The organism is Corynebacterium mucifaciens, assembly GCF_012396315.1.
GTDB classification, from domain to species: Bacteria; Actinomycetota; Actinomycetes; order Mycobacteriales; family Mycobacteriaceae; genus Corynebacterium; species Corynebacterium mucifaciens.
The window spans coordinates 1-115343 of record NZ_JAAXPF010000002.1 but is presented as its reverse complement, the minus strand read 5'-3'; the positions used below and the strand labels follow the sequence as shown (position 1 = coordinate 115343).

Here is a 115343-nt window from a genome sequence, read left to right as displayed (position 1 = left end):
ATAGAGGGTGGCGTACTCGCGGTGCGACGGGAAAAACCCGCCCTGCATCCGCTCGGCTTGCACGCGCAGCATCATGACCACATCCGCGTTCTCGATTTCCGCGTCGAAGTCGTACGCCACGCGCGCCGGCCAAAACTCCACGCCGGTTGGCAGCAGTGTCGGCGGTGCGACGAGCACGACGTTCGCGCCCAGGGTGTGCAGAAGGTCCACGTTGGAGCGGGCCACGCGGGAATGCAGGATGTCGCCAACGATGAGGACGGTCTTGCCGGCAACGTCGCCGATGTGCTGGCGCATGGTGACAGCGTCCAGCAGCGCCTGGGTGGGGTGCTGGTGCTGGCCGTCACCGGCGTTGATGATGCTGGTCTCCGGCTGCCATCTCCGCAGCAGCTGCGCGGCGCCGGATGCAGGGTGACGCATGATGATCGCGTCAGCGCCGACGGATGCCAACGTCGCCGCCGTGTCCTTCAAGGACTCGCCTTTCTTCACCGACGAGCTCGACGCCGAGATGTTGATTACGTCCGCGCTCATCCACTTGCCCGCGGTCTCGAACGACGAGCGGGTGCGGGTGGAATTTTCGTAGAACAGCGTCATCACCGTGCGCCCGCGCAGCGTGGGCAGCTTCTTGATCTCGCGGCCGTCCAGCGCCTCGCGGAACCTGTCCGCCTCGTCCATGAGCCCCACAATCTCGTCGCGGCTCAAGTCTGCGATGTCAATGAGGTGTTTCATCTATCCCTCCCTTTCCAGGGCCACCCGGTCCACGGCGTCCAGCGGCGTCAGCGCAACGGTGACGTCCTCGTCCTTGGAGGTCGGGATGTTTTTGCCCACGTAATCTGCGCGGATCGGCAACTCGCGGTGGCCGCGGTCCACCAACACCGCCAGCTGGATTGCGCTGGGGCGGCCGATATCGCGCAGCGAATCAAGGGCCGCCCGGATAGTGCGCCCGGAATAGAGCACGTCGTCGACGAGGATGACTACAGCGCCATCAATATCGACTGGGATGTGCGTCGGCCGCAGCGCGCGGTGCGGCCGGTTGCGCAGGTCGTCGCGGTACAGGGTCACGTCGAGGCTGCCAACAGGGATAGCAACCCCAGAAAACTCCTCCACCGCTGCCGCAATCCGCTGCGCTAGCGGCACTCCCCCCGACGGAATGCCCAGCAGCACTACCTGCGGGCTCGCAGCGTCGTCCAACGCCGTCTTCTCAATAATCTGGTGCGCGATGCGTGCAACAGTGCGGCCAACCTCTTGCGCGTTCAGCAACTCGACGGTCGACCGTTCATTCCCACTCATCGAACCTCCTTCCCCGCCTCGCTGTGCGGAATTTAAAGGATGTTGACAACGGCTCCGGTAACCGAATCCGTATGTAGTCTTGGGACCGGCACTTACAGTAGCACCCTCCCCTATTGACCGCGAAGGATGAACCCATGGGCATTCACGCCGAGTACACCCTCCCCTTCCCCCGCGAGGACGTCTGGCGCTGGCACACCCGGCCAGGTGCTGTCACGCGGCTGACTCCCGGTTTCCTGCCCATGCGGGTGCAAAGCGAAGCGGCGTCGATACGCAACGGCACAACCGTATTCAGCCTCCCCGCCGGCATGCAGTGGAAAGCCCACCACCTCTCTGACGGCTACACCGCTGGCCACAAATTCACCGACATCGCCGCCAACCAGCCACTACGAGCGGCGACGCAGTGGCGCCACGAACACCGCTTCGAGGACGCTGACAAGGGCACATTGCTTATCGACGACGTGTCCGCAACCATCCCAGAAACGGTGCTCCGACCCGCATGGGCGTACCGCCAGCGCCAACTCGTGGAGGATCTGAAGTTCATCGCGTCGCTGCCCGACGCAGAGCCGAAGACGGTAGCCATGACCGGCTCGAGTGGACTGGTGGGCACCCACCTGCGCGCGCAGTTGACAACGGCCGGCCACTCCGTGATTCCGCTGGTTCGCGGCGAGGCGGGCCCCGGCGAGCGCCACTGGGACATGGACAACCCCGCTCCTGATCTGCTCGCTGGCGTGGACGGGGTGATCCACCTCGCGGGCGAGAGCATTATGGGGCGGTTCACCGACGACAAGAAGCGCAGGATCCGTGAGTCGCGCGTTGAGCCGACGAGGAAGCTTGCCCAGCTTGCTGCGGATTCCGGTGTGGGCGTCTTTGTCGGTGCGTCTGCCGTCGGCTACTACGGCACTGACGCGGGTGGCTTCCCGCACACCGAAACAGACGGTCCCGGCGCAGGGTTCCTGGCCGACGTCTGCGCGGCGTGGGAAGACGCGGCGCAGGCGGAAGGCATCAGGACCGTCAATATCCGCACCGGCCTCGCCCTGTCCGGCGCGGGTGGGCTGTTGCCCGTGCTCAAAGCGAGCGTCAACGCCGGGCTGACCGCACAGTTCGGAGCCGGCGACTTCTGGATGAGTTGGGTCGCACTCGACGACCTGACCGACCTCTACACCCGGGCGCTGCTGGACGAGACGGTCTCCGGCCCCGTGAACGCGACCGCGCCGGAGCCGGTGACAAACGCGCAGATGTCCGCGCAGCTCGCTGAGCTGCTGCACCGGCCTGACGTGCTGGCCATCCCGACGTTCGGCCCGAAGCTTCTCCTCGGCGATGAGGGCGCCCGCGAATTGGCGCTGGCTGACCAACGGGTTGTGCCCGCCGCCGCGACGGAGCGCGGCTGGCAGTTCCGCTACCCCACTTTGGAGGCGGCGCTGCGCCACGAGCTCGGGAAAGAGCAACTGCTAGTCTCGCAGGCGTGAGTACAGACCAGACCGAAGCCTCCGCCCCGCGGGGAGAGCACCCGGAACGCAACGCCACCGAGCCAGTCACCCCGCAGGCCGTTGCCGCAATCTTTGAAGAGGAAAACCTTGAGTACCGCATCGAGGACAGCGCGGTGCGGTCGGGGTTTGTTAACGCGGCAATCGTCGTAGCCGTCGACGGCGACCACCTCGTCTTCGAGGCTTTGTGGCGGGGCGAGTTCCCCCGCGACCTCGCACCGAAGGTGCTCTACGCGTGCAACGAGCACAACCAGACGCACTTCGCCCCCACCCTGCGCTTCTTCGAGCGCGGCGAGGACCAGCTAGCGGTCAGCGCGATCCGCGCGATGCGTGTGGCGGAGGGCGCGTCCTTTAACCAGCTCGGTGCGTTTATCGTCAGCTCCATCGACGCAACCCTGCAAGCCTTCGACTTCCTGGCCGCCACATTCCCGTCCGTTGTCACCTGGGAGGAACCGCAGCAATGAGTAACGTCACGCTCGTAACCATCGGCCGCGTTATCGCCGCCATGGCCGGCCGCGGTGTGGAAGTCACCGACGATCCCTCGGGGCGCGCGGGCCACGCGAATGTCAACGGCCACAACCTGCTGTTCGTCCTGCTGGACTCTGTCCTCATCGTCCGTGCGGACTCGGTGACTGACACCCCGTCGGACACGGCGGATGCGACGCTGTACTTGGCCGCTAATCAGGTCAACAGCTCGTACCTGGACGCCCGTGCCCTAGTGGTCAATCGGGCTGAGAACCTCGTCGTACGCACCGAGGCGGAAATCCAAGTTGGAGCCGGCCTGTCTGAGGCCCAGCTCGAGCATGCCCTGCAGGCCGCGGTGGATGGTGTCTTAGAAACGCAAGACGCGATGCGCGCGCTCGTCAGCGAGATCCAGCAGCAGGCGGAATCCGCCGGCCTCACTCCCAACCCGGACACCGGCGCAGAAAACGGCGCGACGAACTAGGAGTTTGCGAGGCGCTCGAGTTCAACTTCCGGGTCGAAGTCGGCTTCCGGCCAGTCGAGGTCGAGCGACTGGAGCGCGTCGTACAGCAACGTTTTCACTACCGTGCGGCAGTACGTCTTGTTGTCGGACGGGATGCAGTACCACGGAGCGGCTTCCGTCGAGGTGCGTGTCAGGGCGATTTGGTAGGCGGCCATGAACTGGCTCCATAGCTTCCGGTCATCGATATCGGACGGGTTGTACTTCCAATGCTTGTCCGCGCGCTCGATACGTTCCTTCAGGTTTTCGGCTTGAAACTCGCGGGAGATGTGGGGCATGACCTTGATAATTTTTGTGCCCCGCGCTGCAAGCTGATTTTCAAAGTCGACGATCGCGCCGTAGCGGCGCTCAATCTCCTCCGGCGGAGCCATCTGTTTGACTCGCTGCACGAGCACGTCTTCGTAGTGGGAGCGGTCAAAGACAGCAATCTGCCCGGACTCGGGAAGATGAGGGGTGAGGCGCCAGAGGAAGTCGTGCGCCGCTTCCTCCTCCGTCGGGGGGCCGAATGCGTGCACATGCACGCCTTGAAGGTCCATGGTGGCGCCGACAACGTGGCGGACGATGCCGCCTTTGCCTGCGGTGTCCATACCCTGCAGTACGAGCAACACTGACCCTGCGTTGTCGTTGCCTGCTCGGCCGTTGGCGTAGAGCTTTTCCTGCAGCTGTGAAAGTTGCTCATCGTATTCATGGAACGCGTCATCGACGTCCGAGACGCCCGGTGTTGCCGCTGGATTGACATTCGCCAACTGGAAATTGGGGCCGACCTTGAACTGCTCCGCTTCCTCGACAGTCAGTTTGGACATGTCGGTTCCTTTCTCGCTTAGCCCCCGCCTTGGCGGCTACGAATTGGAAAAGAGGCTGAGCAACGCTCCCGTTCCGGAAGTCGCTCAACCTCTCTTGTGCATCACTAGATTGCGCTAGCTGCGGGTGTCGTCCGCACCCGGCTCCACGTCCTCCGTGGACGCTGCGATTTGTCGCGCCTCTTCAGCGCTTTCTGCTTCCGCGTTTCCGTTCTCAAGTTGCTCACCCAGCGTCTGTGCCACGTCCGGCTGTACCTCATCAGACCCGCACTCTGGCGCTTTGCTGGCCTTTAGTGTTTCGGCGTCAGAGTCCTCCTCCACGGGGTAGGCATCCTCCGCCTCTTCCCCCGCGAAAGGCGCGTTGGTGGCTGAGCGCTGGGCGATACCGTCCAACACAACGTTGATGTACGGGGCAGCATCTGCTCCGGAGTATTCCGCCGCCATCTCCACGCCTTCCTTGATGGAGACGGGCGCGTCGACCTCGTCGTTGAACAGAATCTCCCACGCCGCAACGCGGAGGATTTGGCGGTCTACCGCTGGCAGGCGGAACAACTCCCAGTCCGCAGAGAGGTGGTGTTCGATCGCGTCATCGAGATCGTCCAGCTTCTCCGCAGCGCCAGAGACGATTGTGCGGGTGTACTCCGCGACCGGTGCAACGGCATTCGCGGGGTTCTTCGCAAGCTGCACCCGGTCTTCTACCACCGCTACCGGGTCAAGGTCCCTGGTTTCTGCCTCGAAGAGGATGTCCACTGCCCGGCGACGCGCGCGGTACCGCGCGCCGTGACGTTTGTAATCGGGCATTAGTTGTTCACGCGGGACAGGTAGTCGCCGGTGCGGGTGTCCACCTTGACCACGTTGCCCGTCTCCAAGAACAGCGGAACCTGGATTTCGGCACCGGTTTCCAGCGTCGCCGGCTTGGTGCCGCCGGTGGAGCGATCGCCCTGGAGGCCCGGTTCGGTGTGCTCAATCTTCAGGTCGACGGAGATCGGCAGCTCTGCAAACAGCGCCTCGCCCTCGTGGAACGACACCTGCACGCGCATGTTCTCCAGCAGGAAGCGAGCGGACTCGCCGAACTTGTCGGCCGGAAGCTCGTACTGCTCGTACGTCTTGTCGTCCATGACAACGTAGTTGGTGCCGTCGTTGTAGAGGTACGTCATGTCGCGGCGATCAACCGTTGCGGTTTCCACCTTGACGCCGGCGTTGAAGGTTTTGTCCACAGTCTTGCCGGAGACGACGTCCTTCAGCTTGGTGCGCACGAACGCCGGGCCCTTTCCGGGCTTGACGTGCTGGAACTCAATGATCTGCTGCAGCTTGCCTTCGTTCTTCAGCACCAGGCCGTTCTTAAAATCGGCGGTAGTTGCCATATGGGTACCTTCCTCCTGGGAGTGTCGGGGCGTGTGCAAACACAGCAATGTTACAGCACGGTCAAATCCTTGGTGTAGTCCGTGATGACCTTCGGAGCAGCAGCGGTGATGATAAGCGTGTCTTCGATTCTCACGCCGGCCCTACCGGGAATGTAAATGCCCGGCTCGATGGTCAGGGTCATGCCCTCCGCCAGCGTGCCGTCGCCCGTCTTCGCGGCGCTGGGGGCCTCGTGGACGTCCAAGCCCACGCCGTGACCCGTAGAGTGCACGAAGTACTCCCTATACCCCGCGTCTTCGATCACGTCGCGGCAGGCTTTGTCCACGTCCGCCAGTTTCGCACCGGTCACTGCGGCTTTGACGCCGGCAAGCTGCGCGGTGAGGGTGACCTGGTAAATCTCGCGCTCGAGCGATCCGATCTCACCGATTGCAAACGTGCGCGTCATGTCCGAGTTGAACCCGAGGCGGTGCATGCCGAAATCGATGGTGACCAAGTCGCCCTCAGCGATGACGCGGTCGCCTGCGCCGTGGTGCGGCTTGGCGGAGTTCGGCCCCGACGCGACGATCGTGTCGAAGCTGACGCGCTCTGCGCCCAGCACCCGCATGCGGTACTCCAGGTCCGCGGCGACCTCGCGTTCGGTGCGACCCGCCCGCAGCTCCCCCGCGCTTAGAAGCTCGTCCAGCGCCCGGACAGAAAGCTCGGCGGCTTCCGTCAGTCGGGTGAGTTCTACGTTGTCCTTTGTCAGGCGGATATCTTCGATGACACCGCTAACCGGTACGAGGGTTACGCCGTCTGGGCACGCCTCACGCAACTTCTCCAGCAACGAAACAGAGACGTAATCGGCCTCGAAGCCAACGCGGTGGCCGTCCGCAGCCTTGGACAGCATGGCTACAGCGACGTTGCGCTCGATCGTTGCTTCGATGTCCGGCACTTCCTCAGCGATCTGCGTGGTGTACCGCCCGTCGGTGGCAATGGCGGCGGTGCGGTCCTTCGACACCAGCATCGCGCCGTTCGAGCCCGAAAAGCCGGAAAGATACCGCACGTGGGTCAGGTGCGTGACCAGCATGTCGTCGATACGGCGCTCCGCCAGCTTCGTGGACAGTTTGCGGCGGCGATCCTCAAATCGGGTGTCTGCCAGTGCCATCAGAGCCTCCTTGCGTAGTAGTCGAGCGCGAGCCGGTAGCCGTCCACCCCCAGCCCCGCGATCACGCCTTTGGCAATCGGCGACAGGTAGGAGTGCGCCCTAAACGGCTCGCGTGCATGCACGTTTGAAATGTGCACCTCGATAAAGCCGTGGTGATCTTCCAGTTCTACCAGCGCGTCGCGCAGCGCGACGGAGGTATGGGTAAATCCGCCGGGGTTGATGATCACGGCCCACCCGTTGTCCGCTGCCTCGTGGACCCAGCCGATCAGCTCGCCTTCGTGGTTGGACTGGCGGCATTCCACGTCCACGCCGAGCTCGGCGCCGCGCTCGAGCAACTGCTTCTCGACGTCAGCAAGCGTCACCGACCCATAGATCTCCGGCTGACGTTTTCCCAGCCTGTTCAAATTGGGACCATTAAGCACAAGGATGTTCATCGCTACTCCGAAATCGCCTCGTAGGCCTCGCGCATCTCTTCCACCGTCGCGTCTTCCAGCCGGGCGCAGGACCCGAGACCGTCAAGGACAACGAAACGGATGCGCCCGTCACGGTTCTTCTTATCCAGCAACATCGCGTCGTAGAGCTCATCAAACGCCCCCGCCTCGTAGCGGGTGGGCAGCCCGGCGCCCGTGAGGATCTGCTCATGGAGGGCAACCAACGCTTCGTCGATAAGTCCCCGGCGCTGCGCGAGGTGCGCGACAAACATCATGCCCACCGCGACCGCGTTGCCGTGACGCCAGGTGTAATTCTCCCGTCGCTCAATCGCGTGACCGAGTGTGTGGCCGTAGTTGAGAATTTCTCGCAGACCCGACTCCTTCAGGTCCTGGCCCACCACGTTCGCCTTGACTGCAACGGAGCGCTCCACCAGTTCAGGCCAGTGCTCTCGGGGTCCTTGCTGGTAAAGCTCGAGGATTCGCGGGTCAGCGATAAAACCGGTCTTGATCAGTTCCGCCGAGCCCGAAACCACCTCGGCGTGGGGCAGGGTATCAATGCGGCCCAAGTCGATGAACACGCTATCCGGCTCGTGGAACGCGCCGACGAGGTTCTTGCCGGAAGCGGTGTTGATGCCGGTTTTCCCACCGACCGCCGCATCCACCATGGCCAGCAGCGTGGTTGGCACCTGCACGACCTTGATGCCCCGCATCCACGTTGCGGCGGCGAATCCCGCGAGGTCCGTGACAGCTCCTCCACCCAGGCCCACGACGACATCCTGGCGCGAGAAGGCTTTCTCACCGAGCGTGTCCCACAGGCCCGCCAACACTTGCAGGTCTTTACCCGCCTCCGCGTCCGGAACGCAGACTGCGACAGGCTCGGCACCCTCCGCCTTGACGAGCGCCGACAGTTGCTGTGCAACAGGTTGCAACGGCGCCTGGTGCACGATCAACGCGCGTCGTGCTCCGACCTCGGCGACGCGCTGCGCGACATCAGCCAAGTTATCGCGCTCGATGTGGATCGAGTACGGGTTCGCACCCGTGACTTCTACGACAGCCATGTGGCACGCCCTTCTTCTTTAATCCGCCTCGATGAACCCGAGGATCTCCGCCACCACGCGTTGCGGCGGACGCTCGTCCGTACGCACGCGGAACGTTGCGACCTCGCGGTAGTACGGCTCCCGTTCGACCACGAGCTCCCGGTACCGCTGTTCCCGGTCCTCCCCATCGAGCACCGGGCGGGTGCTGTCGTCGGCGGTGCGCCGAATGCCCTCCTCCGCACTGACGTCAATCCACACCACGGTGTGGCGCTGCAACAGCGCGCGCACCTCCTCCGTGACAACGGAGCCGCCGCCGAGGCTGACTACTCCCCCGGTGGCCAACGCGCGGGCGACGTAGCCGATTTCCAGCTCGCGAAACGCCCCCTCGCCAAGCTCGGCGTACACCTCGCCGCACGCTTTGCCCTCCCCCTGCTCGATCAGCACATCGGAATCAACGATGGGGAGGTTGAGGGCGCTTGCGACTCTGCGCCCGATGGTGGATTTACCCGATCCGGGCAGGCCCACGAGCACCACACGGGGAGCCGAGTTCACCATTGCAGGCGCCGCTGCGACCAACTCCGTTGCACTGGGGGCGTCGTGCTCATTGAAGGGGGTTGCGTTGTCGAAAGTGCTGTCATCCACCACATCGTTCACGATGTCTGCGGGCGATCCCCCGGTCGGGGTGGTCATTCCTGCTCCTCCTCCTGTGCGAATGCGAGCCGGTCAGCGACGTACGCACGGTACGCCTCAACATTGCGGCGCACTTCCTCCACCGTGTCGCCGCCAAACTTTTCCGAAACTGCCTGCGCGAGTACGAGCGCGACCATCGCTTCGGCAACAACTCCGCCAGCTGGAACCGCGCACACATCCGAACGCTGGTGAATCCCCGTCGCAGGTTGGCCTGTAGCCATATCCACCGTTTTGAGCGCCCGGGGCACGGTGGAAATAGGCTTCATGGCGGCCCGGACACGCAGTTGCTCGCCGTTGGTCATGCCGCCCTCGAGGCCGCCAGCCCGGTTGGTGGACCGAGAGATGCCGCCCTCACCCCGTACCATCTCGTCGTGCGCCTGGGAACCACGGCGACGTGCCTCCGCAAATCCGTCACCAACCTCGACGCCCTTGACGGATTGAATGCCCATCAGCGCGCCCGCGAGACGCGCATCGAGACGACGCTCGCCCGAGACGTGCGAACCAAGGCCAATTGGCAGGCCGTCGACGATCACCTCCACGACGCCGCCCAGCGTGTCGCCGTCCTTCTTCGCCGCCTCGATGCAAGCGACCATGTCCGCTTCCGCCTCCTTGTCGTAGGCACGGACCGGCGATGCGTCGATGGCCTCAATGTCGGCGAAGCTCGGGAGCGGGCCCGAATACGGAGCCGACTCGCCGATGGAGACCACGTGGGAAAACACCTCCACCCCGAGGGTCTCCCGGAGGAAGCTGCGGGCCACAGTCGCGGCGGCCACCCGCGCTGCAGTCTCGCGTGCAGACGAGCGCTCGAGCACCGGGCGGGCGGAATCGAAGCCGTACTTGAGCATGCCAGCGAAATCGGCATGGCCCGGCCGCGGCCGCGTCAGGGTAGCTCCGCGCCCGGAGGACATGGCCTTCGCCACCTCTGGGTCATCCATGTCCACGGGCTCGGCGGACATAATCGTGGTCCATTTTGGCCATTCCGTGTTGCCGATTTGGATGGCAATAGGGCTGCCTATCGACGTGCCGTGCACGACACCGGTGAGCAGCGTCAGTTCGTCTGCTTCAAACTTCATGCGGGCGCCGCGGCCATAACCAAGGCGGCGGCGCGCTAGCTGGTGCGCAATCTCTTCCTTCCGCACCGGAAGACCTGCCGGGGCGTTTTCCACCATTGCGATGAGGGCTTGGCCGTGCGATTCACCGGCCGTTGTCCAACGAAGCATGGCGATATTCTTGCATAAGCCATCCCCGCCGGGTCCCTCAAACCCCCGAATACATGCCACAGCACACAACCACCATCCAGGCCGCGCACAGCATCGACGGCCCATGAGGGACCGACCGGCGGCCAGTGCACAAGGCGGCAACCGCTGTCATGGAGCCAGCTATGCCCATGGCGGCGACTGTGCTCACCAGCCCGCCGGCAGCTGCGCAGGCGACGCCGAGCGAGATTGCCAGCTTCACGTCTCCCCCGCCAATCCCGTCACCGGATACCAAGTACAGCACCGGCCAGATGAGACCCCAGCACCACGCCGGATGCCAGCCACACGCGACCACAGCAACCAGCGCGGGCGGCACTGTGAGGGGGTCAGGCAGACGCCGAACCCTCATATCCGTTGCGGCGAGCGCGACGGACCATGCCGCACACGCGGCTACGCCAACAGCAATGGGCAATCCCCCTGTCCCCATGGCGGAGACGCTAGTGGGTCTGCTCCCAGTGGCGCAAGAGCGCGTTCCGCATTGCGTCCCGGGGTGCCTCCAAGCCGGTGAACTGCTCGAATTGGGCGTAGGACTGTCCCGCGAGCATCGACAAGCCGCCCACCACCGGGTAGCCGTTCGATGCCGCTCGGGTGGCGAGCGGCGTCGGCCACGGGTTATAGATCACATCGAACACGGGCGCGTGCCCGAGCGTCGAGGCGTAGGAAGCCAGGGCGTCGGCGGGGACTGTGGAAACTAGAACATCCGCATCCATGCAAACTTCAGCAAGATCGGCCCCAAGGGCGCGGAACCGGACGTCCATGCCGTCCGAAAGCTCGGCGTACTCACCGGAGCGGTCCGAGCGGTTGACGATGGTCACCTGCTCACATCCGATTTCGCGAAGCGCCCACATCACCGCGCGTGCCGTGCCACCGGCTCCCACGAGCACCGCTCGTTGCGGGCTCCTTTCCCCGAGCAGTTCGCGCAGAGCGACTATGACGCCCTCGCAGTCGGTGTTGTCGGCGCGCCAGCCGCTGCCAACGCGCGTGAGCGTGTTGGCCGAGCCGATCTCTCGTGCGCGATCTGTCACTTCGTCGGCAACCTCGAGCGCGGCGAACTTACACGGCATGGTCACAGAGAAGCCCCGGAACGCGTCGTCTGCCTCCTCCACGACGCGCGGCAACTGATCCGCTTCGCACAACATGCGGGTGTACTCCCAGTCGCCAAGCCCTGCTGCGGCGTAGCCGGCATTATGCAGCACCGGAGACAACGAGTGCTCAATGGGCGCCCCAAGCACTGCGGCGCGATGAATCATCCCCATCGCTACCGCTGGGAATCCAGCACGCCCGAATCAACCGCACGCTGGGTGTCGTTGAGGTGCTGCTCGAAGGTGTCGTTGAAGATTGTCGTGCCGTCCTTGTCCACGGTGACGAAGAAGAGCCAGTTGCCCTCCGCAGGATTCTCCATCGCCTCAATGGCCTCGATCGACGGCGACGCAATCGGCGTCTGCGGCAACCCGTCCATGGCGTAGGTGTTCCACGGCGTCACGCGGGCGCGGTCCTCGTCTGTGGTCGCGACTTCCACCGACGGCAACCCGTAGTTGACCGTGGAGTCGAACTCCAAGCGCATGGGCTCGTCCAACCGGTTAAGAATCACGCGCGCAACCTTGTCGAATTCGCCGGCGGGGGCTTCGCGTTCAACCAGCGACGCCGCGGTGAGCAGCTCGTAGGGGGTCAGACCCACGTTCTTGGCGCGACCGACAATGTCGGTGGAGTCGTACTGCTTGGCAGACCGGGTAATCAGGTCGGTGAGAATCTCCTCGGCGCTTGCGTGCGGGTCGATGATGTACTCGCCAGGGGCGATGAGTCCCTCCAGACGCTTCGCGTCGCCCGCGCGCCCGCCTACAGCCTCGCGCGCCCATTCCGGCACACCGAGCGCAGCCGGGTCGGCGTCGGCGGCGGCCTTGTTAAGGTCTTCCAGGTTCACGCAATCCGCCGCCGGCTTCTCGCCGCACGCAGACTGCTGGATCATGGAGAGGATGCCCAGGCGTGTTTGACCACCGAGGATGTTGATGTCCATCAGCGTCGCGCCGCCGTAGACCTGAAGCGGCGTGACACGCTGCTGCGGATCCAACAGCGCGTTTACAGCGGACTCAGCGCTCATTTCCCCCTGGAGCCGGTAAAAGCCCGGCTGAATGTTGTCCGCGTTCGGGTTGTTTGCGGCAGCGGTCTGGAAGGCGTTGTCGGACGCGACGATGCCGCGGTCCACGAGTTCCGGGCCGAGCTCGGACAGGCTCGCGCCGTCCTGAATCTGCACAACCTGCTCCTCGCCGTTTCCGGCGCCTTCGAAATCGGACGCTGAACTCCCGCGGGTGATAGCGATCCACGCGACGAGCCCGATAATCAACAGGAGCGACGCGACCAACACCGCGGTGTTTCGAGTTCGCCGCATGGCGGCTTGGCGTGTGGACAAGATTAATTCTCCTTGAGGTAGTTCTTGCGGCCGTCAAGCCAGGATTGCAGAATCTCCACCGCCGCCGCTTGGTCGATGACGGAGCGCGCATCTTTCTCGCGGACGCCAGAGGCGCGTAAGGACTGGGTAGCAGCGACGGTGGTCAACCGTTCGTCGGCCATTTTCACCGGCACGTCACATCGACGCCGAATGCGGAAAGCAATTTCTTTGGCGTGCTTCACGCTGCGCGACCCATCGCCGTTGAGGTTCGCCGGCAACCCGACGACGACCTCGACCGCCTCGTACTCAGCGATGAGTTCGAGAATGCGCTCAATGTCCTCACCATCGCGGTCCTTGAACCCGGTGACACGGCGTACCGTCTCAACCGGCGTGGCCAGCGTCGCGTCCTTGTCGGACGACGCCACACCGATGCGGACGGTGCCCACGTCGATGCCAAGGCGGCGACCGGACCCCGGGTCATCGCGACCCGGGGTATCTGGCTGCACCTTCATCCGTGTTCCCTCTCCGCTTCAGACACGCGGCATCCCGCGACTTTCCTTGACTGACCTCGGTTAAACCTAACTGTTCCCTGTGGGTCCATCCGGTCGCAGCCTCGGCGTGTCACGCCATCCACGAAGGCTTACCCGGCCAGCGACTCCCGCACCGCGCGCAGGGCGTCGTCGATGCCGCCGGCGCGGGAGCCGGTGCCCTGGGCGAGGTCGGGCTTGCCGCCGCCCTTGCCGTCGATGTACTGGCCAACGAGTTGCACCAAGTCACCGGCCTTGACGCCTGACGCGACCGCCTGCTGCGTCGCCGCAGCGGCGAGAGAAACTTTGCCGTCGACTTCGGACATCAGCACGATCACCGCGTCCTCCGCCTGCAGCTTGCCCCGCAGGTCGTTCGCAATCGTGCGCAGGTCGCCGGTGGTGATGCCGTTTGGCAGCTGCTTTGCGACGACACGGTGCGCGCCGACCGTCTGAGCCTCGTTGGCCAGGGTTGCGGTGGACGCGAGGAGTTGCTGCCTGTGCAGATTCTCAATTTCCTTCTCTGCGGCCCGCAGACGCTCGGTGAGCTGCGCGATGCGGTCCGGGAGCTGGTCGGTCGGCGCCTTCAGCTCGGCAGCCAGGCCCGATGCGAGCGCGGCCTCCTTGGACAGGAACCTGAAGGAATCCATGCCGGAGTAGGCCTCAATGCGGCGGGCGCCGGATCCCACCGAGGACTCGCCCAGCACTGCGACCGGGCCGATCTGGGACGAGTGCGCGACGTGGGTACCGCCGCACAACTCGATCGAAAACGGCCCGCCGATCTCCACCACACGCACCTTGTCGCCGTAGCTTTCACCGAACAGTGCCATCGCTCCCATTTCTTTCGCGCGCTCGAGCGATGTCTCGATCGTGTTGACTTCAAGGTCGGCGTCCACGGCCTGGTTGGTGATGGTGGCGATCTCCTGCAGCTGCGCCTCAGTGAGCTGCTCGGTGTAGTTGAAGTCGAAACGCAAGTAGCCCGGCTTGTTCAACGAGCCAGCCTGGACCGCCGTCGGGCCCAGCACTTGCCGGATAGCGGCGTGAATCAGGTGGGTTGCGGAGTGCGCTTGGCGCGCACCGTGGCGCCAAGCGCCGTCCACCTCTGCGGTGACAGTGGAGCCCAGGTCCAGCCCACCGTTTTGCACCGTGGCCTTGTGCAGCCAGAGCTTCTTCCCCACGCGCTGGACGTCGTTGACGTTGAGGATGGTGTCGCCCATGACTAGGCGGCCACGGTCCGCCATCTGGCCGCCGGATTCGGCGTACATCGGGGTCACATCGAGGATCACCTCAACCTCGTCGCCCTGGGAGACCTCACCGACCTTCTCGCCGCCTCGCACCAGACCAATCACCGTGGCGTCGTGGACGAGCTGGTCGTACCCGACGAACTCGGTCGGGTTCGCATCCACCCATTCGCGGTAGAGCGACTCGTCTACGTTGCGGTGCTTTTTCGCCTTGTTGTCCGCCTTCGCCCGCTCACGCTGCTCCTGCATCGCGGCATCGAAAGCCGCCATATCCACATCCAGCCCGGCCTCGCGCGCCATTTCCACCGTCAGGTCAATCGGGAAACCGTAGGTGTCGTGCAGCTCGAATGCCTGGGCGCCCGGGAGAACTTTGGCGCCAGAGGCGGCGACGGCAGAGGCCGCCTCGTCGAAACGCGTCGTGCCCGCCTCAAGCGTCTTGGAGAACGCCTTTTCCTCTGCAACAGCCACGCGGAGGATGCGCTCGCGGTTGTCCGCGATCTCCGGGAACGACGGGGTCATGGTGTCCATGATGGTGTTCATGAAGGTCTCCATCACGGGGCCGGCCGCACCGAGCAAGCGTGCAGAGCGGATGATGCGGCGCAGCAGCCGACGGAGGATGTAGCCGCGCCCCTCGTTCGACGGGGTGACGCCGTCGAGAATGATCATCATTCCGGTACGGGCGTGGTCGGCGATGACGCGGAAGCGCACGTCGTCGTCCTTGTTTCCCGCGTCGTACTTGGAGCCGGTGAGGTCTACGGCCGCGTCAATGACCGGTCGCAGCAGGTCAGTTTCGTAGACATTGTCCACGCCCTGCAGCAGGCACGCCACGCGCTCAATGCCCATGCCGGTATCGATGTTCTTCTGCGGCAGTTCCCCGACGATCTCGAAGTTGCCCTTTTTATCGCCCTCGCCACGGATGGATTCCATGAACACGAGGTTCCAAATCTCCATGTAGCGGTTGTCGTCGGCGATCGGGCCGCCGTCTTTGCCGTATTCGGGACCGCGGTCGTAGTAGATCTCTGAGCACGGCCCGCACGGTCCCGGGATGCCCATGGACCAGAAGTTGTCCTCCATGCCCATGCGCTGAATGCGCTCTTCCGGCACGCCCACCTTGTCGCGCCAGATACCAGCGGCTTCGTCGTCATCCAGGTACACGGTGACCCAGAGACGCTCCGGGTCCAACCCAAGCCCGCCGTCGTCCACGGTGCCCGTGAGCAGGTTCCACGCGTGCGTGATCGCGCCCTCTTTGAAGTACTGGCCGAATGAAAAGTTGCCGGCCATTTGAAAGAAGGTGTTGTGGCGGGTGGTGATGCCCACTTCCTCAATATCAAGGGTGCGCACGCACTTTTGAATCGAAGTGGCGGTGCCGTTTGCAAAGTCCGGGGTCTGGTCGCCCAGGAAGTACGGCTTGAACGGCACCATGCCCGCGTTGACGAACAGCAGCGTCGGGTCGTCCAGAATCAGCGAGGCGCTCGGCACCGGGGTGTGTCCAGCCTCGACGAAGTGGTTGGTGAACCGCTCTCGGATCTCATGGGTCTGCACGCGTGGTCGTCCTTTCAGCAGCGCCGTTTTTTATCCGGGCTTACTCTACCCCGCGCCGCCGCGGCCGCCGGGTTCACCGTCCGCGGACGAGCGCGCGAAGTCTACCGATGAAGTCGTGGATCCGTCGCTCGGCGCCGTGCTCGGTGGGGCGGTAATACACCGCATCCTCCAAACCGTCAGGCATGTACTGCTGCTTGACGACGCCCTTCGGGTCATCATGCGGGTAGACGTACCCCACGGCGTTGCCCATCGCCTTCGCACCTTCGTAGTGGCCGTCGCGCAGGTGCGCCGGCACGGGCGGCGCGTTTCCGGCCCGCACGTCGGCGAGTGCCGCGTCGACAGCCTGGATGACCGACGGCGACTTCGGTGCCGTGGCCAAATGGATAGTTGCCTGTGCTAGCGCCAGCCTCCCCTCTGGCATGCCGATGAACTGCACGGCGTTCGCGGCCGCGTTCGCAGTCTGCAGCGCGGTCGGGTCAGCCATGCCAATGTCTTCGGAGGCGTGGATGACTAACCGACGCGCGATGAAGCGCGGGTCCTCCCCTGCCTCGATCATCCGCGCCAGGTAGTGCAACGCAGCGTCGACATCGGATCCGCGGATGGATTTGATAAAGGCGCTGACGACGTCGTAGTGCTGATCCCCGTCGCGGTCGTAGCGCACCACCGCCCGGTTGACGTTTTCCTTCACCGTGTCGATCGTGATCGTCTCGCCCGGCTGCACGGCCTCCGCGGCGGCTTCCAAGTAGGTCAGCGCCCGGCGGGCATCGCCGCCGGCGAGGAGGACGAGTTGTTCGCGTGCAGCGTCGTCAAGCACAAACGCCCCGTTGAAACCGCGCTCGTCCGCCAACGCCCGGTCAAGCACGGCACGCAAGTCATCTGCATCCAGCGACTCCAGCTTTAGCAGCAAGGAACGCGACAGCAGTGGCGCGACCACACTGAAACTCGGATTCTCTGTGGTCGCCGCTACCAGCAGGACAGTCCGGTTCTCCACTGCCGCGAGCAACGCGTCCTGCTGGGTCTTGGAAAACCGGTGCACCTCGTCGATGAACAGGACCGTTTTTTCACCACGGATAAGGTCGCGCCGCGCCTCGTCGATGACCGCCCTAACTTCTTTCACCCCGGACGAGAGCGCGGAGAGCGCAACGAAGTTTTGCCCCATCGCCGACGCGATGAGCGAGGCGATCGTGGTCTTGCCGGTGCCCGGCGGGCCGTACAGGATCACCGAGGCCGCACCCGAGCCGTCGATGAGCCTGCGAAGCGGCTTGCCTTCGCTGAGCAGTTGCCGCTGCCCCGCCACCTCGTCCAACGAGCGCGGGCGCATTCGAGCGGCAAGCGGCGCACTCGCTCCCGCCTCGAAAAAAGTTGTGCCGCGGTTGCCGGTTGCAGCTGGTTGATCCTGCCCGCTTGTCGCCGCGAAAAGCCCTTCTTGCTCCATCTGTGTCCTCTACCGCAGCCGCTCCGCCAACGACTGCGCGAACTCGTAGATTGTGCGGTACGCAGGGTCTGCGCCTGCGTCTGCAAACGCGGCGAGCGACTCAAACGTCTCGCGCAGATCGCGCCGCACCAACGCCTCATCTACGGTAAACGGGCCTTGCGAGGGCGGCCGCAGCACGTCGTGTGCACTGTCCGGCCCTGAAACGCCCGCCTCGAGCGCGCCGCCCAGGTCAGGCGAGGGCACGTCGACCCCGGCTGCTACAAAATCTGCCCGGAGTTGCTCGTCGTGCTCCGCCAGCTCCGACAAGCTCAACGGGTCCAGTAACGCGACACTGCTCATCGCCCATCCGATCAAGGCGGCCGTGATACGCGCCTGCAGCGTGTCTGGGTGCTGCACGCTCGGCCACACGTCGCGCACCTCGCGCACCCAGGCATCCACAAACGCCTCTGTGGCCTGGGCGCTAAACGGCTGCGCGGCGAGAAACGCCGGGAAGCGGGCCACAACGAAGGCCACGTCGAAGGTCACATCCCTGTACCCCGCCCATTCGTAGTCCAAGAAGTGGAAGGCACTGTCGGTCTCAACGATGTTGTCTGGGGTGAGATCGAACGGGGTGAATGCGCGCATCCCGCCGCGCAGCAAGCGGCTTTGCACGTTGGACGCCGCGATGCGCACCTCAGAGGGGATTGCCACGCCAGCACCCTCGAGCACGTTGACGCCGATGCGGATCCGGTGCGACAGCAGGCGGTCGCGGAGCTTTTGCAGGTTGGCGGAGTTCGGCCGTGAACGGGTCATGCGCTGCAACAAAACGTTGAAGGCATCTTCCTCGTCCGCTGTGCCGGCGTGCATCATGCCCAGCGCCCTGCCGAGTTTGCGCAGGATGTCGGTGTGCGTGGCTTCATCCGCGGCACGCAGGGCGTCCGCCAGCGTGCGGCCATCGCCCAAGTCGGAGATGATGAGCACGCGCTGGGCTGTGTCGTAGCCCAGAAGGACTGGTCCCGGCCGAGCGCTCGGGCTTAGCGACGTCGCAAACTGGTAGGCCACTGTCTCGCGCAAGAACGCAGCGTCCACCAATTCGTCACCCGACGCCGGCGAGCGCTTCACCACCACCGAGCGGTGCTGGAAGAACGGGTTATTCACCACCCTAGCGCGGTACACCTCGGCGACACCGGAGCCGTCAAGCCGCTCGACGTCGACAAGCTCCTGCTTCCCGCCATACCGCTTTGTCAAGATGTCGGCGGCGACGCGGATGATCTCCGGCGTATCTGCCATGGGTGGCCTACTTCTCGGCGCCGGCAGCCTCGACCTCGTCGCCGGCCGTCTCCGTGGCCTTCTTCGGTTTGAAGTCCACACCGGTCTCCTTGCGCTGCTCTGCCGGGATCGGGGCCGGCGCATCCGTCAGCGGGTCGACGCCTCCGCCCGACTTCGGGAATGCGATGACGTCGCGGATCGACTCGAAACCGCCCAGCAGCGAGACGATACGGTCCCAGCCGAACGCAATGCCGCCGTGCGGCGGCGCGCCGTACTGGAACGCGTCCAGCAGGAAGCCGAACTTCTCGTCCGCCTCCTCGTCGGTGATACCCATCACCTCAAAGACGCGCTTTTGTACGTCGTGCTGGTGGATACGGATGGAACCGCCACCGATCTCGTTGCCGTTGCACACGATGTCGTATGCGTACGCCAGCGCCTCGCCCGGGTTCTGCTCGAAGTTGTCCAGGAACTCCGGCTTCGGCGAGGTGAATGCGTGGTGCACTGCGGTCCACTTGGAGTGCCCAAGCGCGACATCGCCGGACGCCGTGGCGTCTGCTGCCGGTTCGAACAGCGGTGCGTCCACAACCCAGGTAAACGCCCAATCGCCTTCCCTGATCAGGTCGAGCTTGCGGGCGATTTCGCCTCGTGCGGCACCGAGCAGTGCGCGCGACGCCTTGGTCTCGCCTGCTGCGAAGAAGATGCAGTCGCCCGGCTTGGCACCAACGTGCTCGGCGATGCCAGCTTTCTCCTCGTCGGTGATGTTCTTAGCCACGGGGCCGGTCAGCTCGCCGTCCTCCTGCACAAGGATGTAGGCAAGGCCCTTTGCACCGCGCTGCTTCGCCCACTCTTGCCAGGCGTCGAGTTGGCGGCGTGGCTGCGACGCGCCACCGTCCATCACAACAGCGCCGACGTACTCGGCCTTAAACACACGGAACGTGGTGTCCTTGAAGAAGTCGGTGCACTCCACCAGCGGGATGTCAAAGCGCAAATCGGGCTTGTCCGAACCGTACTTCTCCATCGCTTCCTTGTAGGTCATGCGCGGGATCGGCGTCTGAATTTCGTAGCCGATAAGCTTCCACAGCTCAACCAGGATTTCCTCTGCCAGCGCGATGACGTCGTCCTGGTCCACAAAGCTGGCTTCCACGTCAAGCTGGGTGAACTCGGGCTGACGGTCCGCTCGGAAGTCCTCGTCGCGGTAGCAGCGGGCGAGCTGGTAGTAGCGCTCCATGCCCGCCACCATGAGCAGCTGCTTGAACAGCTGCGGAGACTGCGGTAGCGCGTACCACGAACCCGGCTTCAAGCGCGCCGGTACGAGGAAGTCGCGCGCGCCCTCGGGGGTGGAGCGCGTCAGCGTCGGGGTCTCAATTTCAGTGAAGTCGTGGTTGTCCAGCACGCGCCGCGCCGCCTGGTTCGCCTTCGCGCGCAAGCGCATCGCCTTCGCCTGCCGCTCCCGGCGCAGATCCAGGTAGCGGTAACGCAGTCGGGCTTCCTCGCCCACCTCGTTGGAGGACGCATCCTCAATCTGGAACGGCAGCGCGGCCGCCTTGTTCAACACGACCAGATCGGTCACATTGACCTCGATCTCACCGGATGCGAGGTTCGGGTTGGCGGAACCCTCCGGGCGCGGCTCCACAGTGCCGGTCACCTGAATGACGTACTCGCTGCGCAGGTCGTGCGCGGCCTCAGCCACCTCGGACTCGCGGAAGACCACCTGGGCAAGACCGGAGCGGTCACGCAGGTCGATAAAGATGACGCCGCCGTGGTCGCGCCGACGTGCGACCCAGCCGGTGAGAGTCACTGTCTGGCCGTCGAGTTCTTTATTCAGGTTCCCCGCAAGGTGAGTGCGCAGCACGGTTTCCACGTCCTTCCACGTGATGGCAAAACTAACCTGGCAAATCTTACCTGCCGTGCCGAAATAGCGCGCCCGCCCCCTCTCACGGCGGGAACCGCGCTGGGTCTACCCCGCGCGTGCACGCGTGATTTGGCACAATTCTGTGCATGACTTTCAGAGGCGATTACGCACAAGGCCAGGGTGGCAACGTCAGCACAAGCTCGGGCTCTGGCCAAGGCGGCGGTGGCGGCCTGCCATCGGGCGCCATGATGCTACTGCCGCTGCTACTTCGCGGTGGCGGTGGCGGTGCTGTGATTGTGGTGCTGCTGGCGTTGCTGTACTTCAGCGGCGCGTTCAACGGGATACTCGGTGGCGAAGACAGCTCCCAGACCCAGTCGCAGTCCCAGGGCAACTACACGTTGGAACACTGCCAAGAGCCGGGTTCTTCGAACAAGTATGACGACTGCCGCGCAGCAGCAACGTGGGGTTCCCTGAATACCATCTGGGAGCAGGTCTTGCCGGCGCAGTCCGACACCCAGTTCACCGAGCCGAACATGACCATTTTTAAGAACGACGTGAACACCGGCTGCGGCTTTGCAAGCGCCGACACCGGTCCGTTCTACTGCCCGCGCGACACCACCGCGTACCTCGACGTGAGCTTCTTCGACGACCTCGGCAGGCTCGGCGGCTCCAACGGCCCGCTGGCGCAGGAGTACGCCACCGCGCACGAGTACGGCCACCACATCCAGAACTTGGAGGGCACGCTCGGATTGAGCGACTACAAGAACCCGGGCCAGGATTCCGCTGCTGTCGCTCTGGAGCTGCAGGCGGACTGCTACGCGGGTATCTGGGCGCACCACGCCTCCCGGGGCGAGAACGCGTCGCTTGAGCCCATTTCTGACGAGCAGCTGCAGCAGGCACTGCAAACGGCACAGTCCATCGGCGACGACAACATTCAGCGCCGCTCCGGCGGCCAGGTTGACCCAGATGCGTGGACCCACGGCTCGTCCGAGCAGCGCATGGAGGCGTTTAAGTCCGGGTATGAATCCGGCGCAATGTCCGCGTGCGACACCCTCAACCGCGGCGTGTACAAGAGCTAGCCTTTAATTTTCGCCCTTTTGCTGCAACGGCACGGCGCTACAGTGGCCGGCATGAGCAATGCCGATACCAACCGCGCCGTGCCGTTTCTTGCTGCGTTTAACGCAATAGAACGGTTTCTCCGGGATGCGCTGGGGGCGAAAAAGTCGGACTCGTTTTCATGGCTGGCCCGGTTGGCGGCGAGGCAGGGAGTGCTGACGTTGCAGCAGTCCGAGACGCTGCAGGAGTTTGCGGAGCTCCGTAACGCGATTAGCCACGGCGAGTACGAGGACCTGCGGCCAATTGCGGAGCCCCTGCCGGAGACGGTTGCGCAGATTGAGCGGTTGCGCGACACGCTGCTGGCCCCCACGGCGGCGCTCGCGATCGTTGAGCACCAGCAGGTGGTCAGCTTCTCCCTCGACGACGACATACGAGAGCCCCTCGGCATCGTCGCCTCGAAGGGGCTCGCGCAATTTCCCATCTACGACGGTGGCGAGTGCGTCGGGCTTCTCACCACGAACGCCATCGCGCGCTGGGTCGCGGCCGAGCTACGCGACGACGGCACCATTTCAACCGGGACTGTCGCGGACGTGCTCGCCCACAGCGGCAAGCTGGATCAGCCGATTTTCCTCCGGCGCACCGTGACAGCCGCCGCTGCCGTCGAGGCGCTGAGCACCCCGCTACCGTCGGGCGCGGTACCCCGTCTCGCGATCATCACGGAGCACGGCAAATCCACGCAAAAGCCCATCTCGGTGCTCGGAGCCACCGACATCCCCGCTCTCGCGCAAGCGATATGAGCTTGCGCTTTGCGACGGGCTCTGCGGAGACCGCAGTCCGGTATCATCCACGGCATGTCAGCAAACTTCGTCAGCGTCGTCGACCTGTTCAGCATCGGCATCGGCCCCTCATCGTCCCACACGGTCGGGCCGATGCGCGCGTCTATCGCCCTCATCGACAAGCTTGATACCTACCCCGCGAAGGTGGCTGTCGAGCTGCGGGGTTCCCTGGCTGCTACCGGTGTCGGGCACGGCACCGACCGCGCCGCGCTGCTCGGCCTGGTCGGCTACACCCCCACCACCACGTCCGCGGACATTGCGCCAAAGCCTGGTGAGCCCATCCCGGCAACCGGCACGATCTCCGGCCCCGCTGGAACTGTGGAGTACGAGCTGAGGTTCGATCCGGCGCCGGTGGCGGCGCACCCCAATTGCATCATCTTCGATGCATGGGATGAAAACGGTGGCATTCTGGCCGAGCGGGAGGATTTCTACTCCGTCGGCGGCGGCTTCATCTTGGACCGCTGGGAGATGGAGGAACACCGAGACGAATCCGGCGTCGCCTCCGCCCGCGAGATCGCATCCGTGCCCTATCCCTTTGACACCGGGGCTGAGCTGATGCAACGTTGCGCGGAAACCGGCATGAGCATCGCGGAGATCATGCGGGAAAACGAAGAGTCGATCCACGGCCGCGACAAGCTCAACGCGCACCTCGACGCCGTGTGGGACGTGATGCAAGAGTGTGTCGCCCACGGCATGAAGACGGAGGGGGTGCTGCCCGGCGGCTTGAACGTCAGGCGCCGGGCAAACCGCCTGCACCGTCTCCTCACCGCCGAATACGAGGCCTCCACCGCCCGCGGCCTAGATGCGATGGAGTGGGTGAACCTGTACGCGCTCGCGGTCAACGAGGAAAACGCCGCTCACGGGCAAGTTGTCACCGCGCCGACCAACGGTGCCGCCGGCATCATCCCCTCGGTTATGCACTACTGCCGCGACTTCACCGATGACTTCACGGCAGAACGGGCCCGCGAGTTCCTCCTCACTGCCGGAGCCATCGGCTCGATCATCAAAACCAATGCGTCGATCTCCGGCGCCGAGGTGGGCTGCCAGGGCGAGGTCGGGTCCGCGTCATCCATGGCGGCTGCGGGCATGTGCGCCGTGCTCAACGGCACACCCCAGCAGGTGGAGAACGCCGCGGAGATCGCGCTCGAACACAATCTGGGCCTGACCTGCGACCCAGTCGGCGGCCTTGTCCAGGTGCCCTGCATCGAGCGCAATGCCATCGGCGGGGTTAAGGCGATTAACGCAGCCCGCCTGGCCAAGCTCGGCGACGGCACCAATATTGTCACTCTCGACGACGTTGTGGAGACAATGGCCGCAACCGGCCGCGACATGATGACGCAGTACAAGGAGACCTCCATGGGCGGTCTCGCCGTGCAGCTCGGTCTCCCGGTGAACATCACCGAGTGCTGAGTGCGCCTAGCGCACCGCCCGGATAACCGCCTCAGCGTCGAGTGCTACCGATTCCTGCGCGTGATCGGCGAGGTTCTTCACCGCAACCTCCCCGGCCTCCAGCTCCCGCTCCCCTAGCACCAGGGCGAATTTCGCCCCGGCGCGGTCGGCACCCTTCATCGAGCCCTTCAGGCCGCGCTGCCCGTAGGACATGTCGGCCGAGACGCCTGCGGCGCGGAGCTCGTCGATAAGCTTGCTCATTGTCGTCCTCGCGTCGTCGCCGATGGCGATGCCGAACACGTCGACGCGGCTGTCGGCGCCCTCCAGCTCAACGCCTTCGGCTTCGAGGGCGAGCACAGCGCGGTCCACGCCGAGACCGTAACCGATGCCGGACAGGTCGGGTCCGCCAATCTGAGCCATCAGACCGTCGTAGCGGCCGCCCCCGCCGATGCCGGATTGGGCGCCGAGGCCGTCGTGGACGAACTCGAAGGTGGTCTTGGTGTAGTAATCCAGCCCACGCACCATGCGCGGATTGATCTCATACGGTACGCCGAAGCTGTCGAGCGCTGAGGTCACGGCCTCGAAGTGCGCGCGGCACTCGTCGCAAAGGAAGTCCAGCATGAGCGGTGCATCGGCGGTCATCGCTTTGACCTCCTCGCGCTTGTCGTCCAGCACGCGCAGTGGGTTGATCTCCGCGCGTTGGCGGGTTTCCTCGTCGAGTGGCAGGTCGAACAGGAACTGCTGCAGCTTCTCGCGGTACGCCGGGCGGCATTGCTTGTCGCCCAAGCTAGTCAGCTCGAGGCGGAAACCGGTGAGCCCGATAGCGCGGTAACTACGGTCGGCCAACGCAATGACCTCCGCATCCAGCAACGGGTCATCCATGCCGATTGCCTCCACCCCCACCTGCTGGAGCTGGCGGTAGCGTCCGGCCTGCGGGCGCTCGTAGCGGAAGAACGGGCCGTAGTAGTTCAACTTCACCGGAAGATAGCCGCGGTCCATGTTGTGCTCGATAAACGCGCGCATCACGCCCGCGGTGCCCTCTGGGCGAAGGGTGACAGAACGACCGCCACGGTCCTCGAAGGTGTACATCTCTTTGCTCACCACGTCCGTGGACTCGCCGACGCCGCGGGCGAACAACGCAGTGTCCTCGAAGACGGGCAGCTCGATGTGCTGGTAACCGGCAACCCGGGCTTGGCGCGCGAACTCGTCGCGGACGCGGATAAACGCCGCGGATTCCGGCGGCACGTAGTCCGGCACACCCTTCGGGGCGGAAAGCTTCTGAAAGTGGTCCTTCTGGTTCTCGCTCACAGGGGGCAAGTCTAGTGCAGCGCTACCGCCTCCCGCGTTAGCGTCCTGCGTTGGCTTTGCGCAGGAAAGGGTTGGTGGCGCGCTCGTGCTCTACCGTCGTCGCCGCGCCGTGGCCGGGCAAAACCTGCAGCTCGGCAGCGAGCTCCCACACCGGCCCACGGAGGCTTTCGCGCATCTGCGCCGGATCCGAATCCGGCAGGTCCGTGCGTCCGATCGACCCGCGGAATAGCACGTCGCCAGAAAACACTACCCCGTCGCCGACCAGCATTACGCAGCCAGGCGAGTGCCCCGGCGCGTGCACCACCCGCAGCTGCAGACCCGCCACCGTCAGCACCTGCCCGTCCGCTAACGGTGTTGGGTTGTCGATGGGTTGCATGCCGGAGGCGTCGTGAAGCTCGCGCGCCTGCTCACTGACGCCGTCGCCGCGCAGCAGCATGAACGCGTCCGCCGGGTGCACAAACGTCTCCACGCCGAAGGCGGCCGCATCGCGGATGTGGTCGATGTGGCCGTGGGTGAGCACCACGGCTTCAACCGTGAAACCCTTTTCGTCGGCAAGCCGCGCCACAACATCGTGGGCGCCCAGGCCCGGGTCGATCACAATCGCGCGATCACCGTTAGCAACCACGTAGCAGTTAGTCTGAAACGGTCCAGCGGCGAAACCGGTGATTCTCATGCCGGCCACTATATCCCGCCTGCTAGGCTGACTAGCCGTTCATGGGCGGTCGCGTATCGACGGCAGCTCCGCCCACCCCAACGACACGGCGAGGTGAAGCCCAGTGGCATCGAACGAGCAGCGCGGCAAGGAAGCGTTGTCCAACCTGGAGCGCGAACTGGAGTCGCGCGACCGGAAAGAGAAGGCCCGCCCCTGGTCTGTCGCGGCCATCTCTGCGGCCGTCATCGCCCTCATTGGCGGCGGCATCTATTTCGCCGCTACCAACGACAGCGACGACGACATGGCCGCGTCGGAAACTACCGCTGAGTCGGAGGCGGCTGAAGAGAACGCATTCGATGCCTCCCAGTACGAGCCGATTGCCACGCAGCGCGCGCAGGCCTTGCCGGCAAGCGTGAGCTGCACCTACAACGAGGACGGGGACGGTGGCACGGGAATGCCTCCCGCCGACGACGTCTCCGCCGAGGGCACTGTCACGGTGGAGCTGGAGACGAACCAGGGCCCGATCGGTATGGAGCTGGACCGCGCCGCCTCACCGTGCACGGTCAACGCCATTGAGTACCTGGCTCAGGAGGGCTTTTACAACGACACGGTGTGCCACCGCCTGACCACCGGTGACGGCCTGAAGGTGCTGCAGTGCGGTGACCCGGACGGCACCGGCGCTGGCGGCCCGGGCTTCCAGTTCGCCAACGAGCTGCCCACTGACCAGGCGCTCGACACCGTCGACCTGTCCGAGGCCGGTGTGCCCGAGGGCGCCTCCGAGGAAGAACGGCGGCAGACGAAGGCGATGATGCTGCAGCAGACCGGCCAGCCGCAGCGCTACGACCGCGGCACTATCGCGATGGCGAACGCGGGGCTGGACACCAACGGCTCCCAGTTCTTCCTCAACTACGGCGATTCCGTGTTGCCTCCCCTCTACACCTACTTCGGCCAGATCGACGACGAGGGCCTTGCCACCTTGGACGCGATCGCTGAGGCCGGCGTTGAAGGCGGCGCGCAGGATGGGGCTCCGGCAGAGGACGTCCGTATTGAGAAAGCAACGGTGAAGTAGTCCGCCGGCGAGCTCGCGCAACCGCGCCGCCGCTTCCAGGGGAGGAAGCGGCGGCGTTGTTATTGATCCGTCTACCTAGGGTTAATGCGTGCGATCGGGCCGAGCACCGCGTCGATCTCGAACGCGAACACGAGCGGGAGGATGAGTGCCAGAACTGCAGCGATCACACCGAGGATGATGCCGAGGCGTGCATCGGTGGCCTTTCCTGTAGGCGAACCGGTCTCACCCTCACCGTCGACGGTCACCGGCAGCGACACGTTGGTACCCGCGTCGGTGGTGATATTCAGGGTCTGCTCGCCAGAGACACCAGCCGGGATATCCAGCTCGACCGTCGCGCGGCCCTGCTCACCGAGGCCCTTGTCGGCGCCGGTCACTTCGTTGTCGACTTCCGCCGTCGCCTCGGTCTCGCCCAGCTTGGCGGTGACGGTAGTGGCCTTCGGCTCGCCCTCGGAGGAGTAACTCAGGGAGGTCAGCGTAATGGTGTTCTTTTGGCCGGCCTTCAGGCCACCCTCCGGGAGCACCACGCCGACGTCCTTCTGACCGGCGCGGACCTTGGCTTCACCGGATTGCAAATAGTCCACGAAGGCCTGGAGGTCGTTGTAGCCGACGTCGTTGCGGTTACGGACCTCGTTTTCGTTGATCAGGGCGTCGCCGCCGTCGAGCAAGAAGGTCGACGCCGCGACGGTGTAGTCCTCATTCGGGTCCACAGACTCGCCGTTGATCTTGATGTCGAGGATTCGGTTGCCGCGCTCTGCATTCGGATTGTAGGTGTACGACACGTTGTCGGACAGGCCCATGTCCAGGCGCGGGCGGCCGGACTTCTCCGCGGCTTCCTCGGTCCGCCACTGGTTCTCCAGGGCTTCCTTAATCGCGGCACCTGAGAGGGTCGCAACGGCGATATTGTTACCGAACGGCTGGACTGCTGCCGCTTGTTCGTAGGTCACCTCGCCCTGTGCAAGATCATCGCGGACACCGCCAGCGTTCATGACACCGAAATCGATCTCGGTACCTAGGAAGTCGGAAAGTGCGGCGACGGCGGACTGGGCCAGCATGTTGTTCGCGGTGGACTCGGTGCCACGGTTTGACCCCGGCGTGTCGTCGGGGTTAGAGCCACGCTTGAAGTCTGCATCGATGGTGGCGACAACCTTCTGGCCCAATTCTGTGGCATTTTCATCGGCCTCCGCGACAATCGCCTCAACCTTCGGATCCGGGGTGATGCCGAGCTCTTGTAGCTGGGACGCGTCGATCTGCCGGCCCGCAACCTTCACGAGCTCGTCCTTCGCCTTGTCATAGGTGAAAGCAATATCGGTGACGACCTTGCCGTACTCGTGGGACTGCGCGTAGGGCACCGTGCCGTCAGGGTTGAGCTCTAGACGCCTGATGTGGTCGTCGCCGCCGAAGGCAAAGTCCACGTATTCCGGGTTGAGCTTCGCCGCGCTTGTGTCCGCCGGGTCGTGGATGAGCGCGATGACCAAGTCGGCCTCGCTGCTTTCCTTGAGCTTCTTCGCCTCAATGTTGACCTGCTCGGCAGAGTCGGTGAACTCCACGCCTGCAACGTTGGCCGGGCTGGACTTTTGCGGGGTCAGGTTGGAGGTGGTGCCGACGAGGGCGACCTTCACACCTTTCTTTTCCACGATGGTGTAGGGCTGCACCGGCTGCTTGCCAGCCACGAAGATGTTGGCGCCGAGCTGCTTATCGTCCGTGCCAGGGACGATGCGGTTGATGAGATCCTCGTAGCCCTTGTCGAACTCGTGGTTGCCCACGGCGGAACCGTCGGTGCCCATGGCGTTCAGGAAGTCCATCGTGTACTTGTCGTCGGAGATGAATGAGATGAACGCGGAGCCGCCCTGGTTGTCCCCGGAGGACGTGACAATCGTGTTCGGGTTCTGCTGGCGCAGGTAGTTCATGATGCCCGCGACGTTGGCCGCTCCCATCTCATCGCCGGCTTTCCATACCGGTTCTCCCGTCGTTTTATCCTCAGACGGGTTCGCCTTCAGCCGGCCGTGAAAGTCGGTGATGTTGGCGACGTTGATGGTGACCTGGTCGGCCTCGGCTGCGGCGGCGAACGGGGTTGCGGTGAGCACCACTGCGGTCGTCGTGGTTGCGGCGATCAGGGCGCCGGCGCGGCGGAAGTGGAACACGGGAACTCCTTTGGCTTCGTGCGGATGTCCCTCACTTGTAGCCTGCGTACCCCGTTTTCGCAGAGTGAAACGAGTGCGCTGCAAGTGTTCCGCTGGGGAAATAACCCCGCGTACATCAAAATTTCACCCTCCGTTCACCTGCGCCGCCGCGAGGTTGAAGGAGGGTGCCTAAGACCGCCGCTAGGCTGTGACGCGGTAGACGTCGAAAACGCCCTCGATGTTGCGGATCTGGTTCATGATCGAACCCAGCTGTTTGATGTCAGAGACTTCGATGGTTAACCGGATGGTCGCAATGCGATCCTGACCCGCCTGCGAGGACATCGCCAAGATCGGGAGTTTCGCCTCGGAGAGCACACCCGTGGTTTCCGTGAGCAGGCCGTTCCGGTCCAGTGCCTCGAGCTGGATTGTGGCGCGCGACGCGCTTCTAGACGATCGCTGGTTCGCCCACCCCACGTCCACCAAACGCTCCGGTTCCTCGTTGAGCTTGGACGCGTTTGTGCAGTCGGCGCGGTGGACAGAGACTCCCCCGCCGCGTGTGACAAAGCCGAAGATCGCGTCGCCAGGCACCGGCTGGCAGCACTTCGCTAGCTTGGCCATGACATCGGGGCTGCCCTCTACCAAGATGGCGGGCCCGTCTCCGCTCGTCTGCGGGCGCACAAGGGCGGACATCGGGGTGCGGGCAGTCAGCGCGTCTACAGCGTCGTCGTCGCCGCCGAACATGTCCATGAGCAAGTGCGCCACATGCTGCGTGGAAACGTTGCCGGCGCCGATGGCGGTGTAAAGCGCGTCCACATCCTGGTAGTGCAACCGGGTCGCCACCTGGCGCATGGAGTCATTTGTGAACAACCGGTGCATCGGCAGCCCGCCCCGCTGCACCTCAGCGGCGAGTGCGTCGCGGCCAGCTTCGAGCTGCTCCTCGCGGCGTTCTTTGGCAAACCACTGGCGGATCTTCGCCTTCGCACGGGGCGAGACCACGAAGTCCTGCCAGTCACGCGACGGGCCGGCGCTCTGGTCCTTCGATGTGAAGATCTCCACCCGGTCGCCATTTTGTAGCTCGGTTTCCAGGGTGACCAGTTTGCCGTTCACCTTGGCACCGATGCAGCGGTGGCCCACCTCGGTGTGCACGGCGTACGCGAAATCCACTGGCGTCGAACCCGCAGGCAAATCCACCACATCGCCCTTGGGCGTGAAGGCGAAAATTTGCTGGCTGGTCAGGTCGTAGCGCAGTGAGTCCAAGAACTCGTTCGGGTCCGCGGCCTCCTTTTGCCAGTCCAGCAGCTGGCGCATCCACGCCATCTGGTCCACCTCGGCCTGGTCCCCCTTGTGGGAGCCCTTCGTTTCCTTGTACCGCCAGTGGGCCGCTACGCCGAACTCAGCGTTGTAGTGCATCTCGTGGGTGCGCACCTGCACCTCGAGCGGGCGACCAGTAGAGGTCATCACGGTGGTGTGCAGCGATTGATACACGCCGAAACGGGGCTTTGAGATGTAGTCCTTGAAGCGACCCGGCATGACGGAGTACAGCGAGTGCACCACGCCGATCGCGGCGTAGCAGTCGTTGACCGTATCCACCAACACACGAATGCCAACGAGGTCAAAGATTTCGTTGAAGTCGTGGCCGCGCACCGCCATCTTTTGGTAGATGGACCAGTAGTGCTTTGGCCGGCCCATCACCTCCGCCTCAATGCCGTTTGCGGAAAGTTCACGCTGCAGCACATCGGTGATCTCACGCAGGGCGCGGTCTCTCGAGGGCGCGTGGTCGGCCACCATGCGGACGATCTCTTCGTATTTTTTCGGCTGCAGGATCGCAAACGCTAAGTCTTCCAGCTCCCACTTCACGCTCGCCATACCGAGGCGGTGCGCCAGCGGGGCGATCACGTCGAGGGTCTCCTGCGCCTTCTTCGCCTGCTTTTCCGGCGGGAGGAAGCGCATCGTGCGCATGTTGTGCAGGCGGTCCGCGACCTTAATCACCAGCACTCGCGGATCCTCCGCCATCGCCACGATCATTTTGCGGATCGTTTCGGCCTCCGCTGCCGCGCCGAGCGCGACCTTGTCCAGCTTGGTCACGCCGTCGACCAGCTTGGCCACTTCAGGGCCGAAGTCGCGGGTGAGGTCGTCTAGCGAGTAGTCGGTGTCCTCCACCGTGTCGTGCAGCAACGCCGCCACCAACGTAGTGGTGTCCATGCCGATTTCGGCGCAGATCGTGGCCACAGCGAGGGGGTGGGTGATGTACGGATCGCCCGATTTGCGCAACACGCCCTCGTGCAAGCGCTCCGCGGTGAGGTACGCGCGGTCGAGGAGCTCCGCGTCCGCCTTGGGGTGAAACTTCCGGTGCAGCGACAAAAGCGGGTCGAGCACCGGGTTGATCCTGGAGCGGCCGTTGCCGGTCAGCGAACGTGCCAGACGGGCTGACATACTGCGCACCGAGGGACCCGTTTTCTTCACCGGCTTGTCGGTCATTTCAAGGCTCCGATCACAGGGACTACTCCAACGGATAGAGCAGTAATTCTACGCTGCGTCCGGGTGCTCTTCGGTCAGCACCACCAGCGGAGCGTCCCCAAGCTTTTCGCGTCCCCCCAGGCCTTCCACCTCAAGGACAACGACGTATCCAGCAACGCTGCCGCCGGCGCGTTCGATGAGGTTGCGCGCCGCGACGAGGGTGCCGCCGGTGGCCAGCACATCGTCGACGAGCACGACGCGCTTGCCGGTGACGTCCACGCCGTCCGCTGGAATCTCCAACGCAGCCGTGCTGTACTCGGTGGTGTATTCCTGCGTAATCACCGGCGGCGGCAGCTTGCCCTTCTTCCGGATGGCGAGGATGCCCATACCCAGCTCGTACGCTACGGCCGAACCAAGCAGGAACCCGCGTGCGTCAAGACCGCCGACGAGATCGGCGCCGAGTTTGCGGCTCGCTGTAGCCATCTCAGCGATGACGATGTTCAACGCCGCAGGGTCCGCCAGCACGGGCGTGAGATCTTCAAAAAGCACGCCCTCCTCGGGGAAATCGGGGACCTTGCGAATTTTGTCATTCAGCGCGGCGCGGGCGGTGGCATAACGGTTGCCGTCGATAGGTGTGGGGGCCATGAGCTGCGTTCTCCTGTTATTTCTCGGCCGAAATGTCCGTGGAAAGTTGCCACCGGTCCATGTTCCAGCCGATGCCGGCGAGACCTGTGAACGGCACCACGTTACGCACTGCGCCGTCCACAGCGAAGGTTCGGGGCTGGGCCGCAAGAGGAATGGAGGGCAACTCCTCCCACAAATACCCTTCTTGGGCGCGCAGAGCAGCAAGGTCTTGGGCCCGGTTGTTTGCCGCGGGGTACTCGCGCATCGGGTCTTCAGCGTGCAAGATCACGTCCGCCGCACCCTCTGTCCACGTTTCGTTGCCCCACTCGTCGTACTCCGCGCGGGGAAGGTCCGCGAGCGTCTTTCCGCCCTCGGTGACGTCGATAACGCTGATGCCCGCCGGTTCACAGCTGCGACGGATCGAGTCGACCATCGCCGCAAACCGTGCGCTCGGGTACGGGTAGCCGATGCGTACTTCGGACCCCGAAAGCGCCGACGCCGCGTCAATGTCCACGTCGAGTTGCGGCTCCACTACGCTGGCCACGCGCTCTGCCAGCGGGTCCGAGTGCTGCAGCACGTGCAGCGGCGCGACGGGCACGTCTACTCCAGCGTGGTCGCTGGATGCCTTCGCGACGGCTCGCGGGTCCACACACTTGGCAAAAGCTTGCCGGTTCTCCGGAACCGCCCACATGCCCACCTCGGGGAAGGTCAGCGCCTCCGTCAGCTCGCCTACCTGGGTGTCTACATCCAACCGGTTGCCTTCGGCGTTGACATCGTGCCAGGCCGGGTCCGGCTCACGTAGGTCGCCGATTCGCAGTGCTTCCGCCTCAGCGAGCTCGGCGGAGTCGGCTCTGCCGGGCCACACCACCATTTCCCCCGTCTGCGGGGCGACGCCGTAGTAATACTCGTTCGCCACAAGGGTCACTTCCCCGCTCTCCCCAACCTCGGAGATCTGGAAGGGGCCAAAAGACACTTGCAGGTCAGGGTCGAAGTGCTCCAGGCTAAACCCGTTTTTCCACACTTCAGCGATCGGTGAAAGGCGCGAGAAATCGTCGGAAAGCAGATCGGCGTCGAGGTCGTCGACGCTCTTGCCTAGCTTGTTGGCAACTGCATGCGCGGGCAGCACAGTGCCCGCCTCAAACAATCCACGCCAACGCGCGCCGCGACTTTCCTTGAACGTCAGGGTGAATTCCTTCGAACCCGTCGTGCACGACAGGTCCTCGGTGTCGTCGAACAGCGGCATGCGGGAGCCAAACAAGCCCGGGTACTGCCCCGCTGTGAACGTAAGCAGGTAGTCCGAACAGGTCACCGGCGTGCCGTCAGAGAAAACTGCGCTGTCGGACAAGGTGTACACAACCTTGCGCTGGTCTCCCGGGAGTACACGGGTGGTCACCAAATCCGTGTTCGGGATCATTTGGCCGCTCGGGCCCGGAACATACACGCCCGGGTATAGGCGAACCGACAGCTGCTGGGAGAGATCGCTCGCCCCTTCCAGGGTGCCGGCGTTTGTCGTCCGCAGTTCACTGAGCACTTGGTACCCGAACAGCTTCTTTGCCTGCTCGCCTTCGTCTTCCTGGGCCCCGCACGCAACTAGCGCCGCTGAGCCCACCACCACTGCGGCGGTCGCAGCTAAAGCTCGCTTCACTCGTCCAATCATGGTTCAGACACCACCTACCGGGTTGTAGGACGCCAGGTTGCGGAGTGCGCGGAGCCCTCTGCGCGGGTGCTGCCCGAGCGACGCATCGGTGCTTCAACCTGGCGTTTGTGTTGCCCCGCATCTTCCAACTGAGCGGTCTCATCGTCGACGCTCCCGCGCGAACGGTAGCGTTCCACCTCGGCGTTGTGCTCTTTGTACTTCTTCTTCCGGTTGACCAGGCTCACCAGCAAAGGAGTGGCCAGGAAGAGGGAGGAGAAAATGCCCTCGATCACACCGATAAGCTGAATGAGGGCGAGGTCCCGTAACGTGCCCACGCCAAGCATCCACACCGCCACGACCATGAGCGCGACAATCGGCAGCGCGGAGATCACGGAGGTGGAGATGGAACGCACAACGGTTTGGTTGACGGCCAGGTTCGCCTCCTCGGCGTACGTGGAACGGCGCGAATCCAGCACACCCGAGGTGTTTTCGCGCACTTTGTCAAACACGATCACGGTGTCGTACAGCGAAAATGTGAGCACCGTGAGCAAACCGATGATCATCGCCGGGGTGACTTCGAGCCCGAAGAGCGCGTAGATGCCCAGAATCAGCACCGCGTCGACGATCAGCGCGGCCATGGCGGCAGCGGCCATTTCTCGCTGCAGACGCACCGCAACATAGACCGCTGCCGCCACGAGGAACGCGGCCATCGCAAGCAGCATGCGGTTGGTGATGGTGGAGCCCCAAGATTCAGACACCGTGGAGTCGCCGATCGCATCAGCGCTCGGTTCACCGTTATAATACGTGATCTGGTACTCGTCGAAGATGGCCTGGCGGGCAGCGTCGATCTGCTCCTGCGTGAGGTGCTCGGAGTTAATCTCCAGCACGCGGGAGTCGCCCGATCCCACAATCTGCGTCAGCTCCGGGGTCACGCCCGTCGCATCCGTGAACGTTTCCTCAACCTGCTCCGTCGCGAGCTCGCCCGCGGGCATCGTCATCTTAGTGCCGCCCTCGAAGTCGATGCCGAGGTTGAACCCTCGCAGCAGCATCGCCAACAGCGAGATCACCACTAGGGCCAACGTGATGCCGTACCAGAGCTTCCTGCGGCCGACGAAGTCAACGGACCCGGTGCCGTCGTAAAGCGTCTCCGCGGAGCGCTTCGCAGTTGCGTTCGTGCTCGACATGTCTAGATCTCCTCGTTCGTTGCAACCGGCTGGGGCGCTTGCGTATCGACGGCATGCTGTTTGCCACCGGAGCTGACCCGCGCACGGCGCTCTTGGGCCGTTGCAAACGCCTTGCCCATGCCGTTGGCCGACGGTTTGGCCCAGAAGCGGTTGCGAGACGCCATGATCAGCAGCGGGGCGGTAACCAGGAAGGTGACCACCAAGTCGAACACCGTGGTCAGCCCCATGGTAAACGCGAATCCCTTCACGTCACCGACGGCCAAGAAGTAGATGATTACCGCCGCAATCAGGGTCACCATGTTGCCGGTGATCACTGTGTCCTTCGCCCGCTCCCAGCCAGATGCCGTAGCGGAGCGGAAGGTCTTGCCCTTGCGCACCTCATCCTTGATGCGCTCGTAGATCACGATGAAGGAGTCGGCGGTCGCGCCGATGCCAATGACAAGGCCTGCGATACCGGAGAGGTCCAGCGAGTAGCCGATCCAGCGGCCGAGCAACACCAAGGTCCCGTACACGAGCGCACCAGCTGCGACCAAGGAGGCTAGTGAGATCAGGCCGTAGAGGCGGTAGTAGGCGAAGACAAACAGGGCAACCAAGATGAGGCCCACGACGCCGGCGTAGAGACCCGCCTTCAACGATGCCTGGCCCAGTGACGGCGGCACGGACATGGCAGTTCCGCCGGGCTCGCCGTTCTCCCCCGCAAAGGACAGCGGCAACGCACCGTAACGCAGGTTGTTGGCCAGGTTCTCCGCCTCCTCCTGGGTGAAGTCGCCGGTGATGGAGGTCGCGGACCCGACCGGGGTGGCCCCCTGAATCACGGGCGCGGAAATGACCTGTGAGTCCAGCGTGATCGCAATCTGCTTCTGCAGCATCTCGCTGGTGAGCCGCGCCCACGTCTCGGACCCGTTGGGCTGGCCAGCCTGGCTAAAGGCGAAGCTGATCTCCATCTGGCTGGACTGCGGGTTGAACCCGCCGGTGATGGAGCGGGAGGTGTCGATCTGCTCGCCGGTCAGACGCGGGCCCCTCTCGTCGGTGACCCCGTTGAGCAGGGGCACTTCGTCGAGCAGGAGTGCCTGGCCCGTGGCCGGGTCGCACGCCACCAGCGGGAGTTCTGCCTTATCCGATCCCGCGAGCGGGTCGGTGATCTGGCCCGCGCAACGCGCCGACATAAGCGTCAACGCGGCGAACTGCTCGGTCGGGTCAACGGACTGGCGCGTCCTGCGAAGCATGTCCGTCGTCTCCTGGCGGCGCTCCGCGGCTTCGACCGGGCCGTTCGGCTCCGGCAAAGGCGTCGCCGTCAGCTTCGGTGCGTCCGCCGGCTCAGCGGGCTGCTCTTCTTCCTGAGGGGCGACGTCCTTGCCCTCTTGGGAGCCTTCCTCCGCCGCCTTGGCAGCGTTCTCGGCTTCCTTTTCAGCGGCCTCTTTACGCGCAGCGAGCTGGTTAAGTACGGCCTGCCCCTCCTCCGGGGAGAAGATCCCGTATTTCACCCACTCGTTGGCCATGTCCAAGATGGCGTCGTCGACCTTTGCGGGGTCTGCTGCTGGCGGATCGAGCACCGGGCGGAAGAACAGCTGCGAGGTTTGTCCGATGTTGCGGATTTCCGCCGTGTCGTCGCCTGCTGCCTCGATAACGATGGTGTTGCCGTCGACGACGACGGAGGCTCCCGTCACGCCCATGCCGTTGACACGGTTTTCCAAAATGTTCCGCGCATCCTCCAGCTGCTCGGACGTCGGCTCGTCGCCCTGCGGGACCAAAGTCACGCGCGTTCCGCCCTGCAGGTCGATACCGAGCTTCGGTTCTGCCGTCCTGTCGCCGGTGAAAAAGACGAGGGCGTAGACACCGATAACGATGAGGGCGAAGAACGCAAGCGCCCGGGCGGGCCAGCGCTTCTTCCCCCGCACATCGCGGGACCGCCGAGTGTTGCTGGACACTGAGCTGACTCCTCTGCTTTCCGAGCTCCAATTTTCCGCTCCACCAGCGCCCCGGCGGCGGTGAATCGGCGCACGTAACGGGCGTACCGGTGGAGGCACAACGGATCATGCTACGGCATTCACCCGTGCACCCGGCAGACCGGCCCGCGCGGTACCTAGGAGAAGGAGATTTGCCCCGGCGCCTCCGGGGGCGCCTGCAAGCCGAGATGGTTCCAGGCAGCTGCGGTGGCGACCCGGCCGCGGCCGGTGCGCGACATCAGTCCGGCCCGTACGAGGTACGGCTCGCACACCTCCTCAATTGTCCCGGGGTCTTCCCCGACCGCGATCGCGAGCGTGCCGACACCAACCGGGCCACCGCCGTGGCCGCGGATCAGCGAATCCAGCACAGCGCGATCGAGCCTGTCGAGTCCGCGTTCGTCCACGTCGAACACCTTCAGTGCCGCCCGCGCCGCTTCGAGGGTGACGTGCCCGTTGCCGTGCACATCGGCCCAGTCCCGCACGCGCCGCAGCAGACGGTTTGCGATGCGGGGCGTGCCACGGGATCGCGACGCAATTTCCACCGCGGCATCGGTGTCGATGCGGACACCGAGGATCGTCGCGGCACGGCTGACCACCTTCGTCAGGTCATCGACGTCGTAAAACTCCATTTGCGCCGTGAAACCGAATCGGTCGCGCAACGGCCCGGTAAGCATGCCAGCCCTCGTCGTAGCTCCGACGAGGGTGAACGGCGGGATCTCCAACGGGATGGAGGTGGCCCCCGGACCCTTGCCCACAATCACGTCGATGCGGAAATCCTCCATTGCCATGTAAAGCATCTCTTCAGCAGGCCGGGCGATGCGGTGGATCTCATCGATGAACAGCACGTCGCCTTCCATGAGGTTGGAAAGCATCGCGGCGAGGTCCCCCGCACGCTCGAGTGCGGGACCTGAGGTCATGCGCAACGACGTACCTAGTTCCTGCGCCACGATCATGGCCATAGTGGTCTTTCCCAGACCAGGTGGGCCGGACAAAAGAATGTGGTCTGGCGTCACACCGCGGCTGCGCGCGCCTGCGAGGACCAGATTGAGTTGCTCGCGCACCTTTGGCTGGCCGATGAACTCGCCGAGCGACTTCGGCCGCAGCGAGCGCTCAATGTCGTGCTCGTCTGCTTGCGCGTGGGCATCGACCGGCGATACCTGCTTCGCGGCGAATCCCTCCGGCAGCTCAAACTCTGTCTTTTCCACATCCGACACGGAAAGCGCCTCCCTACTTCTTGCCCAACTGGCTCAACGCTCGGCGTAGCAGGGCCGAGGCTGATTCCCCCGGCTCCGCTGCCACCAGCGCGTCGACAACGGGCCGTGCGGTGCGCTCCTGGAATCCGAGGCCCACCAGCGCCTCGACCACCTGTTCAGAGGCGAACGACGCCCCAGCGGTAGTGCCCGACGGCCCCGGAGCGGCAGAAGTGTCCGCTGCGGCAGTGAACGGATCTACCTTGTCTTTCAGCTCCAAAGCGATTCGCTCGGCCATCTTTTTGCCCACGCCGGGAATTGTCTGGATCGCCTTTACATCCCCAGCGGCGATATGCGCCGACAATTGGCCTGGCTCGAACACCGAAAGGGCTGCCAGGGCGAGCTTGGGCCCGAGACCTGAGACCGTTTGAAGCTTGTGGAACATCTCGCGTGATTCCGCGTCCGCGAAACCATATAAGGTGACCCCGTCGTCCTTGACCACCATCGAGGTCAGCACCCTGCTGCGCTCCCCTCGGGCCAGCCGCCCCAGCGTCGACGGGGCGGCGAGGAACCGGTACCCAACCCCAGAGCACTCGATCACTGCGTGGTCGAGGCCGATGGAGAGCACCTCCCCATGTAACGAATCAATCATTGGTTTGCCGCCTTTACCGTGAGCTGGTTCGTTCGTGCGATAAGTGGTGCGCGCCAGCAGTGGCACACCGCAATAGCGAGGGCGTCCGCCGCGTCCGCAGGCTTCGGCGCTTCCGACAGCCCGAGAATCCGCGTGATCATCGTAGTCATCTGTTTCTTGTCCGCCCGGCCGTTGCCAGAGATGGCTTTTTTCACTTCGGAAGGGGTGTACATGTGCACGGGGATGTCACGCTCGGCCGCGGCGAGCACCATGACGCCGACTGCGTGCGCCGTGTGCATGACGGTAGAGACATTGCCCCGTTCGAAGATTCGCTCCATAGCGATAACATCTGGCCGGTAGTCGTCGATCCACTCGCCCACTGCGCGGGAGATCCGCAGCAGCCGTTCCGCCAGCTCTGCCGTAGACGGGGTGCGAACCACGCCGACCGCAACGGGAAAGATTTGGCGGCCGCGGCCCGCTTGGACCACGGACAGGCCGCACCGGGTCAAACCGGGGTCGATGCCCATTACTCGAAGGCCTTCAGCCGGCATCGGTTCCTCCCTTCCGCTCGTGCGCCCTCTGTAACACATATGTTCTACCACACGGGGCAGATGAAAAGCCCGCGCCGCAGGCGGCGGCACGGGCTCAACGTCGGTGAACGCTAGTCTTCCAGCTGCGCGGCGACTTCGTCCGAAAGGGTCATGTTGGTGTAGACGTTCTGGACATCGTCAGAGTCTTCCAGTGCGTCGATGATGCGCATCATTTTCTTGGCACCGTCCACATCCAGATCCACCTGGACGTCAGCGCGGAACTCCTGGCCTGCGTCTTCAATCTCGATGTTCTCGCCCGCAAGCGCCTCACGCACTGCCGGCAGATCGGTCGGCCTGCATGTGATCTCGAATTCCTCGCCCAGGTCGTTGACCTCTTCGGCACCCGCATCAAGCACCGCCATGAGGACGTCGTCTTCGCTCAAGTCGCCCTTCTGAATGGTCACGACGCCAGTGCGCTCGAACATGTAGCCGACGGACCCGGACTCGCCCAAGTTTCCGCCGTTCTTGGTCATGGCGGTACGCACCTCAGTTGCCGCCCGGTTCCGGTTGTCGGTCAGGCACTCAATGAGCACGGCCACGCCGTTGGTGCCGTACCCCTCGTACATGACCGTCTCCCAGTTTGAGCCACCGGCTTCCTCACCCGAGCCACGCTTACGCGCGCGCTCGATGTTGTCGCCCGGAACGGAGGCCTTCTTTGCCTTCCGGATCATGTCGTCGAGGGTGGGGTTTGCCGCAGGATCGCCGCCGCCGGTGCGCGCCGCGACTTCGATGTCCTTAATCATCTTCGCCCACAGCTTCGACCGCTTTGCGTCGTTTGCGGCCTTCTTGTGCTTCGTGGTCGCCCACTTTGAGTGGCCCGACATAACGCACCCCTTTTCCTCGGTTGACGTGTCGTTGACGTATAACAGAGCGCATTATACGCACCGGTGCAAGCGTCCCCCTACTGGTCGCCCTGCACGAACTGGGGCGGCGCCGCCGTGCCTCCCAGCTGCAACGCGCGCACCAGCGGCCTGGAACTCAGAGCCCACGTATCTTCCACCGCATCGTTGTAAAAGCGCAGCGCCAGCGACACCCGAGTGTTTGCATCCTGTAAGGGTGCTGGCTCCCGGCGCCCGCCGGCTCTCTCACGCAGCACCTGCACGAGACAGGCTTCCTGCTGCATCCTGCTTTGGAGGTCCGTCGGCGTGAGCCGGGTGCGCTCCGTTTCTCCAGCCAGCACCCCAAGCTCCCGATATACCGCGGCGACCACCGCGCACCGGCGATCTAACGCGGCCTGAAGCGCATCCCGCGACCGGTCGAGGCGGATATGCAACCGGTGGAGCCGCTGCGCCGTGCTGTACGCCCATGCCGCAAACAGCGTGAGGAACACCGCCGCCAGGACGACCAGCACGTTCAGTACCATGCTTCCACCCCGACCTTCTCTTCTACCGACACCGCCTCGTACACGTGGAGTACTTGACGGGCCACCACAGACCAGTCAAAGTGGCCCGCCCGCCGGCCGCCGGTTTCGGCAAGCCGGGTGCGCAACGGGACGTCGTCGATAAGCAGCTGCAACTGTGCGGAGAGCGCCGCCGCATCGCCGGGTGGGAACAGCAAGCCCGCATCCTCGCCGCACACGGCGGCGAACGCAGGGATATCGCTGGCCACTACGGCGCACCCCGCAGCCATCGCCTCCACGAGAACAATGCCAAAGGACTCACCGCCGAGGTTCGGCGCGACGAAGATGTCGGCACGGCCCAAGATCGCTGCTTTTTCATCCTCGGTGACTCGGCCGGTAAATTCCACGCCCTCTACAACACGCTGGGCGCCTGCCCCGACAACTGTGACTCGGGGCCGCTGCGGCAGCATCGACACAGCGCGCAGGAACACGTCCAAACCTTTCCTCGGCTCATCCAGGCGGCCCAAAAAGACCACTTCCACAGCATCTGACGTGTTGCTTCGACGAGCTGCCGCGAACCGAGCCGTGTCCACGCCATTCGGAATGATCACGGGATCGGTGCCCACCTGCTCGGCTTGCCAGCGCCACGCTTCATCACTGACCGCGATACCGGCGCGGATTTTTTCCAGGCTTCCCCGCAGCGCCGGAAGAGCCAGCTTAAGCGCGTAAGAGGATGCGGCAGAGGCGTGATACGTCGCGACGATCGGTCCGGTGGCCATGCGCACCGCCGCCATGGAGTAACTCGGCGAATTCGGCTCGTGGACGTGGAGCACGTCAAAGTCGCCGCCTTCGATGAACTGGCGGGTGGTGCGGCGCACTTGGGGCCCGAACGAGATGCGAGCGACCGACCCGTTGTAGCGCACCGGCACGGCCGGCCCGCCCGGGGTCACCCACCGGGGCAGCTCCGCGCGCGGTAATGCCGGGCCAAGGACTTGCGTTTCGTGGCCCATCCCGCGCAACGCAGCTGCCAGGTCAAGGACATGGGCTTGAACTCCGCCCGGTGCGTCGAAGGAATACGGGCACACGAGACCGACTCGCACCGGCTACCTCCCCGCCGCACGCTGGCGCTGCTCGAACTCCTTGCGGCGGCTGGGTTTGGGCGCATCCGCCGGCCACAGCGGCTGAAGCATGTGCCAGTCCGCGGGATGCGCCGCGATATTAGCCGCGAACGCGTCCGCCACCCGCTGCACCGTCTCATCCAGCGTGGTCACCTTCACGGGTGCCGACACCCGCATACCCCACCCCGGGTCGCGGCGGGTGCCGGTGAACCAGGAATGCGCCACGAGCAACGGCGCCCCGGTATCTAGCGCAAGCTTCGCGGGCCCGGCCGGAAACGTGGTCGCATCGCCGAAAAACGACACCGGCACACCCGCGCGGGTGAAATCGCGCTCTCCCAGCAGACACACGATCCCGCCGCCCTCAATCACCTCTTTGAGCCTCACGTACGGTGCGCGAGCGGCGCCGCTGAGCGGCACGACCTCGAAACCCAGCGTCTCCCGGAACTCGACGAATGCGTTGAACAGTGCCTCGGGCCTAAGCCGCTCAGCAACGGTGGCGAACTGCCCGTAGTGGGCGACCAGCCACATGCCGGCCATGTCCCAGTTCCCGGAGTGCGGCAGTGTCAGCACCGCGCCCTTGCCACGCGACAGCGCGGCGTCGAGGTGGTCACGCCCCTCCAATCCCGCGGAAAGCTTGCTGTCCAACGCTGGATCCCCTGCGAGGCGCGGCAGCCGGAACGCCTCCAACCAATAGCGCGCGTACGAGCGCATTGCATCCTGTACGAGCTCGCGCGTGACGTGCTCTGGCCCAACCACCCGGGCCAGGTTGCGCCGCAGCATTTCCATACCTTCCCCGTCGTCTGAGACGCGGTCCGCGGCCCATTGGGCGGCCAGCGAAGTCAGTCCGGCGGGCAGCGCGCCGGCAATTTTCCAGCCGGCGATATAACCCGCGGCCGTGAGCCGCTCATGCGCGGAGGTCATTTACGCCCCCGCCGGCGGCGCGATGCGGCTGCCCGCCTTTTCGTCGCGTTTGGCCAGCAGCAGCCGTTGCACCACGGTGATGACGGACCCGATCAAGAGAATCCAGAGGGAGACCACCACAGCGTGCGGCACACCGAAGCCCTGGAGTGCAAGGCCTCCCAACCCCAGGATAAGCCGCTCCGGGCGCTCGATTAAGCCGCCCACAACGGTCAGCCCGCCCGCTTCACCACGCGCCTTGATATAGCTGATCGTCTGGGACAAAACGAGTACCGCCAGGCACACAGCAACGTTCACCGGCGCGGCGCCTTCGACATAAATGAGCCACATGGCGATCGCAGCGAACAACGCACCGTCCGTGAGCCTGTCGCAACTCGCGTCGAGCGTGGCGCCAAACGCGGTGCCGCCGCCGCGAAGGCGGGCCATTGTGCCGTCCACCATGTCGAAGGCCGCGAAGAACAAGCTCAGCACCGCAGCCAACACAAGGTGGCCGGTGGGAATGAGCGCCACCGAGCTGAGCACCGTCAACGCCGTGCCGGCAATCGTCGTCGCGTTCGGGGTCAAGCCGATCTTCAGCAGCCCCTTCGCCAATGGCTCCACCACCACTGCGGCGGGTTTGCGGCCGTGCACGCTAAGCATCACTGTCACCTGCCTCCAGTAGGTCGACCTCGCGCCAGCCGTCGGCAAGCAAGGCCCGAGTATCCCGCAGCAGTTGCGGCAGGACCTTCGTGCCACTGATTACGGTCATGAAGTTCGAGTCACCCGCCCATCGCGGCACAACGTGCAGGTGCAGGTGGTCGCCGACAGACCCGCCGGAGGCCTTGCCTAGGTTGAGACCGACATTGATGGCTTCGGGCTTAGAAACGCGCTTGAGCGTCTTCACCGCGTGCTTGGCAAACGCCATGAGCTCGGTTGTCTCAGCATCGGTGAGCGCCTCCAGCTCCGCGACCTTACGGTACGGCACGACCATCAGGTGCCCTGCGTTGTACGGGTACAAGTTGCACACGGCATAGACGGTCTTGCCACGCGCGACAATCAAACCGTCCTCGTCGCTCAATTCCGGAATGCGCAGGAAGGGATCGCCTTCGCTTTCCGACGATCCTTCGGCCTCCTCGCCGCCATCCCCCGCCTCGCGGCCCGGCATGGAGGCGATGTAGCGCGAGCGGTACGGCGCCCACAGACGGGTGAGGCGATCTGGGTCGCCCACACCGGCGTCGGCGTAGGTATCGCCGCTAGTTTCGGATTGCAACGGTTTCCTCGCTGGGTTGCTCATTGCGTTTCGCGCTGATCCACTCACTGATGGTTTCCACAGCTTCGTCCACCGGAACGCCGTTGATCTGGCTGCCGTCCAAGAAACGGAAGCTCACCGCGTTGGCCTCCACGTCCCTCTCGCCGGCAAGCAGCATGAACGGCACCTTCCCCGTGGTGTGGGTGCGGATCTTCTTCTGCATGCGGTCATCGGAATGGTCGACCTCGGCGCGAATTCCGCGCTCCCGCAGCTTTTCGATGACCCCCTCCAGGTGATCGCCGAACGCGTCCGCCACCGGGATGCCCACCACCTGGTGCGGTGCGAGCCACGCCGGGAACGCACCTGCGTAGTGCTCCAGCAACACGCCGAAGAAGCGTTCAATGGAGCCGAACAGCGCGCGGTGGATCATCACCGGCCGCTTCTTTGAGCCGTCGGACGCGGTGTACGTCAGGTCAAAGCGCTCGGGCAGGTTGAAGTCCAGCTGCACGGTGGACATCTGCCAGGTGCGGCCGATGGCGTCGCGAGCCTGCACGGAAATTTTCGGGCCGTAGAACGCCGCGCCTGCCGGGTCCGGCACGAGCTCGAGGCCGGACTTCTTGGCCACAGACTCGAGAATGGCAGTCGAGCGTTCCCAAATTTCATCGTCACCGATGTATTTGTTGGGGTCCTTAGTGGACAGCTCTAGGTAGAAGTCATCCAACCCGTAATCCTGCAGCAGGGAGATGATGAACTCCAGCACGCTGGTCAGCTCCTCTTCAAGCTGATCCTCCGTGCAGTAGATGTGAGCATCGTCTTGCGTGAAGCCGCGGGCGCGGGTGAGGCCGTGGACCACGCCGGATTTTTCGTAGCGGTAGACGGTGCCGAACTCGAACAGGCGAAGCGGCAGCTCGCGGTAGGAGCGGCCACGCGAGTCAAAGATGAGGTTGTGCATCGGGCAGTTCATCGGCTTGGCGTAGTAGTCCACCGGCTGCTTGGTCACATTGCCGTCCGCATCCACCTCGCCGTCCAACTTCATGGGCGGGAACATGCCGTCGGCATACCAGTCCAGGTGGCCCGACTTCTTAAACAGGTCACCCTTGGTCACGTGCGGGGTGTTCACAAAGGAGTAGCCCGCAGCCACGTGGCGCTCGCGCGAGTGCTGCTCCATAGTCATGCGCACGATGCCGCCGTCCGGGTGGAACACCGGGAGGCCGGAGCCGACTTCGTCCGGAAAGGAAAACAGGTCCAGCTCGTTGCCCAAACGACGGTGGTCGCGCTTTTCGGCTTCCTCGAGCATGGTCATGTACTCGTCAAGCTTGTCCTTGGACTCCCAGGCGGTGCCGTAGACGCGCTGCAGACCCGCGTTGTTCTGGTCGCCACGCCAGTACGCCGCGGAGGAACGAGTGAGCGCAAATGCGGGAATGTACTTGGTGGTGGGCACGTGCGGGCCACGGCACAGGTCATGCCACTCCACCTCGTTGGTACGAGGATTGACGTTGTCGTAGTGGGTCAGCTCACCCGCGCCCACCTCGGTCGCCTCGTCCGAGTCTGGGTCAACACTGCCCTTGTCTTGGATCAGCTCGAGCTTGTACGGCTCGTCCTTGAGATCCTCGGCTGCCTCCTCCGCAGACGCGTAGACGCCGCGGACAAACTTCTGACCCTGTTTGATGATCTTCTTCATCCGCTTTTCCAGCGTCTTCAGATCCTCGGGCGTGAACGGCTGTGCGACATCGAAGTCGTAGTAAAAGCCGTCGTTAATGGCTGGGCCGATGCCCAGCTTCGTGCCGGGAAATTCCGCCTGGACAGCCTGGGCGAGTACGTGCGCACAGGAGTGGCGGATCACGGAGCGGCCAAGCTCGGTGTTGGCAGGCACCGGGAGAAACGTGGCAGTCGCATCAGGGACGTGGGATAGATCCTTCAGGTCGCCTGCCTCATCCTGGACGCACACGATGGCGTCCTCGCCCTTGTTCGGCAGGTTCAGCTCCCTCATGGCCGCGCCGACGGCGGTTCCGGCGGGAACCTCGAACGGCGCGAATTCGACTGCTGCTGCGGTGGACATATTCGTCGTGCGCTCCTTTGCGCGTCACTGGGCTGCGGCATACCTGGACGCAGCCCATCATCTATGTTCTCTCCCGACGGCTCAGGTAGCTCGCCGGGCCATAGGGATCCTACCTGTGCTGGCCCAGCATCACAGTCTCGCCCCACGAGCGGGGAGCCGCCCGCCGCTACCCGGCATCTAGGCGCAAAGGGGCTGCGACTATGCTTGTCTTCCTACTCGGCCTCGTCCTGAGCAGTGGCCGGGTTCCGGCGGCCCCTAGCCAACGCAGCCGCTGCCGCACCCCCAATAACCAGGACACCCAGCAATGCCAGTAGGACTTTCGCAGGCGTCCCCATCCCCTCGGCGTCGTCGGATGCCGGCTCGTCGGTGGTGTCCGCAGCAGCCTGGTTCTCTTCGGCTGGCGCTTCATCCGGTGCGAACGTGAAAGAAGTTACGCCTTTCGTCGCGTGACCATCCGACGACACGATCTGGTAGCCGACCGTGTACTCACCCGGCTGAGCGTCCACATCGTTAGGCACGTCCAGTGTGACCAAGCGCCCCTCCACTGCCGGCTCACCCGTATAAACCACCTCGGACTGGCCATCGACCTCGCGTGAGATTGCCACGGTGTTGAAGCCCTCCTGCACCTCCCCGGAGAATTCCAGGGTGACCTCGTCCGGGAACTCGTGCACAACACTGCTGTCTTCGGGAACCGCACCGACGACCGAGTCATGTGCAAGAGCTGGAGCTGCTGCCACGAGCGAGCCTGCTGCAGCCGCTGCTACTACCGCCCCCCGTCGCATTGCTGTCGGAATGAGCATGAAGCCTCCTTAGGTAAAACATCCACGCCGGCTGGCGCTAGATGCAGTAGTCGTTTCTCCAGCCACGCTAGTTCCCACCGGGCCCGCCCCAACATTGTTATCAGGGCCACGTTTATCCACGCCCAGAACCGGCGTGGAAGCGCGCACTCCCGTTTTGATTGGACACGTACTGACACCCCGCTAAACATGGCAATGCGGCCACACGCAGGGAAAACCCACTTTTGATCGGTCAAACCCGGCAGTTTGGCCAGCGGCTGCCACTTGACCATTCCCTGACGCCGGCGAGCTACGTCGGCCTTGACTGGCCGGCTCTCGCCGCATTGATCACGACCGATGGAAACAAGAAGAAACCCCAGTTCAAGTGCAGCCTGGGGTTTCCTCGATCTTGTGGTCCTAGCTGGGATCGAACCAGCGACCTTTCCGGTGTGAACGGAACGCTCTTCCACTGAGCCATAGGACCGAACGAGGTGAAACACTACACGCCGCACCCGAAAGAACCGAATCCGCTGGCCATTACACCAATTGAGCCGCGATAAGTAAGCCGCGGCAACCGCATGACAAGAGCCCCCCACCCTCCCCGGGAATCACAAGGATGCAATTCTTAAATAGTAGGAGGAAAGTGGTGGTGACGTGGCGATTTGTAAGGAGGGCGTGGTGCGGATAAAGTTTGTTCTCGCATTCAACGCGGACAGCGTGGAAAGCTTGCGGATGTAGCGCAGTTGGTAGCGCATCACCTTGCCAAGGTGAGGGTCGCGAGTTCGAGTCTCGTCATCCGCTCCAGTTCCATCCAGGAACGTGGGCGCGTTTAGCTCAGCGGGAGAGCGCTTCCCTGACACGGAAGAGGTCACTGGTTCAATCCCAGTATCGCGCACAGAGGGTATGCCCCTCGCAAACTGAATAGCAATGCGGATGTAGCGCAGTTGGTAGCGCATCACCTTGCCAAGGTGAGGGTCGCGAGTTCGAGTCTCGTCATCCGCTCCAAGTACTTCGGGGCACACCGGATACTTAGGAGGTAACTCCACGGTGGATTGGTCGAGTGGTTAGGCAACGGTCTGCAAAACCGTGTACACGGGTTCGATTCCCGTATCCACCTCCAAGCTGTCACTAGCCTTGCGCGATTAGCTCAGCGGTAGAGCACTACCTCGACACGGTAGGGGTCACTGGTTCGATCCCAGTATCGCGCACCGGAATCCTTGCTGGATTCCTATGCAAACGAACGTTTGCACTGCGGATGTAGCGCAGTTGGTAGCGCATCACCTTGCCAAGGTGAGGGTCGCGAGTTCGAGTCTCGTCATCCGCTCCATTAAAACCCCGGCCAGTGCGGGGTTAACCTTTTGCACATGATAAACGCAAAGGACATTCTCGGCCCCGTGCGGGCGCCCGATCAGCAAGAAACCCGCGCGGCAATGGTAATGACGCTATTCGGCGCATTCGGCCGGCACGGCACCTCCAGTGCCCTCGGCAACGACCTTGATTCCTCGTTTCTTCAAAAGCTGCGAGCTTGGGCGGACGTCGTACTGGTCTCCGCTTCTACCGCCGCCGCCGAAGGTTACGGCCCCGCCGAGACGCCCATCGCTTTGCTCACCCGCTCACTCAACATCGACCCTTCACTCGGAGTGTTCTCAGGCCGCGACGCGATCATCGCCTGCCCACAGCAGTCGCTTGACGACGTCGATCTCGCGCCCAAGCGCGCTACCCTCCAAGCCGCCGGTGCAAAATTTGTTTCCACTGGGGCCGGCTCCGCCCCAGAAGTAATTGAAGCTCTTCACCGGGAGGGTTTTCACCGTATAGCTTGCGAGGGCGGGCCGAGTGTGTACGCGGATCTCATCAGTCACGATCTACTCGACGTTTGCCATGTCACTCTTGATCCGTCCGTAAGCGCCGACGACGGCCCTTGGGGTCTCGCGCAGGTCGATCGTCAGCCCTCCTTCTACCAGCGCTACTTTCTGGAGGCTGCGCTCTCAACTGAGGACGACAACGACTCGATGCTCTTCCTCCGCTACCGGAGCGTGCGAGAAAGCTAACGACATCGTGGGCGGTACGGTTAGGCGCGTGATTGCTACCCCGCCGCCACGAAGTGTCCGTGAAGTACCCGAGACCGAGTCAACCGCTGAGCAGGCCCAGTCGGCCGATGAGCGCACACGCCTCGCACCGGCGATTGCGGCTGCCGCATGGCCTGTCGCGGTGCTTCTGGTCCTACACCGGCTATTCATTCTCGCGCGCGCGGGATCGGTGACGGACGATTTCACCACGGTGTGGTCCGCCACCCGCCGCTTCATCGACCGGGTGCCGGTGTACGACGAGGTCTACAGCCACGTCAATCCGCACTACTTGTATAACCCGGGTGCGACACTGCTGCTGTCGCCTTTGGGGTTAATCTCGGACATCAACCTGGCGCGCCCGCTGTTCATCGCGGTGAACGCGGCGTGCATCATCGCCGCTCTGGCCTGGCTGACCAAAATCACAGGCCGCCCGCTGTCCGGCCCTATATTTCCCGTCGCTATCGCGCTGGCGTTTTGCACAGAAGCCGTGACAAACACACTGGTGTTTTCCAACATCAACGGCGTCCTCCTGCTTGCGCTGGTAGCGTTCATCGCCTTACTACTTGCCCGCCGCGACATAGCCGCGGGTGTGGTGCTGGGTTTGGCCATCTTGGTCAAGCCGATGTTCGCGCCGCTGCTGGTGTTGCCGCTCCTACAGCTGCGCTGGCGCCCCGCGCTCGGTGCTCTCGGTGTCCCGGTAGCGATGAACCTTGTTGCGTGGCCGCTGACTCCCGGCGCCCGCGATTACCTCGACGTCGTCGTGCCGTATCTCCGCATCACGCGCGACTACGCCAATTCGTCCCTGCCGGGCTTCGCCGTCTACTTCGGCATGCCACCGTGGTCGCAGGCCGTCTTGTGGTCGCTTCTGGCTGCTGCCGTCGCCGGGGCGGTTCTCGGTCTCGCCCGCTGGCGCCAAACGGACGAGCTGCTCTACTTAGCGGCCGGTTCGGGTGTGCTGCTCGCCGGCGTGTGCCTCCTGTCATCGCTCGGACAGGCGTACTACTCGATGATGCTATTTCCGGCGTTATTTACCGGCTTCCGCCAAGACAGTCCGATGCGGTCGTGGATTGCGTGGCTTGGAGCCACACTGTGCTTGTCCCCGCTGGATTGGGTCAGCGACGAACACCCGCTCTTCGGAGGCTGGCTCAACACGTTTCTGCCTACCCTCGGATGGGCCGTTTTCATCGTTTCCTGCGCGGCGTGGGTATTGTCGAGAACACACAAGAGTGATACCTCAACGACCAGGACGGAAAGGACTGTGCGATGACCGAGCAGACCCCGAACTACAAGGATTTCACCGAGGCACAGTGGCGCGAAAAGCTCTCGCCGGAGGAGTTCCGCGTGCTGCGCGAAGCAGGCACTGAGGCTCCCGGAATCGGCGAATACACCGACACCACAACCGAGGGTGTCTACCGCTGCCGCGCCTGCGGAGCCGAGCTGTTCCGCTCCACGGAAAAGTTCGACGCGCACTGCGGCTGGCCCTCCTTCTTCTCGCCGCTCGCAGGTGACGCGATCATAGAGCGCGAGGACACCTCACTGGGCATGATCCGCACCGAGGTGCTCTGTGCCAACTGCGGTTCCCACCTCGGTCACGTCTTCGCCGGCGAGGGCTTCGACACCCCCACCGACCTGCGGTACTGCATTAACTCCATCTCGCTCACCCTCGACGAGGCGTAAGCAGCCCCTTGACGACGTTACCTACGGCAGGACCTCGATGATCTCCGCGATGTCGCTGACTCGGCGCCCAGTCTGGAACGGGATCTCTTCCCGAACGTGGAGACGGGCCTCGGTGTAGCGCATCGTCTTCATCAGCGATTCAATCCGCTCCAGCGTCGGAGCCTCGAACGCCAGCATCCACTCGTAGTCGCCCAGGGTGAACGCTTCGACGGTGTTCGCACGGACGTCGGCGAAATCGCGCGCGGCCATGCCGTGCTCCGCGAGAATGCGGCGACGCTCCTGCGGGTCCATGACGTACCAGTCATAGGAACGAACGAAGGGGTACACGGTAATCCAGTCGCCCGGTTCCTCGCCCATGATGAAGCTGGGCAGGTGGGATTTATTGAACTCCGCCGGGCGGTGCAGACCGTTTCCAATCCAGCTCAGCTCCACTTTTTGGCCGAGCGCGGTCTCGCGGCGGAAGTCTGCCAGCGCCTTCTGCAGGTGTTCAAACTCCTCAGCGTGCCACCAAATCATGAAGTCGGCGTCTGCACGGATACCGGTGTTGTCGTAGATGCCGCGGATAGCCACAACGCCCTCCCGTTCCAACTCGGCGAAGAAGGCGCGAGCTTCGTCGATAAGCTGCCCGCGCTCGGTGCCGAGTGCGCCGGGTACCGCGCGAAACACCGCGAACTGCAGGTAGCGCTGCGTGGCGTTGAGCTTGTCAAAATCGAGCTTGGCCATGGTGAATACCCCTTTCCTGCCATGCGGCAGATCAAACGAAAGACGTACTCCACTCTACGCCGTCGGCGGCCGCCCCCCACGGCGCGCCTCCCCCAACGTGGCCGCTTGCTGGATACGTTTGAGCCTGTGATGAACTCGGACTCCACCTCCACATTGTCTGCCGACGGGGCGGGCGAGAACAGGGACGACCACGCCCGCGACGATTCTTGGCCGGCCGAATTCAGTGCCGCCGTTGAATCCATGCACGCGGCGCGCCTCCGGCCCGAGATCACGCTGGGCACGATCCGCCCGCCCCAGCGCCCCGCACCGTTTAGCCACGCCGTGGGGCTCGAGGTGGCACACGCTAACGAAAACGATGTGCCTGTGGATTCGGAGGGTGACGCCTTCGGTCGCCTCATTCTCCTGCACTCCCCCGCCGCCGAAGAGGCGTGGGAAGGCTCAATGCGTTTGGTGGCCTACATTCAGGCCGACATGGACGACGCCGTAGCCTCCGACCCGTTGCTTCCGGACGTGGCGTGGCAGTGGCTCAACGAATCCCTAGTAGAGACCGGAGCGAGCCACACCAACCTCGGCGGCACGGTGACATCCACTGCGTCTGTGCGTTTCGGCGAGATTGGCGGGCCTCCCCGCGCGTACCAGTTGGAGATGCGCGCGTCGTGGACTGCTGAGGGCACGAATTTGCAGCACCACGTGGAAGCGTTTTCGAAAGTACTCGCCCACGTTGCCGGCCTGCCACCGGAAGGTGTGACGCAGCTCGGCTCGCGCTAAATTTTCTGGGTATGAGCGGCCGCATTGACTATCGCCTTGTAGACACCCCCGACACGTTTGTTCACGCGGCGGAGGCTCTGGAGCGCGGCCGCGGCCCGTTCGCGGTGGATACCGAACGAGCCTCTTCCTTCCGCTACGGCGAACGCGCCTTTCTAGTGCAGGTGCGCCGCCGCGGGGCGGGGACATTTCTCATCGCCCCCGAGGGACACCGCGAGGCTGCGCGGGCAACATTCGCGCCCGTGCTCAACGACGCTGAGTGGATCATCCACGCTGCGGGTGAGGACCTGCGCAGTCTCGCCCTGTTGGGCTTGCACCCCGGCGTGCTGTTCGACACGGAGCTCGCCTCCCGCCTCGCAGGCTACAGCCGGCCAAACCTCGCCGCCATGGTGGAGCGCTTTGTGGGCGTTGAGCTGGAAAAGGGCCATGGCCACGAAGATTGGTCGCGCACGCCTCTGCCCGAGCCCTGGCGGGAATACGCGGCGCTGGATGTTGAGTACCTCCACGAGTTAGCCGAGGCGCTCACCGAGCTTCTCGACACTGAAGGCAAACTGGGCTGGGCCCATCAAGAATTCGGGCATCTCATTGAAACCCACTCGCTGACGCCCCGGCCGGAGAAAACGTGGCGCGACCTCAAGGGGCTGTCCGCGCTGCGCGAGCAATCCAGCCTGCAGGTGGCGCGGAAACTATGGCAGGCGCGCGAGGAGCTAGGGAAAACGCGCGACGTGTCGCCCGGGCGTCTGTTGTCCAACCGGGCGCTCCTTGACATCGCGCGCACGCGACCCGCTACGCCCCACGAGCTTTCCAAAGCCGCCGGACGGGTTACGTTCTCACCCCGGGACTCGCGACGCTGGCTAAGCGTCGTGGACGAGGCACTTGCCTCCGACCCCGCCACGTGGCCGCAGCGACACGCGCAGCGAACCGATGCAGTTCCGTCAAAGTCGGGCTGGGAACGGCACTACCCGGACTCGTGGCACATGTTGCAGACGTGCCGGCAGGAGATAGCGGCCACCGCTGAAGCGCTGGACATCCAGCCCGACATCCTGCTCGGCCCGGCGCACCTGCGCGAGGCGGTGTGGCATTCACCCGAGCACGGCCCGGCGTGGGACACGCACCAAGCGGCCGGTGCGCTACGGACCACGGGTGCGCGCCCGTGGCAGGTCGACATCACCGCGCCGATTCTGGCCGACGCCCATGCCGAGAGGGTCGCGGCGGACTAGTCCTCCAAACTGCGCGCCCACTCGCGCACTTGCGCGGCGGCAGAGACAGGATCCAGCCCGTACTGTTCCAAAATTTCGGTGCGTGACGCGTGCAGCGGGAAGACGTCGGGGAACGCGAGGTGCCGCACTGGCACGTCCAGTTCCGCTGCGGCGACGGCCTCGGCGACCGCGGAGCCGACGCCCCCTCGCACTACGCCGTCTTCGTAGACAACTACCAAGTCGGCCTGCGCGGCCTCGTCGATCACGCTGGGCGACACTGGAATGACCCACCTGGGGTCCACCACGGTTGCGCGGATACCATCCGCCCGCACCGCCGCGGCGACATCCAACGCGTACTGCGAGAAAGCGCCGACAGCGACGATGAGCACGTTGAAGTCGTCGGACTCTTCCTCTCCGGGGCGAGCGAGGACATCCACGCCGCCTTCCAACCGCTCCACGGCGTCGATGTCTGGGCCGGCTGCGCCCTTGGGGAAGCGCACGACCGTAGGTCCGTCGTCAACCGTGATCGCTTCTGCGAATTCCTCGCGCAGCCGTGCGGTATCGCGGGGCGCGGCAATGCGAATCCCAGGCACTATCGACGCGATAGCCATGTCCCACACGCCGTTATGGCTGGCGCCGTCGGAGCCAGTGACTCCGGCTCGGTCAAGGACGAGGGTGACTGGCTGCCCGATAAGGCCGACATCCATGAGCAGCTGGTCGAAGGCGCGGTTGAGGAACGTAGAGTAGAGGGCCACCACGGGGTGCAACCCCCCCAGTGCCATACCGGAGGCGGAGGCCACCGCGTGCTGCTCCGCTATACCGACATCGAAAAATCGGTCCGGAAACTGCTCTGCAAACGGCTGCAAACCGGTCGGGCCCGCCATCGCGGCAGTGATGGCCACGATGTCGCTGCGTTGATGCCCCGCCCGCAGCAGCTCCTCGGTAAACACTGCAGTCCACCCCGGTTCGGACTTCGCCAGCGCCTTGCCCGTCACCGGATCGATTGCCCCAGTGGAATGCATTTGGTCGGCGAGGTTGTTAACCGCGGGCGCGAAGCCATGGCCCTTCTCGGTGACTACGTGGACGATGATCGGGCCGTCGTGACGCTTCGCGTACTTGAACGCGTTGAGCAGGCTCTTGATGTCGTGGCCCTCGACCGGGCCCACGTACTTCATGCCTAGCTCCGGAAACATTTCGGTGGGCACCACTTGATATTTCACGCCTTCTTTCAGAGCGTGCAGCGCGTCAAATGTGCGCTCTCCGACCCACCCCATGGATTTCAGGGTTTTCTTGCCCGATTCCATGACTTCGTCGTACGCCGGCTGCATCCGGATGGCCGCAAGCTGATCGCGCAGCTTGGTTAGGTTGTCGGCGAAGCCTCCGATCGTCGGCGAGTACGACCGCCCGTTATCGTTGACCACGATGACGACATTGCGGTTCGCTGTGGCGATGTTGTTCAGGGCCTCCCAGCACATCCCGCCAGTGAGTGCGCCGTCGCCGACGACCGCTACCACGTTGTCCTCACCGCGGCCGGTCAGCGCCTTCGCCTTCGCCAAACCGTCCGCGTACGACAAAGACGCGCTCGCATGGGAGGACTCAGTCCAGTCGTGCTCGGACTCGCTGCGCGCGGTGTAACCGGACAGGCCGTCTTTTTTTCGCAGGGTGTCGAACTGTCCAGCCCTGCCCGTGAGGATCTTGTGCACGTACGACTGGTGTGAGGTGTCGAAGATAATCGGGTCGTGTGGCGAGTTGAAGATGTAGTGCAACGCGATGGTCAGCTCAACCACGCCCAAATTCGGCCCAATATGACCGCCGGTTGCTGAAACCTTTTGGATCAGCAGCTCGCGGATCTCAACCGCCAGGTCATCGAGTTGCGCGGGAGAGAGCTTGCGGACATCGGACGGCGTTGCGATGTGCTCGAGCAGTGCCACGGTCCTGTCGTACTCCTTCGCAATAATGGGCCTGCGTAGCACAGGCCACCCGGGCGTAACGTTCTCAGTAGTCTACACGCCGGGCACCGCGCCCCGATCCGGCACGTCACGCGCGTTCTAGCGCGGCAATGACTTCGAAATGGTGGGTATTCGGGAACGCGTCGATAAGCTTGAGCCGCGTTACTGCATAACCGCGATTGCCAAAGCCAGCGAGATCCCGCGCGAACGTTGCCGGGTCGCAACCGACGTGGATTACGCGTTGCGGCGCGGCGTCTGCAATCGCGTCCACGACATCTTGACATGCGCCTGCACGGGGAGGGTCCAGCACCACAAGACCCGGCTTCGGCAGCTGGCTCACCGTGGATGCAACGTCGCCGTGGTGCATGCGAACGTTGAAAGCGTCTGTCACCTGCTGTTCCCGCGCCGCGGCTGCATCTGAGTAGTCCACCGACTCAACGGCGCCGCCGCCGAGCGCGTCGCTGATGGCCGGGACGAACGCACCGACGCCGCCGTAGAGGTCCCACCCAACAGGTGTTGCGTATTCTCCCCTGCCCCAGTCAGCAATGGTGTCGGAGTACGCCTCGGGTGCTCGCACGTGCGCCTGCCAAAACGCCGTGGGCGGGAACACGAAGTCGAAGCCGCGCACCCGCTCGACCACTTTGCCGTCTCCTTCAAGCACCCGCTGCACCGCCTCAACCCGGCGCCCGCGCTGCGCCGCATGAGTCTGAACGACGTGGCGCTGCCCGTTCGCGTCTCGCGCGACGACGAGCTCTGCGCCTGGCGCAAACGCGCGCGCGTCCTCTCCGACTATGCCGTCGAGAAGTCCCGGGACCGGCTGGGTACACACGGAGCTTGCCACCACGTCAGCAGAGCGAGCGCGGCGCATCCCCGCCCTGCCCCGGCTGTCGATGCCGAGACGAACCCGTGTGCGCCACCCTGTGGGAGGGTCAAGTTGCGCCACTTCCAGGTGATCGAAATCGAAACCGGCGAGAACGCCCGAATGTGCCGAGAGCGCCCCGAGTTGGCCGAGCAGGATGTCGCGTTTGAAGCCCACCTGTGCATCCGGGCGGATGTGGGAGTAATCGCAGCAGCCCGCACCGGCGGCGGCAGCCGGACACGTCGGCTCCACCCTGTCCGGGGATGGCTCTCTCACCTCGACGGCATCCGCCCTGGCCCACCGCTTCTTCACCTTGGCGAGCGTCGCGTCCACAAGATCACCGGGCACACCGCCTCGGACAAACACCACGCGGCCGTCGGGGGCGTCAGCGATACCCTCTCCCCCGTGCGCCATGGCCCGGACCCGCAAACGCACGGATTGGCCTGCTTCGAGAGGCGCGGAGGCTGCTCCCTCAGACAGCTGCCCCATTTATTTGGCTGTCGACGCAGACGCGCCGCCCTCGTCCGTGTTCGCGCCGTTGGCGCGCTCTTCGCGTAGCTGCTGCAGCTGCTGCTGGTTGTCCGCATTCTGGGCGATGATCTGCTTTAACGCGTCGCTGAGCGCATTGGGGTTGCCGTTCGCGGGAGCCTGCGCCGCCTCTTGTGCCTGACGGGCCCTCGCTTCAGCCGCTGCCTGCACCTGCTGGGCCAACTGGGCCGGGAGCACCACCTGCAGCGAGTTGCCAGCCAGGACCGGATCCTCGCCACGGTAGACAAACGAGCGCGCGATTGTTTCACGTCCGGTTTCCGCGAGGGCCTGTTCAGAACCTGCCGGCGCCGCCAACGTCACGCGGTACAGCCAGCGCGGCCCCTCCACGCCGATGATGCGAATCACCCCGTTGGAACCAGTGCCGACAATCTCCTTGCCCCACGGGCCTTGCTGCACCTCAACCGGCATGCCCTCGGAGCGCATCCCCTGAATGATTTCCTCTGCGGACTGTTCCCACAACCCCCCGGTCCGCGGGGCCGCGAAAGCGACCGGCGTGATGCGACCGTGGCGCGTGACTACATGCACCATTTTGGGCCCCTGCTCTCCCATCTCCACCTGCACCTGGGATTCCTTCGGCAGCGGAACACGGACGGAGCCGAGATTGAGCGTGACGTCGGAGAAATCGGAAAAGTCAAAGTCCTCGATCTCAACGTTGTCGCCGTCGAACGGGCCGGTCGAGCCATTCACTGGGTCGTAAGTGTTCAGCACCTCGACGCCGGGGGCGAGCGGAAGCGAGGCAGTCTCCTGCTTCTCGACGAGCTCCGCGCCGGCCCCGCTTTCGACCTCCCCGCCCGTTTCTGGGCCACCAGCGGGTTCCGCCGCCAGCCCCTCCGTCGCGGGGGCAAGCGGTGTGGATTCTGCGGCAGCTTCATCTTGCTGCTTCTTCTTTCCGAACGGCCAGAACGCCATGAGCATCACTTCCTTACTGGTGGTCGCAGTTGCGTGTCATTCGTGCGTTTGCGGTTACACACTGTAGCCCGCGCTAGTGGGTTCCAGTGGAGCCGTACCCGCCGGATCCCCGTTCTGTTTCGTCCAATTGATCGACCTCTTCGAACTGCGCAAGCTCCACGCGCTGGATAACAAGCTGAGCGATGCGCATGCCACGGGCGATTTCGATCGCCTCAGTGCGGTCGGTGTTGAGCAGGCACACCATCAGCTCGCCCCGGTAACCTGCATCGATGGTGCCCGGCGTGTTCACGATGCTCAGACCATGTTTCGCGGCCATTCCAGAACGGGGGTGGATAAGGCCCACGGTGCCGATCGGAAGCGCGATGGCCACCCCTGTGCGCACCAGTGCCCGCTCCCCGGGTTGGAGAATGAGATCCTGCGCGGAGTACAGGTCCGCGCCCGCGTCCTCGGGATGGGCCCGCTTCGGCAACGGTAGTTCCGGGTCAAGCCGTTTCACCTGAATCGGCGGGATCGTGGCCCACTCTGACATTTCATGATCAGTACTGTGCTGTTCCACCCGGTCCACCCTACGTGACCGCTTAGACACAGCCTCGGCCGCGATTCCCGCGCAAATATGTCTGCGGGACGCTCCCGCCTATTGTAGGGGTCGTGAGTGAAACCGCGTCGACCCCTGCAAACCCCGGCGCTGCGGAGGCAGCGAACTCAAATGCGGCGGCTGAAGTGCTGTACACGGAGCGCCAGTGGGTGCCCTGGTACTGGTGGGTAGCTCTTGCTGGGCTCACGCTGCTGCTCGCGGGCCAGTTCGCCCTGAACCGCAACATCTGGTGGTTCATCGGCCCGCTCGTACTGTTTGGGGCACTCTTTTCCTGGTTCCTCCTGTGGCTCTCGCGCACCACGCTGACGGTTGAGCGAGATCCGGACGGCACCCGGTGGTTGAGCGTCGACGACGCCAACCTCCCCGACACGGTCGTCGCGCGTTCGATGGTGGTCCCGGGCTCAGCCCGGCAAAACGCGCTTGGACGTCAGCTGGATCCAGCGGCGTTCCTGGTGTCTCGCCCTTGGGTCAGCGAGCACGTTCTCATCGTGCTGGACGACCCCGATGACCCCACCCCCTACTGGCTCATCTCCGCGAAACACCCGGAAGACGTACTCGCCGCGTTTGCGCCCGGTAGTGAAGCAGCGTAACGCTGCGGCTCTGTTACGACTAAAGGGCGGCACCACCGTTGCAGGTGGGCCGCCCTTTGGTCGTCGATAGGCGTCTTGCTTACTCGCAGTCGAGGCAGATCTTGGATCCGTCGTCCTCGGTGTATGCGAGGCGGTTGTTCTTCTGCACCAGGAAGCACGACGCGCAGGTGAACTCGTCGTCCTGGCGCGGCTTGACCTCCACATTGAGCTCCTCGCCGGAAAGGTCCTGGGTCGGCGGCTCGACTGGCTCGACGATCTCACCGTCGTCATCCATGCTGCTGCCAGCTACCTCAGCGGCCTTGAGACCTTCCAGTGAATCGGTCTCAATCTCGTCGTCCATCCGGCGGCGCGGCGCATCGTAATCGGTGGCCATGGTGGTGTGTCCTCCAGCTCAGGGTGATTGCCCCAGAAAGGGCCTGAAAGTCGTCAGTTGAGCGGAATACTAGGGGATACATATAGCCCTGTCACCTTCCCAGCTCAGGCACTGAAAAGAATGCTTCGGGCGCGAGGTGTCGGCGCCGTTTGTACACTTCCTGCCATGACTGAAACGGCTCTTGGATTCGGCATCGATATTGGCGGGTCTGGCATCAAGGGCGCTGTTGTCGACATGGCAACAGGCCAGCTCGTCGGCGAGCGCGCTACGGTTGCCACGCCGCAGCCCGCGACACCGGCCGCAATTGCCCACGCCGTGGCACAGATCGTCGCAACGTGCGCATGGGCTGGTCCCGTCGGGATCGCGCTGCCATCCGTGATCACAGGCCAGATTGCGCGCACCGCTGCGAATATCGACGATTCCTGGGTGGGTCTCGACGTCCATGAGCTATTTACCCAGGCCCTTGGCGGCGCGCCGGTATCAGTGCTCAACGACGCGGACGCTGCAGGTATCGCAGAGGTGGCATTCGGCGATGAGGCTGCCCGGAACGGGGCAGTTATCTTCCTTACCTTCGGCACCGGGATCGGTTCCGCGTTCTTTAGCGACGGCACGCTCTTTCCCAATACCGAGCTCGGGCACATGCATATCGACGGCGCGGAGGCGGAGCACTTCGCGTCCTCCGCAGCGCGCGACCGCGAGAAGCTGAGTTTCGCGGAATGGGCTACTCGCGTGGACACAATCTTGCACGAGTACGCCCGCTTGGTGAACCCGTCCGCGTTCGTCGTCGGCGGGGGCATTTCCGGTGTAGCCGAGCAGTGGGTACCGCTGCTCACCGTCGACGTCCCTGTCGTGCCGGCCGCGTTGCGCAACAACGCAGGAATTGTGGGCGCCGCCATGGCTGCGCACGGCCATGTCGCTCCGTAAACCTCTACCGGCGTTGCGGTACGGTAGCTGCCGTTGGACAGCCGGCGCGCGAGGAGAAGGAATATTGCCTGCGGCTGACTGTTAGTATTGGCGTTCTGAAAATTCTCGGACGCAGACGTACCCTGGGTTGCCAGTGGTAAGGTCCAATGATTCGAAAGGGCGTACGTGGTAGCCAGCGAAGCTTCAAGCAATAACACCGACAGCGTAACTGAGGTTACTCCTGACGGTGGCGCAGGCAGCGTTGCCAAAGCCGGCGCGAAAAAGACGGCCAAAAAGGCCGTAAAGAAAACCGCGAAAAAGACCGCCAAGAAGACGGTCAAAAAGACGGCGAAGAAGACCGCAAAGAAAACGGCCAAGAAGTCCGCCCGAAAGACCACTGCAAAGAAGGCCACGAAGGCAGCAAGTCCGGCCACTCCTGATGCTGGCGAGCTGGAAACCGGGCTGCTGGGCGCGGGCGACGAGCTGACCGAGCGCGACGCAGACCGCGAAGATCCGGACTACGATCCGGAGATCGGCGACAAGGACGACGCCTTCGACGAAGATATCGACGACGCCCTTGGCGACGACGTCTCGGATGACGACGAGGACGAGCTCGGTGCCGAAGACGAGTCTGATGACGACGAGGAAGAAGAAGACGAAGGCGCCTCCGTCTGGGACATCGAGGAATCCGCGGCGTTGCGTCAGGCCCGCAAAGATGCCCAACTGACTGCCTCGGCGGATTCGGTACGTGCATACCTCAAGCAGATTGGCAAGGTCGCCCTCCTCGACGCCGAGCAGGAGGTCTCCCTGGCAAAACGCATCGAAGCGGGACTGTACGCCCAGTACCGATTGGACGAAATGGCGCGCGCCGCCGCCGAGGGCGACAAAGACGCGAAGCTCACGCCCGCTGTCAAGCGTGATCTTCGGGCGGTCGCCCGCGACGGTCGCAAGGCGAAGAACCACCTGCTGGAGGCAAACCTTCGTCTGGTGGTTTCGCTGGCAAAGCGCTACACCGGCCGCGGCATGGCTTTCTTGGACCTCATCCAAGAGGGCAACTTGGGCCTGATTCGCGCTGTGGAGAAGTTCGATTATTCCAAGGGCTACAAGTTCTCCACGTACGCCACATGGTGGATCCGCCAGGCCATCACCCGCGCAATGGCTGATCAGGCCCGCACCATTCGTATTCCGGTGCACATGGTCGAGGTCATCAACAAGCTTGGGCGCATCCAGCGGGAGCTGCTGCAAGATCTTGGCCGCGAGCCCACGCCGCTTGAGCTGGCGAAGGAAATGGACATCACCGAGGAGAAAGTCCTCGAGATCCAGCAGTACGCGCGGGAGCCGATCTCGCTCGATCAGACCATCGGCGACGAGGGCGACAGCCAGCTGGGCGATTTCATCGAGGACTCGGAAGCCGTCGTGGCGGTGGACGCGGTCTCGTTCACGCTCCTGCAGGATCAGCTGCAAGATGTCCTGCACACGCTTTCGGAGCGCGAGGCTGGCGTGGTCCGTCTGCGGTTCGGCCTGACGGACGGTATGCCCCGCACGCTTGACGAAATCGGACAGGTGTACGGCGTCACTCGGGAGCGCATCCGGCAAATCGAGTCCAAGACCATGTCCAAGCTCCGCCACCCGTCGCGTTCGCAGGTGCTGCGAGATTACCTGGATTAAACCGCCGCCTTGGCACCACAACTAAAGCCCTGACCGAAACGGTCAGGGCTTTAGTTGTGTCAGGACGCCGAGGCCTAGTTGTTGAGGCTTCTCTCCACCTCATCCTCGAAGCATGCCTGCAGTTGTTCGTCATCGTCCTGGTACTGTTCACACGCCTCAAATACGCCGTCGTCCACCAGCTGCTTTGCTACAGAGAAGCCGAAGATCAGCATCAGCGCCGACAGGATCAACGAGATGGCGCCCGTGACAATCCCGGTGATCGCCATCCCCTTCCGAGCCCCGGGGCCGGCGATGGCGTTGGCCCTCCGCACGCCCATGATGCCCAGGATGAGAGCGATCAATCCAAGAATGAATCCAGGGAGGATGAAGACTAGGCCAAGCAACGCCAATATGCCGAGAATCATGGCGGCGAGCGCAACACCGTTGGTCTGCTGGCGCCCAGGCTCGGGCTCGTAACCGGAAGAAATCGGCGTGGTGCCGTAGTTGCCGCCGGATACGCTGTAACCAGCGTTGCCTGCCTCACCCTGGGCGTAGTTCGCCTGCTGCCACTGCTGACCCGCGTACCCACCGTATTCGGACGCACCTTCTGGGTGGTGCCCCAAGCTGCCCTCCCCCGGGTTGGTGCCGTACGGGTTCTCACCCCTGGGGTTCTGGCCGAAGGAGCTATTGCCCCTCGATTCGTCGGGGTTGTTTTCGGGGTTTTGTCCAGGGTTGTACGGGGTGCTCATCGCGTGTCCTTTCGTGTCGGCGTGTCGCTAGCAACCCTACCGGCGGCCCTACCAGTCCCGCAGGAACGCGATGCGCTGACGGAGCTGCTCTGCGTTGCACAGGGCGGTCGGCGGGCCGCCGCACGCCTTGCGTACCTCGGTGTGGATTGCCCCGTGCGGCCGACCCGTCTTGCTCGCCGCGATAGCTACTCTGGCGTTGAGTTCCTTGCGCAGCTGGGGCAGTTCGTCCGCCGCGGTGGCCGGCTCCGCGGTTGTGCCCGCGTCAGCCGGCGCGTGACGTACAGGCTCGCCAAGCACTTCGGCGCGCTCCCGTGCCTTGCGTTCCTCGGCCCGGCGCGCCTTCTCCTCGGCGTCTCGGGCGTCCAGCTGGTCGCTTTGCCGCTTGGCTAGGAGGGTCCGCACCTGGTCGGCGTCGAGTAGCCCGGGAAGGCCGAGGAAGTCCTGCTCCTCTGCCGAGCCCGCCTGCGTTGGTGTGCCGTAGGTGGATCCGTCGAAGATTAGCGAGTCCAGCTCCGCCGATGCACCGATCGATTCGTACGCGGGGAGCTCGTCGGGCTCATTCTGCGTGCGGTTGGCTTGCTCCAGCAGTTCGTCGGACCAGCCGGACTCCCGGTGCGGCTTGCCCAGGACGTGGTCGCGGGAGACTTCCATCTCCTCTGCGAGCCGGAGCAGCACCGGCACCGATGGCAGGAAAACTGAGGCGGATTCCCCCGGCATACGAGAGCGGACGAAACGGCCGATCGCCTGCGCGAAGAACAATGGCGTGGATGCAGAAGTGGCGTACACGCCCACGGACAGGCGCGGCACGTCCACGCCCTCGGACACCATGCGCACCGCAACCATCCACTCGTCTCGCGATGCGGAGAACTCGTCGATGCGGTCGGAGGCGCCGGCCTCGTCCGAAAGCACAACAGTCACGGGTGTGTTGGATAGCGTCTCGAGGATCTTTGCGTAGGCGCGCGCGGTGGTCTTGTTGGTGGCGATGACCAAACCCCCGGCGTCCGGCATGTTCGCTCGGATCTTCATCAAACGGGTGTGCGCCGCGGTAAGCACGGCGGCGATCCAATCCCCTTTTGGGTCGAGCGCGGTGCGCCATGCGCGGGAGGTCTGCTCAGGGTTAAGCGGTTCCCCCAAGCGAGCCGAATACTCTTCGCCGGCGGAGTCTTTCCACTGGGCCTCTCCCGAGTAGGCCAGAAATACCACCGGGCGCACAACGCCGTCGGCGAGCGCGTGGGAGTAGCCGTAGGTGTAGTCCGCCTCCGAGACCAGGTGTCCTTCGCCGTCCTCGACGTAGCGGACGAACGGGATTTGCGAGTCATCTGAGCGGAAGGGGGTGCCGGTCAGTGCGAGGCGGTGCTCGACGTCGTTGTACGCCTCATAGACGCCATCGCCCCAGCTCTTGGAGTCACCCGCATGGTGAATCTCGTCCAAGATGACCATGGTGCGGCGGGCGGATGCGACCGCGTGGTGTTTGAACGGGTGCATCCCCACCTGCGCGTACGTGACCACGATGCCGTCGTACGACGCGTTTACCGCCGAAGAGTTGGTGAAGTTCGGGTCTAGCGACAGCCCGAAACGCTTCGCGGCGTCTGACCACTGGTGCTTCAGGTGCTCCGTGGGTACCACAACGATGATGCGTTGCACGGTTTTGTCTTCAACCAGCCGCGAGGCCAGGGTCAACGCGAACGTGGTCTTACCGGCGCCCGGTGTCGCAACCGCCATGAAGTCGCGCGGTTTGTCCCTGAGAAACGAATCGAGGGCCTCCTGCTGCCATTTACGCAGCTGGGGCCCAGTGGACGCGGAGCTCACTTGCGGCGCAGCCCCTTGTAAATGCGCTCGCAGTCAGGGCAGACGGGAGAACCGGGTTTTGCCTGCTTTTTCACGGGAAATGTTTCGCCGCATAGAGCCACCACCATTTTCCCGGAGATGGCGGAATCGACGATTTGGTCCTTCTTGACGTAGTGGAAGAACTTCGGGGTGCCGTCGTCTGTGGTCGACGAGGTGTCTTCTCTGAGGTCGGTGCGCTCGAGCGTCTGTGTCGTCGTATTCACGGCGTCCATCATGCCCCAATTTGTGCGAGAGGTTAAGCCGGAGGGCTAACCTCGGGGTCCATGAGTTCCCACGATCGCACTGCCCCTGAGTCGGGCCCTGAGTCGGGTCCAGAACCGAGCCCAGAGTTGGGCCCGGAGACGGTGGACGCGGAACCCGACGCGCTCGACGGATCGTCCCAACCCCGTGGGGCGCCGCGACGGGTGTCGCTGCATCGGCGCCGCGCACGTGCGTCCCGAGCGTTGATTACAGATGCCTCCTACACACCGGAGCAAAACCGTCAGTCTCGCGAGCGGCAGTATGCCGTGCTCCAGGGGCTGCGCATACCGTTTATCTTGGGGGCGTTTTTCGCGGCCCGGTCGCACCTGTGGGTGCTGGCCAGTGTGCTGTTTGTCGTCTCGGTGCCGCTGCCCTGGATCGCGGTAGTGCGCGGCAATGCCCAGGGCGAGGTGCGCGATAACCGCGAGAAGAACGTGTACAAGCCAGCCGCCGCACGCCAGTACATGCTGGCCGAGCAGCAACGCGCCGCGCTGGACGCTCCCGGTACTAGCGCGCACAACTCCCCCGCTATCATCGACCACGACGAATAGCCCAACCTCACCGCAGGAGCCCCGCGTGACCAACCCCGGCGACCTCTCCCCCACCTTCCCGGAGCTTGCCAGAACGCTGGCGGACGAACTGTCGCGGGCTGGCTTTACCGCCGACGGCATCGCCGCCCACCTTGGACCGGAGGCCACCGAAGCGATGTACCGGCATGAACCGGGGGTGGTTCTCGCCGCAACCGCCGACGGGACCCGCTTGTCCGCCATCATCCGCTTCTTCATTCTGCGACGCCCGGCCACGGCGGAGGCTCTCGGCGACATGCTCACTCCGAAACTCGCGCTCGCGCTTATCGACGCCCATACGGTCCTCCCCGTTGCCGGTGCGAGCACCTACAGCGTCGCCGTTGACGTGCGCGCCCACGTTGTCGCTGGCAAACCCCGAGTGGTGTTTTCCGACCTCGACGCCTCGATGACAGACATCGTCCCGGGCCGCGATCACGTACTCGGTGTCGGCTCCGCGTCACTGTCGCTGCTTTCCGCTACCCCGTGCACCCCTGTGGAGTCGGTGCTAGACCTTGGCACCGGCTCTGGTGTCCAAGCGCTCGCGCAAGCGGATGCGGCAACCACCGTGGTCGCTACCGACGTCCACGCCCGCGCGCTTACGTTCGCAGAGGCGACTATGCGCGCCAATGCGGTCGACAATGTTGAGTTGCGCCAGGGCAGCTGGTTCGAACCGGTGGCGGGCGCGCGCTTCGACCGCATTGTGGCTAACCCGCCGTTCGTGGTCGGGTTGCCCGAGGTTGGCCACGTCTACCGGGATTCCGGCCTGGACTTAGACGGTGCCACGCAACGGGTGCTGCAGGACGCACCCGAGCATCTCGCACCCGGCGGGCGGGCGTTCATCCTGGGATCGTGGGTCCACGTCCTCGACGAGCCGTGGCAGTCCCGTGTCGCCTCCTGGTTGCCATCGCGCGGCATCAACGCGTGGGTGCTGCAGCGCGACGTGGTGGACCCCGGCATGTATGTCTCCACCTGGCTTCGGGATGAATCCATCGATCCCCGCTCCGACGAGGGGGTGAATCGGACGCTGCAGTGGCTCGACCACTTCGCCGACAACGACGTCCATGCGGTTGGGTTTGGCTGGGTCATGCTGGAAGACATCGGTGATGCTCCCAGTGAGATCACCTGCGAGGAACTCACCCACGCGTTTACCGACCCGCTGGGGCCGGAAGCCGAAGAGTATTTCACCCGCGCGGCATGGCTGCGGGGCAAAGACCGTGACGCCGTCCTCGACGCAACCTACCTGGTGCGCCCTACCGTCGCGGTCGAGGACATCAAGCTGGCTGATGCCGAGGCAGGGATGGGCTTTGCGGACGAGGCACTTCGGATCACTCGCACTGACGGCCCGCGGTTTTCCCATACCGTCGATGCGGGGGTTCTCTCGCTGATTTCGGGGTTGCACCCCAACGGGTTGCCGCTGCGTGACGTGGTCGGCCTCTACGCCGCCTCACAGGGTGTGGGTGTGGGCGCACCGGAGGACGTCGAGAAGCTTGAGGCTGATGCGGCGGCTGCGGTGGTCGACCTTGTGCGCCACGGCTTGGTGTTGCCGGCCGAGATCGCACAGCTGACCCACCTCTAGGAGCAACCATGAGAGCAGTGCTTACCCGTGTCACCAGTGCAAGGGTGACGGTTGACGGGGCGACGGTTGGGGAAATCGAGTGCCCAGAAACCGGCGGGGTTCTCGCGCTGGTTGGTGTAGGCCGCGAGGACGCTCCTGACGCCTGGAAGACGGTGGCGCGCAAGATTGCGGAGCTGCGGATCTTAGGCGGCGAGCGTTCCGTCGAAGAAGTCGGCGCACCGGTGCTTCTGGTTAGCCAGTTCACGCTCATGGGCCGGACAGCGAAGGGGCGCAGGCCGTCATGGAGTGACGCGGCGCCCGCTGACGTTGCCGCGCCAGTGATAGACGACATCGCTCGGGAGCTGCGCTCCCGGGGCATCGACGTCGCGGAAGGGCGTTTCGGAGCCCACATGCAAGTATCCAGCGTCAACGATGGGCCGTTTACTGTCATCGTCGAAGCGTGACCATCAACGGGAATGAATGAATTTCGGCCGGGCGGGAACATCACGCGACTGCGGGACGTTTCCCCACTAGACTGCCCAGCTGTTCCACCTAGTCCGAGGAGGCGTTGCACATGACCCAGCCGGATCACGCTGCACAGGGTACGCAAGATTCTGCAGAAACCGTTGACCGCGGCAGCCGCAGGAACCAAACCAACGACAACCCGTCAGCGGACCTCGTTCGTGTCTACCTCAACGGCATCGGCAAAACGGCGCTTTTGGACGCGGAGGAAGAGGTAGAGCTCGCTCAGCAAATTGAGGTCGGCCTGTACGCGCAGCACCTCTTGGACGACCCGGACGTCAAGCTCACACGGGCGAAGAAGCGCGACCTGAAGATCTTGGCCAAGGAGGGCCGGAAGGCGCGCGCTCACCTTTTGGAGGCCAACCTCCGTCTGGTGGTGTCCCTTGCCAAGCGGTACACCGGCCGCGGCATGCCGCTGCTGGACCTGATCCAAGAAGGCAACCTGGGCCTCATCCGCGCGATGGAGAAGTTCGACTACTCCAAGGGATTCAAGTTCTCCACGTACGCGACCTGGTGGATCCGCCAGGCCATCACGCGCGGCATGGCGGACCAATCGCGCACCATCCGCCTCCCAGTGCATCTCGTTGAGCAGGTGAACAAGCTCTCGCGCATCCGCCGCGAGATGTACCAGTCCCTTGGGCGCGAACCAACGAACGAGGAGCTCTCGGAGGAATCCGGCATCGAAGAATCCAAGATTGAGATGCTCCTGCGCCAGTCGCGCGACCCGGTGAGCCTAGATATGCCGGTCGGCGCGGACGAGGAGGCTCCGCTGGGAGACTTCATCGAGGATGCAGAGGCGACCGATGCGGAAGACGCCGTGGTGACCACGCTGCGGCACGACGACATTCAGGACATTATCAATGGTCTCGAGCAACGGGAACAGGATGTCATCCGCATGCGCTACGGCTTGACGGACGGCGTGCCTCGCACCCTCGACCAGATTGGTCGCCAATTCGGGTTATCGCGTGAGCGTGTGCGCCAGATCGAACGAGAGGTCATGGCCAAACTGCGCGCCGGTGAACGCGCGGACCGCCTGCGCGACTACGCCTTGTAGTTCACCACCCGTATCTACCCAGTCCAGCGCCAAGTCCAGCGTTCCCGGTATCGCTGTGGGCGCTGGTCTACGATGTTGCCCGAGAGTGTACGGGCTGGAATCCGTTGCGATTGGAAGGGAGCGTCAACGTGCGTGACCTCGTTGACACCACAGAGATGTACCTGCGTACCGTCTACGAGCTGGAGGAAGAAGGCATCACGCCACTTCGAGCCCGTATCGCGGAACGCCTGGAACAATCCGGCCCCACCGTGTCCCAGACGGTCGCCCGCATGGAACGCGATGGCCTCATCGTGGTCGAGCACGACCGCTCGCTTTCCTTGACCGAAGAGGGCCGAAACCGGGCGACGGCCGTCATGCGCAAGCACCGGCTTGCTGAGCGCCTGCTCACCGACATTCTTCAGCTCGACCTAGATCAGGTCCACGACGAGGCGTGCCGCTGGGAGCACGTGATGAGCGAGGAAGTCGAGCGCCGCGTTGTTGCGGTCTTGGACAATCCCGCCCGCTCCCCGTTTGGGAACCCGATCCCGGCACTCGATGAGCTCGGCGTCTCCCCGGTTGATGCCGGCCAAGAAGGCATCCGCGCAACCGATCTTCGGTTGAAGGAGCCGAGGCGAGTGACCGTCGTGCAGATCAGCGAAATCCTCCAAGACGGTGCCGTGCCAAAAACCGTAGGCCAGCTCGTCGGGAAAACCGTCACGCTTACTCCTCTCGACGGGGGTGCGCTCGAGGTGACAACCGACAACGGCAGCAGCTTCCACCTCCCCGCCGACACCGCCCACGCCCTGCGCGTGGAACGCGACGGTGAGACGGGAACTCGGCTGTGAGGCTCGTTGTCACCGGGGGCGCCGGCTACGTAGGAAGCGTGTGCACGGCCGCATTGCTGGACGCGGGCCACGACGTCATCGTCGTCGATGACCTAAGTACTGGGAACCGCTACGCGGTTCCGGAGGCCGCCACGTTCGTTGAGGGCACGATCCAGGACGTGATTGACGACGTTCTCGCAGATACCGCGGGCGGGCCAGTGGACGGTGTCCTGCACTTCGCCGCAAAATCCCTCGTGGGTGAGTCCGTGGACGATCCGGCGAAGTATTGGCACGGAAACGTTGATGTCTCTCTCGCGCTCCTAGACTCGATGCGCCGTCACGGAGTGGACTCGCTCGTCTTTTCGTCCACCGCCGCGGTCTACGGCGAGCCGGACACTGTGCCGATCACCGAAGACGCCGCCGCGCGCCCGACAAACCCGTACGGCGCAACCAAGCTGGCCATCGACAACGCTATTACCTCCTACTGCCACGCATACGGGCTCGGCGCCACGAGCCTGCGGTACTTCAACGTCGCGGGCGCGTACAACGGCATCGGCGAGAACCATCTGACCGAGACACACCTCATCCCGATTGTGCTGCAGGTGGCTATGGGCTACCGCGACAAGATCATGATGTACGGCGACGACTGGCCTACAAAAGACGGCACCTGCGTGCGCGACTACATCCACGTCCGGGATCTTGCGGACGCGCACATCCTCGCGTTAGAAGCCAACACCGCCGGCACCCACCAGATTTTCAATCTTGGCTCCGGCGACGGGTACTCGGTGCGCGAGGTCATTGAGGTGTGCCGTGACGTCACGGGCCACCCCATCCCGTCGGAGGTAGCCCCGCGGCGTGCCGGCGATCCTGCAACGCTCATCGCCTCGTCGGAAAAGATCCGGCGCGAGCTTGGGTGGGACCCGACCCGCACCCAGCTGCGCACTATTGTGCGCGACGCCTGGGAGTTCACGCGCCAGCTCGGCGACCGGTCGCATTCCGCCCGCTAGCGCTCACCCCTCGAGACCTGCCCACGTATCGGCGCACCCCTGGTGGCACAGCTCTAGAAGCGCGTGGCCTTGCCCTATCCCCAAGACACTTGCGAGTAGGCCCGACAGGGAGTGACCGGGCACTTCCTTCTGCGCAGATGCTAAGGCAGCGCTTGCCCAGCCTGTGAGCCCGAGTGAGACCGCCACCATCGCCCAGAGACACAGCGCGTTCGCGCGGATCCGTCCGCTGAAGTTCCGTGCGATGGTGAGCAGGGCCGCAGCCGCGGCGCGGGGATGGTTTAAGGCGTCCACTATGAGGCAGTCGCGCAGCGCATTTCGGGACAGTACCGAGGCAAGCAGCTCCACGTCTTCCGCGCAGGTGAACACGTCGGCGATGATCAGACTCCCGTCGTTGTCAATCACGCTGGTGTTGGGTGCGCCGAGGAAAATGTCGCATGCGCGCTCAAGCCTCTCTCGTGCAAGGGCCGGGGCTACGTCCACCAGGTCCATCAGCTCGGCCCCTCGGCGGTACGCGCTCGGGGCCAAAGCCTGGCATTTGCGCGCGTCTGGGGTAGAGACTGGATCGAAGTGCGCGAACAGCTCGTCTTTATGTAGCTCGGGCAGTGCGCCTTGGTCAATGAGCGGGCGCATCGGCTCGGCAGCGACGATCGAGGACACGGTGCCGCACTGGTAGGTGTCGTCCCAGCCCCAAAGATTGCGCGCTGAGCAGATGTCCGGGCCGAAGACGAGGTGGTAGGGCGTGCCGTCAGCGACTTCGGAAACAATCCAGCATGCCTCCACAATCTCACCGAACTCATCTGCGGCTCGGCGCAACCCTTCCACGGCCACCGCAATCATCTGGGAGTCTGGCACGCGGGTGACGATCACGGCGAACGTTGCCACATGCCTACCCACTGGGATCAGCTGGAGCGCGCGTTGGATGCTTTCGGTGTTTCCCACGTCGGCGTCGAGGTAGGTTCCAATGTCGAGCGCTTGGTCAGCACCAGGGTGCGAGTAGACGTTGATGAGCACGACCGATTCGTTTGGAAAATATCCGAGCGCCCCCGGAATGGCGGCGATCAGGTGCGACGGTGAGCGGAGAGCTGTTTGCCCCTGCTCCGGCAAGTTCGCACTGGCTGGCTGGTTGGTCTCGTTTGGCTGAGGCTGTGTATCCATAACGATTAGACCGTGCCTAGTCAGCTGCGGTTCCCCGCGCCGAACAATCTACTCATCCCGCGCGGCCATCTCACCCGCCCTGCACCGGCCAGAGGCACCGACCGCGCCACTCGGGCACAATGGAATGATTGCGCACCGAGATCCGTTGTGCTGGTGGAGCAGAAAGCCTGGACGAACTGCCGGCTGGGCGAGCGAATGTAGGAGGCCACAACCATGACGCAGGAACGTCGCATGTACGAACTTGAGTACCCCGCGCCGCAGGTGAGCGAGGACACGCAGAACGGACCAGCGCTGGTCATCGCCATGCACGGGTATGCGGACGCGGGTCACGCGGTCGAGGCCGCGGCTGACCACCTCAAGGCCGCGCTGGAGTCGCGCACCGTCGCGACCTTTAGCAACGACGAGTTGATCGATTACCGGTCCCGTCGCCCCACTGTGACGCTGGACCACGCCGAGATCACTGATGTCGCCGACCTGCAGTTGGACATGCGCGTGCTGCGAGATGAGAAGGGCGCATCCTTTTTGCTCCTCTCTGGTCCGGAGCCGGACCTGCGTTGGGAGGCATTTGGAAGCGCAGTGGCCGACCTTGTGGAGCGTTTCGGCGTGAGCAAGACAATCTGCTTGTACGCGGCACCGATGGGCGCGCCCCACACGCGCCCGCTGGTGGTGTCTGCCCACGGCAATGACCGCGAGCTTGTCGGGTCGATGTTCACCTTTGACGGCATGGTGAGCATCCCCGGATCCGCCTCGATCCTTATCGAGCGCGAGCTGCACAAGCGTGGCCGCTCGGTGGCAGGGTATACCGCGCACGTGCCGCACTACGTGGCTGCTTCCCCATACCCCCATGCAACGTTCCAGCTACTGCAGTCCGTTGAGGATGCGACGGATCTGAAGTTCCCCTTGCGTTCCCTGGAAGCGGACATGCGCAGGGTGTCCCAGCAGCTTGCAGAGCAGACCGGTAACTCCGAGGAAATCACCCAGGTCGTCCAGGCCCTCGAAGAGCACTACGACCGTGAGATCCAGGAATACCGCGACCGTCACCCGCAGGCGATGATGCCTGGGGAGGCGCAGATGCCCAGCGGCGAGGAGATCAGCGAGGCATTTGAAAACTACCTCTCGGCCATCGAGGATCGCGACCGCAACCGTGCGGACCAGCGTGGGCTCCCCCACAGCGAAGAGACAGCTCGGCGGCTGCGCGATCACTTTGTGGTCGACTCTGAAGAGCCTGAGCAACAGCTTGACGACGACCAAAGGGACACCCCGCACGGCGAGAGCCCCGACGGGCAGGGCGACGACCCGAGGTAGCCGTGCCGTGCGGTCGGCTACGGTAAAACCTGTGATGCTGACCGATTTGCTTGACGACATTGCGCACGCCCCAGAGTCGCTCTTCGACGATGCTGTCTGGGACTCTTTCACCGCGTGGACGGCTTCGAGAGGGATATCGCTCTACCCCGCGCAGGAAGAGGCGTCGCTCGCGCTGCTGGCGGGCGACAACGTTATCTTGGCTACCCCAACAGGGTCGGGGAAATCCATGGTGGCAAACGCGGCGCATTTCATCGCTTTGGCCCGTGGTCAGCGGACGTTTTACACCGCCCCGATTAAGGCCCTGGTCAGCGAAAAGTTTTTCGCGCTGTGCGAGATTTTCGGCGCGGAGAACGTAGGCATGATGACCGGCGACGCGACGGTGAATGCGAATGCGCCGATCATCGCCGCCACCGCTGAAATCGTTGCCAACATCGCGCTGCGGGAGGGTGCAAACGCCAAGATCGACCAGGTCGTGATGGACGAATTCCATTACTACTCCGAACCCGACCGAGGCTGGGCTTGGCAGGTGCCGCTACTTGAGTTGCCGGAGGCGCAGTTCCTCCTCATGTCCGCGACGTTGGGGGACACGGCTTGGCTGGAGGAAGACCTCACCGAGCGAACCGGCCGAAAGACCACCTACGTCGGCGGCGCCGAGCGCCCGGTGCCGCTGGACTTCCACTACGTGTTCTCCCCTGTCCACGAGACGATCGAGGAGTTGCTGGAAGACAATAAAGCGCCGATATATGTTGTCCACTTTTCGCAGCGCGAAGCGACGGAACGCGCCCAGGCGCTGACGAGTTTGAACATCGTCACGCCTGAAGAAAAGCAGCGCATCGCTGAGGAAATCGGAGACTTCCGCTTCACCACAACGTTTGGCAAGACACTCTCCAAGCTCGTCCGCCGCGGCATCGGTGTCCACCACGCGGGCATGCTGCCAAAGTACCGCCGCTTGGTTGAGCGGCTTTCCCAAACCGGGTTGCTCAAGGTCATCTGCGGAACAGACACCCTCGGCGTGGGCATCAATGTGCCGATCCGCACGGTCCTCATTACCGGCCTGGCCAAGTACGACGGCACACGCCAGCGGATCCTCAAGTCCCGCGAGTTTCACCAGATTGCCGGCCGTGCTGGCAGGGCGGGGTACGACACTGAGGGCACGGTCGTCGTCGAGGCACCGGAACACGAGATTGAAAACGTGAAGCTGCGCCGGAAAGCGGGAGACGACCCGAAGAAGTTGAAGAAGCTGCGGAAGAAGTCTGCCCGCGAGGGGGAAGTGAGCTGGTCTGAGAACACCTTCGAACGGTTAAAGGTGGCGGAGCCCGAGGAGCTGACCAGCCAGTTCAAGGTCTCAAACTCGATGTTGCTTAACGTGGTGGCCCGGCCGGGAGATGGCTACGAGCACATGCGCCACTTGTTGCGCTCGAACCACGACCCGCGTGCAAAGCAAAACCGGGACATCATCCAGGCGGTGCATCTCTTCCGCGGATTGATTTCCGCGGGCGTGGTGGAGCGCACTCCCGACTCCCCTGCTTTTCGGCCGTACACGCTCACCCAGGAGCTGGACCGGGATTTCGCGCTGAACCAGCCGTTGTCCCCTTTCGCCTTGGCGTTCCTCACGTTGCTCGACCCTGAGTCGGACACGTACACCCTCGACGTCATCTCGACGTTCGAGGCGATTCTGGACGACCCGAGACAGCTGCTCCAAGCCCAGCAAACAGCTGCTCGCGGCGAAGAGATCGCCGCTCTGAAGGCAGAGGGGGTGGACTATACGGAGCGGATGGCCATCGTTGAGGACGTCACCTACCCCAAGCCGCTTGCTGACGAACTAGAGGAGGCGTTCGCCACCTTTACGGAAGGCAATCCGTGGGCGAAGGAATTCGAGCTGTCGCCGAAATCGGTTGTGCGCGACATGATCGAGCACGCGATGACGTTTTCGGACCTCATCGCCACCTATGGTCTAGCCCGCTCGGAGGGCGTGGTGCTGCGCTACCTCACCGATGCGTGGCGCACCCTTTCCTATTCCATCCCGGACACCTACATGAACGATGATCTCGAGGACATCGTCGTGTGGCTCGGTGAGCTGATCCGCCAGGTCGACTCGTCGCTCATCGACGAGTGGGCGCACATGACCGGCGACGACCAGCCCGTGAGCCAGGACACCATCGACCGCGAGCTCGCGTTCGGCGTGGAAGACCCCACGGCGCTCACCGCTAATCGACGCGCCTTCACCATCATGGTGCGCAACTACTTTTTCCGCCTCGTGGAACTCTTCGCCTACGAGAAGGAGGACCAGCTGGAGGACATGCTGGGCTACCTGGAGCCGGACGCGCGGGTGGACTGGCCGGCTGCAATGGACGACTACTTCGACGAATACACGGATGTGGACTTGGGCCCCGACGCGCGCGGCCCGGAATTCTTCCGGCTGGAGGACTCTGCCGGCCGAGCGTGGAGGGTCACCCAAATTATCAAGGACCCCGAGGGGGACAACGCGTTCCAGCTGCACGGGGTTGTGGATCTGGACGCCTCCGACGAGGCAGGTGAAGTACGGCTCTCCTCGTTAGAAATCCGCGGAGGGTAGCGCGGATAGCCAATTGCCAAAGCCGGGGCGACGGCGCGGATTCTGCGTTACATTACCCTCAACACGTTTACATAGCTGTTGTGAGGAGGAACACACGTGACCCGCACTATCGTTGTCGGCGCTGGCATGACGGGCCTCGCCACCGCGTGGCACCTACAAGAGTACGGACATGAGGTGGAGGTGCTTGAACGCATCGATGTCGCCGCCGGCTCATCCTGGGGCAACGCTGGATGGCTCGCACCAGGAAAAACGATCCCCCTTGCCAACTCGAGCTTGTGGGCGTACGGGCCCACAGCGCTCTTTGACAAGCACGCGGCCCTCGATGTGCCTGTGCGCATCGACCCGAAGCTGTGGCGCTTCTGCGCGAACTTCATGGCGCACGCCACCGGCCGCGCCTGGGACAAGACGATGGCGGGTCTGACTCAGGCAGATCTGGCTGCCTTGGCGGCATACGACGAGCTTGAGGCAGGCGGAGTGAATGCGTCCACTACCGAGGGGCCGTTCATCATCGGTTTCGAAAACGAAGGCAAAGCCGCCGGCTTCCTAAAGGAGGTCGAAGGGGCGCTGCGTCACGGCCAGGACATTCCGTTCGAGCAGATCACGCTAGACGACGCCCGCACAGACGCGCCGATGCTCACCGACAAAGTCGGGGCAACATACCGCATGGGCGGACAGCGCTTCATCGAGCCAGGGCCATACTGCCAGGCCATCGCCGATTCGATCGTCCAGCGCGGCGGCACCATCACCACCGGTGCAGAGGTCGTGGAAGTCACCTCCGCCCGCACACCCGCGGTCAAACTCGCCACCGGTGAGTGGCTGCACGCCGACAACGTGGTACTCGCCACCGGCGCGTGGCTTCCTAAGTTGGCGAAGGTCCTGGGAGTGACCACCCTCGTCCAGGCCGGCCGCGGTTACTCCTTCTCCGTAGAGACCGAAGAGCCCGCCACGTGCCCGGTGTATCTGCCGGGCCCGAAGATCGCCTGCACCCCGTACCAGGGCCGGTTCCGCATCGCCGGCACAATGGAGTTCCGCGGACCCGACGAGCCATTCCAGCCTGGCCGCGTGGCGTCGATGATCCACACGACGAAACCGTTCTTCCGCGGCATCGACTGGGACGACCGGCAGGACGAGTGGGTGGGATCACGCCCGGTCACCCCGGACGGCCTGCCGCTCGTTGGCGCCACCAAAGCGCCAAACGTCTACACCAACGGCGGCCACGGCATGTGGGGCATCATTCTCGGTCCGCTGTCCGGGAAGATGCTGGCGAAGCAGATCGAGACCGGCGAGGTGGATGAGACAATCGCACCGTTCGACCCGCTGCGCGGCCCCTTCGGCGGCTTGTAGCCCGCCCAATCTAACCCCGGAAACCTGCGTTTCCGGGGCTTTTTCATGCTCGCAAAACAATGGTTTTTAAAACCGTGACATGGTTCAGGTAGATACGTTAGTTTGTGAGATATCACAACCCAATGAATCAGTGGTGAGGAGCACATATGCCAAACTTACGCACCAACCAGCTCGCGCCGGAAAGTACCTCTGACCTCGACCATGTCGTCGATTCGGCGGTTGCCCGCGCGTACCACTGGATGGAAGCGACCGCTGACGCAGATGCGGACGACGCCCAGACGCAGCAGCTCGCTGAAATGCTGCGCGACGATAACGGCGTTCGCTTCACCATGGATTTTGTTGACCGCGTAATGCGTCCCGAAGACAACCGGGTGGCGGCGAATTCCTTGCGCACGATCACCAGAGGCGTCGACGCTTCCTTCCTCGGCCGCATTAACGCCCTGCTCGTCGGTGCCGGCGCCTTCGTCGGCCCGTTCTTGCCCTTCGTGGTTGTTCCGGCGGCGCGCATGCGCTTGCGTCAGTTGGTGGGCCACCTCGTGCTCGACGCGGAGTCCGACGCCCTGAACACCCTGCTCGACAACGCAGCAAAGCGCGGCGAAGAGCTCAACCTCAACTTGCTGGGCGAAGCGGTGCTCGGGGAGAAGGAAGCGACTGACCGCGCGGAGCGCACCTTGAACCTGATCAAAAACCCGCGTGTGACCTACGTGTCCGTCAAGGCCTCCTCCATGGTCTCCCAGCTGAACCATTGGGACTATGACGAGTGCGTGCGCCTAGTCAAGGACCGCATCCGCCCGCTGTACCGCGCTGCACGCGACCGCAGCCCCCAGGTGTTCATCAACATGGACATGGAGGAATACCACGACCTCCACCTGACTCTCGACGTGTTCACCCAGCTGCTCAGCGAGGACGAGTTCAAGGACTACCAGGGCGGCATCGTGCTGCAGGCCTACCTGCCCGACACCCCCGGCGCGCTGGAGTACCTTGCGGACTTCGCGCAGAAGCGCGTGGCCGCTGGCGGCTCCAAGATCAAAATCCGCCTGGTCAAGGGTGCGAACCTATCCATGGAGCGCCACCACGCTGAGATCAAGGGCTGGGCGCAGGCGCCGTACTTGACCAAGGACGAGGTGGACGCGAACTACTACCGCCTGCTCGACTTCATCGTGCGCCCCGAGTACGCCGACAGCGTCGCTATCGGCATCGCCTCGCATAACCTGTTCACCTCCGCGCTGGCATACGAGCTGGCCCAGCGCCGCGGTGTCACCAGCATGCTCGACTCGGAGATGCTGCAGGGAATGTCGCCGGCGCAGCAGCAGATTGTGCGCGAGGCGTACGGCCGCCAGATCCTCTACACCCCCGTCGTGCGCAAGGAGGATTTCGACGTGGCGGTGAGCTACCTCGTGCGCCGTCTCGAAGAAAATGCGGCACCGCAGAACTTCCTGCACGCCCTGTTCGCCCCCAAGACGGCCAAGCGCGACCCGATCAAGGAGCAGGAGGAGGTATTCCGCTGGGCGGTGGACAACCGCTGGGAGGTCCACAACGGGCCAAACCGCAACCAGGACCGCACGCAGGAGACTGGGCGCCAAGCCGCCGCGGAGTCCGGCTCCACCGGTCGCTTTGTTAACGAGCCGGACACCGACCCGGCGCTTGAGACCAACCGCACCTGGGCGAGCGAACACCTGCAGAATCCGCCCGCTGTGGACACGGGGACCGAGATCACCGACCCGTCCGTGATCGCCGACCACATCGCCCGCGCGCAGGAGGCGCAGAAAGCCTGGGGTGCGCTTTCCGCTGGCGAGCGTGCCGACGTCCTCGATGCGATCGGCGACGAGATCGCGCGACGCCGCGGTGACTTCATCGCCGTTGCCGCGCACGAGGCGGGTAAGACGGTCGACCAGTCCGATCCGGAGATCTCGGAGGCGATCGATTTCTGCACCTACTACGCCGACAGTGCCCGCCACCTCGACGAGATCGCCGCGGATTTCGAGCCGAACAAACTCACCGTCGTCGTCCCGCCATGGAACTTCCCGGTAGCCATCCCCACCGGTGGCGTGGTGGCGGCGCTAGCGGCCGGCTCTGCGGTGATTCTCAAGCCGGCGCCGCAGGTGACGCAGTGCGCCAAGCTCATTGCAGACTGCATCCAGGCGATCTTCGCCGAAAAGGGCATTGACGCCGACACCGTGCAGTACGTGCGCGCGGATGAGGGCGAGGCCGGCAAGGCCCTGCTTACCGACCACGCCGTGGACGCCATCATCCTCACCGGCGCCTCCGAAACCGCCCAGCTGTTCAAGTCCTGGAACCCGAGGCTCAACGTGATGGCGGAAACATCCGGCAAGAACGCCATCATCATCACCCCGTCCGCCGACCCGGATCTTGCGGTCAACGACCTGTACCTGTCGGCGTTCGGCCACTCGGGCCAGAAGTGCTCCGCCGCCTCGCTGGCAATCCTGGTCGGCTCCGCCGGCGAGTCCGAGCGTCTAAAGAACCAGCTGATCGACGCCGCCTCCACCCTGGTGGTGGGCCCGGGCACCGACCTGTCCACCACCATGAACGGGCTCATCGAGCCCCCGGGCGAGAAGCTCGAGCGGGGCCTGACCACGCTGGAGCCGGGCGAGACGTGGCTGCTCATACCTCGCAAGCTCGACGACGAGGGCAAGTTCTGGTCGCCCGGCATCCGCGACGGTGTGAAGCCGGGCTCCTGGTATCACCAGAACGAGTGCTTCGGGCCGGTGCTGGGCATCATGCACGCCAAGGACTTAGACGAGGCGATCGAGTGGCAAAACTCCACCGGCTTCGGACTCACCGCCGGCATCCACACCCTCGACGGCGAGGAAATCACCACGTGGCTCGATCGCGTCGAGGCCGGCAACGTCTACGTCAACCGCGGTATCACCGGTGCGATCGTGCAGCGCCAGCCGTTTGGCGGCTGGAAGAAGTCCTCGGTGGGCCCCGGCGCGAAGGCGGGTGGGCCGAACTACGTCGCGCAGATGGGCACCTGGCGGGAGCGTGCTGCACTTGCCCCGTCGCTCGGAGTCAGCATTTCGGCGAAGGTGCAGGAGCTTCTCGACGCGTTCCGTGCCAACTTAAGCGACGAGGACTACGGCTGGCTCTCCCGCGCCGCCGAGTACGACCAGCGCGCGTGGGACAACGAATTCGGCCGCGGCCACGATCACTCCGGTCTGCGCTCCGAGGCCAACATCTTCCGCTACCGCAACACACTGGAGCCGGTGGTGGTCTACGTCGGCGAGGGCTACCGGCTGCGCGAGGTCTACCGGCAGCTTATCGCCGCCGCGATCACCGGCACCCAGGTGCGTGTGGTCGCACCGGATGCGGTTGCGCGCGAGCTCGAGACAGCCAATGTCACCGTCGACGCTCCCGCCGTCACGAATGCGCCTCACCGCATCCGCGTTGTGGGCCGTGCGCCTGAGGAGCTCTACGGCGACGTTCCCACCGCGGTTTTTGACGGTCCTGTGCTCATCGACGGGCGCCGCGAGCTCCTCCCCTATCTGCTGGAGCAGGCGGTCTCAGCGACGCTGCATCGCTTCGGCGTGATCCACGATCCGGCGGATATCCGGAACTAATCCCCCTGTCCAACCAGACACAAAGGGAGCCCACGGATGACAACCGCACCTCCACCACAATCGGACGCGTCGGCCCGCCCGAAGGCCGGCGTCGTCCCCGATGAAGACGCGGGTCTGCAGAAAGGCCTGTCCACCCGGCAGATCAACATGATCGCCATCGGCTCGGCGATCGGCACCGGTTTGTTCCTCGGCGCGGGCTCGCGCCTGCAGGCGGCCGGTCCGTCGCTGGCGCTGATGTACTTGCTGTGCGGGTTCATCGGCTACCTCATCCTGCGCAGCTTGGGTGAGTTGATCGCGCACCGTCCGACATCCGGGTCGTTCGTGTCATATACCCGCGAATTCTACGGCGAGAAGGCCGCATACGTCTCCGGCTGACTCTACTGGTTCAACTGGGCCGCCACCGCGGTGGCGGACGCAACCGCGCTGGCGATCTACATCCGCTGGTTCGGCCAGTACTACGGCTGGATCAACGGCGTGCCGCAATGGATCTACGCTCTAGTCATCATCGCGCTAGTGACCGCCATGAACCTGGTTTCGGTGAAGTTCTTCGGCGAGATGGAATTCTGGTTCTCGCTGATCAAGGTGCTTTTCCTGCTCACCTTCCTCGCTGTAGGCATCTTTATGGTGATCTTCGGCAACCCGAGCGGTGACCTGACCGGGTTGACGCTGATCACGGACAACGGCGGCTGGTTCCCCAACGGCGTGCTGCCCGCGCTGATTGTGATCCAGGGCGTCGTGTTCGCCTACGCGGGTATCGAGCTGCTCGGCACCACCTCAGGCGAGGCGAAGAACCCGAAGAAGGACATCCCGCGTGCCATCAACGCGGTTGTCTTCCGCCTGCTGGTGTTCTACTTCGGCTCCGTGCTGCTTTTGTGCATGCTCTTGCCCTACACCCAGTACTCGGGCGACGAGTCTCCGTTCGTGACCTTCTTCGACTCGATTGGGGTGCCGTACGCAGGTGCCATCACCCAGCTTGTGGTCATCACAGCGGCACTCTCCTCGCTCAACGCGGGACTGTACTCCACGGGCCGCATCATGTACTCGCTGTCCAAGGCGGGCTCGGCTCCGCAGTGGGCGGGCAAGGTGACCAAAGGCGGAGTGCCGTACGGCGGCATCCTGCTTACCACCGGGGTCGCGCTGTTCGGCGTGGTGCTGAACTTCTTTGTGCCCGAAGCTGCGTTCGAGGTGGTTCTCAACATCGCCGCGCTGGGCACCATGGCGTCGTGGGCCGCGATCTCGCTGTCCCACATGCGCTTTGTGCAGCTGGCTCGTCAAGGTAAATACACCCGCCCTGATTACCGGGCCCGATTCTCCCCGTTCACGGACATTGTCTCACTGCTGTTTTTGGTGCTCGTGGTCATCCTCATGGCCTTCGATTACCCCATCGGCACGTGGACACTTTTGGTGTCACTTCTGATGTGGCCGGCGCTTGCGTGGGGCTGGTTCAAGGTGCGCGACCGGGTTGAATTCATCTCCCGTTCCCACGTGAACTACGAGAAGATCACCGGCGAACAAGCCCCCGACATCGACCCGCCGCGGCGCAACCCGTAGCGACGCGCACCGCCAAACCAACCGATACCCCGAAAGGAAGAGCATGCCTCAGCTCGTAGACGTCCAGAACATGTGCCGTTGGATCAACCACCACGGCGTAGAGAAACTCATCGCCGGCATCCAGAGCTACATCGAAGAGGACTTCGTACGCTGGGAAAGCTTTGACAAGATCCCGCGTGTGGCCAGCCACACCCCCATCGGCGTGATCGAACTAATGCCCACCTCGGACTCCAACGAGTACGCGTTCAAGTACGTCAACGGCCACCCCTCCAACCCTGCGCGCGGGTATCAAACCGTCACCGCATTCGGAGTCCTAGCGGATGTGGACAACGGCTACCCCACTTTCCAGGCGGAGATGACGCTGCTGACCGCGCTACGTACGGCCGCCACCTCTGCGATGGCCGCGAAGTACCTGGCACGGAAGGACTCTGAGATCATGGCGATGATCGGCGCAGGCTCGCAGTCCGAGTTCCAGGCGCTCGGTTTTCGCGCTGCACTCGGCATCGATCGCGTGCGGATCTTCGATATCGACCCGGATGCGATGGAAAAGTTTCGCCGCAACATCGAGCCGCTCGGCATCGAGGTCTACCTAGCCGCCAGCGTGGAGGACGCGGTCGAGGGCGCGGACATCATCACCACTTGCACAGCGGATGAGGCGCAGAACACCATCCTTGACTATTCGCTGGTTCGCCCCGGTGTGCACCTCAACGGCGTCGGCGGCGACTGCCCTGGCAAGACCGAGCTGGATGCGCGCATCCTCGATGATGCCACCGTGTTTGTGGAGTTCCCGCCGCAGACCCGCATCGAGGGCGAAATCCAGAACAAGGACGACGACTTCGAGGTCGTGGAGCTGTGGAAGGTCATCGCCGGCAAGCACAAAGGCCGCGCGAGCGACGATGAGATCACGTTATTCGACTCCGTCGGCTTCGCCATCGAGGACTTCTCCGCGCTGCGGTACCTGCGCGATTCCGTGGCGGGCACCGAGTTCCAGGAGTTCATCGACCTGGTTGCCGATCCAGACGATCCGAAGGACCTGTTCTCGCTGACCACCAACGTGCTCAGCCCGCTCTAGAACTTCTCGCTTCACGACGAAACCTCCGACAGAACCCCAAGATTGGGATCTACCGGAGGTTTTAGCCGTCGCAAAGCTGAGTGCTTAGCGAGCGTCCTCGATTGTGAGGGTCTGGGCCACAGCCTGGACAACGCCAGCGACCTTGACGGCCTCCCAGACCTGCTCCTTGGTCACGCCCTCCTCGCGGACGGTGTTGGCGTGCGCCACGGCACAGTGCTCGCAGCCGTTGATGGTGGACACGGCCAGGGACCACAGCTCGAAGTCAGCCTTTTCAACTCCGGGCTTGGAGATGATGTTCATACGCAGGCCGAACTTGACGTTGGCGTAGTCGTCGCCGAGCCAGTTCTTCGCGCGGTAGGCGACGTTGTTCATCGCCATGACGGTGGCAGCGCCGTAGGCGGCCTCCACAGCCTCGTCGGAGAGGTGATCCTTGGCTTCCTCCGCGATTTCGGCGATGACCTTCGCGTTGCGGGTCGCAGCCGCGGATGCGAGAAGGGCGCCCCAGAGCTGCTGCTCGCTGAGCTCAGTCGAGCGGGTCAGGGAGCCAAGGTTCAGCTTCTGGTCTTTCGCGTACTCGGGCAGGGCCCCACGCAGATTCTCAATGGACACAATGTCCTCCTTCTACTTCCGTTACTTCAGGGAATCCTGGACCACGGCCATTTTGTCGATGTTCTTGGTCGGGTCGTTCTTCTGCCAGTCGCAAGCGCAAACCTCTTCGGACTGCAGTGCGTCGAGGACGCGCAGCACCTCGTCAACGTTGCGGCCGACCGCATCCGGGGTGACGGAAACGAACTGGATCACGCCGTCCGGGTCGATGATGAAGGTGGCGCGGTCAGCAACGCCGTCTGCGTTCTCCACGCCCAGCGCGCGGATGAGGTCGTGGCGGACGTCGGCGAACATCGGGAACGGGACGTTCAGCAGGTCCTCGTGTGTCGCGCGCCAGTTGAAGTGGGAGTACTCGTTGTCGGTGGAGCCACCGAGCACCTGGGTGTCGCGGTCCTCAAACTCCTCGTTGAGCTTGCCAAACGCCGCGATCTCGGTCGGGCACACGAAGGTGAAGTCCTTCGGGTAGAAAAACACGATCTTCCACTTACCCTCGTACTTGTCCAGGGAGACGTTCTCGAAGTAATCGTCCGGGGAAGCCGCGTTCGCTTCCTTCAGGTTGCCGCCCTTCAGTGCGACAAGGTCGAATTCCGGGAAACGCTCTCCAACGGTCATGATCGGCATGTGAGTTCCTCCAAAGAAACTGGTTCAGGGGTTTGTCTGTGGACGCGATCCAGTATGACACAGACGCAGCTCGCTTTCAACACAAAAACTTATGAACATCGTGTAACTTTATAGGCATGGGCAATAAAGAGTATAAACCGACGATCGCGCAACTCCGGACGTTTGTCACCGTCGCCGAGCAGAAACACTTCGTCTCCGCGGCGAACAAACTCGGCATCTCCCAGCCGTCGCTCTCCCAGGCCTTGGCCGCCTTGGAAAGCGGCCTGGGCATCCAGCTCATCGAGCGTTCGACCCGGCGCGTCATCGTCACGCCGATAGGCGAACAGCTTCTGCCATTCGCCAAGGCAACCTTGGAAGCAGCCGACGCATTCGTTGCGCATTCGCGCGGCGCGGGAGGCGAGCTCGCCGGCCCGCTCAACATCGGCATCATCCCCACCGTCGCCCCATATATTCTGCCCACGCTGCTCACGCTCATCGCGGAGGAATTCCCGGAGCTCGAACCCCGCATCGTGGAGAACCAGACGGAAAACTTGCTGCAGCGGCTCCGCGACGGCCACATCGACGTCGCCGTCCTGGCCACCCCCACCGGGGCGACCGGGGTGACGGAGATCCCGCTTTACGACGAAGCGTTCGCCGTCGTGACCAACCCTGATAACCCATTGGCGGGGCGGGGCGACCTGACGCTGGATGCGCTGCGCGACCTCGAGCTCCTCCTTCTCGACGACGGGCACTGCCTTCGCGACCAAATTGTGGAGCTGTGCCAGCTGGCGGATGTTGACCGTAGCCCCGGCGCACAATCGGCGACGCGCGCCGCCTCGCTGACCACGGTGGTGCAACTGGTTGTCGCGGGTCTGGGCTCGACGCTGGTGCCAATGTCGGCCGTTGCTACTGAGTGCACACGACCCGGCATCGCCGTCTCTGCGTTCGCCGACGGCGTGGAGGCGAAGCGCACCGTCGGGCTTGTCATGCGGTCGTCTTCACGGCGCCAGCAGGAGTTTGCGCGCCTGGGAGAGCTTATTACGCGCGCCTTCGAGAAAGCCACGGAAGCTAGCGTGGCGCTGCTGCCGCGCTAGACTCACGCTCTGGTTATGAATGAGCACGCAATACAGAAGTCGGCGCTGTACGAGGCACTCGACAGCGTCCCAATCGCAGACGTCCGGCGATTCCGCCGCCGCTTGAAAAACGCTCGCTCCCCCGAAGCGCTAGAAGCGATTGCCGCGGACGTGGAAAAGGCGCGGGCGGTTGTTGATGCGCGAGCCGCCCGCATCCCCGACATCACGTACCCGGAAAACTTGCCGGTGTCCGCGCGGCGCGAGGACATCATGGAGCTGGTGCGCGACAACCAAGTCGTGGTCATCGCAGGTGAGACCGGTTCGGGTAAGACCACGCAGATCCCGAAGATGCTGCTGGAGATGGGCCGCGGCCTTCGCGGGCTAATTGGCCACACCCAGCCGCGCAGGCTGGCGGCACGCACCGTGGCGGAGCGCATCGCCGAGGAGCTGGGCCAGGACATCGGCCAATCCGTGGGCTACGCCATCCGTTTCGACGACCGCGTGTCCGACTCCACTGCGGTGAAGTTAATGACGGACGGCATCCTCCTCGCCGAAATGCAGCGCGACAGGTTCCTCAACGCCTACGACACGATCATCATCGACGAGGCGCACGAGCGCTCCCTCAACATCGATTTTCTGCTTGGCTACCTCAAGCGCCTGCTGCCGAAGCGGCCGGACCTGAAAGTCATCGTCACTTCCGCGACCATCGACCCGGAGGCGTTCGCCCGTCACTTCGCGGACGCGGAGGGCAACCCAGCGCCCGTCATCGAAGTTTCGGGACGTACCTACCCGGTGGAGATCCGCTACCGGCCCTTGGTTGAGCAAGTGCAGGCGAAGGACGGGTCGGTCAAGGAAGTCGACACCGACATGATCGAGGGTGTCATCGACGCGTGCAAAGAGCTCATGCGCGAAGGCGACGGCGACATCTTGTGTTTCTTCTCCTCGGAGCGCGACATTCGCGACTGCATGGAAGCCATTGAGAAGGAGCATTGGCGCGGTGTCGAGGTCGTGCCGCTTTTCGGCCGCCTCTCCAACGCAGAGCAGCACCGGGTGTTCGCCCCGCACTCCGGCAGGCGGATCGTCTTGTCCACCAACATTGCGGAGACGTCGCTCACCGTGCCCGGAATCCACTACGTGGTGGACACGGGGCTCGCGCGCATCTCGCGCTACTCCACACGGACGAAGGTGCAGCGGCTGCCCATCGAGGAAATTTCCCAGGCCTCAGCCAACCAGCGTTCGGGTCGTTCTGGACGAACTGCAGACGGCATAGCAATCCGCCTGTACTCCGAAGAGAACTTCGAGGCCCGCCCCGAATTCACAGACCCGGAGATTCTGCGCACCAACCTTGCTTCGGTGGTGCTGCAGATGATCTCCCTGCGTCTTGGCGACATCTCTCAATTCCCCTTTATCCAGCCTCCGGACCAGAAGGCGGTGCGCGACGGTCTCGCGCTGCTGCACGAACTTGGCGCCATCACCGGCACAGCACGCGACGGCGCACCGGGGCTCACCGAGGTGGGCCGCGACATCGCCCGGATTCCCGTGGACCCGAAAATGGCGCGGATGCTAGTCGAGGCCAACCGTCTTGGCGTGCTCGACGACGTCACTGTCATCGTGGCGAGCATGACCATCCAGGATGTGCGCGAGCGCCCACTGGACTACCAGGCCCAGGCGGATCAAGCCCACGCACGGTTCAAAGACTCGACGTCGGACTTCTTGTCGTCGCTGAAGCTGTGGGACTACATCGGTGATTCGCGCGACGAGCTGTCCGGCAACGCCTTCCGCAAGCGGATGAAGCGCGAGTTCCTGCACTACATGCGCATCCGCGAGTGGTTCGACCTCGTGCGCCAATTACGCGACGTCGAACGCCAGCTTGGTTGGTCTCGTGCAGAAAACGTCGCGGGGGAACGCGACGCGGACGCGATCCACAAATCCCTGCTCACCGGCTTACTGTCCAACATCGGCGCACGCGACGGGAATTCGAAAGAATTCCAGGGTGCCCGTGGAACTAGATTCATGGTGTTCCCTGGGTCGTCGCTAAGCAAGAAACCGCCCGAGTTCATCATGGCCGCGGAGCTGGTGGAGACCTCCCGGCTGTGGGCTCGGGACGTGGCCAGAATCGAGCCTGCGTGGGTCGAGGCTGCCGCTGGCGACTTGGTAAAGCATAGTTATTCTGAGCCGGTGTGGTCGCGTAAACGCTCCGCTGCCATGGTCCACCAGAAATCCATGCTGTACGGCGTCACTATCGTGCGTGACCGCCTCGTCCCCTACCACCGAGTGGACGCTGAGGGGGCGCGCAACATGTTCATCCGCCACGCCCTGCTCGAGGGCGACTGGAACCGGCACCACAAGTTCATCGAACACAACGATGCGCTCCTCGCTGAGGCCGCGCAAGTCGAAGAGAAAGTGCGGCGTAGGGGTCTGGTTGTCGACGAAGACACCCTCTTCGACTTTTACGATTCGCGCCTCCCCGCGGATGTCACTACCGCACGCCACTTCGATTCTTGGTGGAAGAAAAAGCGGGCAGAGGACAAGCATTATCTCGACTTCGACCCGGACTCGCTGCTGGACGACGACGGTGTTGACTCGTCCGCGAACGCGTTCCCGCAGACGTGGCGCCAGGGCACGATCGACTACGCGCTGCGGTACAAATTTGAACCCGGAGACCCGTTCGACGGCGTGACCGTGGATGTGCCGGTGCCGCTGCTGGCCAACCTGCGCGCGGAAGGGTTTGACTGGCTTGTGCCGGGACTGCGATCTGAACTTGCGGCTGAGTACATCCGTACGCTCCCGAAGGCGCTGCGCAAGACCGTGGTGCCCGCTCCCGACTTCGCGGACCGGGCATTGGAGGCCATCCGCCAGGCGCAGGACGGGGCAACCGAACAGGAACTTCGCGCGACGCCGTTTGCAGACACCCTGGCGGAAGCGCTGCGCGGCCTTGGCGGCCGCGGCATCAACGGCTCCGATTTCAACCCGGCAGCGTTACCCGCCCACCTCAAGGTGACGTTCGCCGCGATCGACCGTCGCGGCAAGGTCGTCGACCACGACACCAACCTCGACGCGCTGAAGCGCCGCCAAGCGGGTCAGATCAGGTCGTCCGTGTCGAAGGCAAGCCACGCTTCTGAATCCGATGCCGTGGCAAAGTGGACGGCTGACTCGCTGGGTACGGTTCCCAAAACCGTCACGACCACGATTGACGGCAATGACGTGGACGCCTACCCCGCCCTGGAAGCCACCAAGGACGGTGTGCGGGTAACGGTGCACCCGACGAAGGCGGCTGCCGACGCCTCGATGGTTACGGCGACGTTGACGCTGTTGCTGCGGGACATCACCGTCAACGCTTCGCAGATGACCAAAGGACTGCCGCTGCGGCAAAAAGTCGCGGTGGATCGCTACCCGCACGGCGGAGCCGCCGGGCTTGTCGACGATGCACGGGTGGCGGTGATCAGGGATCTCCTGCTCGCCAACGGCGGCCCCGTCCGTTCGCCCGAAGACTTCGAAGCGCTCGCCGACACCATCCGCCCGCAGGTCGCAGGTGGCGTGCGCCGCGCCGTGGTCACGTTGGCCCCCGCGCTCGCGGAATACGCCAACATTGCGAGCGAACTCGACCAATGGGAGGGGCCGGCTATCGACGACATGAAGGCGCAATTGCAGTTTTTCCTGCCCAAAAACGCTGTGACCGTGCACGGCATTGGGCACCTGCAGCACCTGCCGCGCTACATCGACGCGATGCGCATCCGCTTGGATGACATGCGGCTGGACCCCGATAGGGACGCAGACAGGCAGTCTGTAGTCGACTCGGTAAAGCGCTACCTGGCGCAGCGCATGAAGTCACTGCCTGCGGGGCGTACCAAAACCAAGGCGTACAAGGACATCTTGTGGATGATCGAGGAGCTGCGTGTGAGTCTGTTCGCGCAGCGGCTGGGCACTCCGAGACCGGTAAGTCAACGCCGCATCGAGAAGAAAATCGACGCACTACGCTAGCGCTCACCGCCGCCGATGTTAGCCGCGCTAGAAGTCTTCCCGGTCGCGGCGGCGCATCAACCGGATTTCGGACTCGAAATCGTCCGCACTTTCAAACGACTTGTACACCGAGGCGAACCGCAGATAAGCAACCTCGTCGAGCGCCCGAAGTGGCTCGAGCACCGCGAGCCCGATTTCATGGGCCGGGACCTGAGAGCTCCCCTGGGCGCGGACGGTTTCCTCCACCTCTTGGGCGAGGCGTTTCAACGCGTCGTCGCTCACATCCCGCCCCTGGCACGCGCGCCGCACGCCGACAATAAGCTTGTCGCGGTCAAACGGCTCACTCACGCCGTTTCGTTTCACCACGGTCAGCACGGCCTTTTCAACGGTAGTGAATCGCCCCCCGCACTCCGTGCACTCTCGACGCCTCCGAATAGCCGAGCCTGCCTCGACAAGCCGCGAGTCAGTGACACGAGACTGCTCGTTGTGGCAAAAGGGACAAAACACGTTTTCTCACCCCCGGGGTAGTAGCAATTTGGCGTGGCAGTGAGTCTACGCCCCTGCTACCGTGCGGCTACAGCAGCTGTCCGCGCCACCTCACCGCTTGGCGCTGCGGCAGAACTTTCCCCACCGGAGAACACACCGCCGAACGCAGAGCCGATGAGCAAGGCCGCGGTCATAGACACACCGAGGATCACCGTATCCCGCGTCTCGTGCCGAGATTCGAATACTTCTCCCCTGCCGCCCTCTGCCCCGGAGCCAGATCTGGGCGTGCGTTCATGTATTCGATTCAAGCTGTTAAGCGTTCGAACACTAGGAGTTCCGACACGACGGCTTGCGCCGGAATCCACGTCCCAGACCTCGGCCGGCGGCACCACGGACACACCGCTGTGACCGGCTTGGTAACGGTTCTGCACAGGATTAATAGCAATAGACACGGTCATACTCCCTTCACTCTGCGGCACACATTAAGGTGGGCGCCGATGCGCCTGCTCGCGCGTGCGTTCATATGTTCGAATGCGATTACGTGTTCGATTTATAGCAGGCAGTTCACGTGGTGTCCACCCCGCTCTCCAGCCGATCGAACATGAGTGCCCTCTCTGGTAGGTTTTGAAAGACGAAAACCCGCAGAGTTCCCGCAACGGACCCCACAGAGCCCAAAGGAGTTGTCATGGCACGGAAGAAGTCTGACCCCGCCACACCGGATTACAACGCGCTGTCGGACCGGCAGCGCCGCATCTTGCAGGTCATCCAGGATGCCGTCGTGCTTCGCGGCTACCCGCCGAGCATCCGCGAAATCGGTGACGCGGCTGGGCTACAGTCGACGTCCTCGGTTGCCTACCAGCTCAAGGAACTGGAGAAGAAGGGCTTCCTGCGCCGCGACCCAAACAAGCCGAGAGCCGTGGACTTGCGCCAGCTCCCGGACACCGAACGGAAAAAGCGCAAGCCACAGGAGGCGAAACCGCAGGACGCGTCGAACGCCCGCTTCGTCCCAGTCTTGGGACAGATCGCTGCGGGTGCGCCGATCCTCGCCGAGGAAAACGTCGATACCTACTACCCGTTGCCGGAGGATCTGCTCGGCGACGGCGATGTGTTCATGCTCCGGGTTGTCGGCGAGTCCATGCGGGACGCGGGCATTCTCAACGGGGATTGGGTCGTAGTGCGCTCCCAGCCCGTTGCAGAGGAGGGCGAGTTCGTCGCCGCGCTCATCGACGGCGAGGCGACGGTGAAGGAGTTCCACCGCGACTCGACAGGCGTGTGGCTGCTCCCGCACAACGAAGCGTTCTCCCCCATCAAGGGTGACGATGCTGAGGTGATGGGGCGCGTCGTTTCCGTATTCCGCACCCTGTAGGACGCAAATCCCCACGTCCGGGGGAAGACTGAAACCGACTCCAGCGGCTGCGTGCCCGCTTTTGGGATACTCATTCGCATGTATGCAGAGGAGCGCAAGCGCCAGATTGCATCACTCACGGCCGTCGAGGGGCGTGTGAGTGTTGCGGACCTCGCCGAGAAATTCGATGTTACGGCAGAAACCATTCGGCGTGACCTGACCGCGCTGCATGCCGAAGGGGTCGTCCACCGGGTCCATGGCGGCGCTGTTGTCAATCAGGCGTTTCTCACCACGGAACTGCCTCTCGACGCCCGGTCCCGCTCTGCGTCCGCTGCCAAGAACGCCATCGCGCGCGAAGCCCTCCAATTCCTGCCCCGCCACGCCGACGCTGGCATCTTCCTCGACTCCGGCTCAACCACCCAACTCTTCGCCGGCCTTCTGCCCGAGCACTCGCCCGCGCAGAACTTCTCGATTGTGACGAATTCGCTGCCGATCGCATTCGATCTGGCGTCCGCCGGCCTCGACAACGTCCAATTGCTCGGCGGCTCCGTTCGGGCGATCACCCAGGCTGTTGTCGGCGGTACCGCGCTTCGCACCCTCGCACTCATGAAGGCGGACGTGGCCTTTATCGGCACGAACGCGCTAACTATCGATCACGGCTTATCCACCGCCGACGCACAAGAAGCTGCGGTGAAATCGTCCATGGTCACCAACGCGAGGAAGGTTGTCGTCTTGTGCGACTCGACCAAGATCGGCAACGACTATCTGGTCAGTTTCGCGCCGCTCGATGCCGTGGACGTTGTGGTCACCGACGCAAGCGCTCCCCAATTGTTCGTCGAAGAGCTACGGCGACATGACATCGAGGTAGTCCTTGCCCACGTGTGACCTACCCCCCGTTTAGCGCCGATTGTGTCCGACCCATTGCGAAAACCCACGCAATCGGACACGCTAAGGGTGTGAGCAGCACAAAGAGCACGAAGCGAATCGTGACGGTCACCCCCAACCCCAGCATCGACGCCACGGTGCACATTCCCGCGCTGAGACGCGGGGAGGTTGTGCGTGCCACCGCCACCCGCAAAGAGGCCGGCGGCAAAGGCATCAATGTCGCGCACGCCGCGGCTATGGCCGGCTACGACGCGACCGCGGTGGCACCTTGTCAACAGTCCGACCCGTTCGCCACCGCCATGCGTGCCGTCCCCGTCGCGTTTGTCCCCGTGCACATTGCGTCTGCCGTCCGAACGAACACGGCAATTACCGAGGACGACGGCACCACCACCAAGGTCAACGAAGCGGGCTCCGAACTCTCCGACGCTGAGCTGGATGCGGTGGAATCTGCTCTGGCTCAGCACTGCAGCGGCGCAGACGCCGTCGCGCTTGCTGGCTCCCTTCCGCCGGGGGCTCCTACCGACTGGTACGCATCCCTGGTGCACACGGTGCGCGCCAGCGCCACCGACGCGATCGTCGCCGTGGACACTTCGGACGCGCCGCTTCTCGCGCTTGGTGAGCACTTGCCTCTCGCCGCCCCCGATGTCAACAAGCCCAACGCGTTCGAGCTCGCCCAGCTCACCGATAACGACGGCCGTGAGCTGGAGGCCCGCGCTGCTGCAGGCGACTATGCCCCCGTCGTTTCAGCCGGGCGCGATCTAGTGCAGCGCGGCATCCGTGAGGTCCTTGTCACGCTCGGCAGCGCGGGCGCGTGTCTGATCACCGCTGAAGCAGCCTGGGCTGCAACTCCGCCGCCCACCGTCGTGAAATCCACGGTAGGCGCCGGCGACAGTTCGCTCGCCGGGTACCTCACTGCGCGTATCGACGGCGAGACGCTTGCCGACTGCCTGCGCCGCGCTGTCGCGTACGGATCGGCCGCGGCCGCAAAGCCGCAGAGCAGGCGCAAACCCCCGTGTCCGCTACGGCGTAGGGGCGTACACTCGGCAATGATCCGACGTATTGACAAACCCTGAAAGGTAGATTGCATCATGGCTTCCAAGACAGTGAAGGTTGGCTCCACCGTTGGCCTGCACGCCCGTCCGGCGACTGTGATCGCGGACGCCGCTGGAGAGTACGACGACGAAATCCTGCTCACCCTTGTAGGCGGCGACGATGACGACGAAACCGACGCAGCGTCTTCGCTGATGATCATGGCGATGGGTGCGGAATTCGGCGACGAGGTTGTCGTCACCTCCGATAACGCTGAGGCGGTCGAGGCAATCGCGGCGCTCATTGCCAAGAACCTCGACGACGAGTAAGCGGTGTTCGCTTAGCGACGGCGAAACGCCCGGGCAGCCGATACGGCCGCCCGGGCGTTTCTCTGTCTGCCCTAGTTCCGGAGTCGTCCTTCCCCAATCGTGTCGTAGACCCACCGCATGAGCGGGTATACGACGATGATGCCCACCGACCCCAGCGCGATGCCTTCCAGCGTGACATCGCCGACATCGAGGGTGAGGTTACCGATACCCACAATGAGGGCGACAGCTGCGGCGGTGAGGTTGGCCGGATCGGTGAAGTCCACCTTGTTGTCCTGCCAAATGCGAACCCCCAGCATGCCGATGAGGCCGTACAGCACGAGACACGCGCCGCCGAGAACGCCGGCGGGGATTGTAAAAATCACGGCGCCGAATTTCGGGATGAACGCGAGGATCATGGCGAAGACGGCCGCGACCCAGTACGCGGCCGTGGAATACACCTTCGTCGCCGCCATGACGCCGATGTTCTCGGCGTAGGTGGTGGTACCCGATCCGCCGAAGCCACCGGCAAGCGTCGTGGCGATGCCGTCGCCGATCAACGCCTTGCCCTGCAGGTGGTCCAGGTCGCGCCCCGTCATTTCGGAGACCGCCTTGACGTGACCGACGTTTTCCGCAATCAGCACCACCAACACCGGCAGCGTGACCAGCACTGCGGCGAGATGGAACTCGGGGCGGTGGAATTGGGGTAGCCCAATCCACGGCGCTTCGCCGATGGTCTTCAATGCATCCTCGCCGAGACCCCCGGTCATCGCTGCGAACATCCAGCCCACCAGCACACCGATCAAGATGGATAACCGTGAAATAATGCCGCGCGTAGCGACGGTCACCACCACAACCGTGAGGAGCGTGACCCCTGCAACCCACGGCTGGGTCTCGACGTTGGCCACCGCCGTCGGCGCGAGATTGAACCCAATGAGCGCCACAATCGCTCCTGTGACAACAGGGGGCATCACCGCGTCGATGACCCTCTTTCCTGCCCACTGGACAACGACGCCAACGAGTATCAGCACAAGGCCCGTCACCAACACTCCGCCGAGCTGCGCGCCCATGCCGTACTGCTGCGAAGCGGTCAGCGGCGCGATAAACGCGAAGGACGATCCCAGGTAGCTTGGCACCTTGTTGCGGGTGAGCAGCAGGAAGATGATGGTGCCCAGGCCCGAGAACAACAGCGTCGTGTTGACTGGAAACCCGGTCAAGGTGGGCACGAGCAGTGTGGCGCCGAACATTGCGACGACGTGCTGCATGCCGATGCCGATGGTGCGCGGCCAGCTAAGCCGCTCGTCGGGCGCAACTACGGCCCCGGGTTCGACGGTGCGCCCGTCGCCGTGCAAGTTCCATCCAAGAGAGTGCTTCACGGGTCTGCATTATCACCCCGCGAGCCCGCTTCGCGGTGCACCGGGGGTGGTCGGAGCCACTCAGCCACCCCGTACCCGCCAGCGCGGAACTCAGCGGCAGGTTCTTGCTACGTTAAGCCGCATGGACATCGTTGTGCGCCCTAACGCCGAGGAAGTCGGCGTGTACGCAGCCGAACTGATCGCGCCGTTCGCCCATGCAGGCGCCACGCTCGGTTTGGCAACTGGCTCGACGCCCAATCCCACGTACGCAGAACTTGTACGCCACCACCGCGAGAACGGGTTGAGCTTTGCGGGCTGCGAGGCATTTCTCCTTGACGAGTACGTCGGCCTGGATCCGGCGAATGAGCAGTCGTACTACTCCACCATCCGCCGCGAGTTCACCAGCCATATCGATATCAAGGACGCGAAAGTGCATTCGCTCAACGGGCTGGCGTCAGACCTGGAAGCGGAAGCCCGCGACTACGAGGCCCGAATCGCGGCGGCGGGCGGGATTGACGTGCAGATTCTCGGGGTTGGGACAAATGGCCACATCGCCTTTAACGAGCCGCCGAGCGCGCTTGATTCGCGTACTCGGATGGTTGATTTGCACCCCGTCACCGTCGCCGACAACGCGCGCTTCTTCGATGACGAGGAGCAGGTGCCGCGCCAAGCCCTCACGCAGGGCGTGGGCACCATCATGGAGGCGCGCACCATTGTGCTTTTGGCTACCGGCGCGAGGAAGGCCGACGCGGTGCGCGCGCTCATAGAGGGCCCAGTCACCCCGGCGTGTCCAGCGTCGGCGCTGCAGCACCACCCGCGCACCACGGTTGTCCTAGACGAGGCAGCCGCGGCGAAACTCACGCGTTAGCCAACCACGAATTCCGCGTACTGCTCGGCAAGGACGCGCGGCAGGCGGACGTCGATGCGCGTCCCCGCCTCCTCGTACTCCTCGGAGCGCACCGTGCCCTCGTCGTGGACGCGGCTGACAACGTCGCCGCGCGTGTAGGGCACGACCATGGTGACGTGGGCGTCGATGGAGTTGAGGTGCTGTTCGATGCGCGCCTCGAGCTCCTCGATGCCCTCGCCGGTGAGCGCCGAGACGAACACCGCGGTGCGCCCGGTCTTCTCAAATGCGTGGCGCAGTTCCGCGAGCACCAGCGGGTCAGCCTCGTCGATCTTGTTCACCACGACAATCTCGGGCGGCATGTCCTCGCCCGAATCGCGGGTGACCTCCGCAAGTACCTCATTAACCGCCTCAATCTGCTTCAGCGGGAACGCGTCCGAGCCGTCCACAACATGGAGGAGCAGGTCCGCGCCGGATACTTCCTCGAGGGTGGACTTGAACGCCTCAACCAGCTGGGTGGGGAGGTGACGGACGAAACCGACGGTGTCGGTGAGCACCACGTTGCGCCCGTCGGCAAGCTTTGCCCGCCGCGTGGAGGGGTCGAGGGTGGCAAACAGCGCGTCTTCCACCAGCACGCCTGCGCCAGTCATCGCGTTGATCAGCGAGGACTTGCCGGCGTTGGTGTAGCCGGCAATCGCAATTTTGGGGATGGTCGAGCGCTGGCGCTGCGCCCGCTTCACTTCACGGGCGGTGGTCATGTCGCGTAGCTGGTGGCGCAACTTGGCCATCTCCGTGCGGAGTCGCCGTCGGTCGGCCTCGATGCGGGTTTCACCCGGGCCACGGAGGCCGACACCGCCGTTGGACCCGGCGCGACCGCCCGCCTGACGCGACAGGTTGCCGCCCCAACCGCGCGTGCGGCTGTACAGGTACTCCATCTGAGCGAGGCTCACCTGCGCCTTGCCCTCCCTGCTCTTCGCATGCTGGGCGAAGATGTCCAGGATGAGCATGGTGCGGTCGATCACCTTGATCTTCAGGGCCTCCTCCAGCGCGATCATCTGCGACGGCGAAAGTTCACCGTCGAAGATCACCGTATCCGCCCCGGTGGCCTGCGCGATGTCGCGCAGTTCCGATACCTTGCCGGAGCCGATGTACGTCCCCGGATCAGGCTTATCCCGCTTCTGGTACAGCATGTCCAGCACCTCAGCGCCGGCGGTCTTGGCAAGCGCCGCGAGCTCCCACATGCTCGCCTCGATCTCCGCGACGGTCCCCTCGGTCCACGCGCCCACGAGAAGGACTTGCTCAATACGGAGCTTCCGGTACTCCACCTCGTACCCGTCCGCCTGCTCCTCGGAGCGGAGCTCGGTGGCACCTGTAACGGAACGGAACGAGTTTCTTTCCGCCAAATCGAGTGCGCCGACAGTCGGCTCCGCACCGGGTTGCGGCTCATTGTGGCGGAATGCCTGGCGCAGCAGCTCGTCGTGGGTGCGCTGCTCCGGCGTCAGTTCGTCGTCAAGCAAAAAGTGTTCTTTCCTGTCTCTAGCAAGGTTCACTGTCATATCTACCGGATTCAACGCGGGCTGGCCCGGGATTCTTCCCGTTGTTGGACAACGGCTAGGATCTAGCGCCATGAGCACAGCAGTGAGCACCGATCTTTCCGCACTCGGCCTCAACTTTGACAAGTGGCAGGACGCGGTGGAGGCCGCGATTGCCACGGACCGCCTGTCTGTAGTGGGTGAGGTCCGAGGCGGACAGCTGATCCAGTACACTGACCCGTCCGGCGCGCAGCTGAACATCCTGGCCGTTGAACCGTTTGCCACCTTCGCCGGCTTTGAGTCGGTCACCCGCACATACGCGCACATCACGCCGCTCAACGACGTCGTCGCGCTCGCCGACGTTGTCGACCCGCGCGGCAACGCGATCGCGTCGCTGACGGTCAACCTCGCCCAGGAGCCGTTGCTTGTCGACGACCCCGGGCTGGAATGGCAGGAGCTGTCGGTGACCGCGCTCGGCCTGGCCGTGGATTCGTACGAATCCACCGAGGCCTACCTTGCGCTGCACCCCGGAGCCGTGGTGGGCACGGTGACCTCTGCGGGTGCCGACGCGGTGGCCAGCGGCAGTGCAACCACCCCTGACGCCAGCGCTGAGTTCTCCGGCCGCGTGCTGGAGGCCGAGTACCGTACCTCGGCGCTGACCGGCCAGCGGTTCATCCACGTCTCCGTCGATGCCGCGTTCCCGTTTGACGTGTGCCTGCCGGACGGCGAGCTGCCCCAGCGCGACAGCGTAATCGCCGGCACTGCAGTGATGGCCGGCTCCATCCCCACCCCCACCGGGGGCGGTTGCGGCGGCTGCGGCGGATCGTGCGGCTGCGGCGGACACTAAGCGTGTAAGAGGGGCACGATGAGCTCACCGGACAGGGACCTTTCACGTGCGCTGCTGGGCGCGCTCGTGCTTGCCGCCTCCGTGCTGCTCGTGCTCACGCTGAAACTGCCGGGGCTCCTGCTGTCGGTGCTGCTGGTCATCGGCGCGATCCTCATGGCCCGCCGGGTGCAGGCTGACCCGGAGGCGCTGGCCATCCGCTCCTCGCTCCAGTATGCCCGCGACGACATAGCCGAGGTGCTGGCGGCATACGACCAGCTACAACACGGTATTTCCGCCGCCGATGTCGCCGACCGCACGCTGCACTACCCAGCGCTGGCGAACCCGGATAACACCGTGCCTCAAATCAACGAGTTCCTCCTCCGGGCTTCCTCCGCGCGCAGGTTCTTGGCGCGCGTCGACGGCTACCTCGACTCCCCCACAACCGACAAAGCGCAGCTGGAGCGCATCCTCTCCGTGGCCGACCAGCGCGCTTTCGAGCTCCAGGAGGCCTGGGACGACGCACGCCGGGCGGCCAAGGAGATTGGCCCGGCGTAGTCGACGCTGGGCGTTAGCGACCGTCCGCCAACTCTCCGCGGAACACGATCGTGGACGGGCCCGTCATGGTCGCCTCGCCGTCATCGAGCAGCACCTCGATGGAGCCGCCAGGCACGTTGACAATCACCGCGCCGTTTTCGATGCCTGCGTCCGCAAGCGCGGCCTGCGCTGCGGCCACGGTGCCGGTGCCGCAGGAGCGGGTCTCGCCCACACCGCGCTCCCAGACGCGCATGTGCACGCTGCCGTCCGCAAGCTCGGTGAGCACCTCAACGTTGACGCCGTGCGGGAAGAACTCGGGGTCGAAATCGGGCGCCTCGAACTCCATGGTTGCAAGGTCGGTGGCGGTCATCCCCGGGATCACGCACGCCAGGTGGGGGTTGCCCACATCCACGCCGATGCCGGCGAACCGCGCTGCCCCCATCGACGCAGTGGACACGCCGGTGACCTCGACGCGTCCCATGCCGACAGCAACGATTGCGTCGGCGGAGTCTGCGGAGATTATCCGGATGTGTTTGACCCCGGCGCGAGTGTCCACGTCGAATTCCTCGGCCTTCTCTAGGCCCTCCGCCGCCAGCACATGGGCGAACGCGCGAATGCCGTTGCCGCACATCTCCGCGACGGAGCCGTCGGCGTTGCGGTAGTCCATGAACCACTTCCCGTCCGCTGCGCCGCCGCGGCGCACGACGCGCAGCAGCCCGTCGCCGCCGATCCCGGCGCGGCGGTCGCACAGGAACGCGACGCGCTCCGGGGCGAGGTCCAGCTGGTCCTCAACGTCGATGATGACAACGAAGTCGTTTTCGGTGGCGTGTGCTTTGAGGAATTTCACGCCAGCGAGTCTAACGCGGCCCCCACCACGTCGGCGCCAGCAGCATCCAGCCACACCGTGCGCGGGTCGCGGTTGAACCAAGAGCGCTGACGGCGCACGTACCGCCGGGTGCCCGTTATCGTCTGCTCCACCGCTTCTTCTTCGGTGAGCTCGCCGTCGAGCATTGCCAGCACCTGGGCGTAGCCGATGGCCCGCCCGGCGGTGGAGTCGCGCACTAGGCCGTCGCGAATAAGCGAGCGAGTTTCGTCGACTAGGCCCTGCTCGAACATCAGCCGCGTTCGCAGCTCGATGCGCGGGTTCAGCCAGTCCGCCTGCGTGCGCAGGCCCAAGATGCGCGTGCCCCAGCGCGGCGACGCGTTCTTGGGCGGCTGGGAGGCCTTGAATGGCTTGCCGGTCAGCTCAATCACCTCGAGGGCCCGCACAGTGCGCCGCGGGTCCTTGTCCTCGATCACCCGTGCCGCGTCTGGGTCAACCTGCGCCAGCTCCGCGTGCAGCGCGTCCACACCGATCTCCGCCAGCCGCTGCTCGTACTTTTCACGCACGGTGGGATCGGTTGGCGGGAACGACCACGCGTCGATGAGCGACTGCACGTACAACATGGAGCCGCCCACCAGTACCGGCACCTTGCCGCGGAACATGATCTCCTCAACCGTTTCCACCGCGAGCGCCTGGTATTCCGCCACAGAGGCGGTGCGGGTGACGTCCCAGATGTCCAGCAGGTGGTGCGGAATGCCGCTGCGCTCGCCCACCGGCAGCTTCGCGGTGCCGATGTCCATGCCCTTGTACAGCTGCATGGAATCGACGTTGACTACCTCGCCGCCCAGCTCGCGGGCCAACGCGATGCCGAGCGCTGACTTGCCGCTGGCCGTCGGCCCGACGACTGCAACCGGCCTCATACGCACCACTGCGCCACGTAGCGGCCCACGCCCAAGGTGTCGTCGTGGTCGATCAACTCCGCCTCCTGGGGCCTGGCGCCCGCGAGCTCGTGCCAGAGCGCGGGTTCTAGCAAGAGCTTGTCGACGACCTCCGGCTGCGCGCCGTCCAGCCAGTCGAGCACCTGCTGGTGGTATTCCGGCGCGCCGTCCACGAGCGCGAGCGGGGCCCGAGGGGTCAATCCCGCCGGGCCGTCGAGCACCACAACCGTCACGGCAGCCGGGTCGGGGGTGCCGATGCTGTCGCGCGCCTCGCGGATGACCGGATCGCCCAGCGCGAATCGCGCCACCAACTCGCCCAAGTAGTTCCCGCCGCGCACCGTCACGTCGGGCCTGCCCCACGCCGCGAACGACCCGGTGTGGGCGGTGTACCAGCGGCTGTCGCGCGAGCTCACGATGTCGATCGCCCGTCCGGCCGCGGTGCCCGCGAGTTCGCGGACGGTCTGGAGGAGGCGCAGCGAAGCGGCGTCGCTAGGCGAAAGCGCGAGTGCCGGCGACCCCGGCACAATCCAGAGGTTGGGTCTCACGCGCACAACCCTACCCAGCGCCCCATTTGCGCCCCGCGCCGGGCGTGGTGGCTGTAATATCGCACGCATTGCGCAAGGCAGCCGCGACGCGCGGCACAGTGCGGCCAGCTCGGCCGCAGAAAGGAATTCCCCGATGACTGATGCCAACTCCACCCCCACCCCGGGTACGAGCGTGCCGTCGCCGGCGGCGATGGCCAAAAAGCCGGGCCCGCGGCCGGGTGCCGCGGTGAAGACGGTCACTCCCGCACCGGTGCCGGCGCGTGAGCCCTCGGACCCGTCCAAGTTTGGTCGTGTAGACGAGGACGGCAACGTCTTTCTCACCCGCGGCGGCGAGGAGCGACAGATTGGTTCCTGGCAGGCCGGCACCCCCGCTGAGGGCTTGGCGCACTACGGCCAGCGCTACGACGATCTAGTCACCGAGGTTGAGCTGCTAGAGACGCGTCTGCGCGCCCACCCGGAGGAGGCCGACGCTATCCGGAAGTCGGCGGAGACGCTCAAGACAACGCTTGCGGACGCTGCGGTTATCGGCGACGTCGATGCCGTGGAGGCGCGGCTGGCAAAGGTGGTCGAAGACTCCGCTGCCGCGCGCGAGAGGGCGAAGGAGCAGAAAGCGCAGCGGCGGCAACAGGCAATCGCCCGCAAGGAAGCGCTTGCCGCTGAGGCTGAGGACCTCGCGGAAAACTCCACCGAGTGGAAGGCAGCCGGCGACCGCATCCGCGCGATCCTGGAGGAATGGCGCGGCATCCGCGGCATCGACCGCGCCACGGACGACGAGCTGTGGAAGCGCTACTCCCGCGCGCGCGACAGCTTCAACCGCCGCCGCGGTTCGCACTTTGCGGAGTTGGATCGCGGTCGCGCGCAGGCGAAGAAGGCGAAAGAGGAGCTGGTCGAGCGCGCTGAAGCGCTGAAGGACTCCACGGAGTGGGGCGAAACTGCACGCGCGTACCGCGACCTGATGACCGAGTGGAAGGCCGCCGGACGAGCCCCGCGCGAGGTGGACGACGCGCTGTGGGAGCGTTTCCGCGCCGCTCAGGACCACTTCTTCGCCGCACGCAACGCCGTCAACGCTGAGCGCGACCGCGAGTTCGAGGCCAACGCGGACGCGAAGGACGCGCTCATCGCCGAATACGACTCGCTCGTCGACCCGTCGAAGGGCCTCGGTGCGGCGAAGTCGAAACTGCGCGAGCTGCAGGACAAGTGGGACGAGATCGGTTTCGTCCCGCGCGGGCGCGTGCGCGAATTCGAAGACAAGATCGCGCGCATCGAACAGCGCGTCGCCGCCGCTGAAGACTCCCGCTGGCGCAAGACCGACCCCGCGCAGCAGGAGAAGGTGAATCAGTTCCAGGTCAAGGCCGACGATTTCGAGCGCCAAGCCCAAGCTGCTGAGGCACAGGGCGACGCTAGCAAGGCCGCGTCGTTGCGCGAGCAGGCCAAGCAGTGGCAAGAGTTCGCGGACGTGGCCGCCAAGGCAGTGAACGAAGGCTAGATCCAGCGAGTGCTCCACCCTCACCTTTACGTCCCCCGTCCGGGCCACGGCGACGATGCCGAGGCCGTGGTCGGGGGCTACGCCTTTTCCGCGACGCTTGCCATCCAGGACATCACCGGTCTTGTCACCTCAGGCGTGTCCGCCTCGCACATTGCCAAGCGCCTTGAACCGTCCGCCGAGTCCGAGGCCATGCTGTTCGGCCTGGCCTCATCGCAGCACCTGCGCCCGGTGACCGAACTCGGGTACCCCGAGCTGTTCGCGGCCGACCTGGACTTCGTGGAGGCCTGGCTGTTCGTCTCACTGCCGCTGCTCGAAGACCGCGGGGTGATCGAAGCCAACTTCACCTTCGACTCCGAGGTCGCGCCGCTGCCGGGCGAACCCGCCCCCGCCGCACCGTGGGCCAGTGCGCTTTCGCTTCTCGACGACCTGTCGGCCCGTCTCAACCGCCCCACCCGCCAGCTGTGGGTGACCCATACCGCGGACGCTTCTGAGCCGCCGCAGATACGGGAATTCGGCTACGCCCCGGCGTTCCGGGAGGATCAGGCAACCTTCACCGTGGAGGCGGCCGGCTCGTTGCCGGGCTCGGCGCCAGCGCGGTTCGCAGTCGTGCACGGCCCTGGGTTTTCGGTGGCCCGGACGGCGGTGCCCGGCGAGGTGGAGCAGTTCTCGCGCCTACTAACGTCCGCATCGCACGACTACCCGCGCGGCGAGTTGGTCATGGACACCATCGAGTGGGACCTTGATCGCATCCGAGATGCCGGGGCGCGCTTGCAGGACCGCGGTGGCTCGCAGCTCACCGGCCTTGCCTACGTTGACGGCGAATGCGTCGGGCTGTGCGAGGTGGTGCGCTACACCTCGGACGACCCCAAAGTGTGCGAGCTGGGGCTCGTCTACGTCATGCCCGAATACCGCGGCCGGGGAATCGGCGCGGGCATGCTGCGCGCTTCGCTGGAACGGGCGAAGGAAACGTGGCAGGACTTGGAGACCGTCTACTACTCCTACCCCGCAGACTCCCCCGCCGCGCAGGCGCTCATGCGACGGCTCGGCGCCGAGGTTGTCTCTTCCACAACCGCGTGGCAGAAGTCCTAGCGCGCTCGCTTGTGGCGCTGGGCGGCGCGGGACCTGCGGTCGTCGATTAGCAGAGGGTTGTCCTGTTGCTTTGTCGCCGCGCGCTGCGCCATCGCTACCTCATCCTTGCCTTGCGATTCGGCGCGCTCGAGGGCGACTGTCGCTTGCGACTCGTTGCGCGACAAAATGAGCGGGAATGTGGTGAACACGACGGCGACGACGCAGAGAATGGCCAGGTAGTAGCCGGGGCCGCGGCTGATGTCGAGCCCGCTCGAGTTACGCAGCCAAATGCCCAGGACGGAAAACACCAGGGAGACGGTGGTGACCATCCACGCGGGCACGGTGATTGCAAAGCGCTGCGTGACAACCGCAAGGGTGGTCAGGATGCCGACGCCGATGAGCGAGATCCACGCGAAGACGTACTCCGTGATCGCGGTTTGCGCTTCCTCCGCCGCGCTGGCTGCGGCGAGCACCTGCCACCCAGATGCGTCGCCGACGAACGGAAGCACCATCGCGACCAGGTAGAGCGCCGCGGCGGCTGCGAGAACCCAGCGTTTCGCACCCATGTCCACCGTGGACGCGGCGGTCTTTTCTGCGTGGGCCAGGGCTGCGGGATTGGGCTGCGTCATGTCGCCCAACTGTAGCCCTAGCCCCCGCGGCAGGCGGAATCCGTAGCAACGGCAGCGGGTTTGCCGATTGAAGGCAGGCCGAGGCCGACTCCGATCGGCGCGGTGGTGGGTACCTGGCCCACCGCGGAGTTGTCGCCAGCCTTGGTGCGGCGGTGCTCGTGAATGCCGGAATCCGCGATCAGGTAGTGCGGCTTTGCCTCGGTGATGGTGACCGTGACGTAATCGCCTGGACGGACCTCGCGGTCGATGTTTCCCTCGAGCGCGAAGTGCACGAGACGCCCGTCGCGCGCGCGGCCGGACATGCGCTGGGTGCGGTCGTTCTTGCGGCCGTCCTCCTGCACAAGGAGCTCCTGGCGCGTACCGACGAGCTTCGCATTCTCCTCCGCGCTGATGCGCTCCTGCAGCGCGTGGAGGCGCTCGAAGCGCTCCTGCACCACTGCCTTGGGAATCTGCTCCGCCATGTCCGCCGCGGGGGTACCTGGGCGCGTCGAGTATTGGAAGGTGAACGCCGAGGTGAAGCGGGCCTTCTCCACCACGTCGAGCGTGGCCTGGAAGTCCTCTTCCGTCTCACCCGGGAAGCCGACGATGATGTCGGTGGTGATCGCCGCGTGGGGCAGCTTCTCGCGCACCTCGTCCAAGATGGCCAGAAATTTCTTGGAGCGGTAGGACCGGCGCATGTCTTTGAGCACCTTGTCCGAGCCGGACTGCAGCGGCATGTGCAGCTGCGGGCAGACATTGGGGGTCTCCGCCATGGCGTCGATGACATCCGAGGTGAATTCTGCCGGGTGCGGGGAGGTGAACCGGACACGTTCAAGGCCCTCGATGTCGCCGCATGCGCGGAGCAGTTTCGAGAACGCCGAGCGGTCGCGATCCATGTCGTCGTCGACGAAGTTCACCCCGTAGGCGTTGACGTTCTGCCCGAGCAGGGTCACCTCGGACACGCCCTGGTCTACAAGCGCCTGGACTTCGGCGAGGATCTCGCCGGGCCGGCGGTCGATCTCCTTGCCGCGCAAGCTGGGCACGATACAGAACGTGCACGTGTTGTTGCAGCCCACGGAGATAGAGACCCAGCCGGCGTAGGAGGACTCCCTCTTGGCGGGAAGGACAGACGGGAAGACCTCGAGGGACTCCACAATCTCTACCTGCGCTTCATCTTCCACGCGTGCGCGGTCCAGCAGCACCGGCAGCGCGGAGATGTTGTGGGTGCCAAAGACAGCGTCCACCCAGGGGGCCTTCGAAATGACGGTGTCGCGGTCCTTCTGCGCAAGGCAACCGCCGACGGCGATCTGCATACCCGGGTGGTCGGCCTTGACGTTTTTCAGCTGCCCAAGCGAGCCGTACAGGCGCTGGTCCGCGTTGTCGCGCACCGCGCAGGTGTTAAAGACCACTAGGTCGGGTTCTTGACCTGCACCGGCCGCAACATAACCTGCGTCCTCGAGCATGCCGGAGAGCCGTTCGGAGTCGTGCACGTTCATTTGGCAACCGAACGTGCGCACTTCGTAGGTCCGGGGATTGCTGTTTGGGGTGGTGCTCGCCGTAGTCACGGCGTGACAGTGTAACCAGGTGAGCTACAACCGCGAAATGGCGTTTGCCAGGCCGTCGATCTGCTCGTCGGTGTGGGTGGCCATCACCGTCACCCGCAGCATCGCTGCACCGCGCGGAACGGTTGGCCAGCGGATGGCGGGCACAAAATAACCGGCGTCGCGCAAGGCCGCGGAGGCGCTGACCGCGCTCGCCTCGTCTCCGATGGGCACCGGGATGATGGGGCTGGGCCACTCGCCCATTCCCAGATGGGCGGCGAGGCGCTGGATGTTGCGATGCAGCGCCGCCACCGGGCTCTGTACACCCTCCAGTACGCCAACCGCGGCGGAAACCGCTGCGCACGTGGCCGGGGTGGAGGAGGTGGAATACACGAAGGGACGCGCCTTTTGCCGCAACAGCGCAGCCACCGGCGCGGAGGCAGCCACTGCCCCACCCTCCACACCAAGGGCCTTGGATGCGGTGGCGACGAGGATGTCCGGGCGGTCGTCTCGAAGCTCGAAGTGCTCGATGATGCCGCGGCCAGTCGCGCCCAGGGTGCCGGTGCCGTGCGCATCGTCGACCATGAGGGCGGCGCCGTGGGCTCGGCAGACGGCGAGGAGTTCCGGCACCAGCGCGAGCGTGCCGTCCATGGAGAACAGCCCATCGGTGACGACGAGGGCGTTACCGCCATGCCGGCTGAGCAGCTCGTCCACGTGCGATGGGTCGCGGTGGCGGTAGACGCTGACCGCGGCACCCGATGCCTTGGCGAGGCGGCAGCCGTCGATAATGCTGGCGTGGTTGCGCTCGTCCGAGAGGATGAGCGTGCCGGGAGCGGCGAGCGTTTGGAGCACGCCGGTGTTGGCAAGAAACCCTGCGGAGAAGAAGACCGCGTCCTCGTAGCCCAAGAAACGGGCGAAGTCGGCCTCGACCTGGACGTGCAAGTCGGTCGAGCCGGTGGTGAGGCGCGAGCCCCCGGAGCCGGTTCCGTAGCGGCCGATGGCGGACGCAGCCGCCTCCGCGACCGCCGGGTGCCCCGCCAGCCCGAGGTAATTCGAGGAACTGAAAAGCACGTACTCGCGCCCGTCCACGGTGCAGACCGGATCCTGACCAGTGGTAAAAACCGCCGGGACGCGTGCGAAACCCATGCCGCGCCACTGGCCGAGCGCCTCGCAGGCGGCGGTGTCGAGCCAGCTCATTCTGTGTCTCCCACCAGGACAGGAGTGTGCTCGAGGTAATGGATGAGGCCGCCTGTGTCGCGCCCATCCACGAGGAAAAGCCGCCCGCCCACCGCAGAACCGGCGGGCTTCATGTTGGGCACCCGAACGTAGCCAAGCGACTTCGTCGCCACATACCCCGTGGTGTAGCCCGGGTCGTCGGAAATACAGACCTCAGCGAGCACCGACGGATGATGAGCGACCTTGGAAGCGAGTACCAGCGCCTCGGTCACCCGGGCCTTACCCGAGCCTGGTTCGGGGCGGTGCCCGGTCGCGGCCGCGGCGTCCAGTGACGTTACCCGCACGCCCCGAGCGCGATCCGGCTCGAGACGTTGGCCGGTTTCAGCGTGGAACAGGATCGCGCCACGCATGTCGCGCACGCCAGTCAGTAGCTCCCAGGCATCCGCGGCGTGCGGAGTGAGCGGGGTTAGGGCGTTGATCACGGTGGCGCGGGCCTCTGAGGGGTCTTCGCACGTGGCCTCGGTGATGGCCAGCGCAGGGACGCGCATTATTTCCCCGTCGATGGCTGCGACGGTCACGGTAATGGAGTCCGGCGCTCCCTTACTGTGTGATAGCGCACGGCGGCTCATTGCCGCGCACACGTCGGCTACCTCGTCCGCCTCCACGATGCGCTCCGCGCCCGAGATGTGCATGCCTTCTGCACTGGAGCGCATCTTCACGCTGAACAAACTCATGCGGGCAAGTCTAGGAAACCTTCCTGAACACTGTTCAGTGTTTTGCGGACTATTCTTCGCACCTCGCGATACGCTCGTCCAACGCCTCCCGCCCGATCCGCAGTGCCATCCCCTGGTTGAAGCCGCGCCGGGCCAACGCGCCGACGATGCGGCGCAGGTGCTTGTCGTACTCCGTCCGGTCTGCAGGGGTGGATTTCACCTTCCGAGCTGCCTTTTCCGCTACTGCGCGCGCGGTGCGTTCTTCGTCCGCGTCGGAGATTTGCTCCAGCGCCGCCGCACGGTCCGCTCCTCCGACCCCTTTATCGCGCAGCTCCATGTCGAGCGCCCGAGCTGACTTCCCCCGACGTGCAGCTCGCTGCCGCACCCACTCGGAGGCGAACTGGGCGTCATTGACCAGCCCTGAGGCAGCGAGATCATCAACGACCTCATCCACCAGCTGGGGCTCGAACTCCGCCTTCAGCAACCGCTCGCGCAGTTCCGAGCGCGAGCGCGCCCGCTGGTCCAGCAACCCCAGGGCCCGCTTCCGCACCGGCGCCAATGCTTCTTCATGCTCGCGGTCAAAAAGGCCGGTGCCCGGCTCGTAGGCGTCGAGCGCAGCCTGGAGCCGGGCAATCTTTTCGCGATCGGGCACTATTTACTCCGACGTTGCCGGAGCAACCTCGTCTTCGTCGTCGAAGTCGATGTTGGGCACCATGTCCACCGGGTCGTCCGTCAGCTCGTCCGTGGGGTTTGCGTACTTACCCACGTGGAGCGCCTGGAAGATCTTGTCCTCGATCTCGTTGGCCAAATCCGGGTTTTCCTTCAGGAAGATACGGGCCTTTTCCTTGCCCTGGCCCAACTGGTCACCCTCGTAGGTGAACCAGGAACCGGACTTCTTCACAATGCCGTTCTCCACGCCCATGTCGATGATGGAGGATTCGCGTGAGATGCCCTCGCCGTACATGATGTCGAACTCCGCGATCTTGAACGGCGGGGACACCTTGTTCTTCACCACCTTCATCTTGGTGCGGTTACCAATGGAGTCCTGACCGTCCTTCAGGGTCTGAATTCGGCGAACATCGCAGCGCACCGACGCGTAGAACTTCAGCGCTTTACCACCCGTGGTGGTCTCGGGCGAGCCGAACATCACGCCGATCTTTTCGCGCAGCTGGTTGATGAAGATGGCGGTGGTGCCGGAGTTGTACAGCGCGCCGGTCATTTTGCGCAGCGCCTGCGACATCAGGCGGGCCTGGAGACCGACGTGGCTATCGCCCATCTCGCCTTCGATCTCGGCCTTCGGCGTCAGCGCGGCCACCGAGTCGATGACGATCATGTCAATTGCGCCGGAGCGCACAAGCATGTCCGCAATCTCCAGCGCCTGCTCACCGGTGTCCGGCTGGGACACAAGCAGGTTGTCCGTGTCCACGCCAAGCTTCCTGGCGTAGTCGGGGTCCAGCGCGTGCTCAGCGTCAATGAACGCCGCGATGCCTCCGGCGCGCTGCGCCTCAGCGATCGCGTGCAGCGCCACGGTGGTCTTACCCGAAGATTCCGGCCCGTAGATCTCCACGATGCGCCCGCGCGGCCAGCCGCCGATACCGAGGGCCACATCGATTGCGGTGTTGCCCGAAGAGATGGACTGGATCGGCGGACGGTTTTCATCGCCCAGGCGCATGACGGCGCCCTTGCCAAAGTCCTTTTCAATCATCGCCAGGGCTGCGTCCAGCGCATTCTGGCGGTCGTTGTCCGCCGAGGCGGCAGCCTTCTTCTTCGTTGCCATGTGGTTGTTCTACCTCCAATTGTCGGCGGCGCGGGTGCGTCGCGTGCACAGTTTGCTTGTTAGACGTATCGCCATACCGCTTCGGTTCCCTCGCACACGGAGAACGCTGTGGAAACACTGTCCGAGTTCAAGTCCAAGCGGAAAACGGGGCTCACTGTAGAACGCGACGGCGACACGCCAGAGAATACACGCAAACGTGTTCGAAGATCAACGAGGCCCACGAGCGCAGCGCCGTCGTCAAGCAGCAGTTTCAGTTCCCCGGACGGTCCACGCCAAGCCTGCGCTCCTCGGGGATGTCGAAGGCCTCGCACAGACCGCGCCACGCCTCTCGCGGATCCACCCCGTCGTCGATGAGTTCCGCCGAGGTCTTCTCAAACCCGGGCAAGACCTGCGTCTGGATAATCCACTGCGCACGGTCTGGGCCGAATTCGTCGCGCACAAGCTGGTCAAACTCTGTCAAACGCATGTGGCCGACACTACACGTCGGGCGCAGCGGTACACTCCCGCGCATGATCAAGAACTCCACCGCGCAGAACATCGCCCTTATCGCCGTCTTTGCCGCGATCGTCATCGTCCTCGGATTCGTCTCCATTCCCGTCGGTGCCGCGGGCGTGCCCATCGTGCTACAAAACGCGGCAGTCATCCTCGCGGGCCTCGTCCTCGGGTGGCGCCGCGGTTTCGCCACTGCGGCGATCTTCCTGTTGGTCGGCCTCGCTCTCCCCGTGCTCGCCGGCGGCCGCACCGTCATCTCCGCGCTGGGCGGCGCAACCGTCGGCTACCTGGTGGGTTACCTCGTCTCCGCTGCCGTGGCGGGCGCGATTGCGTACGTGGCCCCGTTCAAGTCGAACAAAGCGGCGACGTTAGGAATTCTCATCCTTGCCGGTTACGTCGCGTTGTTCTTCCAGTACCTATGCGGCGTGTTCGGGCTCATGTGGCGCGCACAGATGTCCTTCGGGGCGGCCTGGGCAGCTCAGGTGCCGTTCCTCCTCCCGGACGCCGGCAAGATCGCCCTCATGATCGCGATCGCGTTCGCCGTGCACCAAGCGTTCCCCGACCTGCGAGGGCGGCGCGCGTAGCACATGCCACTCATCGAATTCCGCCAAGCTGCTGTCACCTACGACGGCGAGCCCGTGCTCCAACCCCTGACTGTGAGCCTTGCTGAGCAGCGCATCGGCATCATTGGCTCTAACGGCTCCGGCAAATCAACCACCGTCCGCATGATCAACGGGCTCATCGAGCCGACGTCGGGCGAGGTGCTTTACGACGGGCTGTCGCCCCAGTCCAACGGCAAAGAGATCCGCAAACGCGTCGGATTCGTCTTCTCCGACGCCGAATCCCAAATCGTCATGCCGCGCGTGGCAGACGACGTGGCCTTTTCTCTGAGGCGGTTCAAACTCCCGCGCGACGAGGTGCGCCGCCGCGTAACTGAGGCACTCGACCGCTTCGGACTCGCTGATCGCGCCGAGCATTCCCCGCACACGCTTTCCGGCGGGGAGAAGCAGATGCTGGCACTCGCATCCGTCCTGGTTATCCAGCCGGACACGATCATCGCAGACGAGCCCACCACGCTGCTGGACCTGCGCAACCGCCGCCGCATCGTGCGCGAGCTGATGGCGCTGCCGCAGCAGCTCGTTGTTGTCACCCACGACCTTGAGATGCTGCGCGAGTTTGAACGCGTGCTTGTCATCGACGACGGCTCGCTCGTGTTCGACGGCGCCCCAAGCGACGCAATCGAGTTTTACACCGATCTGATGGACGCGAAACCGTGATCCGGGAATTGCCGCTCGGCGTCTACGTGCCAGGCTCGACGGCGCTGCACCGCATGGGTGCCGCAGCGAAGTTCGCGGCCCTCGTCGTATTCATCGCCCTGGTCACGGCCTTGCCCACGCAGCCGTGGCACTCCCTCGTGGCGCTCGTGTTCGTGATTGTGCTCTATGCGTGGGCCCGTATCCCTGCTGGCGTGGCAGGCCGGCAGCTCGCGCCCCTTCTGCCCGTGCTGCTGTTCTTCGCCGTATTCATGGTGTGGCAAAACGGCGCGCGATCCGCGCTTACCCTGCTTATCGGGCTGCTGGCGACCATTGCGGCCGCGAACTTGCTCACGCTTACCACCCCTGTGGAAGAGCTCCTCGCGTCCCTCGACCGCGCCCTAGCACCGCTTGGGCGCACGGGGGAACTGATCTCGCTCACCATTGCCCTGACTATCCGCCTTATTCCGCTAACCCTCGCAACCGCCAACGAGGTGCTCGACGCCCGTAGGGCGCGGGGTGCAGGATTCTCGCTCACCGCGTTTGGCATCCCGATGGTCATCCGCTCGGTGCGGCGGGCGAAGATGATGGGCGAAGCCCTCATGGCTCGCGGGGCCGTGGACTAACGCCCCCAATACGACGTTCCGCCCGGCCCGTGCAGGAGGGACCGGGCGGAGACTTTTGTTTGGCGGGATTACTCGCCTCGCAGCTCGCGCATGCGCTGCGCGACGGCGTCGTCGGAAACCTCAGAGCCCATCGGGCGAGAGGCGCCGCCGCTCTGGGCAGCGGTGCCCTGGTCGGCACTGCCCTGCTCGATGGCCGGCTTCTGCCCGGAGGTCAGCTCGCCTGCCATTTCGGCGCGCAGCTGCTCTAGGCGACCGTGGCCGGCCATCTGGATTCCCGCCTGCTCGACCTCTGCCATGCGGCCCTCGATGGAGTTCTGCGCCAGCTCCGCCGCGCCGAGAGCGTTAGCGTACCGACGCTCGATCTTGTCGCGCACCTGGTCCAGGTTCGGGCCCGTGGAGGTGATGGCGTTCATGGATTGCATGGTCTCGGAGACCTTTTCCTGCATCTTGGCCTGCTCCAGCTGAGAGAGCAGCTTGGAGCGCTCGGCCACCTGCTGCTGCAGGTGGGCCGCGTTGCGCTCAACCGCCTGCTTCGCCTGCGCTGCCTGCTGCAGGGCCTGATCGTGCAGCTGCTTGGTGTCTTCCACGCTCGCTTCGGCGGTAACCAGCTGAGCCGCGAAGGCCTCAGCGGCGTTTTCGTACTCCTGCGCCTTTTGAGCGTCGCCTTCCCCACGGGCCTTGTCAGCCAGCTGCAGGGCCTGGCGCGCGTTAGCCTGCAGCTTTTCCACATCCTCCAGGCGGCGGTTGAGCTGCATCTCCAGCTGGCGCTGGTTGCCAATCACAGCCGCGGCCTGCTGGGACAACGCCTGGTGCTGGCGCTGCGCGTCGTTGATGGCCTGTTCGATCTGGATCTTCGGGTCGGCGTTTTCCTCGATCTTGTTGTCGAAGAGCGCCATCAGGTAGTTCCAGAACTTGGAAAATGGGTTCGCCATGGCGAGAGCACCGTGACCTTTCTGTCAGTAGATTGCGTTAATCCTCAACTACTGTAGTCACCCATCGCCACTTACGCTTCGGCCGCAGCCGGGGTAGTGCGCTCCAGTTCCTCCGTGAACGAGTGCAGCGACATGTTCGCCACGGCTTCGAGCAGCACCTCAGAGACGGTGGTTCCAAGCGCGTCACACAAAGCAGCTAGAAGTTCGGAAGAGACTTCCTTCCGGCCGCGCTCCAGCTCTGAGATGTAGCCGGACGACACGCGAGCCTCCTTGGCCAAGGCTCGCAGCGTCACGCCCTTATCGGCACGGAAAGCACGAAGCGACATGCCGAGCGCCTCGCGGAACAGCGGCTCCCGCGCAGCAGGCGCGGACGCGGGTGCGGCCCCGGCCGGGGCGACGGTCAGGTCAACCGGAATGTCGTGCAGTAGAGTCGTAGTGGTCATCAGACGTTCCAACGGCCGGGCGGCTAACTTTGTTCCCGTACGCCCGAAAGCGCGCCGAGCAACGCTGCCTCGACAGCGCGCCGCCTCACCTCATTGCGGTGCCCCGACAGCACACGCACGGGCACCGGCGCTCCCGGAACCAGTGCGTAGCGGCCGCTTCCCGCATCGAGCAGCTCCGCCGCCTTGGAGGAAGCCGTCCATTTCGGTCCAGCGAGCCCAATCCACACGGTGCCAGCGGGGACACCGTCCTGGTCTGCTGGCCCAGCAACGCCGGTCAGCGAGACCGCCCAGTCGGACCCGCACGCGCGGCGGGCCCCGCGCGCCATCTCTCGGGCAACCGCGGCAGACACAACCCCCTCGCGCTCGATCAACTCCTCAGACACGTGTGCAAGGGAGATCTTCAACTCCGCCGAGTACGTCACCAGGCCGCCGACGAGAACGTCCGACGCCCCTGGCACGTCTGCCAAAGTCGCGGCCGCGAGACCTGCCGTCAACGACTCGCAGAATGCGATTGTCTGGCGGCGCGAGCGGAGCTCGTCGATAAGCAGCTGCGATGTGGTCACGAATTCACCTTCCCTGCGTCAACGAGATACTGCACACCGGTCACCACGGTAACCGCGACGGCGAGCAGCATCACGACAAATGTCGGAGTATCCATCCACGCGGGCAACGGGCAGAGATACAGCCCCACGGCCAACGTCTGCAGCGCGGTCTTCAGCTTGCCCCCCTTCGAGGCCGGCACCACGAGGCCGCGGCGCAGCATCACCATGCGCCACACGGTGATGCCCAGCTCGCGGACGACAATCACGACGGTCACCCACACCGGCAACGGCCCGGCGATGTTCAGGGTGACCAGCGCCGTGATCATGAGCGCCTTGTCCGCAATCGGGTCGGCGATTTTGCCGAAGTCGGTGATGAGCCCGCGGGCCCGGGCGATGTCTCCGTCGAGCTTGTCCGTGATCATCAGCGCGGCGAACAAGCCAAACGCCCACCACCACCGCTCGGAGAGAACGAGCCAGGCGAAGATGGGAATGAACAGAATCCTCAACGAGGTCAGCACGTTGGGGAGGTTCCAGTTCGACGGCTTGTCGGGTTGCATCACGGCCTCCACCATACCCACCCCGGGCCGGCGACCTAGACTGCCCTGCATGAAGTATTTCGCAGCTACGTACACCTACGGCGAGCAGTCGCTTGTCGACGCCACACGTCCCGCCCACCGCGAGTTCATCGCTTCGCAGCTCTCACTCGGCCGGATTGTCGGTTCCGGCCCGTACACGGACGGGACGCAGGCGCTCATTATCCTGCAGCTGCCGGACACCGCCACGGAGGCGGACGCCGCGGCGGTGCTGGACGACGACCCGTACACCGTGGCCGGCGCACTCGCGGCACGGGATGTTCGCGAGTGGAACCCGGTGACGAACATTTTCAGCTAACGCCGGCGGTTAGCCCTTCCGTCCCCCTCGGGCGACGTCGAGGTGGTCGGTCTCACGCGAACCGTCCGCCGTGTGGTCGCCCTTGCCCGATGTTGCAGGATCGTCGATCCACTCGACGTGGTGGCCGTGCTTGTCCACCTTGCGGCGGTTGCCGTGGTCGTCGAAGTCGATGTGGAACTCCTTCTCCCCCGCGTCCTTGCGGCCGGCATTGATATCCGCCCGGTCCTTGATCAGCGAGGCGATGGCCGTAATGACCAGCGTGCCCACGATGACCAAGAGGGATGTCACGGTACCAACCTCCGGCACGTTGAGCCCCTCACCGCCATTAATGAACGGCAAGTTGTTCTCGTGCAGGGCGTGGAGCAGCAGCTTCACGCCGATGAAACCAAGCACTACGGCAAGCCCGTACGGCAGGTACACCAGGCGGTCGAGCAGGCCGTTGAGCAGGAAGTACAGCTGGCGCAGGCCGAGCAGGGCAAACGCGTTGGCGGTGAACACCAGGAAGGATTCCTGGGTGATGCCATAGATCGCAGGGATGGAATCGAAGGCGAACATCACGTCGACGAAGCCGATGGACAGCAGCGCCACGAACAGCGGGGTGACGGCCTTCTTCCCAGCCTCCGTCCGCGAGAACAGGCGGTCGCCGTGGTAGGACTTCGTCACCGGGATGACCCTGCGGAGCGTCTTCACCACGAACATGTCGTTCGGGTCCTCTTCCTCCTGGTCCGTCACCTCGTCGTACACGAGCTTGATGGCCGTGTAGATAAGGAACGCCGCGAAGATGTAGAACACGTCCGACCAGGCCTCGATGATCACCGCGCCCAGCAGAATGAACAGCAGACGGCAAATCAGCGCGATGATAATGCCGATAAGCAGCACTTTTTGCTGGTAGGCCCGTGGGATCTTAAACGCGCCCATGATGAGGGCGAACACGAAGAGGTTGTCCACACTCAATGAGAGCTCAGTGATGTAACCGGTGAAGAACTGGATGCCGTGCTCAGCGTCCCACAGCCACCACACAATGCCGCCGAAGATGGTAGCCATCGTCATGTAGAACAGCGCCCACCCCCCAGATTCCTTCATCGTCGGCTCGTGCGGGGTGCGCACGTGCGAGACGAAGTCGAAGATAAAGAATCCCAGGATCACCGCTGAGGTGATCAGCCAAATATACAGAGGAACGTGCATAAACACCTCCGGTCACGAGTTACAGAAACAGACCGGAGGTCTCCCCCACCCGCGCGGGCGGCCCGGACCGGGGCCATCGCTTTTCGACGACTCCGTGCTGACGATCCTGGGCCCTTCCGGGGTACTCCCCTCCAAGCTCGATTTACTCTACACCATCGGGCAGCGGCGGCGGATTGGGCGACGGGGCAGCCTTCCCCGTCCGCGGATCCAGCTACTAAGAACCAGCTAAACGGCCCCAGAGGGGGGGTGCGGACAAAAAGTTGGAGTGCGTTTTGGGGGACGTTGTCTCGTTGTTACGCACTTAATGCTTGCCGGTGCTCGGCGATGGTGGTGCACCCTTTGCCGAGTGTCGACTTCAACCGACGGTGG

The 115343-nt window shown here is 64.3% G+C and carries 107 protein-coding genes, 7 tRNA genes and 2 pseudogenes (1 of these 116 running past the window's edge); 48 read left to right on the top strand and 68 right to left on the bottom strand.

Translation table 11 applies throughout. From position 1 onward, the window contains the following. Positions 1–726 carry the 5' portion of an aspartate carbamoyltransferase catalytic subunit gene (locus tag HF989_RS02545; protein WP_168683788.1) on the bottom strand. It extends 225 nt beyond the left edge of the window, so only the first 726 of its 951 coding nucleotides appear in the window; its start codon is at positions 724–726; its stop codon lies beyond the left edge, outside the window. Continuing rightward, the gene (pyrR, locus tag HF989_RS02540) at positions 727–1287 is read right to left on the bottom strand and encodes a bifunctional pyr operon transcriptional regulator/uracil phosphoribosyltransferase PyrR (RefSeq protein WP_168683787.1); all 561 of its coding nucleotides are present in this window, start codon (positions 1285–1287) and stop codon (positions 727–729) included. A 134-nt stretch (positions 1288–1421) separates the two neighbouring features. On the opposite strand from pyrR, the gene HF989_RS02535 reads away from it, so the two are divergent. The 3 genes from HF989_RS02535 to HF989_RS02525 are packed head-to-tail and all read left to right on the top strand — an operon-like array spanning position 1422 to position 3717. After that, on the top strand, positions 1422–2753 hold the full coding sequence (locus tag HF989_RS02535; RefSeq protein ID WP_168683786.1) for a TIGR01777 family oxidoreductase: 1332 nt from the start codon (positions 1422–1424) through the stop codon (positions 2751–2753). Continuing rightward, positions 2750–3235 carry a YbjN domain-containing protein gene (locus tag HF989_RS02530; RefSeq protein WP_168683785.1) on the top strand — a complete coding sequence of 162 codons (486 nt, stop codon included), beginning with the start codon at positions 2750–2752 and terminating at the stop codon, positions 3233–3235. Before HF989_RS02535 ends, HF989_RS02530 begins: the two co-directional genes overlap by 4 nt. After that, on the top strand, positions 3232–3717 hold the full coding sequence (locus tag HF989_RS02525; RefSeq protein ID WP_210728935.1) for a YbjN domain-containing protein: 486 nt from the start codon (positions 3232–3234) through the stop codon (positions 3715–3717). Before HF989_RS02530 ends, HF989_RS02525 begins: the two co-directional genes overlap by 4 nt. Here the strand turns inward: HF989_RS02525 and HF989_RS02520 are convergent. The 16 genes and pseudogenes from HF989_RS02520 to aspS form a co-directional block, all read right to left on the bottom strand. Continuing rightward, a complete protein-coding gene (locus tag HF989_RS02520) occupies positions 3714–4556 on the bottom strand; it encodes a PPK2 family polyphosphate kinase (RefSeq protein WP_168683784.1) in 843 nt (280 codons plus the stop codon). The two genes, HF989_RS02525 and HF989_RS02520, sit on opposite strands and share 4 nt — an antisense overlap. 291 nt (positions 4557–4847) lie before the next feature. Next, positions 4848–5354 (bottom strand): annotated as a pseudogene (nusB, locus tag HF989_RS02515) (transcription antitermination factor NusB); the annotation flags it as partial. Further along, positions 5354–5917, bottom strand: a complete 564-nt coding sequence (gene efp, locus HF989_RS02510; RefSeq protein ID WP_038611789.1) for an elongation factor P — start codon at positions 5915–5917, stop codon at positions 5354–5356. The gene efp and the pseudogene nusB, both read right to left, overlap by 1 nt. A gap of 50 nt (positions 5918–5967) precedes the next feature. Continuing rightward, positions 5968–7059 (bottom strand): aminopeptidase P family protein, encoded by a 1092-nt coding sequence (locus HF989_RS02505; protein ID WP_168683782.1) that lies wholly within the window; start codon positions 7057–7059, stop codon positions 5968–5970. Beyond that, complete coding sequence (gene aroQ, locus HF989_RS02500) at positions 7059–7493, bottom strand: type II 3-dehydroquinate dehydratase (RefSeq protein ID WP_038611794.1); 435 nt, start codon at positions 7491–7493, stop codon at positions 7059–7061. The genes HF989_RS02505 and aroQ overlap by 1 nt, the downstream gene beginning before the upstream one ends. Positions 7494–7495: 2 nt before the next feature. After that, entirely contained in the window at positions 7496–8548 is a 1053-nt protein-coding gene (gene aroB / locus HF989_RS02495) for a 3-dehydroquinate synthase (protein WP_168683781.1), read from the bottom strand. Between the two features lie 18 nt (positions 8549–8566). Further along, positions 8567–9082: a shikimate kinase gene (locus HF989_RS02490; protein WP_168683920.1), complete on the bottom strand. Its 516-nt coding sequence runs from the start codon at positions 9080–9082 to the stop codon at positions 8567–8569. A 131-nt stretch (positions 9083–9213) separates the two neighbouring features. Then, entirely contained in the window at positions 9214–10437 is a 1224-nt protein-coding gene (gene aroC, locus HF989_RS02485) for a chorismate synthase (RefSeq protein ID WP_168683780.1), read from the bottom strand. A 37-nt stretch (positions 10438–10474) separates the two neighbouring features. Next, positions 10475–10900: a prepilin peptidase gene (locus HF989_RS02480; RefSeq protein WP_168683779.1), complete on the bottom strand. Its 426-nt coding sequence runs from the start codon at positions 10898–10900 to the stop codon at positions 10475–10477. A gap of 10 nt (positions 10901–10910) precedes the next feature. After that, on the bottom strand, positions 10911–11729 hold the full coding sequence (locus HF989_RS02475; protein WP_168683778.1) for a shikimate dehydrogenase: 819 nt from the start codon (positions 11727–11729) through the stop codon (positions 10911–10913). A gap of 2 nt (positions 11730–11731) precedes the next feature. Continuing rightward, positions 11732–12880: an endolytic transglycosylase MltG gene (locus HF989_RS02470; protein WP_246233764.1), complete on the bottom strand. Its 1149-nt coding sequence runs from the start codon at positions 12878–12880 to the stop codon at positions 11732–11734. Between the two features lie 2 nt (positions 12881–12882). Further along, the gene (gene ruvX / locus HF989_RS02465) at positions 12883–13371 is read right to left on the bottom strand and encodes a Holliday junction resolvase RuvX (protein WP_168683777.1); all 489 of its coding nucleotides are present in this window, start codon (positions 13369–13371) and stop codon (positions 12883–12885) included. A gap of 128 nt (positions 13372–13499) precedes the next feature. Next, positions 13500–16166, bottom strand: a complete 2667-nt coding sequence (gene alaS / locus HF989_RS02460; protein WP_168683776.1) for an alanine--tRNA ligase — start codon at positions 16164–16166, stop codon at positions 13500–13502. Between the two features lie 73 nt (positions 16167–16239). Then, positions 16240–17601: a replication-associated recombination protein A gene (locus HF989_RS02455; protein ID WP_168683775.1), complete on the bottom strand. Its 1362-nt coding sequence runs from the start codon at positions 17599–17601 to the stop codon at positions 16240–16242. Between the two features lie 9 nt (positions 17602–17610). Beyond that, positions 17611–18870 (bottom strand): phosphotransferase family protein, encoded by a 1260-nt coding sequence (locus HF989_RS02450; RefSeq protein ID WP_168683774.1) that lies wholly within the window; start codon positions 18868–18870, stop codon positions 17611–17613. 7 nt (positions 18871–18877) lie between these two features. After that, positions 18878–20701, bottom strand: coding sequence for an aspartate--tRNA ligase (gene aspS, locus HF989_RS02445; protein ID WP_168683773.1), 1824 nt, complete (start codon positions 20699–20701; stop codon positions 18878–18880). A 146-nt stretch (positions 20702–20847) separates the two neighbouring features. Here aspS and ypfJ point away from each other — a divergent pair, with 146 nt between their 5' ends. The 3 genes from ypfJ to HF989_RS02430 are packed head-to-tail and all read left to right on the top strand — an operon-like array spanning position 20848 to position 24003. Further along, positions 20848–21780: a KPN_02809 family neutral zinc metallopeptidase gene (gene ypfJ, locus HF989_RS02440; protein ID WP_168683772.1), complete on the top strand. Its 933-nt coding sequence runs from the start codon at positions 20848–20850 to the stop codon at positions 21778–21780. A 51-nt stretch (positions 21781–21831) separates the two neighbouring features. Beyond that, entirely contained in the window at positions 21832–22554 is a 723-nt protein-coding gene (locus HF989_RS02435; protein ID WP_168683771.1) for a hypothetical protein, read from the top strand. 54 nt (positions 22555–22608) lie between these two features. Next, entirely contained in the window at positions 22609–24003 is a 1395-nt protein-coding gene (locus tag HF989_RS02430) for an L-serine ammonia-lyase (protein WP_168683770.1), read from the top strand. Between the two features lie 6 nt (positions 24004–24009). Here the strand turns inward: HF989_RS02430 and hisS are convergent, their stop codons facing one another. Both hisS and HF989_RS02420 read right to left on the bottom strand, forming a co-directional pair. Beyond that, positions 24010–25290, bottom strand: coding sequence for a histidine--tRNA ligase (gene hisS / locus HF989_RS02425; RefSeq protein ID WP_168683769.1), 1281 nt, complete (start codon positions 25288–25290; stop codon positions 24010–24012). A gap of 37 nt (positions 25291–25327) precedes the next feature. Continuing rightward, positions 25328–25963: an MBL fold metallo-hydrolase gene (locus HF989_RS02420; RefSeq protein ID WP_210728933.1), complete on the bottom strand. Its 636-nt coding sequence runs from the start codon at positions 25961–25963 to the stop codon at positions 25328–25330. A gap of 103 nt (positions 25964–26066) precedes the next feature. On the opposite strand from HF989_RS02420, the gene HF989_RS02415 reads away from it, so the two are divergent. Then, entirely contained in the window at positions 26067–27011 is a 945-nt protein-coding gene (locus HF989_RS02415) for a peptidylprolyl isomerase (protein ID WP_168683767.1), read from the top strand. Positions 27012–27082: 71 nt separating this feature from the next. Here HF989_RS02415 and HF989_RS02410 read toward each other — a convergent pair whose 3' ends face one another. From HF989_RS02410 to HF989_RS02325, 18 genes are all read right to left on the bottom strand, one after another. Continuing rightward, entirely contained in the window at positions 27083–29152 is a 2070-nt protein-coding gene (locus HF989_RS02410; RefSeq protein ID WP_168683766.1) for a 5'-nucleotidase C-terminal domain-containing protein, read from the bottom strand. 180 nt (positions 29153–29332) lie between these two features. Beyond that, positions 29333–31609 carry a RelA/SpoT family protein gene (locus tag HF989_RS02405; RefSeq protein ID WP_168683765.1) on the bottom strand — a complete coding sequence of 759 codons (2277 nt, stop codon included), beginning with the start codon at positions 31607–31609 and terminating at the stop codon, positions 29333–29335. A gap of 48 nt (positions 31610–31657) precedes the next feature. Continuing rightward, entirely contained in the window at positions 31658–32233 is a 576-nt protein-coding gene (locus HF989_RS02400) for an adenine phosphoribosyltransferase (protein WP_168683764.1), read from the bottom strand. Between the two features lie 16 nt (positions 32234–32249). After that, on the bottom strand, positions 32250–33869 hold the full coding sequence (locus HF989_RS02395) for an ABC transporter substrate-binding protein (protein ID WP_168683763.1): 1620 nt from the start codon (positions 33867–33869) through the stop codon (positions 32250–32252). Between the two features lie 14 nt (positions 33870–33883). Beyond that, positions 33884–35032 (bottom strand): protein translocase subunit SecF, encoded by a 1149-nt coding sequence (gene secF / locus HF989_RS02390; protein ID WP_168683762.1) that lies wholly within the window; start codon positions 35030–35032, stop codon positions 33884–33886. Positions 35033–35034: 2 nt separating this feature from the next. Then, the gene (gene secD / locus HF989_RS02385; protein WP_168683761.1) at positions 35035–36960 is read right to left on the bottom strand and encodes a protein translocase subunit SecD; all 1926 of its coding nucleotides are present in this window, start codon (positions 36958–36960) and stop codon (positions 35035–35037) included. A 155-nt stretch (positions 36961–37115) separates the two neighbouring features. Next, positions 37116–38192, bottom strand: a complete 1077-nt coding sequence (gene ruvB, locus HF989_RS02380) for a Holliday junction branch migration DNA helicase RuvB (protein WP_168683760.1) — start codon at positions 38190–38192, stop codon at positions 37116–37118. Positions 38193–38205: 13 nt separating this feature from the next. After that, entirely contained in the window at positions 38206–38820 is a 615-nt protein-coding gene (ruvA, locus tag HF989_RS02375) for a Holliday junction branch migration protein RuvA (RefSeq protein WP_168683759.1), read from the bottom strand. Further along, positions 38817–39350: a crossover junction endodeoxyribonuclease RuvC gene (ruvC, locus tag HF989_RS02370; protein ID WP_168683758.1), complete on the bottom strand. Its 534-nt coding sequence runs from the start codon at positions 39348–39350 to the stop codon at positions 38817–38819. The genes ruvA and ruvC overlap by 4 nt, the downstream gene beginning before the upstream one ends. 110 nt (positions 39351–39460) lie before the next feature. Then, complete coding sequence (locus HF989_RS02365) at positions 39461–40213, bottom strand: YebC/PmpR family DNA-binding transcriptional regulator (RefSeq protein ID WP_168683757.1); 753 nt, start codon at positions 40211–40213, stop codon at positions 39461–39463. 77 nt (positions 40214–40290) lie between these two features. Beyond that, complete coding sequence (locus tag HF989_RS02360; protein ID WP_168683756.1) at positions 40291–40752, bottom strand: hypothetical protein; 462 nt, start codon at positions 40750–40752, stop codon at positions 40291–40293. Continuing rightward, positions 40743–41828: a glycosyltransferase gene (locus HF989_RS02355; RefSeq protein WP_168683755.1), complete on the bottom strand. Its 1086-nt coding sequence runs from the start codon at positions 41826–41828 to the stop codon at positions 40743–40745. Before HF989_RS02355 ends, HF989_RS02360 begins: the two co-directional genes overlap by 10 nt. A gap of 3 nt (positions 41829–41831) precedes the next feature. After that, positions 41832–42767: a phosphatidylinositol mannoside acyltransferase gene (locus HF989_RS02350; protein WP_168683754.1), complete on the bottom strand. Its 936-nt coding sequence runs from the start codon at positions 42765–42767 to the stop codon at positions 41832–41834. Next, positions 42768–43403: a phosphatidylinositol phosphate synthase gene (gene pgsA / locus HF989_RS02345; RefSeq protein ID WP_168683753.1), complete on the bottom strand. Its 636-nt coding sequence runs from the start codon at positions 43401–43403 to the stop codon at positions 42768–42770. Further along, positions 43396–44037, bottom strand: coding sequence for an ATP adenylyltransferase (locus HF989_RS02340; protein WP_168683752.1), 642 nt, complete (start codon positions 44035–44037; stop codon positions 43396–43398). The genes pgsA (HF989_RS02345) and HF989_RS02340 overlap by 8 nt, the downstream gene beginning before the upstream one ends. Further along, positions 43997–46051: a threonine--tRNA ligase gene (thrS, locus tag HF989_RS02335; protein ID WP_168683751.1), complete on the bottom strand. Its 2055-nt coding sequence runs from the start codon at positions 46049–46051 to the stop codon at positions 43997–43999. The genes HF989_RS02340 and thrS overlap by 41 nt, the downstream gene beginning before the upstream one ends. Before the next feature lie 212 nt (positions 46052–46263). After that, positions 46264–46851: a copper resistance CopC family protein gene (locus HF989_RS02330; RefSeq protein WP_168683750.1), complete on the bottom strand. Its 588-nt coding sequence runs from the start codon at positions 46849–46851 to the stop codon at positions 46264–46266. A gap of 388 nt (positions 46852–47239) precedes the next feature. Next, a tRNA-Val gene (locus HF989_RS02325) sits at positions 47240–47311 on the bottom strand. A gap of 244 nt (positions 47312–47555) precedes the next feature. On the opposite strand from HF989_RS02325, the gene HF989_RS02320 reads away from it, so the two are divergent. The 9 genes from HF989_RS02320 to msrB all read left to right on the top strand — a co-directional run bounded on the left by HF989_RS02320 (position 47556) and on the right by msrB (position 50570). After that, positions 47556–47631: transfer RNA gene (locus HF989_RS02320), tRNA-Gly, on the top strand. 19 nt (positions 47632–47650) lie between these two features. Next, a tRNA-Val gene (locus tag HF989_RS02315) sits at positions 47651–47722 on the top strand. A gap of 34 nt (positions 47723–47756) precedes the next feature. Next, a tRNA-Gly gene (locus tag HF989_RS02310) sits at positions 47757–47832 on the top strand. A 41-nt stretch (positions 47833–47873) separates the two neighbouring features. After that, positions 47874–47947, top strand: a tRNA-Cys gene (locus HF989_RS02305). Positions 47948–47963: 16 nt separating this feature from the next. Then, positions 47964–48035: transfer RNA gene (locus HF989_RS02300), tRNA-Val, on the top strand. A 43-nt stretch (positions 48036–48078) separates the two neighbouring features. After that, positions 48079–48154, top strand: a tRNA-Gly gene (locus tag HF989_RS02295). 37 nt (positions 48155–48191) lie between these two features. Then, positions 48192–48875: a dihydrofolate reductase family protein gene (locus HF989_RS02290; protein ID WP_168683749.1), complete on the top strand. Its 684-nt coding sequence runs from the start codon at positions 48192–48194 to the stop codon at positions 48873–48875. 28 nt (positions 48876–48903) lie between these two features. Further along, positions 48904–50160, top strand: a complete 1257-nt coding sequence (locus HF989_RS02285; RefSeq protein WP_343033521.1) for a glycosyltransferase family 87 protein — start codon at positions 48904–48906, stop codon at positions 50158–50160. Then, on the top strand, positions 50157–50570 hold the full coding sequence (gene msrB, locus HF989_RS02280) for a peptide-methionine (R)-S-oxide reductase MsrB (RefSeq protein ID WP_168683748.1): 414 nt from the start codon (positions 50157–50159) through the stop codon (positions 50568–50570). Before HF989_RS02285 ends, msrB begins: the two co-directional genes overlap by 4 nt. Positions 50571–50591: 21 nt before the next feature. Here msrB and hemQ read toward each other — a convergent pair whose 3' ends face one another. Next, positions 50592–51293 (bottom strand): hydrogen peroxide-dependent heme synthase, encoded by a 702-nt coding sequence (gene hemQ / locus HF989_RS02275; protein WP_168683747.1) that lies wholly within the window; start codon positions 51291–51293, stop codon positions 50592–50594. A gap of 129 nt (positions 51294–51422) precedes the next feature. Here hemQ and HF989_RS02270 point away from each other — a divergent pair, with 129 nt between their 5' ends. Both HF989_RS02270 and HF989_RS02265 read left to right on the top strand, forming a co-directional pair. Continuing rightward, positions 51423–52061: a DUF3000 domain-containing protein gene (locus tag HF989_RS02270; protein ID WP_168683917.1), complete on the top strand. Its 639-nt coding sequence runs from the start codon at positions 51423–51425 to the stop codon at positions 52059–52061. A gap of 11 nt (positions 52062–52072) precedes the next feature. Continuing rightward, positions 52073–53278: an HRDC domain-containing protein gene (locus HF989_RS02265; protein WP_168683746.1), complete on the top strand. Its 1206-nt coding sequence runs from the start codon at positions 52073–52075 to the stop codon at positions 53276–53278. Here the strand turns inward: HF989_RS02265 and dxs are convergent. The 4 genes from dxs to dut form a co-directional block, all read right to left on the bottom strand. After that, positions 53275–55188: a 1-deoxy-D-xylulose-5-phosphate synthase gene (gene dxs, locus HF989_RS02260; RefSeq protein WP_168683745.1), complete on the bottom strand. Its 1914-nt coding sequence runs from the start codon at positions 55186–55188 to the stop codon at positions 53275–53277. The genes HF989_RS02265 and dxs overlap by 4 nt on opposite strands. A 106-nt stretch (positions 55189–55294) precedes the next feature. After that, positions 55295–56554 carry a class I SAM-dependent RNA methyltransferase gene (locus HF989_RS02255; protein WP_168683744.1) on the bottom strand — a complete coding sequence of 420 codons (1260 nt, stop codon included), beginning with the start codon at positions 56552–56554 and terminating at the stop codon, positions 55295–55297. After that, positions 56555–57523 carry a DUF3710 domain-containing protein gene (locus tag HF989_RS02250; RefSeq protein ID WP_168683743.1) on the bottom strand — a complete coding sequence of 323 codons (969 nt, stop codon included), beginning with the start codon at positions 57521–57523 and terminating at the stop codon, positions 56555–56557. 73 nt (positions 57524–57596) lie between these two features. Next, positions 57597–58052 carry a dUTP diphosphatase gene (gene dut, locus HF989_RS02245; RefSeq protein WP_168683742.1) on the bottom strand — a complete coding sequence of 152 codons (456 nt, stop codon included), beginning with the start codon at positions 58050–58052 and terminating at the stop codon, positions 57597–57599. Positions 58053–58171: 119 nt separating this feature from the next. Here dut and HF989_RS02240 point away from each other — a divergent pair, with 119 nt between their 5' ends. After that, entirely contained in the window at positions 58172–58708 is a 537-nt protein-coding gene (locus HF989_RS02240; protein ID WP_168683741.1) for a DUF3093 domain-containing protein, read from the top strand. Positions 58709–58787: 79 nt separating this feature from the next. Here HF989_RS02240 and HF989_RS02235 read toward each other — a convergent pair whose 3' ends face one another. Then, complete coding sequence (locus HF989_RS02235) at positions 58788–59081, bottom strand: DUF4193 domain-containing protein (RefSeq protein ID WP_168683740.1); 294 nt, start codon at positions 59079–59081, stop codon at positions 58788–58790. A gap of 165 nt (positions 59082–59246) precedes the next feature. Between HF989_RS02235 and ppgK the strand changes: the two genes are divergently transcribed. Continuing rightward, positions 59247–60005 carry a polyphosphate--glucose phosphotransferase gene (gene ppgK, locus HF989_RS02230; protein WP_168683739.1) on the top strand — a complete coding sequence of 253 codons (759 nt, stop codon included), beginning with the start codon at positions 59247–59249 and terminating at the stop codon, positions 60003–60005. 165 nt (positions 60006–60170) lie between these two features. Beyond that, complete coding sequence (locus tag HF989_RS10685) at positions 60171–61652, top strand: RNA polymerase sigma factor (RefSeq protein WP_168683738.1); 1482 nt, start codon at positions 60171–60173, stop codon at positions 61650–61652. A 74-nt stretch (positions 61653–61726) separates the two neighbouring features. Here HF989_RS10685 and HF989_RS02220 read toward each other — a convergent pair whose 3' ends face one another. From HF989_RS02220 to HF989_RS02210, 3 genes are read right to left on the bottom strand one after another with little or no spacing between them, the layout of a single operon-like run. Further along, positions 61727–62380 (bottom strand): DUF4190 domain-containing protein, encoded by a 654-nt coding sequence (locus tag HF989_RS02220; RefSeq protein ID WP_168683737.1) that lies wholly within the window; start codon positions 62378–62380, stop codon positions 61727–61729. A 48-nt stretch (positions 62381–62428) separates the two neighbouring features. Beyond that, positions 62429–64189: a DEAD/DEAH box helicase family protein gene (locus HF989_RS02215; RefSeq protein WP_168683736.1), complete on the bottom strand. Its 1761-nt coding sequence runs from the start codon at positions 64187–64189 to the stop codon at positions 62429–62431. Continuing rightward, positions 64186–64440 carry a DUF3039 domain-containing protein gene (locus tag HF989_RS02210; RefSeq protein WP_168683916.1) on the bottom strand — a complete coding sequence of 85 codons (255 nt, stop codon included), beginning with the start codon at positions 64438–64440 and terminating at the stop codon, positions 64186–64188. Before HF989_RS02210 ends, HF989_RS02215 begins: the two co-directional genes overlap by 4 nt. Before the next feature lie 51 nt (positions 64441–64491). Here HF989_RS02210 and HF989_RS02205 point away from each other — a divergent pair, with 51 nt between their 5' ends. From HF989_RS02205 to galE, 6 genes are all read left to right on the top strand, one after another. Then, positions 64492–65019, top strand: coding sequence for a DUF3099 domain-containing protein (locus HF989_RS02205; protein ID WP_168683735.1), 528 nt, complete (start codon positions 64492–64494; stop codon positions 65017–65019). Positions 65020–65044: 25 nt separating this feature from the next. Further along, complete coding sequence (locus tag HF989_RS02200) at positions 65045–66610, top strand: DUF7782 domain-containing protein (protein WP_168683696.1); 1566 nt, start codon at positions 65045–65047, stop codon at positions 66608–66610. Between the two features lie 8 nt (positions 66611–66618). Beyond that, on the top strand, positions 66619–67053 hold the full coding sequence (gene dtd / locus HF989_RS02195) for a D-aminoacyl-tRNA deacylase (RefSeq protein WP_168683734.1): 435 nt from the start codon (positions 66619–66621) through the stop codon (positions 67051–67053). A gap of 110 nt (positions 67054–67163) precedes the next feature. Further along, a complete protein-coding gene (locus HF989_RS02190) occupies positions 67164–68165 on the top strand; it encodes a sigma-70 family RNA polymerase sigma factor (RefSeq protein ID WP_038611925.1) in 1002 nt (333 codons plus the stop codon). A 128-nt stretch (positions 68166–68293) separates the two neighbouring features. Further along, positions 68294–68989, top strand: coding sequence for an iron dependent repressor, metal binding and dimerization domain protein (locus HF989_RS02185; RefSeq protein WP_168683733.1), 696 nt, complete (start codon positions 68294–68296; stop codon positions 68987–68989). Continuing rightward, on the top strand, positions 68986–69975 hold the full coding sequence (gene galE, locus HF989_RS02180) for a UDP-glucose 4-epimerase GalE (protein ID WP_168683732.1): 990 nt from the start codon (positions 68986–68988) through the stop codon (positions 69973–69975). Before HF989_RS02185 ends, galE begins: the two co-directional genes overlap by 4 nt. Positions 69976–69978: 3 nt before the next feature. Here galE and HF989_RS02175 read toward each other — a convergent pair whose 3' ends face one another. Beyond that, positions 69979–71130 (bottom strand): DUF4192 domain-containing protein, encoded by a 1152-nt coding sequence (locus HF989_RS02175; protein WP_168683731.1) that lies wholly within the window; start codon positions 71128–71130, stop codon positions 69979–69981. A 213-nt stretch (positions 71131–71343) separates the two neighbouring features. Between HF989_RS02175 and HF989_RS02170 the strand changes: the two genes are divergently transcribed. The 6 genes and pseudogenes from HF989_RS02170 (at position 71344) to HF989_RS02145 (ending at position 82555) form a co-directional block, all read left to right on the top strand. After that, positions 71344–72435 carry a PAC2 family protein gene (locus HF989_RS02170; RefSeq protein WP_168683730.1) on the top strand — a complete coding sequence of 364 codons (1092 nt, stop codon included), beginning with the start codon at positions 71344–71346 and terminating at the stop codon, positions 72433–72435. Positions 72436–72469: 34 nt separating this feature from the next. After that, positions 72470–75010: a DEAD/DEAH box helicase gene (locus HF989_RS02165; protein ID WP_168683915.1), complete on the top strand. Its 2541-nt coding sequence runs from the start codon at positions 72470–72472 to the stop codon at positions 75008–75010. Between the two features lie 96 nt (positions 75011–75106). Continuing rightward, positions 75107–76354, top strand: coding sequence for an FAD-dependent oxidoreductase (locus HF989_RS02160; RefSeq protein ID WP_168683729.1), 1248 nt, complete (start codon positions 75107–75109; stop codon positions 76352–76354). 146 nt (positions 76355–76500) lie between these two features. Then, entirely contained in the window at positions 76501–79932 is a 3432-nt protein-coding gene (locus tag HF989_RS02155; protein ID WP_168683728.1) for a bifunctional proline dehydrogenase/L-glutamate gamma-semialdehyde dehydrogenase, read from the top strand. Between the two features lie 36 nt (positions 79933–79968). Further along, positions 79969–81483: pseudogene (locus tag HF989_RS02150) on the top strand (amino acid permease). Between the two features lie 43 nt (positions 81484–81526). Then, positions 81527–82555, top strand: coding sequence for an ornithine cyclodeaminase (locus HF989_RS02145; RefSeq protein ID WP_168683727.1), 1029 nt, complete (start codon positions 81527–81529; stop codon positions 82553–82555). Positions 82556–82639: 84 nt separating this feature from the next. On the opposite strand, the gene ahpD is transcribed toward HF989_RS02145, so the two are convergent. Continuing rightward, a complete protein-coding gene (gene ahpD, locus HF989_RS02140) occupies positions 82640–83164 on the bottom strand; it encodes an alkylhydroperoxidase, AhpD family (RefSeq protein WP_168683726.1) in 525 nt (174 codons plus the stop codon). Between the two features lie 21 nt (positions 83165–83185). Next, positions 83186–83782, bottom strand: a complete 597-nt coding sequence (locus tag HF989_RS02135; RefSeq protein WP_168683725.1) for a peroxiredoxin — start codon at positions 83780–83782, stop codon at positions 83186–83188. A gap of 116 nt (positions 83783–83898) precedes the next feature. On the opposite strand from HF989_RS02135, the gene HF989_RS02130 reads away from it, so the two are divergent. Further along, complete coding sequence (locus HF989_RS02130; RefSeq protein WP_168683724.1) at positions 83899–84855, top strand: hydrogen peroxide-inducible genes activator; 957 nt, start codon at positions 83899–83901, stop codon at positions 84853–84855. Between the two features lie 15 nt (positions 84856–84870). After that, positions 84871–88815 carry an ATP-dependent RNA helicase HrpA gene (hrpA, locus tag HF989_RS02125; protein WP_168683723.1) on the top strand — a complete coding sequence of 1315 codons (3945 nt, stop codon included), beginning with the start codon at positions 84871–84873 and terminating at the stop codon, positions 88813–88815. A gap of 27 nt (positions 88816–88842) precedes the next feature. Here the strand turns inward: hrpA and nrdR are convergent, their stop codons facing one another. After that, a complete protein-coding gene (gene nrdR / locus HF989_RS02120) occupies positions 88843–89301 on the bottom strand; it encodes a transcriptional regulator NrdR (protein WP_038611955.1) in 459 nt (152 codons plus the stop codon). 664 nt (positions 89302–89965) lie between these two features. Here nrdR and lexA point away from each other — a divergent pair. From lexA to HF989_RS02100, 4 genes are all read left to right on the top strand, one after another. Then, the gene (gene lexA / locus HF989_RS02115; protein WP_168683722.1) at positions 89966–90646 is read left to right on the top strand and encodes a transcriptional repressor LexA; all 681 of its coding nucleotides are present in this window, start codon (positions 89966–89968) and stop codon (positions 90644–90646) included. Between the two features lie 78 nt (positions 90647–90724). Beyond that, positions 90725–91510, top strand: coding sequence for a DeoR/GlpR family DNA-binding transcription regulator (locus HF989_RS02110; protein ID WP_168683721.1), 786 nt, complete (start codon positions 90725–90727; stop codon positions 91508–91510). A gap of 71 nt (positions 91511–91581) precedes the next feature. After that, positions 91582–92583 (top strand): 1-phosphofructokinase family hexose kinase, encoded by a 1002-nt coding sequence (locus HF989_RS02105; protein WP_343033520.1) that lies wholly within the window; start codon positions 91582–91584, stop codon positions 92581–92583. Positions 92584–92598: 15 nt separating this feature from the next. Then, positions 92599–92868: an HPr family phosphocarrier protein gene (locus HF989_RS02100; protein ID WP_038611966.1), complete on the top strand. Its 270-nt coding sequence runs from the start codon at positions 92599–92601 to the stop codon at positions 92866–92868. A 71-nt stretch (positions 92869–92939) separates the two neighbouring features. Here the strand turns inward: HF989_RS02100 and HF989_RS02095 are convergent, their stop codons facing one another. After that, positions 92940–94220 (bottom strand): solute carrier family 23 protein, encoded by a 1281-nt coding sequence (locus HF989_RS02095; RefSeq protein ID WP_168683720.1) that lies wholly within the window; start codon positions 94218–94220, stop codon positions 92940–92942. A 121-nt stretch (positions 94221–94341) separates the two neighbouring features. On the opposite strand from HF989_RS02095, the gene nagB reads away from it, so the two are divergent. Then, positions 94342–95067, top strand: coding sequence for a glucosamine-6-phosphate deaminase (gene nagB / locus HF989_RS02090; protein ID WP_168683719.1), 726 nt, complete (start codon positions 94342–94344; stop codon positions 95065–95067). Here nagB and hflX read toward each other — a convergent pair. Beyond that, the gene (gene hflX / locus HF989_RS02085) at positions 95064–96515 is read right to left on the bottom strand and encodes a GTPase HflX (protein WP_425482973.1); all 1452 of its coding nucleotides are present in this window, start codon (positions 96513–96515) and stop codon (positions 95064–95066) included. The two genes, nagB and hflX, sit on opposite strands and share 4 nt — an antisense overlap. 154 nt (positions 96516–96669) lie before the next feature. On the opposite strand from hflX, the gene HF989_RS02080 reads away from it, so the two are divergent. Both HF989_RS02080 and HF989_RS02075 read left to right on the top strand, forming a co-directional pair. Beyond that, positions 96670–97422 (top strand): hypothetical protein, encoded by a 753-nt coding sequence (locus HF989_RS02080; protein ID WP_168683717.1) that lies wholly within the window; start codon positions 96670–96672, stop codon positions 97420–97422. A gap of 18 nt (positions 97423–97440) precedes the next feature. Beyond that, positions 97441–97956: a hypothetical protein gene (locus HF989_RS02075; RefSeq protein ID WP_168683716.1), complete on the top strand. Its 516-nt coding sequence runs from the start codon at positions 97441–97443 to the stop codon at positions 97954–97956. Positions 97957–97969: 13 nt separating this feature from the next. Here HF989_RS02075 and dapF read toward each other — a convergent pair whose 3' ends face one another. Genes dapF through HF989_RS02060 form a run of 3 tightly spaced genes read right to left on the bottom strand, consistent with a single transcriptional unit; the run spans position 97970 to position 100241 of the window. Then, positions 97970–98782, bottom strand: coding sequence for a diaminopimelate epimerase (gene dapF / locus HF989_RS02070; RefSeq protein ID WP_168683715.1), 813 nt, complete (start codon positions 98780–98782; stop codon positions 97970–97972). Then, positions 98779–99678 carry a tRNA (adenosine(37)-N6)-dimethylallyltransferase MiaA gene (gene miaA, locus HF989_RS02065; protein ID WP_168683714.1) on the bottom strand — a complete coding sequence of 300 codons (900 nt, stop codon included), beginning with the start codon at positions 99676–99678 and terminating at the stop codon, positions 98779–98781. The genes dapF and miaA overlap by 4 nt, the downstream gene beginning before the upstream one ends. Further along, on the bottom strand, positions 99675–100241 hold the full coding sequence (locus HF989_RS02060; RefSeq protein ID WP_168683713.1) for a hypothetical protein: 567 nt from the start codon (positions 100239–100241) through the stop codon (positions 99675–99677). Before HF989_RS02060 ends, miaA begins: the two co-directional genes overlap by 4 nt. Positions 100242–100374: 133 nt before the next feature. Here HF989_RS02060 and HF989_RS02055 point away from each other — a divergent pair, with 133 nt between their 5' ends. Together HF989_RS02055 and HF989_RS10870 are read left to right on the top strand one after the other, a co-directional pair. Next, a complete protein-coding gene (locus HF989_RS02055; RefSeq protein ID WP_168683712.1) occupies positions 100375–101727 on the top strand; it encodes a DUF349 domain-containing protein in 1353 nt (450 codons plus the stop codon). A gap of 9 nt (positions 101728–101736) precedes the next feature. Continuing rightward, positions 101737–102816, top strand: coding sequence for a GNAT family N-acetyltransferase (locus HF989_RS10870; protein WP_168683711.1), 1080 nt, complete (start codon positions 101737–101739; stop codon positions 102814–102816). Here HF989_RS10870 and HF989_RS02045 read toward each other — a convergent pair. The 7 genes from HF989_RS02045 to HF989_RS02015 all read right to left on the bottom strand — a co-directional run bounded on the left by HF989_RS02045 (position 102813) and on the right by HF989_RS02015 (position 109076). Further along, positions 102813–103424, bottom strand: coding sequence for an Rv2732c family membrane protein (locus tag HF989_RS02045; protein ID WP_168683710.1), 612 nt, complete (start codon positions 103422–103424; stop codon positions 102813–102815). The two genes, HF989_RS10870 and HF989_RS02045, sit on opposite strands and share 4 nt — an antisense overlap. A gap of 17 nt (positions 103425–103441) precedes the next feature. Next, a complete protein-coding gene (miaB, locus tag HF989_RS02040; protein WP_168683709.1) occupies positions 103442–104968 on the bottom strand; it encodes a tRNA (N6-isopentenyl adenosine(37)-C2)-methylthiotransferase MiaB in 1527 nt (508 codons plus the stop codon). Positions 104969–104992: 24 nt separating this feature from the next. Then, complete coding sequence (locus HF989_RS02035) at positions 104993–106141, bottom strand: aminotransferase class I/II-fold pyridoxal phosphate-dependent enzyme (RefSeq protein WP_168683708.1); 1149 nt, start codon at positions 106139–106141, stop codon at positions 104993–104995. Continuing rightward, a complete protein-coding gene (locus HF989_RS02030; RefSeq protein WP_168683707.1) occupies positions 106138–106854 on the bottom strand; it encodes a 6-carboxyhexanoate--CoA ligase in 717 nt (238 codons plus the stop codon). Before HF989_RS02030 ends, HF989_RS02035 begins: the two co-directional genes overlap by 4 nt. A gap of 49 nt (positions 106855–106903) precedes the next feature. Continuing rightward, positions 106904–107488, bottom strand: a complete 585-nt coding sequence (recX, locus tag HF989_RS02025) for a recombination regulator RecX (protein ID WP_168683913.1) — start codon at positions 107486–107488, stop codon at positions 106904–106906. After that, positions 107489–108610: a recombinase RecA gene (recA, locus tag HF989_RS02020; protein ID WP_168683706.1), complete on the bottom strand. Its 1122-nt coding sequence runs from the start codon at positions 108608–108610 to the stop codon at positions 107489–107491. It lies immediately after the preceding gene. A gap of 250 nt (positions 108611–108860) precedes the next feature. Then, positions 108861–109076 carry a DUF3046 domain-containing protein gene (locus tag HF989_RS02015; RefSeq protein WP_168683705.1) on the bottom strand — a complete coding sequence of 72 codons (216 nt, stop codon included), beginning with the start codon at positions 109074–109076 and terminating at the stop codon, positions 108861–108863. A 43-nt stretch (positions 109077–109119) separates the two neighbouring features. Here HF989_RS02015 and HF989_RS02010 point away from each other — a divergent pair, with 43 nt between their 5' ends. Genes HF989_RS02010 through HF989_RS02000 form a run of 3 tightly spaced genes read left to right on the top strand, consistent with a single transcriptional unit; the run spans position 109120 to position 110981 of the window. Continuing rightward, complete coding sequence (locus tag HF989_RS02010) at positions 109120–109686, top strand: biotin transporter BioY (RefSeq protein WP_168683704.1); 567 nt, start codon at positions 109120–109122, stop codon at positions 109684–109686. Between the two features lie 3 nt (positions 109687–109689). Then, the gene (locus HF989_RS02005; protein WP_168683703.1) at positions 109690–110379 is read left to right on the top strand and encodes an energy-coupling factor ABC transporter ATP-binding protein; all 690 of its coding nucleotides are present in this window, start codon (positions 109690–109692) and stop codon (positions 110377–110379) included. After that, positions 110376–110981, top strand: coding sequence for a CbiQ family ECF transporter T component (locus HF989_RS02000; RefSeq protein ID WP_168683702.1), 606 nt, complete (start codon positions 110376–110378; stop codon positions 110979–110981). Before HF989_RS02005 ends, HF989_RS02000 begins: the two co-directional genes overlap by 4 nt. Positions 110982–111049: 68 nt before the next feature. Here HF989_RS02000 and HF989_RS01995 read toward each other — a convergent pair whose 3' ends face one another. The 4 genes from HF989_RS01995 to pgsA (HF989_RS01980) form a co-directional block, all read right to left on the bottom strand. Beyond that, positions 111050–111913, bottom strand: a complete 864-nt coding sequence (locus tag HF989_RS01995) for a PspA/IM30 family protein (RefSeq protein WP_168683701.1) — start codon at positions 111911–111913, stop codon at positions 111050–111052. Positions 111914–111984: 71 nt separating this feature from the next. Beyond that, the gene (locus HF989_RS01990) at positions 111985–112356 is read right to left on the bottom strand and encodes a helix-turn-helix domain-containing protein (protein ID WP_168683700.1); all 372 of its coding nucleotides are present in this window, start codon (positions 112354–112356) and stop codon (positions 111985–111987) included. A 23-nt stretch (positions 112357–112379) separates the two neighbouring features. Continuing rightward, positions 112380–112919, bottom strand: coding sequence for a nicotinamide-nucleotide amidohydrolase family protein (locus tag HF989_RS01985; protein WP_168683699.1), 540 nt, complete (start codon positions 112917–112919; stop codon positions 112380–112382). Then, positions 112916–113455 (bottom strand): CDP-diacylglycerol--glycerol-3-phosphate 3-phosphatidyltransferase, encoded by a 540-nt coding sequence (gene pgsA / locus HF989_RS01980; RefSeq protein ID WP_168683912.1) that lies wholly within the window; start codon positions 113453–113455, stop codon positions 112916–112918. The genes HF989_RS01985 and pgsA (HF989_RS01980) overlap by 4 nt, the downstream gene beginning before the upstream one ends. A gap of 49 nt (positions 113456–113504) precedes the next feature. On the opposite strand from pgsA (HF989_RS01980), the gene HF989_RS01975 reads away from it, so the two are divergent. After that, positions 113505–113789, top strand: coding sequence for a YciI family protein (locus HF989_RS01975; RefSeq protein WP_168683698.1), 285 nt, complete (start codon positions 113505–113507; stop codon positions 113787–113789). Between the two features lie 9 nt (positions 113790–113798). Here HF989_RS01975 and HF989_RS01970 read toward each other — a convergent pair whose 3' ends face one another. Next, positions 113799–114974 (bottom strand): TerC family protein, encoded by a 1176-nt coding sequence (locus HF989_RS01970; protein ID WP_168683697.1) that lies wholly within the window; start codon positions 114972–114974, stop codon positions 113799–113801. Between the last annotated feature and the right edge of the window lie 369 nt (positions 114975–115343).

What these genes read in the sequence shown, in the direction of transcription:
- pyrR (WP_168683787.1), bottom strand. Translation starts at nt 1,287, where the DNA reads ATGAGTGGGAATGAACGGTCGACCGTCGAGTTGCTGAACGCGCAAGAG.
- HF989_RS02535 (WP_168683786.1), top strand. Translation starts at nt 1,422, where the DNA reads ATGGGCATTCACGCCGAGTACACCCTCCCCTTCCCCCGCGAGGACGTC.
- HF989_RS02525 (WP_210728935.1), top strand. Translation starts at nt 3,232, where the DNA reads ATGAGTAACGTCACGCTCGTAACCATCGGCCGCGTTATCGCCGCCATG.
- HF989_RS02520 (WP_168683784.1), bottom strand. Translation starts at nt 4,556, where the DNA reads ATGTCCAAACTGACTGTCGAGGAAGCGGAGCAGTTCAAGGTCGGCCCC.
- efp (WP_038611789.1), bottom strand. Translation starts at nt 5,917, where the DNA reads ATGGCAACTACCGCCGATTTTAAGAACGGCCTGGTGCTGAAGAACGAA.
- HF989_RS02505 (WP_168683782.1), bottom strand. Translation starts at nt 7,059, where the DNA reads ATGGCACTGGCAGACACCCGATTTGAGGATCGCCGCCGCAAACTGTCC.
- aroQ (WP_038611794.1), bottom strand. Translation starts at nt 7,493, where the DNA reads ATGAACATCCTTGTGCTTAATGGTCCCAATTTGAACAGGCTGGGAAAA.
- aroB (WP_168683781.1), bottom strand. Translation starts at nt 8,548, where the DNA reads ATGGCTGTCGTAGAAGTCACGGGTGCGAACCCGTACTCGATCCACATC.
- HF989_RS02490 (WP_168683920.1), bottom strand. Translation starts at nt 9,082, where the DNA reads ATGGTGAACTCGGCTCCCCGTGTGGTGCTCGTGGGCCTGCCCGGATCG.
- aroC (WP_168683780.1), bottom strand. Translation starts at nt 10,437, where the DNA reads ATGCTTCGTTGGACAACGGCCGGTGAATCGCACGGCCAAGCCCTCATC.
- HF989_RS02480 (WP_168683779.1), bottom strand. Translation starts at nt 10,900, where the DNA reads ATGGGGACAGGGGGATTGCCCATTGCTGTTGGCGTAGCCGCGTGTGCG.
- HF989_RS02475 (WP_168683778.1), bottom strand. Translation starts at nt 11,729, where the DNA reads ATGGGGATGATTCATCGCGCCGCAGTGCTTGGGGCGCCCATTGAGCAC.
- ruvX (WP_168683777.1), bottom strand. Translation starts at nt 13,371, where the DNA reads ATGAAGGTGCAGCCAGATACCCCGGGTCGCGATGACCCGGGGTCCGGT.
- HF989_RS02455 (WP_168683775.1), bottom strand. Translation starts at nt 17,601, where the DNA reads ATGGAGCAAGAAGGGCTTTTCGCGGCGACAAGCGGGCAGGATCAACCA.
- HF989_RS02450 (WP_168683774.1), bottom strand. Translation starts at nt 18,870, where the DNA reads ATGGCAGATACGCCGGAGATCATCCGCGTCGCCGCCGACATCTTGACA.
- ypfJ (WP_168683772.1), top strand. Translation starts at nt 20,848, where the DNA reads ATGACTTTCAGAGGCGATTACGCACAAGGCCAGGGTGGCAACGTCAGC.
- HF989_RS02435 (WP_168683771.1), top strand. Translation starts at nt 21,832, where the DNA reads ATGAGCAATGCCGATACCAACCGCGCCGTGCCGTTTCTTGCTGCGTTT.
- HF989_RS02430 (WP_168683770.1), top strand. Translation starts at nt 22,609, where the DNA reads ATGTCAGCAAACTTCGTCAGCGTCGTCGACCTGTTCAGCATCGGCATC.
- HF989_RS02420 (WP_210728933.1), bottom strand. Translation starts at nt 25,963, where the DNA reads ATGAGAATCACCGGTTTCGCCGCTGGACCGTTTCAGACTAACTGCTAC.
- HF989_RS02405 (WP_168683765.1), bottom strand. Translation starts at nt 31,609, where the DNA reads ATGACCGACAAGCCGGTGAAGAAAACGGGTCCCTCGGTGCGCAGTATG.
- HF989_RS02400 (WP_168683764.1), bottom strand. Translation starts at nt 32,233, where the DNA reads ATGGCCCCCACACCTATCGACGGCAACCGTTATGCCACCGCCCGCGCC.
- HF989_RS02395 (WP_168683763.1), bottom strand. Translation starts at nt 33,869, where the DNA reads ATGATTGGACGAGTGAAGCGAGCTTTAGCTGCGACCGCCGCAGTGGTG.
- secF (WP_168683762.1), bottom strand. Translation starts at nt 35,032, where the DNA reads ATGTCGAGCACGAACGCAACTGCGAAGCGCTCCGCGGAGACGCTTTAC.
- ruvA (WP_168683759.1), bottom strand. Translation starts at nt 38,820, where the DNA reads ATGATTGATTCGTTACATGGGGAGGTGCTCTCCATCGGCCTCGACCAC.
- ruvC (WP_168683758.1), bottom strand. Translation starts at nt 39,350, where the DNA reads ATGCCGGCTGAAGGCCTTCGAGTAATGGGCATCGACCCCGGTTTGACC.
- HF989_RS02365 (WP_168683757.1), bottom strand. Translation starts at nt 40,213, where the DNA reads ATGTCGGGCCACTCAAAGTGGGCGACCACGAAGCACAAGAAGGCCGCA.
- HF989_RS02360 (WP_168683756.1), bottom strand. Translation starts at nt 40,752, where the DNA reads ATGGTACTGAACGTGCTGGTCGTCCTGGCGGCGGTGTTCCTCACGCTG.
- HF989_RS02350 (WP_168683754.1), bottom strand. Translation starts at nt 42,767, where the DNA reads ATGACCTCCGCGCATGAGCGGCTCACGGCCGCGGGTTATATCGCCGGC.
- pgsA (WP_168683753.1), bottom strand. Translation starts at nt 43,403, where the DNA reads ATGCTTAGCGTGCACGGCCGCAAACCCGCCGCAGTGGTGGTGGAGCCA.
- HF989_RS02340 (WP_168683752.1), bottom strand. Translation starts at nt 44,037, where the DNA reads ATGAGCAACCCAGCGAGGAAACCGTTGCAATCCGAAACTAGCGGCGAT.
- thrS (WP_168683751.1), bottom strand. Translation starts at nt 46,051, where the DNA reads ATGTCCACCGCAGCAGCAGTCGAATTCGCGCCGTTCGAGGTTCCCGCC.
- HF989_RS02330 (WP_168683750.1), bottom strand. Translation starts at nt 46,851, where the DNA reads ATGCTCATTCCGACAGCAATGCGACGGGGGGCGGTAGTAGCAGCGGCT.
- HF989_RS02290 (WP_168683749.1), top strand. Translation starts at nt 48,192, where the DNA reads ATGATAAACGCAAAGGACATTCTCGGCCCCGTGCGGGCGCCCGATCAG.
- msrB (WP_168683748.1), top strand. Translation starts at nt 50,157, where the DNA reads ATGACCGAGCAGACCCCGAACTACAAGGATTTCACCGAGGCACAGTGG.
- hemQ (WP_168683747.1), bottom strand. Translation starts at nt 51,293, where the DNA reads ATGGCCAAGCTCGATTTTGACAAGCTCAACGCCACGCAGCGCTACCTG.
- HF989_RS02270 (WP_168683917.1), top strand. Translation starts at nt 51,423, where the DNA reads ATGAACTCGGACTCCACCTCCACATTGTCTGCCGACGGGGCGGGCGAG.
- HF989_RS02265 (WP_168683746.1), top strand. Translation starts at nt 52,073, where the DNA reads ATGAGCGGCCGCATTGACTATCGCCTTGTAGACACCCCCGACACGTTT.
- HF989_RS02255 (WP_168683744.1), bottom strand. Translation starts at nt 56,554, where the DNA reads ATGGGGCAGCTGTCTGAGGGAGCAGCCTCCGCGCCTCTCGAAGCAGGC.
- HF989_RS02250 (WP_168683743.1), bottom strand. Translation starts at nt 57,523, where the DNA reads ATGGCGTTCTGGCCGTTCGGAAAGAAGAAGCAGCAAGATGAAGCTGCC.
- dut (WP_168683742.1), bottom strand. Translation starts at nt 58,052, where the DNA reads ATGTCAGAGTGGGCCACGATCCCGCCGATTCAGGTGAAACGGCTTGAC.
- HF989_RS02235 (WP_168683740.1), bottom strand. Translation starts at nt 59,081, where the DNA reads ATGGCCACCGATTACGATGCGCCGCGCCGCCGGATGGACGACGAGATT.
- ppgK (WP_168683739.1), top strand. Translation starts at nt 59,247, where the DNA reads ATGACTGAAACGGCTCTTGGATTCGGCATCGATATTGGCGGGTCTGGC.
- HF989_RS02220 (WP_168683737.1), bottom strand. Translation starts at nt 62,380, where the DNA reads ATGAGCACCCCGTACAACCCTGGACAAAACCCCGAAAACAACCCCGAC.
- HF989_RS02210 (WP_168683916.1), bottom strand. Translation starts at nt 64,440, where the DNA reads ATGGACGCCGTGAATACGACGACACAGACGCTCGAGCGCACCGACCTC.
- HF989_RS02205 (WP_168683735.1), top strand. Translation starts at nt 64,492, where the DNA reads ATGAGTTCCCACGATCGCACTGCCCCTGAGTCGGGCCCTGAGTCGGGT.
- dtd (WP_168683734.1), top strand. Translation starts at nt 66,619, where the DNA reads ATGAGAGCAGTGCTTACCCGTGTCACCAGTGCAAGGGTGACGGTTGAC.
- HF989_RS02190 (WP_038611925.1), top strand. Translation starts at nt 67,164, where the DNA reads ATGACCCAGCCGGATCACGCTGCACAGGGTACGCAAGATTCTGCAGAA.
- HF989_RS02175 (WP_168683731.1), bottom strand. Translation starts at nt 71,130, where the DNA reads ATGGATACACAGCCTCAGCCAAACGAGACCAACCAGCCAGCCAGTGCG.
- HF989_RS02170 (WP_168683730.1), top strand. Translation starts at nt 71,344, where the DNA reads ATGACGCAGGAACGTCGCATGTACGAACTTGAGTACCCCGCGCCGCAG.
- HF989_RS02165 (WP_168683915.1), top strand. Translation starts at nt 72,470, where the DNA reads ATGCTGACCGATTTGCTTGACGACATTGCGCACGCCCCAGAGTCGCTC.
- HF989_RS02155 (WP_168683728.1), top strand. Translation starts at nt 76,501, where the DNA reads ATGCCAAACTTACGCACCAACCAGCTCGCGCCGGAAAGTACCTCTGAC.
- HF989_RS02145 (WP_168683727.1), top strand. Translation starts at nt 81,527, where the DNA reads ATGCCTCAGCTCGTAGACGTCCAGAACATGTGCCGTTGGATCAACCAC.
- HF989_RS02135 (WP_168683725.1), bottom strand. Translation starts at nt 83,782, where the DNA reads ATGCCGATCATGACCGTTGGAGAGCGTTTCCCGGAATTCGACCTTGTC.
- HF989_RS02130 (WP_168683724.1), top strand. Translation starts at nt 83,899, where the DNA reads ATGGGCAATAAAGAGTATAAACCGACGATCGCGCAACTCCGGACGTTT.
- hrpA (WP_168683723.1), top strand. Translation starts at nt 84,871, where the DNA reads ATGAATGAGCACGCAATACAGAAGTCGGCGCTGTACGAGGCACTCGAC.
- lexA (WP_168683722.1), top strand. Translation starts at nt 89,966, where the DNA reads ATGGCACGGAAGAAGTCTGACCCCGCCACACCGGATTACAACGCGCTG.
- HF989_RS02110 (WP_168683721.1), top strand. Translation starts at nt 90,725, where the DNA reads ATGTATGCAGAGGAGCGCAAGCGCCAGATTGCATCACTCACGGCCGTC.
- HF989_RS02100 (WP_038611966.1), top strand. Translation starts at nt 92,599, where the DNA reads ATGGCTTCCAAGACAGTGAAGGTTGGCTCCACCGTTGGCCTGCACGCC.
- nagB (WP_168683719.1), top strand. Translation starts at nt 94,342, where the DNA reads ATGGACATCGTTGTGCGCCCTAACGCCGAGGAAGTCGGCGTGTACGCA.
- HF989_RS02080 (WP_168683717.1), top strand. Translation starts at nt 96,670, where the DNA reads ATGAGCACAGCAGTGAGCACCGATCTTTCCGCACTCGGCCTCAACTTT.
- HF989_RS02075 (WP_168683716.1), top strand. Translation starts at nt 97,441, where the DNA reads ATGAGCTCACCGGACAGGGACCTTTCACGTGCGCTGCTGGGCGCGCTC.
- miaA (WP_168683714.1), bottom strand. Translation starts at nt 99,678, where the DNA reads ATGAGGCCGGTTGCAGTCGTCGGGCCGACGGCCAGCGGCAAGTCAGCG.
- HF989_RS02055 (WP_168683712.1), top strand. Translation starts at nt 100,375, where the DNA reads ATGACTGATGCCAACTCCACCCCCACCCCGGGTACGAGCGTGCCGTCG.
- HF989_RS02045 (WP_168683710.1), bottom strand. Translation starts at nt 103,424, where the DNA reads ATGACGCAGCCCAATCCCGCAGCCCTGGCCCACGCAGAAAAGACCGCC.
- HF989_RS02035 (WP_168683708.1), bottom strand. Translation starts at nt 106,141, where the DNA reads ATGAGCTGGCTCGACACCGCCGCCTGCGAGGCGCTCGGCCAGTGGCGC.
- HF989_RS02030 (WP_168683707.1), bottom strand. Translation starts at nt 106,854, where the DNA reads ATGAGTTTGTTCAGCGTGAAGATGCGCTCCAGTGCAGAAGGCATGCAC.
- recA (WP_168683706.1), bottom strand. Translation starts at nt 108,610, where the DNA reads ATGGCAACGAAGAAGAAGGCTGCCGCCTCGGCGGACAACGACCGCCAG.
- HF989_RS02015 (WP_168683705.1), bottom strand. Translation starts at nt 109,076, where the DNA reads ATGCGTTTGACAGAGTTTGACCAGCTTGTGCGCGACGAATTCGGCCCA.
- HF989_RS02010 (WP_168683704.1), top strand. Translation starts at nt 109,120, where the DNA reads ATGATCAAGAACTCCACCGCGCAGAACATCGCCCTTATCGCCGTCTTT.
- HF989_RS02005 (WP_168683703.1), top strand. Translation starts at nt 109,690, where the DNA reads ATGCCACTCATCGAATTCCGCCAAGCTGCTGTCACCTACGACGGCGAG.
- HF989_RS01995 (WP_168683701.1), bottom strand. Translation starts at nt 111,913, where the DNA reads ATGGCGAACCCATTTTCCAAGTTCTGGAACTACCTGATGGCGCTCTTC.
- HF989_RS01990 (WP_168683700.1), bottom strand. Translation starts at nt 112,356, where the DNA reads ATGACCACTACGACTCTACTGCACGACATTCCGGTTGACCTGACCGTC.
- pgsA (WP_168683912.1), bottom strand. Translation starts at nt 113,455, where the DNA reads ATGCAACCCGACAAGCCGTCGAACTGGAACCTCCCCAACGTGCTGACC.
- HF989_RS01975 (WP_168683698.1), top strand. Translation starts at nt 113,505, where the DNA reads ATGAAGTATTTCGCAGCTACGTACACCTACGGCGAGCAGTCGCTTGTC.
- HF989_RS01970 (WP_168683697.1), bottom strand. Translation starts at nt 114,974, where the DNA reads ATGCACGTTCCTCTGTATATTTGGCTGATCACCTCAGCGGTGATCCTG.